The sequence below is a fragment of the Allobosea sp. 47.2.35 genome, from assembly GCF_024655635.1.
GTDB lineage: Bacteria > Pseudomonadota > Alphaproteobacteria > Rhizobiales > Beijerinckiaceae > Allobosea.
In genome coordinates this window covers 1-113,390 of sequence record NZ_JANLGI010000017.1, presented here as the reverse complement: position 1 = coordinate 113,390, position 113,390 = coordinate 1, and the positions used below count along the sequence as shown (strand labels likewise).

Here is a 113,390-nt window from a genome sequence, read left to right as displayed (position 1 = left end):
GGGAAGGACATGCACGATGCGGCGATGGCGGTCGCCTCGGCAGGCGGCAGGCACTAGAACGACGCTCGACAGGTGCGTGAGGGAGAATGAGCATGCTGCTGGGCGTGATCGCCGACGACATGACGGGGGCGACCGATGTCGCGCTGATGCTGAACCGGGCGGGCATGCGCACCGTTCAGGTCATCGGTGTACCGCTTGCCGGCTCCGCCCTGCCGGAGGCCGATGCGGTCGTCGTCGCGCTGAAGTCGCGCACCAATCCGGTCGCCGAGGCGGTAGCGGATTCGCTCGCAGCCTGCGAGGCTCTGCTCAAGGGCGGCGCCCGCCAAATCCTGTTCAAATACTGCTCGACCTTCGATTCGACGGCGGAGGGCAATATCGGGCCGGTGGCGAATGCGTTGGCCGAGCGTCTCGGCGCCAAGCTCGCCATCGTCTGCCCGGCTTTCCCGGCGAATGGCCGCTCGATCTATCAGGGCTATCTCTTCGTCGGCGCCGTGCCGCTGCACGAAAGCTCGATGAAGGACCACCCGCTGACGCCGATGCGGGATTCCAGCCTGATGCGGTTGATGTCGGCGCAGGCGAAGACCGATACCGGTCTCGTCGATTACATGACCGTGCTCGCCGGCCCCGCCGCCGTGAAGGCGCGTCTCGCGAAGTTGCAGGCCGACGGCATCCGCTATGCCGTCACCGACGCGCTGACCAACGAGGACCTGATGACGCTCGGCCATGCCGTGTCCGAGCATGTCCTGCTGACCGGCGGCTCGGGCATCGCGATGGGCCTGCCGCAGAATTTCCGCCGCGCTGGCCTCCTGCCGGAGCGTCCTGGCCCGCAGGATCTGAAAGCGCCGGCCGGTAGGGCCGGCATCATCTCCGGCAGCTGCTCGACCGCGACGCGCGGCCAGATCAGGGCGGCGCTGGAAGCGGGCTATCCAGCCCTCAAGGTCAACCCCTTCGCGCTGGCTGATGGCAGACAGGACGCCGCCGGGCTCGCAGCCTGGGCGCTGGCGCAGCCGGCCGACAAGCCGTTCCTTCTCTATTCCAGCGACGATCCGGCCGAGGTTGCGGCGGTGCAGGACAAGCTCGGCCGCGACAAGGCCGGCAGCATCGTCGAGCATGCTTTTGCCGAAGTTGCGCGCCGGCTTTCCGAGGGCGGCGTGACGCGGCTTCTCGTCGCGGGCGGCGAGACCTCGGGCGCGACCGTGCTGGGCCTGGGCATCCGCACGCTGGAAATCGGCCCCGAAATCGACCCCGGCGTGCCCTGGACTCGGGTCGTCGATGGGCCGGAGATGGTCGTCGCGCTAAAGTCCGGCAATTTCGGCGCGCCGGATTTCTTCCTGAAGGCTTGGAGCCTGCTGCGCTGATGCCCGATTTGCCTGCGCTGAATCTCGTATAGGATCAGCCTGCGAACTGGGAGCCGGCACGGACATGGCATTTCTCGGCGAACTTCTGACCAACGTGGCGGATCGTGGCCGCGCGCTGATCGGCTTCGAGCGCTTTCTCGGCAGCCGCTCGCGCCCGATCGACAAGCTCTGCGAGGACCTGCTCTCCGGCCGCGGCGAGGCCTCGGGCATGGCGCTGGCGCAGGCCGTCCTGGAAGCCTGGCAAGGCCTCGACAAGCCCGGCCGGCTCGCCTTCTTCAACATGCTGCGGGAGCGCTTTGGTCCCGACCACGACCAACTGGATGCAGCGATCGACGCCTATCGCGCCAAGCCGGATGCCGCGACCATCTCCGCGCTTCATCTCGCCGCCGAGCCGCGCCGGCAGGAATTGCTGCGTCGCCTCAACCTCGCGCCAGAGGGCACCCATGTTCTGGTGCGGATGCGCGAAGCGCTGTTCGAGGCGATGGCGGCGGAGCCCGAGCTGAAGGGCATCGACGACGACTTTCGCCATCTCTTCGGCTCCTGGTTCAATCGCGGCTTCCTCGTGCTGCGCCGGATCGACTGGCGCACGCCCGCGAACGTGCTGGAGAAGATCATCCGCTACGAGGCGGTACACGAGATCCAGGGCTGGGACGATCTCAGGCGCCGGCTTGAGCCGGCGGACCGGCGCTGCTTCGCCTTCTTCCATCCGCAGCTCGTCGACGACCCCCTGATCTTCGTCGAGGTCGCACTGACCGGCGACATCCCGCGCAGCATCGGCGAGGTGCTGGAGCCGGAGCGCACGATCCTGCCAGCTCAAGCCGCGACGACGGCGGTGTTCTACTCGATCTCGAACTGCCAGGAGGGCCTGCGCGGCATCTCCTTCGGCAATTTCCTGATCAAGCAGGTGGCCGAGGACCTGAAGCGCGAATTGCCGGGGCTCGATACCTTCGTCACGCTCTCGCCGGTGCCGGGCTTCGCCCGCTGGTTGGCCGGCATCGCCGACGAGCCCGGCGATCTCGTCCTGACCAACGAGGAGCGTTCCGAGCTTGCCCGCCCGGCCGGCGAGACGATCTCGCTCGACGACGCGACCAGGGCGCGCCGCGACAAGCTGCTCGGCCAGATGATGGCGCAATACATGCTGCGGGCACGCACGGCCTCAGGCCGCGTCATCGACCCGGTTGCGCGCTTCCATCTCGGCAACGGCGCCCGGCTGGAGCGGATCAATGTCGGCGGCAACCTCTCGGCGCGGGGCCTGCGCGAGTCGCATGGCGTGATGGTCAATTACCGCTACGATCTCGACGATATCGAGACCAACCATGAGGCCTTCGCCACCCGCAACACGGTGGTGGCCTCCTCCAGCGTGCGCAAGCTGCTGCGCGCTGCTACGAGCTGATACGGAAACGCCTGAAAGGACCCGAAATCATGGGCAATCATCTCTTCGACCTGATCCGCTCGCGCATGCCGGCGCCGGATGCGCCTTTCGCGCTGCTCGATGACGGCCGGCGTTTCTCCTATGGCGACATGGTCGCGGTTTCCGCGCGCTTTGCCGCCGCCCTCACCGGGCTTGGCGTGAAGCCGGGCGACCGCGTCGCCGTGCAGGTCGAGAAGAGCTTCGAGGCGCTGATGCTCTATCTGGGCACGGTGCGGGCCGGGGCGATCTTCCTGCCGCTCAACACCGCCTATACTCCGGCCGAGATCGAGTATTTCCTCGGCGATGCCGAGCCCGCGGTCTTCGTCTGCGATCCCGCCAAGGCCGAGGCCCTGCGTCCCTATGCCGAGAAGGCCGGCGCCAAGCTGGAAACCCTCGGCATCGGCAATGGCAGCCTGCTCGACAAGGCGAACGCCGCCTCGGGCGATTTCGCCGACGTCGCGCGCGGGCCGGACGATCTCGCCGCGATCCTCTACACCTCCGGCACGACCGGCCGTTCCAAGGGCGCGATGCTGAGCCACGACAACCTGTCGTCCAATGCGCTGGCGCTGGTCGACTACTGGCGCTTCGGCAAGGGCGACGTGCTGCTGCACGCTCTGCCGATCTTCCATACCCACGGCCTCTTCGTCGCGACCAACGTGATCCTGCTCTCCGGCGCCTCGATGATCCTGCTGCCCAAGTTCGATCCGGAGCAGGTCTTCAAGTACCTGCCCCAGGCCACGAGCATGATGGGCGTGCCGACCTTCTACGTCCGCTTGCTTCAGGATGCCCGCCTGACCAAGGAGGCGACGAAGCATATGCGCCTCTTCGTCTCGGGCTCGGCGCCGCTGCTGGCCGAGACGCATCGCGAATGGCGCGAGAAGACCGGCCACGCCATCCTCGAGCGCTACGGCATGACCGAGACCAACATGAATACCTCGAACCCCTATGAGGGCGATCGGGTCGCCGGCACGGTCGGCTTCCCGCTGCCGGGGGTCTCGGCCCGCGTCACCGACCCCGAGACCGGCCAGGAGATCGCCCGCGACGAGATCGGTATGATCGAGGTCAAGGGCCCCAACGTCTTCAAGGGCTACTGGCGCAATCCCGAGAAGACCAAGGCCGAGTTCCGTGCCGACGGCTTCTTCATCACCGGCGATCTCGGCAAGATCGATCTCGCCGGCTACGTCCATATCGTCGGGCGCGGCAAGGACCTGATCATCACGGGCGGCTACAACGTCTATCCGAAGGAGGTCGAGACCGAGATCGACGAGATGCCGGGCGTGATCGAGAGCGCCGTCATCGGCTGCCCGCATCCGGATTTCGGCGAGGGTGTCACCGCAGTCGTGGTCTGCAAGCCGGGCTCCGATATCACGGCGAAGGGCATCGCCGCGGCGCTGGAGCAGCGTCTCGCCAAATTCAAGCAGCCCAAGCAGGTCTTCGTCGTGGCGGAGTTGCCGCGCAACACCATGGGCAAGGTCCAGAAGAACCTGCTGCGCGAGCAGTACAAGGACATCTACGCCAAGCAGTTGAAGGCGGGGGAGTAAGCCCCTCCACATTCATCGCGTGTCATCCCGGCCGGAGCGAAGCGAAGAGCCGGAATCCATGCCTGAACCGTTCCGGAATGGATCCCGGGTCTCCCTGCGGTCGCCCGGGATCACGGCGCATGTGGGCTTGCTCACACCAGCGCCGGCACGCCGAGCTCGATCGTCTCGCCATCGGCGGGGATGCGCAAGCGCCGCATGTCGACGCCGCGCTCCTTTGCCGCCTTGCGCAGCGCCGAACGGCTGACCGTGGCGTGATCCAGCGCTTCCATATGCGTCGCGATCACCGTCGCCAGAGGAAAAGCCTCGGCGAGATCGAGAGTCTGTTCGTCATCCATCACGATCAGCGTGTTGTCCCACATCGCGCCGCAGGAATGCGTGACGATGACATCCGGCCCCGTCGCCGTCGCGGCGTCGCGCAATGGCGGATAGAGCACGCTGTCGCCGCACCAGTAGAGCGTCGGTTCGCCCGGCGCCTCGAAGCTCAGGCCCATCACCCGCCCCATCGTCTCGACGACCGCGCCGGTGCCGTGTTGGGCCGGGTGCCGCTTCAGGATGATCTGGCCGAGCCGGATGAAGCAGTCGATCGCCGTGATCGAGGAGAAGCCGGCCTGCGCGATCGCCGCCTCGTCGCCGGGCTGGCAGATGATCGGCAAATCCTTCGGCAGGCGCTCCTTGGCGACCTCGTCGAAATGATCGGCATGGAGATGCGAGACGATCACGGTGTCGACGCCCGCGACGATATCCTCGATCGGCTCAGGCAAATCGATCATCGGATTCTCCGAGCGCCCGGTGAAGGAGCGACGGCTATGGCGCGGGCCGAAATCCGGGTCGATCAGGAAGGTCCTGCCGCCATAGGTGAGCTTCAGCGTCGCGTTGCGGAGAAGTTTGAGCTTCATATCCGTCGGCTCCTCGTCAGGGAGGAACATTGTTCCGCATCCCGCCACGAGGAGACCAGTTCGGATTTGTGAAGCTCTTTCCACGTTCGCGTGACGTATCAGGCGGCGGCGAACTGGCCGTAAGGCACGGTTTCGCGCGCCTTGCGCAGCGCGCTCGCCCACCAGTGGAGCTGAGCCAGCATCGTCGCCATCGCCTGCTCGGCGCGGTCGGCGTCGAGCAGGGCGCCTTCCGCGTCGAAGCGGCTCCAGACATCGGCGAAGGCGACGCCGTCGCGGATCGGTGCGGCATGCAGTTCTCCGAAAACGAGGCGCAATTGCTCGACGGCACGAAGGCCCCCCGAGATGCCGCCATAGGAGACGAAACCGACCGGCTTGCCGCGCCATTCCAGCCCCACCGCATCGATCAGGAATTTCAGGATCGCCGGGTAGCCGCGGTTGTATTCCGGCGTCACCACGACGAAGCCGTCGGCCCAGCCGATGATCTGCCGGAGTTCTTCGAGGGCAGGGTGCTTGCCGCTGACATGGCGCGGCGGCAGGTCGATCTCGCCGGGATCGACGACCGCGAGATCGAAGGGGCCGTCGCCGGCGATCTGCGAGATCGCCCAGCCGGCGACCTTGTCGCAGAAGCGGCCCTCGCGGCTGCTGCCATAAATCAGGGCGAGCCTGATCCGCGTATCGACCTTCTGGTGCATGGAAACGCTCCGGTTTGCTTCACGGGAGCGCGGCTTATAGAACCTCAAGTAAGGTTAAGGTCAAGAGGCGTATTCCGATGTCACAGCAGGCGCGTTTGCCGGGCGAGCTCAGCGTCGGCGATGTCGCCCGCCGCAGCGGGCTTGCCGTCTCGGCATTGCATTTCTACGAAGCGGAAGGGCTGATCCGCAGCCATCGCACGCAAGGCAACCAGCGCCGCTATGCCCGCGAGGTTTTACGCCGGGTTGCGATCATCAAGGTGGCGCAGCGCGCCGGCATTCCGCTGAAGACCATCCGCGAGGCCTTCAAGGCCCTGCCGCAGGAGCGCACGCCGACCGTCGCCGACTGGGCGCGGCTGTCCTCCGCCTGGAAGCAGGAGCTGGAACGCCGCATCGACCGGCTGACGCGGCTACGTGATCATCTGAACGGCTGCATCGGCTGCGGCTGCCTCTCGGTGCGGGATTGCCCGCTGCACAATCCGCTCGACCGGCTGGCCGAGGAGGGGCCGGGGCCGCGCCTCCTCGATCCCGAGTGAGGCTCAACCCGCCTTGTAGAGCGTATCGAGCGGCATCCGTGCGACATCGGCCATCAATTGGACGAAGCCCTGCGCCTGAAGCGCAGCCGTCGTCTTGCCCTTCGCCGCCGTCGCAAGGCTGGCATCGCCAGCGGCACCAGCGCGGTTCACGTCCTGCGCCATCCAGGCGAAGGCATGCGGGCCGGTCGGGCGCAGATGGGTGTAGCCTTCCTCGGCCATGGTCACGGTGTGCGGCTTGAACAGCGCCGCCTTGCTCATGTCGACGAGGTCCGGCCGGAAATGCAGCATCAGCGAGGTCTCGACATCGCCGCCATGGATGCCATGGCGGATATCGAGCTCGCCATAGAGCCCCTCCGGCAGCCCGAAGGACATCCACGCCGTGCAGACGGCGAGCATGCCGTGATCGACGCGCAGCTCCCGCGCGACGATCTTCATCGGGTCGACATTGCCGCCATGGGAGGTGATCAGCACGAGCTTGCGCAGGCCCGCCCGCTTCACGCTCTCGCCGATCTCTATCCAGGAGCGGATCGCGCTCTCCCAGCCGATCGTGACCGTGCCCGGCGAATGCAGATGCTCGTTCGACTTGCAGACGGCCTGCGTCGGCAGCACCAGCACGTCGAGATCATCAGGCACCAGCGGCATTGCCTCGGCCAGCATTCCGTTCATCACGGTGGTATCGACCGAAACAGGCAGATGCGGGCCGTGCTGCTCTATCGCGGCCAGCGGCAGCACCGCGACGGTGCGGTCTGGCGAAAGCGTGGCGAAGTCGGAGCTCTTCAGGTCGCCCCAGAAACGTGCGGTCATGATCAGGCCTGTCAGGAGCCGGTGCGATCGCCTTGTTTCTGTGCAGAAACCCGGCGGCACGGCGTTGCATTGTCCCGTCGTCCTATCGCATGGGATAAGGAGACGGGCCAGTGGCCGGGTCGGCCGAGGCGTGAGGGGAGATAGCGAGATGACGACGATGAAATATCGCGTGAACCGGCGCGCTGCGCTGGGGCTGATCGGCGGCTCCACCGCCTCCCTGCTGATCCCGATGCCGGGCGCACGCGTCAACGCGCAGACGCTCGACAAGGTCAGCTACCAGACCAACTGGCGCGCCCAGACCGAGCATGGCGGCTTCTATCTCGCCGCGGCCAACGGCATCTACAAGAAATACGGCCTCGACGTGGAGATCCGCCCTGGCGGCCCGCAGCAGAACCCGACCCAGCTCCTGCTCGGCGGCCGCGTCGACATGATCATGGGCAACTCGCTGGAGGCGCTCAGCTTCGCGCATGAGAACCTGCCCTTCCTCTGCATCGCCTCGATCTTCCAGAAGGACCCGCAGGTCCTGATTTCGCATCCCGGCCAGGGCAACGACACGCTCGCCGATCTCAAGGGCAAGCCGATCCTGATCGCGGCGCAGGCCCGCGTCGGCTTCTGGCCCTTCCTGAAGCTCAAGTTCGGCTTCCAGGACGAGCAGATCCGTCCCTACACCTTCAACATGGCGCCGTTCCTGGCCGACAAGAAGCTGACGCAACAGGGCTTCCTGTCCTCCGAGCCCTTCGTCATCCGCAAGGCGGGCGTCGATCCGGTCGTGCATCTCCTCGCCGATGCCGGCTTCGAGAACTACAACACCACGATCACGATCTCCCGGAAGATGGTCCAGGAGAAGAAGGAGCTGGTGCAGCGCTTCACCGACGCGACGCTGGAAGGCTGGGCCGAATACATGAAGGGCGGCGCCGGCAACGAGGCCGCCAATGCCCGGATCCTGAAGGACAATCCCGACATGGATCAGGAGAAGATCGACTACGCCCTCAAGGTGATGAACGATCGCGGCATCGTCGTCTCCGGCGACGCCAAGACGCTCGGCATCGGCGCGATGACCGATGCGCGCTGGGCGAGCTTCTACAAGACGATGAGCGAGGCCGGCGTGGTTCCGGCCGGCGTCGACGTGAAGAAGGCCTACAGCCTCGACTTCGTCAACAAGGGCATCGGCAAGGGCTGAGCCGGACGAGCATTGCTGAAAAGATGACTGTGACGATGGACGAGACGAAGCCGCAATCCGCCGCGAGCACGCCGCTGGTGGCAGTCCGGCACGTCTCGAAACGCTTCGCCAACGGCACGCTCGCCGTGCGCGATGTCGATCTGGAGCTGGGGGCAGGGCAGTTCATCAGCCTGCTTGGTCCCTCCGGCTGCGGGAAGTCGACGCTGTTGCGGATGATCGCTGGGCTCGGCGCGCCGAGTTCCGGCACGATCACCTGGCCGGGCGAGACCGGCGAGGCGCAGGGCAGCGCCGGCCACGGCGCCCGCGATCTCGGCTTCGTCTTCCAGGACCCGACGCTGATGCCTTGGGCCAATGCGCTGGCCAATGTCATGCTGCCGCTCAAGCTCAAGGGCGTGGCCCGGGCCGAGGCCGAGGCGCGCGCCGCCGAGATGCTGGCGCTGGTCGGGCTCAAGGGCTTCGAGAAATCCTATCCGCGCGAGCTTTCGGGCGGCATGAAGATGCGCGTCTCGATTGCGCGTGCGCTGGTGATGCGGCCGAAAATCCTGCTGATGGACGAGCCCTTCGCGGCGCTCGATGAGATCACCCGCCATCGCCTCAACGACGACCTGCTGTCCCTCTGGGGGCGCGAGCGCTTCACCGCCGTCTTCGTCACCCACTCGGTCTTCGAGTCGGTCTATCTCTCGCAGCGCATCGTGGTGATGGCGGCGCGCCCCGGCCGGGTCATGGCCGATCTCTCGGTCGATGCCGCCTATCCGCGCGACGACCTGTTCCGGACCTCCGGCGAATACGCCCATCTCTGCCGCGTCGCCTCCACCAAGCTCAAGGAGGCGATCGGCCAATGAGCGCGCCCGTCGAAACACTGAGCCCGGACGGCACCGACGCGCAGGCGATGCCCGTCGCGATGGCCGAGGCGCGTATTCTCGGCCTGCCCGCCAGCACCTGGCCGCGCATCCTCGCGCCGCTGGTCATTGGCGTCGCCGTGCTGGCGCTCTGGGAATTCGCCATCCGCTGGAATGAGATTCCGCATTATGTCCTGCCCGGGCCCATCCTGGTCGGCCAGACGCTGGTCGCGGATTGGGGCACGCTCTCCGGGTCGCTCTGGGTGACGCTGAAAATCACCTTCATGGCGCTGGCCGCCGCAGTCGTCGTCGGCGTGACGCTCGCCGTGCTGTTCAGCCAGTCGAAATGGCTGGAGATGGCGCTCCTGCCCTATGCCGTCATCCTGCAGGTCACGCCGATCGTCGCCATCGCGCCGCTGATCATCATCTGGGCCAACGATATCGACCTGTCGCTGCTGATCTGCGCCTGGATCGTCGCCTTCTTCCCGATCCTGTCGAACACGATCCTCGGGCTGAACTCGGCCGACCATAACCTCGTCAACCTGTTCGAGCTTTACGGCGCCTCGCGCTGGCAGACGATGCGCTATCTCAAGCTGCCGACGGCGCTGCCTTATTTCCTGGCCGGGCTGAAGATTTCGGGCGGCCTCGCGCTGATCGGCGCGGTCGTGGCGGAGTTCGTCGCCGGCACCGGCGGCAGCGCCTCGGGCCTCGCCTATCGCATCCTGGAAGCGGGCTATCAGCTCAAGATCCCGCGCGTCTTCGCGGCGTTGGTGATGATCTCGCTGTCAGGCATCGCGATCTTCCTGGCGACGAGCCTGATCTCGTACCTCTTGCTGCATCGCTGGCACGAGAGCGCGATCCGCCGCGAGAACTGAGCGGTTGGCGTAGCGAGCTAGACGAAATAGGCGAGCTTGCGTTCGGCCGGCAGAGCGTCGATCTCACGCATCGCGGTCTCCGACGGGCTCGCCGCCAGGCGCAACGCCTCCGGCATCGCGTCGTCGGAATCGCTGAAGATGATGTCGTCGTCGAGCAACGGGGCGGTGACGAGGCGCGCTTCATCCGCCGGCCGGTCGACACGCTCCATCGGGACGGGCTGATGACCCTCCGTCGCGATCTCGAGATCGTCGTATTGGCGCGGCATGGCGGAGGGCGGTGGCACGGTCATCGCTGCCGCGGTCGCCGTCATCGACTCGAAGCTCACGCTCGAATCGCGCGAAACCTCGCCGAAGGCGCGCAGGCTCGAATCCAGCATCGCGATGGTGTCTGCGATCTTGTCGATCCGCTGCACCACGCTGTCGACGACGCCGATCGCCGTCGAGATTTCGGCGGCATGGCGGTCGAGTGAGTCGCAAGCCTCCTGATCCGCGCCGGTCTCGCGCAGGCCCCAGGCAGCTTCCTGGATGCTTTCGGTCGCGGCGAGCACGGAGCCGGCCGCCTTCTCGATCTGGGCGGCGAGCCCCGATGAACGCGCCTCGGCCTTGCCGCTGATGCGTTCGAGATCGGTGCGCAGGTCGCTGATCAGCGCAGCCGCCTCGATCAGGTTGGTTTCCCGGCTGGTCTCCTGCACGCCAAGCCCGACGACCCGCTCGATCCGCTGGATGGCGCCGAGCAGTTGCAGCGTATCCGCCTGCCGGTTGCGCTTGGCATATTCGACCATGAACCAGCGGCCACGCGCAGTCTCCATGACCGCGGCTTCGATCGCCTCGTAATCGGCCTGGCTCAGCGGTGTCAGCGAGCGCGCGTCGCCCATGACGAATCTGCCTTCGAAGGACCGGCCGAATCAGCAGGGCGGTCGTGACGTTACAATTCGAGCCTGCCTTGCGATTTCTTAAGGAATTGCTGCTTTCGCCCCGAATTGGAACAGAACGCCGGAGAGAGCGTGGTTGCCGGGCCTTTCGCGGCATTGGCGGCGCAGCGGAAAGCGATGGATTGCCCGAAGCTTGCCAAGCACGCGCGGCACGGCAATACAGGGCAGGGGGTGGACGCTGAAGCGACCGGCACTGTGCGGGCGCGCAAGGCTGCTGGGCCGGTTCGGCCAGGGGAACAGGGACCTCACGGCGACATGGCGAGCCTCGATACCGCCGAACCGCAGGCGACCATCCGCGAGGACGCGGGCGCGCTCGCGGTGGCGCTGGCGGGCTCGTGGAGCGCCGACCGCGCCCCGCGCATCGAGCAACTGATCGGCGAGATCGCCGAAAGCCTGACGACGGCCGGCGCCCGGATCGATCTCTCCAACGTGACGCGGCTCGACACGCTCGGCGCCTATGTACTCAACCGCCTGAAGGCCCGGCAGGAGCGGGATGGCGTCGCAATCGAGCTCGTCAGCAGCAGGCCCGAGCACGGTATCCTTCTGGCCGAGGTCCAGGTCCATGACGATCCGCCGAAGCCGCACCGGCATGTCGGCATCGTCGACATTCTCGTCGATATCGGCGAGGGCGTCGTGCGCTTCGGCCGCGACATGGTCGGTGGCGCCATGTTCCTCGGCGAGGTCGTGGTCGGCTCGGTCAGCGTCGTGCTCGGCCCGCGCAAGTTCCGGGGGCCGTCGCTGGTCAACCAGATCGAGCTGATCGCCTTCAACGGCGCGCCGATCATCATGCTGATCTCGTTCCTCGTCGGCTGCATCGTCGCGCAGCAGGGCATCTTCCAGCTGCAGCAGTTCGGCGCCTCCGCCTTCGTCGTGAACCTGACCGGCATCCTGATCCTGCGCGAGCTCGCGGTGCTCCTGACTTCGATCATGATTGCCGGCCGCTCGGGCTCGGCCTTCACCGCCGAGATCGGCTCGATGAAGATGCGCGAGGAGATCGATGCGTTGCGCGTGATGGGCCTCGACCCGATCGAAGTTCTGGTCGTGCCGCGTATCCTCGCGCTGATCATCTCGCTGCCGATCCTCACCTTCATCTCGGCGATGGCCGGGCTGGTCGGGGCCGGGCTCGTCTCCTGGCTCTACGGGGGTATCGGCGTCGATACCTTCCTCGCCCGGCTGCAATCGGTCATCACCTGGAAGCATTTCGCCGTCGGCCTGATCAAGGCGCCCTTCATGGCCTTTGTCATCGGGCTGATCGCCTCGATCGAGGGGCTCGCGGTCAAGGGCTCGGCGGAATCGCTCGGCCGGCAGGTCACGGCCTCGGTGGTGAAGGCGATCTTCATGGTGATCGTCGTCGATGGGCTTTTCGCCATGTTCTTCGCTTCGATCGCGTTCTGACGATGACGCTCCAGAACCTCTCCCACCCCGCTCAGACGCAAGACCCCGGAGAGTCCGAGGCCGTCATCCGCGTGCGTGACCTCAAGGTCGCCTTCGGTGAAAAGGTGATCATGGACGGGCTCGATCTCGATGTGTTGCGCGGCGAGATTCTCGGCTTCGTCGGCGGCTCGGGCCAGGGCAAGTCCGTGCTGACCCGCACGATCCTCGGCCTCGTCCGCAAGCGGCGCGGCACGATCGAGGTCTTCGGCGAGGATGTCGACGAACTCAGCCAGCAGCAGCGCCGCGTGCTCGAACGGCGCTTCGGCGTGATGTTCCAGCAGGGTGCGCTGTTCTCGGCCCTGACGGTGAAGCAGAACATCCAGGTGCCGATGCGCGAGTATCTCGAACTCTCGCCCGACCTCCTTGACGAATTGGCGATGGTGAAGCTCGATCTCGTCGGCCTGCCGCGCGACGCCGCCGACAAGGCGCCTTCCGAATTGTCCGGCGGCATGATCAAGCGCGCGGCGCTGGCCCGCGCGCTCGCGCTCGATCCTGAGATCGTCTTCCTGGACGAGCCGACATCGGGGCTGGACCCGATCGGCGCCGCCGAATTCGACGATCTGATCATCACCCTGAAGCAGACTCTCGGTCTGACCGTCTTCATGGTAACCCACGATCTCGACAGCCTGTATCATGCCTGCGACCGAATCGCCGCTCTGGCGGACAAGAAGGTGATCGCGGTCGGCCCGTTGGCGACGATGCTGGCGTCCGACCATCCATGGTTGAAGGCCTATTTCGGCGGGGAGCGCGCCATGGCCAGGCTGCCGGCAGGAGAGCAGGGACAAAGCAGCTAGACGATGGAATCGCGCGCCAACTACGCACTCGTCGGTCTGTTCACGCTCGCGGTCCTCGCGGCGGCTTTCGGCTTTGTCTACTGGTTCAACAGCGGTGGGGCGGGGAGCAAGGAAAGCATCCGCGTCATCTTCACCGGCACCGTGACCGGGCTGGGCCGCGGATCGAGCGTCCTGTTCAACGGCCTGCGCGTCGGGGAGGTCACCAGCATCGAACTCCAGCCGGACGATCCGCGTCGCATCTATGCCGAGATCCAGGTCGCCAACACCACGCCGGTGCGTGACGACACGCGGGCGCGCATCGAGGCGCAGGGTTTGGCCGGCGTGGTCGCGCTGCAGCTCATCGGCGGCGATCCCGCCGCGCCGATGCTGAAGGCCAAGCCTGGCGAGCCGATGCCGACGATCATCGCCGAGCGCTCCGAGCTGCAGGACATCATCGAGACCGTGCGCAACGTCGCGCAGAAGGCCGATGGCATGCTCACCTCGCTCGATGGACTGATCAAGCAGAACACCACGCCGATCAACAACACCGTCCGCAATGTCGAGAAATTCTCGCAGGCGCTCGGCAACAATGCCGATGGCGTCGACAAGCTGATGGCGAGCTTCGGCAGCATCGCCGAGACGGTCCAGCCACTCTCGCAGAAGCTGCAGGCGCTCAGCGAGGAGCTCACGGCCGTGGTCCGCTCGGTCGATCGCAACCGCATCGCTAGCATCGTCGACAATGTCGACAAGTTCACCGGGGCGCTTGGCGGCTCCAGCGCCGAAGTCGCCAAGGTGGTGAAGGACGCGGCCTCGATCTCGGCCAAGCTAGACAAGGCCGCGGACCAGATCGAGGGCGTGCTCAAGGCCGCGAAGGGTTTCCTCGAATCCGGCTCGGGCCCTGATGGCCGCAGCGCGTTCCAGGAGGTCGCCGACGCCGCCAAGTCGATCCGGACGCTGGCCGACAATCTCGACAAGCGCACCGCCGAGATCACCGCCGGCATCAACCGTTTCACCGGGCCCGGCCTGCGCGACGTCGAGTCGCTGGCGGCCGACGGCAAGCGCACGCTCACGGAACTCAACCGGACCTTGCGGAATTTCGAACGCAACCCGCAGCAGTTCATTTTCGGCGGCAAGCCGCCGCTGCCCCAGTACAACGGATCGCGCTAGCCCCATGACGACCGAGGTTCAGCTTCCTTCGGCCCGCCGGGCTCGCCGCTTCCTCCCCGTCCTGGCCGTGGCTGTAACCGCGCTGCTCGCCGGCTGCGGCGGTGGGGCGACGCCGACCACGTTCGATCTGTCGGCGCCCGGCGGGTTCGGCAAGGTCGGTGGTTCGCGTGCGATCATGGTCGTGGCCGAGCCGACGGCGGTGCAGGCGCTCGATTCCGATCGCGTGATCGTCCGGGATTCGAGCGGCGCGCTTTCCTTCGTCGGCGGGGCGCAATGGGCGGACCGGGTGCCGGCCTTGGTGCAGGCCCGCCTGATCCAGACCTTCGAGAATGCCGGCCGGGTCGGCTCGGTCTCGGGGCCGGGCCAGCGCATATCCCCCGACGTTCAGCTCAACACCAATATCCGCAGCTTCAACATCGACGCCGCGACGGGCTTGGCGGTGGTCGAGATCACCGCGCGGATCGTCGGCGACCGGACCGGGCAGATCCAGCGGGCGCGGCTCTTTGCGGCGCGGGTGCCGGCCGGCGCTGTCGACGGGGCGGGTGCGACCCAGGCGCTCGACCGGGCGCTGTCCCAAGTGCTGGTCGAGATCGTGCGCTGGGCACGCTGAGCGCGTTCCCCGGGTGATTTCCTTCCGCCCGCGGCTGCGTTAGATTCTGATTCCGGCTCGGCCCGAGCCTCCCCCCTCCAGCCGGGGAAGCATCATCATGCAGGGCATTCCGACGACCTGACCGACTGTCCGGGCATCACGTATGAGGAGGGATTGCGCCAGCTGCTCGCGATAGGAGGTTCAAGTCATGAATTTGTCGGCCCCGATCCATCAGTTGAAGCGCAAGGCCAGGCTCATGAGCCGGGCGGAACGCATCCCGCTCCACGCCGCGCTCGATCGCATCGCGATCGAGGAGGGGTATCGCAGCTGGAGCCTGCTCTCGGCGAAGCAGCCGGGAATGACGTCTATTCGCGCGTTGTGGCCCCTGCTGGTGCCGGGCGATCTCGTCCTGATCGCCGGGCGGCCGGGGCAGGGCAAGACGCTTGCAGGCCTCGCCCTTCTGGCCGAGGCCATGCGGGTCGGGCATCGAGGTGTGTTCCTGACGCTCGAATACGCGCTGGCCGACGTGTTCTCCAGGCTGCAGGCGATCAACATCGAGCCGGGTGAATTCGCCGGCCTGTTCGACTGCGACTGCTCCGATGCGATCAGTGCGGACTATATCGTCGCGAGACTGGCGGAGGCGCCGCGGGGCACGGTGGCGGTGATCGACTACCTGCAACTGCTCGATCAGCGCCGCGACACGCCGGAGCTGGCTCTGCAGGTGAGAGCGTTGAAAGCTTTCGCGCGGGAGAGGGGGCTGATCCTCGTCTTCCTCTCGCAGGTCGACCGTTCCTATGAAGGGGCGGGCAAGCCGTTCCCCGAGATCGCGGATGTGCGCCTGCCCAATCCGCTTGACCTCTCCCTGTTCGACAAGACCTGCTTCGTGAACCGGGGCGAGACGCGCTTCCGGGCGGCGGCTTAGGAGAGCTTCCGGCTTTCCGCAGAGCTCCAAAAAGGAAAGGCCGCCCGAGGGCGGCCTTTCTCGTTTTGGGAATTATAGCGTCGCTTACTCGAAGCGCCCGCTGGCATGGGCCAGCATCGTGTAGACCTTGCCGGTCTCCGAGGTCAGGTAGGTCTTGGCCACCATCGAGTCGCGGTCGTCCTTGGCGGCTTCGCCGAGCAGGCGCTCGAACTCCTCGATATAGCGGTCCACCGTATCCTTGAACTCGGCGTCGCGACGGTATTTGCGGCGCATCTCGTCGAAGGTCTGCTGGCCCTGCAGCGTGTAGAGCCGGCGGGTGAAGACATTGCGCTCGCCACGCTTGTAGCGGTCCCACAGCTCGACGGCCGCGTCATGGTCGATCATCCGCGCGATATCGACGGAGAGCGAGTCGAGCTTCTCGATCGAATGGGACGTCGGCTTGCTCGGCTCGGGCTGCTTGTCCTCGCGCGAGGCGCGGGTCAGCAGGTCCGAGAGCCAGCCGGCCTTGGCCGGCTGCTGCTGGGCCGGCTCCGGCTGGCGGCGCGACGCTTCCTGCACCGTGGCCGGACGGCTCGGCGTGGTCGCGGTCTCGATGCGGGCGTTCGCGCGCGGCGCGGCAGGCTGCGCAGGCTCGCTCACCGCGTCGATGGACGGCCGCAGCAGCGGCTCCTCTGCGACAGGGGTGGGCTGCGGCGCCGGCGTGAACGCCTGAGCAGGCCGGGTCGGAGCCACCGGAGCAGGGACAGCCGCAGCAGCGACCGGGCGGCGGCTGGCGGCATGGTCGATCGGCAGCGAGACGTCGCCACGACGGCCGGATCGCGTCACGATCTCGGTGAGATCGTTCAGCGCCTTGATCTGCTCGGCCACGACCCGGCGCATGGCCGAGGTCGATTCCTGGGCCTCCGCCGGCAGTTCGAGCACGCCGCGCTTCAGCTCGGCGCGGGTCGCCTCCAGCTCACGCTGGATGTCGCCGGTGATGCCGCGCATGTCCTGCGCCGCCTTCTGGAAGCGCTCGGTCACCTTGGTGATCTCGCCGCCGATCTCGGTCGAGACCTGGGCATAGGCCAGGCGCAGGGCCTCCGCCGTGCGCTCGCGCTCCTGGCCAGTGGCCGAGCGGATCGTCTCGAACTGCTGGGCGATCGCGTTCGTCGTCGCTTCCGCCGAGTCGGACAGGACGGCGCCGATCTGGCGCGCGCGCGCCTCGGCGGTGCTGAGCGAGTCGTCGATCAGCGAGGCGAAGGAGCGGGTGATCGACTCGACATCGTCGGTGCGGTTGGCGATCAGCCCGTGCAGCTGCTCCAGCGCATCGCGGCGCTCGGCCAGCGCCTTGCCGACGCGGCTCTCGATCTGCTCCAGCCGGCCGGCGACGGCGTTGAGCGCCGCGCTGCTGGCCTGCGTGACCTCGTTGAGCGAGGTGCCGCGATCATCGAGCTGGCCGATCAGCGCGGTGGTTTCGCGCAGCGTGCCTTCCGAGAAGCTCTTCAGCTCGGCGATCTGCGCCGTAACCTGCTGCGAGGCCGAGCCGGCCTCCGCCATCACGGTGCCAATCACATTCTGCAATTCGCCGACGCGGGTCGACAGGCTGTTCTCGACGGCGGCGAGGTTCTTGTTCGCGCCGTTGACGATCTGCTGCATCAGCTTGTTGGCTTCGCCGAGGCGTCCCAGCATGCCGCCGAGCTCCTCACGCAGCTGCTCGTTGGTGCCGACCAGCGCCTCGATCGACTGGCGCGAACCGGCTTCGAGCGTCTCGCGGAGCGCATTGGACGAAGCCTCGACCGCATTGGCGATGACCGCGCCGCGATCGCGCAGGCCGGCGACGATGGCGTTGCCGCGGCTTTCGAGCGCGCGCACCACCGTCTCGCCGACCGTGGCGAACTCGGCGGCCAGCGCCTCGCCGCGCTCGTTCAGCGCCTCGACGGCACCATTGCCCTTGGCGTCGAACACGGCGCGCAGGGTCTCCACCCGCTCGTCGAGCGACTGGGTCAGGGTTTCGCCCTGGCGGCCGATGAGTTCGACGAGGCCGTGGCCCTTGGCGTCGAAGGCGGCGCGCATGGCGTCGGTCCGCTCGTCCAGCGAGTTGGTGATCGCCACGCCCTGACGCTCCAGCGCCGTGACGATGCCGGCGCCCTGGCCCTCGAAGATCGCGCGCAGCTGCTCGGCGCGCTGGTCGAGCGCCCCCGAGATCGCGTCGCCGCGACGGCCGAGCGCGGCGACGATGCCGAGCCCGCGATCGTCGAACAGGGTCCGCAACTGCTCGGCGCGTTCGGTGAGCGCGGCGGCGATCGCCTCGCTCTGCCCGGCGAGCGCCGAGACCATGCCGCCGCCCTGATCGTCGAACAGGGCGCGCAGTTCCTGCGCGCGCTCGGCGAGCACCGCGGCGATGGCCTCCGAACGGCCCTGCAGCGTGGCGGCGATCTCGTCGCCACGCGTGTCGAGCGTGTTCGAGACGGTGTCGAGCCGCCCGACGACGCGCTCCTCGAAGCGCGCGACGCTCTGGTCGAGCGTATCGGCGATCTGCAGGGCGCGACCGCCCAGCGTCGCGTTGATCGTATCGGCCTTGTCGCTGAGCGTGCGGGTGAGCGACTCGCTCTTGGAGGTGACGACCTCGCCGATCTCGTCGGCCTTGGCCGCAAGCGCGCGGGTGACCTCGCGTCCGCCTTCGGCCAGGACGCGGGCGATATCGACCGTGCGCTCGACCAGCGCCTCGTTGAGGGCGGTGGCGCGCGAGCCGAGGCTGCCGTCGATGCGCGCGATCAGGCTGTCGAGCGTGCCGGCGATCTCGGCGCTCTTGGTGCCCGAGCGGTCCTCGAACAGCTTGATCTGGCTTTCCATCGCCTCCGCGGCCTCGCGGGTGCGGCTGGCGAGGAGCTCGGCTGCTTCCAGCGCGCGGGTGCCGGCCTTGTCAGCCAGCATGACGCTGTCCTCGGAGATCAGCTTCTCGACCTGCGCGATGCCGGAATGGAGCGCGGCGGTGAGCTGCTGTGCGTCGCCCGCGATCTTGGCGGTCAGCAGGCCGCCCTGGTTGACGATGAGGTCCTCGAAGGCGCCGAGGCGCGCGGCAAGCGCGGTCTCGACGTCGCGGCCCTGCGTATCGAACAGAGTCGAGAATGCGGCCAGACGCCCGCCGAGCGCGGCCTCGATCTCATGCCCGCGCTCGTCGAAGAGCTTGGTCAGCGCGTCATGGCGCAGCGCCAGCGCCTCGTTCAGCGCCTGCGCACGGCCCTCGACCGAACGCAGCATGGACTCGGCATTGGCCGAGAGCGCCTCGTTGACGCGCCCGCCCTGCTGGGTCAGCGCCAGCACGATCTCGCGGCCGGTGCCAGCGAGCAGGGTGCGTGCCTCCTCGGCATGGACGGTGAAGGTGTCACGCAAGCCTTGCGTCGCCTCGGAGACGCGGTCGGCGACATGACGGCCGTCGACATTGATGGTCTCGGTGAGGGTGCGGGTTGCCTCGGTCATGCGGCGCGCCAGGTCCTCGCTCTGCTCGCCGAGCAGGGTGTGGACCTCGCGGCCAGTGCTGACGAGGTCGCGCACCATGGTCTCGCGCTGCCCGTCGAGCAGGGTGCTGACCTTTTCAGCCGTGTCGCTGACGCTGGCGAGGAAGCCGGTCTGCTGCTGCTCAAGGGCGTTCTGCGCCGCCTCGATGCTGCCGGTGATGCGGGAGGCGAGCGTCGCGCCGCGCTCGTCGATGCTGGCGCCGGTCTCGGCGAGGCGGGAGATCAGCGCGTTCGAGCGTTCAGCCAGGATGCCGTGCACCGAGCGGCCGACATCGGCGACGCGGCTGGCCAGCGCCTGGCTCTCGCTGCCGAGCAGGTCCTTGATCTCGAGCCCGGCCTGCGAAACCTTGACGGTCATCGCGCCAGCCTGCTCGTCGAGCAGGGCGCTGACGCGCATGCCGGTCTCCGAGAGGCCGGAGAGCAGGCGTTCGCTCTCGCTGCCGACGACGGCGCTGACATCCTGCCCGGCCTGGGTCAGGCGGCTGACGAGCAGTTCGCTCTCGTCGCGCAGGCGGGTCTCGACCGTGTTGACGGCGCCAGAGACGCTGGAGACCAGCGCCTCGCTGCGCTCCGACAGGAGCTTGGCGACATCGGCGCCGGCATTGGAGACGCGCGCGACGGTGGCGTCGCTGTGTTCGCCCATCAGGCTGGCGAGGCCGCGGCCGGCTTCGGCGACGCGTTCGACGACGCTGTCGCTCTGCTGGCCGACCAGATCGGCGAGCTCGCTGCCGGCGCTGGAGACGCGGCCGACGAGCTTCTCGGCCTGCTGGTCGAGCAGAGTGTGGACGGTCTGGCCGGTTTCGTTCAGGCGGTCGACGAGCTTGCTGCCCTGCTCGGTAAAGAGCCCGTTCACCTGGCCTGCGACATCGGTGATGCGGCTGGTGAGAGTGTCGCCATGCTGCGCGACGGATTCGCTGAGCGACTGGCTGGCATCGTTGACGCGCAGGATGATCGCCTCGCTGCGCTCGCGCAACACGTCGTCGACGGTGCGGGCGGTCTCGTTGAGGCGGCTGACCAGCGTCTCGCCATGCGTGCCGATCAGACCATGGACGCTCTCGCCGACCTCGGTGAGACGGTTGGCGATGGCTTCGTTCTGACGGTTGAGCAGGCTGTTGACGCCGCGCCCGACCTCGGCGAGGCGGGTGGTGACGCTTTCGCCCTCATCGGAGAGGGCGCTGCGCAGCGCTTCGCCCGATTCCGCCAGACGCGCCTGCAGGGCCTCGCTCTGGCTCTCGATCAGCGCGACCATGTTGCGGCTGCTGACCTCGAAGCGCTCGGCGGCTTCCGTGCCGCGCGCCGAGATGTCGCGGGCAAGCGTCTCGCCGGTGTTCTTGAGCAGTTCGTTGACCGTCTCGACGCGGCCGGTCAGCGTCTCGGCGACCTGGTTGCCGGTCTCGCTGATCGCGCGGGTGACGTCCTGGGCGCCGGTGGTCAGGCCCTCGGTGAGGACCGCGCCGGTGCGCTCCAGCGAGCTTGCGATCTCCTTGGCGCGGCCGTCGAGCATATCCGACAGGTTGCCGCTGGCGCCGGCCAGGCGCTCGGAGACTTCACCGGAGGTGATCTGGAGACGCTCGACGAGGTCGTGGCTGCGGCCGCTGATCTCTTCGATCATCTTCTCGCCGGCGCGGCCGAGCGCCAGCGTGATCTGGTCGCCCTTGGCGCCGAGCGAGCCGGTGACGCGGTCGCCGGCCTGCGAGACGGCCTCCGCGATGGCGCGGCTGGCGCTGTCGAGGTCCTTGGCGAGCCCGTCATGGGCTCCGCTGATGGCGAGTTTGACGCGCTCGGCATTGCCGACCACGGCCTCGCGCTGGGTGACGAGCTCGTCGATCAGCGAGCGCAGGCGGATTTCGTTGTCGGCATAGGCGCGCTCGAGCGTCGAGATCTCGCCGCGGACGATGGTTTCGAGTTCGCCAGCGCGCGCCACGGCGCGCTCGATGCCGTCGCCCATGGCGGCGACCTCGCGACGGATCGTCTGGCTGAGCGACAGCACGGAATCGGCGCCGGCAACCTCCGGCTCGGCGAGGCGCAGCGCGACCTCGGTCATGGCGCGCGAGATCAGGCGCATTTCCTGGGTGCGGCGATAGAGTGCCGCCAGGACGAAGAAGAACACGACCGGCGCACCGATCGAGAGTGCGAGCAGGGTCCACTCGCCGATGCCGAAGCTGGCGACGGGCTCGGGCAGGCCGTTGCTGAACGAGCCGTAGCGGCCGAGCAGGACGAAGGCGGCGCCGCCGAGCCAGGCGAGCGAGGCGAGCGCGGCGAACCAGTAGGGCCTGCTTGAGGGGCGCACGGCGAAGGCCTGGACGAGCGAACTCGAATCCCGGCGGTCGTCATTGGCGACGCGGCTGGTATCGGGCGCGATCGCGGCGCGCGGCGGCACTGGCTGCTGCTGCTGGGCGGGGGCGGCAGGCATGGGCGGCAGCGCGACAGGAGCCGGCTCGACGCGCGGCATTTCGAGCTTCAGGTCGTTCTCGCTGGTCGTCGGCAGCCGGGGCTCGGTCTCGACCGGCGTGTCAGTGCCGTCCTTGGGCTGGTCGAGCCGAAGCGCCTCTTCGATCGCCGACATCGCAGCTTCAGTGGGGTCCTGGAGCTTCTTGGGTCGATTCATCGTTGCCGCCTCGCCACGCTACTGAACATGGGCGCGTACGGTGATCTCCGCCGCCCCATGCCGCCTCTGGCCGGGTGAACGGAGACACTGCGCCCATCATTTACCAATTGGAAGGGTAGTGGACCCCTGGAGCCTTGGAAACCCATTTGACCGCGCGATTCACAAACGTCGTTAACGCCTCGTTTACCATCGCGGCGCTTCCTGAAGGGCATGAGACCGGCCGATGCGGCCATTTGATGACCAGTTTTCAAGAGTTCCCGACATGACCGAGAAGGCCATCGATTTCGCCTATCTCTCCAGCCAGACAGCCGGTGATCATGAGCTGGAGCGCGAGTTGCTCACGCTCTTTGCCCAGCAATGCGTCGTCCATCTGCGCGCGATCCATGGCAGCGCCGACCGGCAGCAGCGGATGGATGCGGCCCACACCCTGAAGGGGGCCGCCCGCGCCGTCGGCGCCTGGCAGGTCGCCGAGGCGGCCGACCGCATCGAGGAGAGCCTGGCCGGGCCGCAGCAGCAGGTGAGCGAGAGTGCACTCGACGCGCTCGCCTTGGCCGCTGCTGAGGCGAGGGCGGTCATCGCGCGCTTCGACTGCGCCGCCTGAGCGGGTGGCTGCGGCGCGAAACCCCGTTCCGTGCCGCTTTGAAATGCTCTAAGCGGAGGCCGTCATCGCGCCGCCGGAGTCCTTCATGCCCAACATCACCTTCATCGACGCTCAGGGCGAGAGCCGCACCGTCGAGGCCGAAACCGGCTCGACCGTGATGGAGACGGCGATCCGCAACGCGATCCCCGGCATCGAGGCGGAATGCGGTGGCGCCTGCGCCTGCGCCACCTGCCATGTCTATGTCGACGACGCCTGGACCGCTGCCGTTGGCCCTGCCGAGCATATGGAAGAGGACATGCTGGACTTCGCCTTCGACGTCCGCCCGAATTCGCGCCTCTCCTGCCAGATCCGCATCCGCGACGAGCTCGACGGGCTCGTCGTCCGCACGCCCGAGCGTCAGGGCTGAAGGCATACTGGCTTCCCTCGGAACCGCTTCGGCATCCCGGGCTTGCCCCGGGATACATCGGAGGGCTCCGGAACTCGACGATGGATCCCGGATCGGCGCTGCTGCGCAGCTTGTCCGGGGTGACGCCCTCTCGATGTCGGTAATCAGCCGATACTGATCAGGCGCGCGGCGCTGCGCCGCATCCCGCATTTGCGCTGGATCATGGCGCACGTGCTGGCAAACTCCATGATGGGTTCACAGCCGGCCTGGATCGCCGTCTACGCTGCCGGGTGTGGCGAGAGCGATCTAAGCATTTGTGATATCATCGGATGCTTCCGAAAAGTGGTGCCCACTTTTCAGTCCGATGCCTTGGAGGATGCGATGTACAGATCGATCATGGTCCCCGTTGATCTCGCCGAAGCCGATCTCGCCCTGCCGGCGATCGCGGCAGCCGTATCCTTCGCCAAGATTTCCGGGGGAAAGGTGCGGCTGGTCTATGTCCGCTCGCTGATCCCGGTCACCTACATGGAATTCGTGCCAGCCGATTTCGATTCCGAACAGCAGGAAGACGCCGAGGCGAAGCTCGCCGAGATCGCGGCGAAGGTCGATCTTCCGGCCGAGCAGGTCTCGGCCAAGGTGCTGATCGGCTCCGTCCACGGCGAGGTGCTGGCCGAGGCCGACGCGGGCGGTATCGACCTCATCGTCATCGGCTCGCATGAGCCCGGCATGCTCGCCTATGTCATCGGCTCGAACGCTTCGGCTATCGTGCGCCGGGCGAAATGCTCGGTGCTGGTCGTCCGTTGATGCTCAGCCCGTCCCGCCCGGGACGAGGCTTTCAGGCACTTCGCCGGTCGCGAGTTCGCGCGGCCGGTTGAGGCTGACCAGCGGCCAGACCTGCCAGAACGAGGCGGCGATCAGCAGAACGCCAAGCAGGCCGGCATTGGTCGCGCCCTGCTGGAAGGCGCGCAGCGTGAACGCCGTCAGCATCAGCAGCGAGAGCGCGCCGACGGCGGCCACGCCGAGCCAGATCGGCTTCGGCCGCCCGGCGACGAAGCGGGCTTTGGGATTGGCTCGTGCGATCGCGGCCGACAGCGCCGTGACGAAGCGGTGATAGCGCGGATCGTCGCGGTCGAGATCGGTGAGCGAGCGCCAGGACAGGTTGCCGAAGGTCACGGTGCGGCCATCGCTGAGCCTGAGCTGCGTCTTGTAGCCCTTCGACGAGATGTTTCCGGGCGCATAGACGAAGCGCACCTGCTCGACCGCGCTGAGGCGGATGTTGTCGACCCGGCGAGTCCGGTCGACCTCGAGTGTCTCGCCCTCGAGCTTGTAGCCGATCTCGAAGCCCATGGGCTTGGGCCGCTGGCGCCAGCTCGGCGCGGGGCCGTCGTCGTCTTCGTTCATGACCGTATTCGTCACCGCGCCAGAACCTTCATCGCGCCATCGAGCCCGTCGAGCGTCAGCGGGAACATGCGCCCGCCCATCAATCCGCCGATCTGGCGGATCGACTGGGTGTAGTTCCAGAGATTCTGCTGCACCGGGTTGAGCCAGACCGATTTCGGGAACTTGGTCGCCAGTCGCTCCATCCAGACCTCGCCGGCCTCATCGTTCCAGTGCTCGACCGAACCGCCGGGCATCGCGATCTCGTAAGGGCTCATCGAGGCGTCGCCGACGAAGACGAGGCGGTAATCGGAAGGGTAGGTCCTGAGCACGTCCCAGGTCGCGATCTGCTGGTCGTGGCGTCGCCGGTTCTCCTTCCAGACCCGCTCGTAAGGGCAGTTATGGAAGTAGAAATGCTCGAAATGCTTGAACTCGGCCCGTGCGGCCGAGAACAGCTCCTCGGCCAGCTCGATATGCCAGTCCATCGAGCCGCCGACATCGAGGAAGAGCAGCACCTTGATGGCGTTGCGGCGCTCGGGCCGGAGCTGGACGTCGAGATAGCCGTGCTTGGCCGTCTCTGAAATCGTGGTGTCCAGATCGAGTTCCTCGGCCGCGCCGGTGCGGGCGAAGCGGCGCAGGCGCCGGAGCGCGATCCGCATGTTGCGCACGCCGAGCTCGCGCGTGTCGTCGAAATCCTTGAACTCGCGCTTGTCCCAGACCTTCACCGCCCGGAAATTGCGGTTCTTGTCCTGGCCGATCCGGATGCCTTCGGGATTGTAGCCATAGGCGCCATAGGGCGAAGTGCCGGCCGTGCCGATCCACTTGCTGCCGCCCTGGTGGCGGCCCTTCTGCTCGTCGAGCCGTGCTTTAAGCGTCTCCCAGAGCTTCTCCCAGCCCATCGCATCGATCTGGGCCTTTTCTTCGTCGGTCAGGAATTTCTCGGCGAGCTTGCGCAGCCATTCCTCGGGAATGCCGGCTTCCTCGATCGCCTGCTGCAGCGTCTCCATGCCCTTGAAGACCTGGGCGAAGACGCGGTCGAACTTGTCGAGATGGCGCTCGTCCTTCACCAGCGTGGCGCGGGCGAGGTAGTAGAACTCGTCGACCCGGTGTTCGGCGAGGTCGGCCTCCACACCTTCGAGCAGCGTCAGATATTCGCGCAGGGTCACGGGGACCTTGGCGGCGCGCAGATCGGTGAAGAGGCGAAGGAACATGCCGCTAATGTGTGGGCATGGGGCGCCGGGTCAAGCAGCGTCCGCGTTTCATGCGCGAACGCCGCTCGATCCCGATGATGGCCTTACGCCACCGCGTCGGCGAGGTCCTTGGTGACCTTGAACTTAACGACGGTCTTGGCGGGAACCTTGATGGTCGCGCCGGTCGAGGGGTTGCGGGCCTCGCGGGCTTCGCGCTTGGCGGCGGAGAGCTTGCCGATGCCGCCGAGGGTGACGTCGTCGCCCTTCTTGAGGGTCTTGGCGACGGTCGCGCCGAGCGAGGCCAGGATGGCCGAGACGTCGGCCTTGGTCTTGCCGGTCTCTTCGGCGATGGTGGCAATCAGTTCGTTCTTGGTCATGAAATCCTCCTTGAGAAGGTTGTTCAGGCGTCGCGTTCTTGATGACGGCCGTTCATGCTCGTTTCCGGCATGAGCGGCCGCGGCACATGGGTGCCATTCGCGGCGCGCAACTCACGCAGTTGCCACGGTTATCGCGGAAAGACGATGCCTGCGGCGGTAGATACGCACAGGAAACGGCTTCGTTCCATCGGTTTCAGGCGGGAACGAGCCCATTTTAGAGCCATGACAGGGTTTTGCGGTCGAATTGACCAATCGTCAGGTGCCGGAGCCGGCGAATCGCTGCGGCGGCGGGTCGGACAGCCGCCGCAGCGATGCTTCCTGGGTCAGGCCTGGATGCCGTCCACGTACCAGTCCATCTTCGAGAGCATTTCGTCGCTCGCCTTCTCGCCGGCCTTCAGGCGCACCACGCCCTTCTGGTCCTTGAGCTCGCCCGTGAAAGGATGGAGCGTGCCGGCGACGATGCCCTTGGTGACTTCGTCCGCGGCAGCGCGCGCTGCCGGCGTGACGGCATCATTGAAGGGCGCGAGCTTGACGAAGCCGTCCTTGATGCCGCCCCAGACGTCGCCCGATTTCCAGCTGCCGTCCATGACCTCCTTGACGCGCTTGATGTAGTAGCCGGACCAGTCGTCGACGATCGCCGAGAGATGGGCCTTGGGCGCGAAGGCCCTCATGTCCGAGGCCTGGCCGAAGGCGAAGATGCCGCGCTGCTCTGCCGCCTGGAGCGGGGCGGCGGAGTCGGTGTGCTGCGTGATGACGTCGGCGCCCTGGTCGATCAGCGCCTTGGCGGCGTCGGCTTCCTTGGCCGGGTCGTACCAGGTCGAAGCCCAGACGACGCGGGTCTTGAAATTCGGGTTCACCTTCCGCGCGGCGATGTGGAAGGCGTTGATGCCCATCACCACTTCCGGGATCGGGAAGGAGGCGACATAGCCGGCCTGACCCGACTTGGACATGTGCCCGGCGATGGTGCCGATCACGGCGCGCCCCTCATAGAAGCGCGCGTTGTAGGTCGCGACGTTTTCGGCGCGCTGATAGCCGGTCGCATGCTCGAACTTGATCTTCGGGAACTGCTTGGCGACCTGAATCGTCGGGTTCATGAAGCCGAAGGAGGTGGTGAAGATCAGCTGATTGCCGGCCTGGGCGAGCTGGCGGATGGCACGCTGCGCATCGGGCCCCTCGGCGACGTTCTCGATGAAGCTCGTCTTGATCTTGGCGCCGTATTCCTTCTCCAGCGCAAGGCGGCCCTGGTCATGGGTCCAGGTCCAGCCATGGTCGCCGATCGGGCCGACATAGACGAAGCCGATGCCGAGCGGAGCCTGCGCCGAGGCGCCCCGGCCGAGGATCGGCAGGGTGGAGGCGGCGGCCGCGCCGAAGGTCAGCCTGCGGCGGGTGATGATGCTGGTCATGTGCTGAGAACTCCCCGTTGTGAGTTGCGGCGTCAGGACGCCGAGAAGGGTTTGCCGAGGCAGGCGGGCGCGTCGAGCCGGCCGGTCTTCCGTCCTAGCGACATCATGGTCAGAACTGCAATCGTCGCAAGGTAGGGGGCCATCGCCAGGACCTCCGGCGCGAGCCAGGTGACGCCGGCCGCCTTGAGCTGCAATTCGAGCGTCATCACGGCGCCGAAGAGATAAGCCCCGAGCAGCAGCCGCCCCGGCTTCCAGGCCGAGAAGACGACGAGGGCGAGCGCGATCCAGCCACGGCCGGCGGTCAGGCGGTCCGCCCACATCGGGGTCAGCGCCAGCGAGAAATAGGCGCCGCCGAGCCCCGCCAGCGCACCGCCGAAGGCAACCGCGGCGTAGCGGATGGCGACGACGGGATAGCCGATCGCGTGGGCCGAGGCATCGTTCTCACCGACCGCGCGCAGGATAAGCCCCGGCCGCGTCCGGCGCAGGAACCAGCTGACGCCCGCGACAAGTGCGAGCGAGAGATAGACGAGGATGTCGTGGCCGAAGACCACGCGCAGGATCGGATGCTCCGACAGCGCTGCCGGAAACACCGGCTGGAGCCGCGTGATTGTGCGCCCGACGAAACCCGCACCGATCAGCGACGAGGCGCCGATGCCGAAGATCGTCAGCGCGAGCCCGGTCGCGACCTGATTGGCGGTGAGCGAGAGCGCGAGCGCGGCGAAGACCATCGAAGCTGCGATGCCGGCGGCCATCGCCGCGACGAGGCCGATCCCGGTGCTGCCGGTCGAGAAGGCGACGGCGAAGCCCGCGACCGCGCCGCACAGCATCATGCCCTCGACGCCGAGATTGAGCACGCCGGCCTTCTCGGCGACGAGTTCTCCCAGAGCGGCCAGCAGCAGCGGCGTCGAAGCCGCGATCAGCGTCATCAGGATGGACGCGAGCATGGTGGAGGTCATGCCGGCCTCCGCTTGAAGGCGATCCGCCAGCGCACCAGCACGTCGGTGGCGAGCAGCATGAACAGCAGCGTCGCCTGGAACAGGCCGGTCGCGGCCTGCGGCAGCCTGACGGTCGATTGCGCGATCTCGCCGCCGACATAGGTTCCCGCCAGCACGATGCCGCCGAAGACGATGCCGAGCGGTTTCAGCCGGCCGAGGAAGGCGACGATGATCGCGGTGAAGCCGTAGCCGACGGGGAATTGCGGCGTGAGCTGCCCGAACGGGCCGGCCGCCTCGAACAGCCCGGCGAGCCCGGCGAGCGCGCCGCTGATCAGCATGGTCGCCCAGGTCGTGCGCGCGGCGCTGAAGCCGCCATGGCGGGCAGCCGCCGGCGCGAGGCCGACGACCTTGATCGCATAGCCCGCGGTGGTCTTTTCCATCAGCAGCCAGGCGATGACGGCAAGCACCAGCGCGGCGGGGATGCCGAGATGGACGAGCGTCCCTTCCAGCACCGTCGGGAGGGTCTGGTCGGCGGTGAACATCCGCGTCTGCGGGAAATTGAAGCCGCCCGGGTCCTTCCAGGGGCCGCGCACGAGGAAATACAGGAACTGCACCGCGACATAGGTGAGCATCAGGCTGGTCAGGATTTCGCTGACCTGCAATTTGACGCGCAGGAAGGCGGGGATCGCGGCCCAGGCCATGCCGCCGAGGATGCCGGCCAGCACCATGGCGGGCAGGATCCACCATCCCGTCATGTCATAGGTCAGGAGGGCGACGCCGGTGCCGGCGATCGCGCCCATGACATACTGCCCCTCGGCGCCGATGTTCCAGACATTGGCGCGAAAGCCGATGGCCAGACCCAGCGCGATCATGATCAGCGGCGCGCCCTTGACGCCGATATCGCCCCAGCGCTGCGGCTCCAGGAACGGCGTCAGGAAGATGCTCTCGACCGCGTGGAAGCCGTCATAGCCCATGGCGGTGAAGACGATCATGCCGATCAGCATGGTCAGCCCGATCGCGATCAGCGGGCTCGATAGCAGCATGAGCGTGCTCGGCTCGCGGCGGCGGCGCCATTCAAGCATGGGCTGCCTCCGCGCCATGGACGCCGCCCATCATCAGGCCGATCTCGTCGATGCCGAGGCTCGCGACCGGACGCGGCGCCGAGAGCCGGCCCTCGTTGATGACGCAGAGTCGATCGGCCAACTCCAGCAATTCGTCGAGGTCCTGCGAAATCACCACCACGGCCGAGCCCTTGGCGGCGAGGTCGACGAGCTCCTGCCGGATCGCGGCGGCCGCACCGGCATCGACGCCCCAGGTCGGTTGCGAGACCACGAGCACGGCCGGCTGCTGGCCGATCTCGCGGCCCATGATGAACTTCTGCAGATTGCCGCCCGAGAGCGAGCGGGCCAGTGCCGCGTTGCCGGTGGTGCGGACGTCGAAGAGCTTGATCACGCTATCGGCGAAGCGCTTCACGCTGCCGCGGCTGATGAAGCCATGCGGCGCCAGCGGCAGGCGATGGCGCGCCGTCAGGACGCCATTGTCGGCCAGCGAGAAATCCGGCACGGCGGCATGGCCGTTGCGCTCCTCCGGGACGCAGGCGAGGCCAAGCACCCGGCGCGCGCCCGCGCCTTCCAGGCCGACCGCCTTGCCGTCGAGCCGGATCGCTTCCGCGCCGGCTGCGAGCTGTTCGCCCGAGAGCGCGGTCAGGAGTTCCGCTTGGCCGTTGCCGGCGACACCGGCGATGCCGAGGATCTCGCCGGCCCGCGCCTCGAAGGAAACGCTCTCCAGATCGGTGCCGAAAGGCGGCTCGCCTGGCAGCGACAGGCCCTTGACCTCCAGCCGCACCGCGCCGGCTCCCGCCGTCTTGCCATGCTCGATCTTGCGCAGTTCGGCTCCGATCATCAGCTCGGCCATGCGCTTGGTGGTCTCGACCTTGGGGTCGCAGGTCGCGACGACGCGCCCGCTGCGCAGGATCGTGGCGCTGTCGCAGAGCGCTTTGATCTCGTGCAGCTTGTGCGAGATGTAGAGGATCGAGCAGCCTTCCGCAGCGATCTGGCGCAGCGTCGCGAACAGGCGCTCGACCTCCTGCGGCGTCAGCACCGAGGTCGGCTCGTCCATGATCAGCAGCTTCGGCTTCTGCAGCAGGCAGCGCACGATCTCGATGCGCTGGCGCTCGCCGACCGAGAGCGTATGCACCTCGCGCTCCGGGTCGAGCGGCAGCGAATAGGATTGCAGGATCGCGGCGACCTGGCTCTTGAGCTCCTCGCGGTCGACCGCCTCGTCGAGCCCGAGCGCGATGTTCTCGATCACCGTCATCGCGTCGAACAGCGAGAAATGCTGGAAGACCATGCCGATGCCGAGCTTGCGCGCTGCCTTGGGCGAGGGGATCGCAACGGGCGAGCCATTCCAGGAGATGGTGCCTTCGTCGGCCTGCTGGACGCCGTAGATGATCTTGACCAGCGTCGACTTGCCGGCGCCGTTCTCGCCGAGCAGGGCGTGGATTTCGCCGGGCTGGACGCTCAGGCTGATGTCTTCATTGGCTTTGACACCGGGAAAGTTCTTCGAGACATGGGCGAGCGCCAGCCGCGGCGGCACCTTCTGCTCACGCGGCTGATTCATGTCGCGAATGTCTCCCTTTCGCCGGCTCCGAGCGGCCAAGCAAGCAACGCACCAGCTCGGCTGCCGTCAAGGCCGCGATTACCTCAGGGCGCTTGTCGTCCACATCCGAACCGCCGATCGGACAGGTCAGGCGCGCCAGCGTCTCGCGCCGCCCGCCGCTGCGCAGGAAGCCGGATTCGAAGCGGGCGCGCTTCGTGGCCGAGCCGATCATGCCGACATAAGCCGCATCGCCGCGGGCCAGCGCCGCCTCGGCCAATCGGTAGTCGAGCGCATGGCTGTGGGAGAGCACGACGAAGGTGGCTTTCGCCGGCGCGCTCGCGATCGCATCGACGGGATCGGCCATGCGGATGCAGGTGACCGCCGCCGGCAGCCCATTCATGACGTCGTCGCGGTCGTCGATCAGCGAAACCGAGAAGGGCAGGGGCGCCAGAGCCTGCGCCAGCGCCCGGCCGGTATGGCCAGCCCCGAAGATCAGAACCGGCGGCCGCGCCGCGGCTTCAGCCTTCTCGCGCGCCGCCATCAATGCTGCTTCTGAGACAGAACAGCGCTTGAGCAAGACGCGCACCCGCCCGCCGCAACATTGGCCCATCTGGGGCCCGAGCGGTATATCGAGCAACTGGTCCCCGGCTCCTTCGCTGAGCATGTGCCGGGCGAGGTCGATGCAGTGGAATTCGAGCTGCCCGCCGCCGATGGTTCCCGCGATGGCGTTCGGGCTGACAGCCATGCAGGCCCCGGCCTCGCGCGGCGTCGAGCCTTCCGCTGTGTCAATCTGGACGAGAACGATGCCGTCGCGCTGATGGGCTAGCAGGAAGGCGGCGAGGGTCATGATGCCGCCTCCGCCCTGACCCGCTCGACCGCATCCAGCACGCGCTCCGGCGTCGCGGGCGCATCGAGGCGTGGGCAGATGCCGTGATCGCCGACGCTCGCCACCGCATCCGACAGCGCATGCAGCACCGAGATCGCCAGCATCAAGGGCGGCTCGCCGACGGCCTTGGAGCGGTGGATCGTCGGCTCGCGGTTGGGCGCATTCTCCAGCAGATGCACATTGAAGATGCGGGGCCGGTCGGAGGCGACGGGAATCTTGTAAGTGGACGGCGCATGGGTCCAGAGCCGGCCCTTCCTGTCCCAGACCAATTCCTCCGTCGTCAGCCATCCCATGCCTTGCACGAAGCCGCCCTCGATCTGGCCCTTGTCGATCGCCGGGTTCAGCGACTGCCCGCAATCATGCAGGATATCGACACGCTCGACCTTGTATTCGCCGGTCAACGTATCGATCGCAACCTCGGCCGCCGCCGCGCCATAGGCGAAATAATAGAACGGATGGCCGCGCCCGGCCTTGCGATCCCAATGGATTTTCGGCGTGGCATAGAAGCCTGTCGCCGAAAGCTGGACGCGCGCCATATAGGCCGCTGCGATCAACTCCTTGAAGCCGATCTCGCGGGTGCCGATTTTCACGCGGCCCGGCAGGAAGGCGATCTCGTCCGCTTCGACCTGCCAGTGCTTCGCCGCGAACTCCGACAATCGCTTCTTGATGGTATCGCAGGCATCGAGAGCCGCCATGCCGTTGAGATCGGAGCCGGAGGAGGCGGCGGTGGCCGAGGTGTTCGGCACCTTGCCGGTGGTCGTCGCGGTGATCTTCACCTGATCGAGCCCGATACCGAAGGCATGCGCCACCACTTGCGCGACCTTGATGTAGAGTCCTTGTCCCATCTCGGTGCCGCCATGGTTCAATGCGACCGTGCCGTCGGTATAGACATGCACCAGCGCGCCCGCCTGGTTGAACCAGGTCGCGGTGAAGGAGATGCCGAACTTCACCGGTGTCAGCGCGATACCGCGCTTGACGATGGGGCTGGTCTTGTTGGTCTCGCGGATCGCGGCCTTGCGGGCCTGGTAGTCGCAGCGCCGTTCCAGTTCGGCGATCACTTCGCCCGCGATATTGTCCTCGACCGTCTGGTGATAGGGAGTCACGTCCCGGCCTGTGCCGCCATAGAGATTGCGCCGGCGCACCTCCAGCGGATCGAGCCCGGTCGCATAGGCGACCTCCTCGATGAAGCGCTCGGCCCCGACCATGCCTTGTGGCCCGCCGAAGCCACGGAAGGCGGTGTTCGAGCAGGTGTTGGTGAAGAGCGGCTCCGAGCGGGCGCGCACCGCCGGGTAGAAATAGCAATTGTCCATGTGAAACAGGGCGCGGTCGGTCACCGGTCCCGACAGGTCGGCGTTCCAGCCGCAGCGCGCCGCATAAACGGCATCGAGCGCATGGATGCGGCCCTCATCGTCGAAGCCGATCTCGTAATCGCAGACGAAATCGTGGCGTTTTCCCGTGATCGCCATGTCGTCGTCGCGGTCGGGCCGCAGCTTGACCGGCCGCTTCAGTTTCCGGGCCGCGATGGCCGCGACGCAGGCGAAGAGATTGGCCTGGGTCTCCTTGCCGCCGAAGCCGCCACCCATGCGCCGGACCTCGACGGTGACCGCATGCGAACCGATGCCGAGCACGGCCGCGACCATATGCTGAACCTCGCTCGGATGCTGGGTCGAGACCAGCACGGCCATGTCATCGTCCTCGCCGGGGATGGCGAGCGCGATCTGGCTTTCCAGGTAGAAATGCTCCTGGCCCCCGATCGCCATCACACCCTTCAGCCGGCGCGGACTCGCGGTCATGGTGGCCGTAATGTCACCGCGCTCCAGCTTGAGCGGCGCGGTGACGAGCCTGCCGCCGGCCTCGCGGGCGGCAGCGATATCGATCAGCGGCGCATCCTCGGCATAGTCCGCCTTCGCCAGCGCCGCGGCATGGCGCGCCTGCTCGCGCGTTTCGGCGACCACCGCAAAGAGCGGCTGGCCGTGGAACAGGACGGCATCGGTCGCAAAGACCGGCTCGTCATGCAGATGCGTCGAGGAGATGTCGTTCGCGCCGGGGACATCCGCCGCCGTCAGCACGGCGACGACGCCCGGCGCGGCGCGCACGGCATCGAGATCGAGCGAGAGCAGCCGGCCATGAGCGATCGTGCTCGTGCCGAGATAAGCGTGCAGCAGCCCCTCGGGCGCGGCGATGTCGTCGATATAGAGAGCTTCGCCCGCGACATGCTTGGGCGCGGAATCGTGGATGCGGGAGCTGCCGACCGGGCCGCTCTCCAGTCTGATGTCGAGCTTGCGACGTGCGTCAGCCATGGACGGCCTCCGCCAGCAGGCCGGCGACCCGCGTCTGCGTCTGAGCTTGCGTCGTCTCGATCAGGAAGCGGCGCAGCAGGTTGCCGGCGATCTTGAGCCGATAATGCGCCGAGGCGCGCATATCGTCGAGCGGGGTGAAATCCTGTGAGAGGGCAGCGACGGCGGCAGCGACGGCCGTTTCGTTCCAGCGTTGACCGACGAGCGCAGCTTCGGCTGCCGCCGCTCGTTTCGGGATGCCGGCCATGCCGCCATAGGCGAGGCGAGCCTCGCTGATGCGCCCGTCGCTGCCGAGCGTCAGCCGGAAGGCGCCGCAGACGGCGGAGATATCCTCGTCGAAGCGCTTCGAGACCTTGGAGGCGTGGAACAGCATGCCCTGCGCCAGCTTCGGCACCAGCACGGCCTCGGCGAATTCGCCTGGGCGCCGGTCCTGCTTGCGGTACTCGATGAAGAAGCTTTCAAGCGGGATGCTCCTGCGCGCGATCCCCGTCTCGGCGCGTCTTGCCAGCACGAGTGTTGCATCGAGCGCGATCAGAGCGGGCGGCAGGTCGCCGATCGGCGAGCCGTTGGCGATGTTGCCGCCGATCGTGCCGGCATTGCGCACCTGCTCGCCGCCGAAGCGGCGCATTAGCTCGTCGAGCTGCGGGGATAGTTCGGCCAGCGCCGTGCGGACGTCGATATGACCAGCCATCGCACCGAAGCGCAGATGATTGCCTTCGTCGGTGATCGCGCGCAGGGCCTCGACCCGCCCGAGATAGATCACGGGATCGAGGTGTCTCATCGCCTTGGTGACCCAGAGCCCGACATCGGTCGCGCCTGCGACCAGCGTCGCCTGAGGATGCACGGCGACGAGTGCGGCCAGCGCTTCGACGGTCGCGGGAGCGCAGAAGCGCCCGCCATCGCCCTGCAGAACCAGTGTCTCGTGATCGTTCAACGCTGCAAGCCTCGTTGTGACAGCCTCCCGCTCCAGCAGGAACCGATCGGCCTCGCGCGGCGCGATCTCGTCCATGCGGCGGCCGGCGGCGATGATCGGCTCGTATCCGGTGCAGCGGCAGAGATTGCCGGCAAGCGCATCCTCGATGCGGCCGATGCCCGGCTCGGCTTCGTTCAGCCGCAGCGCCAGCAGCGACATCACGAATCCCGGCGTGCAGAAGCCGCATTGCGAGCCATGACACTCGACCATCGCCTGCTGGACCGGGTGCAGGGCGCCATCCGCGCCCTTCAGATGCTCGACAGTGAGGAGCTGGCAGCCGTCCAGCGTCGGCAGGAAGCGGATGCAGGCATTGATCGCCTCGTAGCGCATCCGGCCTCGATCGAGCCGGCCGACGACGACGGTGCAGGCGCCGCAATCGCCCTCGGCGCAGCCTTCCTTGGTGCCGGTCATGCGCTGGTCGAGGCGCAGCCAGTCGAGCACCGTCAAAGTCGGGTCGCAGCGGTCGATCTCGACCAGCTTGTCGCCGAGCAGGAAGCGCAAGCTCTCACGCATCCTGCCCGCCCCATTCGCAAAGCCAATTCATGCCTCCAGATTAGGCATGATCTGCGCTTGGCCGGAAGCTTCGATTTGGTGCAGATGTGATGTGGAATTGTGCCGGAGCTGCCCGACGTGACTGCACCAACCGTCTTGCGCGCGCTACGCGGCCGCCTGCTCTGGTTCGTCGATGACCCGGAGACGGCAGGCGAGGCCGCGCATCGCTTCATCGATGACGGGCTGCTCGTCATCGAGAACGGGCTGGTCAAGGCGGCGGGTGAGGCGCGGGACTTGCTGCGGACGCTGCCGGCGGATGCCGAAATCGTCGACCACCGCCCGCATCTGATCATGCCGGGCTTCATCGACGCCCATATCCACATGCCGCAGACGCAGGTCGTCGCCTCCTACGGCGCTCAGCTCATGGAGTGGCTGAACAAATACACCTTCGTCGAGGAGCAGAAGCTGGCGCAGCAGGGCCATGCCGAGAAGCTCTCGCGCTTCTTCCTTGATGAATTGCTGGCCAATGGCACGACCACGGCGGCGGTCTACTGCTCGGTCCATCCACAGTCGGCCGAAGCGTTCTTCACTGAGTCGGAGCGCCGCAACACGCGCATGATCGCCGGCAAGGTGATGATGGACCGCAACGCGCCGGAGGCGCTGACCGACACGGCCGAGAGCAGCTATCGCGATTCGAAGGCGCTGATCGCCCGTTGGCACGGCAAGGGCCGGCAGCTCTACGCGATCACGCCGCGCTTCGCGATCACCTCGACGCCGGAGCAGATGGCGGCGGCGGGAAGGCTGGCGGCCGAGCACCCGGATTGCCATGTCCAGACCCATATCGACGAGAACCGGGCCGAGATAGCCTTCGCTCGCGAGCTTTACCCGCAGGCGACTGACTATGCCGACATCTATCGGGGTTATGGCCTGCTCGGGCCGAAGAGCTTGATGGGCCATTGCATCCACATGACCCATAACGAATGGCAGGCATTTGCCGAGATCGGCGCGGTCGCCGTGTTCTGCCCGACCTCGAACCTGTTCCTCGGCTCAGGGCTGTTCGACTGGGCCCATGCTCAGCAGCGCGGGGTGAAGGTCGCGGTCGCCACCGATATCGGCGGCGGCACCTCCTATTCGATGCTCCGGACTATGGCCGAGGCCTATAAGGTGCTGCAGCTTCAAGGGCAAAGCCTGTCGGCTTTGGGCGCCCTGCATGCGATCACGCGCGGCAATGCCGTGGCGCTCGGCCTCGATCACCTGATCGGCAGCTTCGAGCCCGGCCGCGAGGCGGATGTCGTCGTGCTCGATACGGCCGCGACGCGGGCGATGGCGCATCGCATGGAGACGGTGCGCGATCTGGTGGAAGAGCTCTTCGTGCTCGTCACGTTGGGCGACGAGCGCAATGTCGCCGCGACCTATGTGATGGGGGAATTAGCCGCCGGGGCGGCGTTCTCGGGTGGCGCTTAGCGCCATCCGTCACGGTCGGGCTTGTCCCGACCATCCGCGTCTTCGTTTTTGCAACGCGGTGTTCAAGACGTGGATGCTCGCCACAAGGGCGAGCATGACGCCGTTGAACGAGCCGAATGCTCAGCCCAGCACGCCGCCCTTGCGAGCGTAGTCGATATAGATTTCGCGCAGGCGCAGCGCGGTCGGGCCGGGCGCGCCGTTATGGATCGTGTGGCCGTCGATCGTGGTCACCGGCATGACGAGGCTGGTGGCGGAGGTGATGAAGGCCTCCTCGGCATCGAGGGCCTCTTCCAGCGTGAACTCGCGCTCCTCGAAGCTGAAGCCTGATTCCGCGAGATAGGCGAGCACGGCCTTGCGGGTGATGCCCGGCAGCACCTTGTTGGAGAGCGGGCGCGAGATCAGCGTCTTGCCCTTGACGATCCAGGCGGTGGAGGAGGCGCCCTCGGTCACTACGCCATCCTCGATGAGCCAGGCTTCCTGGGCGCCGCTTTCCAGCGCGAACTGCTTTGCGAGCACCGGGGCGAGCAGGTTGACGCTCTTGATGTCGCGGCGGGCCCAGCGCAGGTCGGGCGTCGAGACCACCTTGATGCCGGTCTTCGCGCTCGGCGCGTTCACGAAATTGCGGGCTTGGGTGAACATCACCAGCGTGGGCGCGACATCCTTCGGGAAGGGGAAGTCGCGATCGGCCGCGCCGCGCGAGACCTGCAGGTAGATGCCGCCTTCGTCGAGAGCGTTGCGCTTGATCAGCTCTTCATGGATCGCGACGAGCTCGGCCTTCGACCAGGGCAGGGCGAGCCGGATTTCGCCGCAGGAGCGCTCGAGCCGGGTGAGATGCGCCTCGCAATCGACCAGCTTGCCGCCGATCACGGCCGAAACCTCGTAGATGCCGTCGCCGAAAATGAAGCCGCGGTCGAAAACGGAGATCTTGGCCTCTTCCTCGGGAAGATAGGCGCCATTGACGTAGACGATGCGGCTCATCGATGCGGACTCGCTGATTGGAAGGGAACGCCGGACCTTCCTAGCGAAGCTTGGCTCCGCTTGCGAGCCTCAAGGCGTGGAAACGGCCCGGCGTCTGATGCAGGGCCGGCGCTCAGGCCTTCAGGCTCAGGAACCGCGTCGGGATCGCGCCGCGCAGGTTCTGCTCGAAACCGACGAGCTTCGGCGAGACCAGGTTCTTGGTCGAGTAGTGCAGCACCGGAATCCAGGGCTCCTCGCGGATGACGATGCTGTCGGCTTCCCGCAGGATCGCGGCGCGCCGGGCGATGTCGAGCTCCTCGGCCGCGAGCTTCATCAGCGCGTCGAATTGCGGGTTCCGGTACTTGCCGATGTTGAAGCCGGCATTGTCGCTCTCGAACAGGAACAGGAAGTTCTGCGGGTCGGAATAGTCGCCGATCCAGCCGTAGCGGGCGACGTCGAAATCGCCGCCATCGCGCAGATAGGCGAAATGTGTGCGGAAATCGGTCTCGACGAAGCGGGTCTCGACACCGATGGCGCGCCACTGCTCCGCTATCGCCTCAGCGGTGCGGCGGTTGTTGTCGGTGGTGTTGAAGCGGAACTCGACCTGAAGCGGCACGCTGCCGAAGCCGGCCGAGGCGAGCAGGCGCCTGGCCTCGTCCTCGCGCTCGAGCACCGAGGCATGACGGAAATCGAGCTCGGCGCGCTCGCCATAATTGCCGATATGCGGGGGGATCACGCCGTAGGCCGGCAGCATCGTGCCGCCCCAGATCCGATCGGCGATGAATTCGCGATCGATCTGGAGAGAGAGCGCTCGCCTGACGCGCTCGTCGTCGAAGGGCGGCTTGGCGCTGTTGATGATCAGGAAATAGGTCGCGAGATAGGGGCCGATCCGGACCTGATCGCCAAGCTTCTCCTTCAGGCTCTTGAACTGGTCGGCAGGAATATCCGTCGTCAGGTGCAGCTCGCCGGTCTGGAAGCGCCGCGCCGCCGCGGCGAGATCGGAGGCCGGATAGAAGATCACGGTATCGATCTTCACATCGGCGGCTGCATGGAAATGCGGGTTGCGGTCCAGCCGGATATGCGAATTCGGCGCGAACTCCCGGAGCATATAGGGGCCGTTTGTGATCCAGTTCTCCGGCCGCCCAGGCTCCTGCGCCGCCTTGGCTGCGCTGGCCGCGTGGACGGGTAGGGCGCTCTGATGGGTCAGCAGTTCGAGGAGATAAGGCGTTGGCCGCTCCAGCACGATCTCCAGCGTGCCTTCGTCCGGCGCGCTGACGCCGAGCGTTTCGAGCGAGGAGCCGGCGGCCGCCTTGTGGATCGCCTCGGCATTGCGGATCGGGAAGAGCAGGTTGGCGTATTTCGCGCCGGTCTCGGGATTGACGATGCGCCGGAAGGAATAGACGAAATCCGACGCCCTGACCGGGTCGCCATTCGACCATTTCGCATTGCCGCGCAGCTTGAAACGCCAGCTCCTGCCGTCCGGGCTCATCGTCCAGCTCTCGGCGACGCCGGGTGCGACCTCGCCCTTCATATCGTGGATGACGAGGCCCTCGCGCAGGTCGCGCAGCAGATGGGCTTCCGCGACGGTCGAGGTCTTGTGCGGATCGAGCGTCTCGGGGTCGCCGTCATTGCCGCGATGGAAGACGATGCGGCCCTGGGCAGCAGCAGCGCGTGTCGCGGCCAGGATGGCGGCGAAGGCCAAGGGGGCGTGGCGGCGCGTGACGTCGAGCATGGCAACCTCCCTCAGCCGGGCGTCGTTGCGAGCGATGCCCGACTTGAAGGGAAGTAGACCCTGTCGCGTTGAGTCTGCCAAGCGCGAAAACGACGGCAGGGCCGTGGTTTTCGCGCCTCGATTGTCAGGAGCTGGCTACAGGCTCACTTGCTGGCGGCCGCGGCCGCGCTTTCCTGCGCCTCGACCACCGCGACGGCGGTCATGTTGACCACGCCGCGCGCCGTCACCGAGCCGGTGAGGATATGCGCGGGCTTCGCCGTGCCGATCAGGATCGGGCCGACGGGGAGCGCGTCGGCCATCACCTTGGCGAACTGGTAGGAGATATTGGCGGCGTCGAGATTGGGGAAGATCAGGATGTTCGCTACGTCCTTCAGCGTCGAGGAGGGCAGGACGCGCTCGCGGATCAGCGGGACGAGAGCGGTATCGGCCTCCATCTCGCCGTCGCATTCGAGGTGCGGTGCCCGCTCGCGGATCAGCTTCAGCGCCTTGCGCATCTTGAGCGAGGAGGGCGTGTCGGCCGCGCCGAAATCCGAGTGCGAGAGCAGGGCGATCTTCGGGTCGATGCCGAAGCGCTGGACATGATCAGCCGCGAGCACGGTCATGTCGGCGATCTCTTCCGCCGTCGGATCGTGCTTCACATGGGTGTCCGACAGGAAGAAGGCGCCCTTGTTGGTGATGATCAGCGTCATCGCCGCGATGTCGCACACGCCCGGCGCCATGCCGATGATGTCCTTGATATGCCGCAGCCGCGACATGAACCGGCCTTCGAGGCCGGAGATCATCGCATCCGCCTCGCCGCGGGCGACGGCGAGCGCTGCGATCACGGTGTTGTTGGTGCGCACCAGCGCGCGGGCGGCTTCCGGCGTGATGCCGCGCCGGCCGGCGATGTCGAGATAGCTCTGGACGTAGTCGCGGTAGCGCGGGTCATCCTCGGGGTTGACCACCTCGAAATCGACGCCGGGCTTGAGCGTCAGGCCGAAGCGCTGGATGCGCGTCTCGATCACGCTCGGACGGCCGATCAGGATCGGGATCGCAAGCCCTTCCTCCAGCGCGACCTGGGCGGCGCGCAGCACGCGCTCGTCCTCGCCCTCGGCGTAGATGACGCGCTTCGGGTCGGCCTTGGCCTTCTGGAACAGCGGCTTCATCAGGAAGCCGGAGCGGAAGACGAAGCGCGAGAGCTGCTCGCGATAGGCCTCGATGTCGACCAGCGGCTTGCGGGCGACGCCTGTCACCATCGCGGCCTCGGCGACGGCTGGGGCGATGCGCATGATCAGGCGCGGATCGAACGGGTTCGGGATCAGCGAGTTCGCGCCGAAGGTCGAGGCCTCGCCGCCATAGGCGCGGGCCGCAATGTCGGAGGTCGCCTCGCGGGCGAGCGAGGCGATGGCGCGCACGGCGGCGAGCTTCATGGCCTCGTTGATCGTCGTCGCCTGCACGTCGAGCGCGCCGCGGAAGATATAGGGGAAGCAGAGGACGTTGTTGACCTGGTTCGGATAGTCCGAGCGACCGGTGCAGATCATCGCGTCGGGGCGCACGGCGAGCGCGTCCTCCGGCGTGATCTCGGGGTTGGGATTGGCAAGCGCCAGGATCAGCGGCCTCTGTGCCATCTGCTTGGCCATCTCGGGCTTGAGCACGCCCGCTGCGGAGAGGCCGAGGAAGATGTCGGCGCCGCCGATGACATCGCTGAGCGTCCGCGCATCGGTCTCCTGCGCATAGACCTCCTTCCAGCGGTCCATCAGCGTGTTGCGGCCCTTGTAGACCACGCCGTCGATATCGGTGACCCAGATGTTCTGGCGACTGGCGCCGAGTTCGACCAGCAGATTGGTGCAGGCGAGTGCAGCTGCGCCCGCACCGGAGACGACGATCTTGACGTCGGCGATCTTCTTGCCCGCGAGGTCGAGCCCGTTCAGGACGGCGGCGCCGACGATGATCGCCGTGCCGTGCTGGTCGTCATGGAAGACCGGGATCTTCATCCGGGCCTTGAGCTGCTCCTCGATCTCGAAGCACTCCGGACCCTTGATGTCCTCGAGGTTGATGCCGCCGAAAGTCGGCTCCAGCGCGGCGACGACCTCGACGAATTTCTCGATGTTCTTCTGCTCGACCTCGATGTCGAAGCAGTCGATCCCGGCGAATTTCTTGAAGAGGACCGCCTTGCCCTCCATCACCGGTTTCGACGCCAGCGGGCCGATATCGCCGAGGCCGAGCACGGCCGTGCCATTGGTGATGACGGCGACGAGGTTCTGGCGCGAGGTCAGCTCGGCCGCCTCGGAGGGATCGTCGACGATCGCCTCGCAGGCGGCCGCGACGCCGGGGGAATAGGCGAGCGCGAGGTCGCGCTGGTTGCCGAGCGGCTTGGTCGCCTGGATCTCGAGCTTACCGGGCCGGGGCTGGCGGTGATAGACGAGCGCGCCCGAGCGCAGATCGGTGGAGAGCGTGCTTTTCATCGGTGGCGACCCCAGCATCCGGAGCAAGGGAGGTCGCGCGGAAACGCGGCGGCGTCAAGCCTTGGAATGCCCCTAATCCGCAAAGCACCTGGTGCGATGGGAGTCGTATTCTCGCTCAACCGATTGAAATTGAATCAGTCTGTGAAGAGCCTGAAGCGCCGTCGCAGCCGGCGCTTCCAAGCGATTCATCCGATTCGGAAATTCGCCCTGAAGAGCGGGCCTTGTCGGGTCAGAACGCCTTGAAGGTGATGATCGTATGGGTGTCGGCGATCTCGGGGATCGACTGCACCTTCTGCGCGACGAAATGACCGATATCGACATCGGCCGCGACGTGGAACTTGGCCAGGATGTCGTAGTTGCCGGCGGTCGAGTAGATCTCGGAGGCTATCTCGCGATCGGCCAGTTCGCTGGCGACCTCGTAGGTCTTGCCGAGCTTGCATTTGATCTCGACGAAGAAGGTCTGCATCGCGCGCTCCGAAACTCTGATGCGGTCTGGATAGAATCCCTGGCGTGGAAAGATCAAGCGCCGGCGAGCGCGGCGATCCGTCGTGTCATCGCGTTCTCCGGGTCTGTCAGCCCGGCGATCACGGTGAAATGGTTGGCGCCGGGGACCTCCTCGTAGCGCGTCGTCACGCCTTCCAGCCCCCAGACGTCGACGAGCCGGCGGCTCTGCCTGTGATACTCGTCGCTCTCGGCGCCGCCGACCACGGCATCCATCGTCAATCGTGAGGGGGCTGGCCAGAACAGTGGGCTTTCCAGCTCCGCCGCCGCCATATCGAGATTCAGCGCCTTGTTGATGCTGGTCTCGGTCAGGGGCTTCAGATTGTAGAGTCCGGAGATGCCGTAAGCGGCCGGCACGAGCTGGTCCGGCAGGTCGGGATCGACATTCTTCCAGTCGGTCGCGAGCGTGCAGGCGCTGAGATGGCCGCCGGCGGAATGGCCGGACGCGACGACCGGCAGGCCGAAGCGACGCCACAGTGCCGCTGCCGCCTGCTGCAACTCCCAGACGATATGGCCGAGATGGACCTGCGGGCAGAGATCGTAGCCGACGACCGCGACCGGCAGGCCGAGCCGGTTCAGCCCGCGCGCCATATGGGAGAAATAGCTGCGGTCGAGCGCCTGCCAGTAGCCGCCATGGATGAACATCACCAGCGCGTTGCCGCGGATCGTCTCGGGCTTGAACAGGTCATAGGCTTGCCGCTCGCCCTCGCCATAGGAGACATCGAGCTCGCATAGCGCCTCGCTGCGATAGGCGGCGGCATCGGCCTGCCAGCCGGCGATGATTCCCGGATGTTCCGGCACGCGGGCGCGGTTGTTGTATTCACTCTCGTAGTCCGGCGACATCGGTCTTCCATCGCTGAAGGGCTGGGTCTTGGGCCGCACCGTGGCAGCCCGGCGCGCTTCGCGCCAGCGCTTTTGACAGGACCCTGCTCCGGCGCCAAAAGGCGGCAAGCCCATCGCAATGGGCAATGGAGGTCGCCATGGAAAACCCTGTTCTCGCCGAGGTCACGCGCGGCAATGTCGTCGAATCGCGCCATCGCGGCGCGGCGATCGTCGTCGATGCCGATGGCGGCGTGGTGTTCTCCGTCGGCGATGTCGAGCGCCCGGTCTTCCCGCGCTCGGCCGTCAAGGCGATCCAGGGCCTGCCGCTGATCGAGAGCGGCGCCGCCGACCGCTACGGGCTGACCGCGGCCGAGATCGCGCTCGCCGTTTCCTCGCATTCCGGCGAGCCGCTCCATGCCGAGACCTCGCTCGGGATGCTGCGCAAGGCCGGCCGCGATGCCGGCTGCCTCGAATGCGGCGCGCATTGGCCGTCGAACGAGCTGGTTTCCCGCGCCCTGGCGAAATCGGGCGCCGAGCCCAGCGCCCTCAACAACAACTGCTCCGGCAAGCATGCCGGCTTCGTCTGCCTGTCCTGCAACATGGACGAAGATCCGAAGGGCTATGTGACGGCGGGCCACCCGGTACAGCAGGCCGTGCGCGGCGCGCTGGAGGCGGTGACCGGCGCCGCGCACAGTGTCGACCGCATGGGCATCGATGGCTGCTCGATCCCGTCCTATGCCGTACCGCTTTCGGCGCTGGCGCTGGGCTTCGCCCGCTTCGGCACCGGCCGCGGCTTCGGGCCGGAGCGGGCGAAGGCGGCGGCGCGTATTCGCGCGGCGGCGGCGGCCCATCCCTTCATGGTCGCCGGCACGGGCCGTTACGACACCCGCCTGATGGATCTGCTGGGTGAGCGCGCCTTCACCAAGACCGGGGCCGAAGGCGTCTATTGCGCCGCGCTGCCGGAGCTTGGCTACGGCATCGCCCTGAAATGCGATGACGGCGCCGGCCGCGCCGCCGAGATCGCTCTCGGTGCCCTGATTGCGCGCTTCCTGCCGATGGACGACGCCACGCAGGCGGCCTTCGCGCCGCTGCGCGAAACCGTGCTGAAGAACTGGAATGGCATCGAGGTCGGGCGCATCCGCGCGCCGGCCTGATCCGGGTTCAACGCACCGCGTTGTTCGCGACCACGATCCCGGAGGCCCTGCTGTCGGGGGCCTTCGTCAGGTCGCCGGTGACGGGTTTCCCGTATTCGGTGCCGATCACGGCGCCGTCGCGGGCCTCGGCGATGACGTTGTTGGCGATCAGCGCGTTACGCTCCTTCGGCACCAGCGAGACTGAGACGCCGATCCCGGTCTTGCGGATGACATTGCCGGTAGCGGCAAGATTGCGCATGCCCCAGGACCATCCGAGCGCGATGCCGATATCGCTGGCATCCTCGATGACATTGCCGGTCACCGCCGCTTCCGCCTCGACATGGATGCCATAGCCGCCGACCGGGTCCTTGCCGTAGGGCACGGCCTTGCGTGTCGCCCGGCGGATGATGTTGTTGGCGCAGACCGCCATGCGCCCGCCCTGGTCGAGATTGGTCATGGAGGCGCCCGACGCGCAGTCCTCGACATGGTTGTTGGCGATGATGGCGCCTTCGAAGGCGAATTCGCTGTAGAGAGCGACCTCGCCGCAGCGCCGCCCCTGATTGCCGAGGATCTGAACGCCCGAGCCGGAATTGTTGCGGATGAAGCTCAGCGCGCAGTCGCGCAACTGGTTGCCCTCGATGATGACGCCGCCGGCACGGAAGACGCTGATGCCGTTGCCGTTCTGCCCGCTGCCGCCGCCATCGGTGCGGATGCGCATGACATGGTTGCCGCGCACGATCGATCCGTCGTCGCCCACCTGACTGCGCCAGACCTGGATGCCGTTATTGCCGCAATCCTCGACCCGGTTCTGCTCGACGGTGAGGCCCTTCGAATCGATGGCGAACAGGGCGGCATCCCGCATGTCGCCGAAGCGGTTCGCCGTGACGCGCCCGCCGCAGCGGTCGAGCGTCAATCCAACCGAGCCGGCCTTGACGAAGGCACAGCCGGAAATCGTGAGTTCGCCGACATTCTCCGCCGTCAGCAACCCGCTGCGCTGGGCCGAGGGAATGTCGAGCCCGTCGAAGCCCAGGCCGGTGAGTTCGGCCCGGCCGAGATTGCGGGCGATCAGCAGGGGCTGGCCATTGGCTGTGACGAGATGCGTTTCGCCGGGTACGCCGATGATCCGTGCATTCTCGGGGAGGGCCACACCACCGACCCGGTAGCGGCCGGGCGGCAGCAGGAGTGGCGCTCCACGCGCCGTGGCCTGCTTCAGGACGGCCTGAAGTTGCCGCGACTGATCCTCGGTTACGCCGGGCCGCAGCCCCAACTGGCCGGCATCCAGCCCGAGATGGCCGAGTGGACCCGCAGCCGTGCCGCGCGACTGTGCAGAGGCGGGCAGAACGGCAGAGGCCGTGCCGAAAAGGCCCATCGCCAGCACGCTGCGTCGGGAAAGCACCATGGAAGCTCCTGTTCGGCTGGCGCGGATCAAGCGCTGTGCCAGCTTCGGCTGTGCCGATCTGAGACCATGGCGCGCGGCGCGATCGCTACAACCCCAGCGCCCGCGCGATCTCGTCCGCCGCGGATGTCGGGGGCAGGCGGCCTGCTGCGACGGCGGCTTCAAGCTCCGGTGTCCGGGCCTTCAGGGCGGGGTCATGCCGGAGCCTGGCCTGCAGCCGATCCTGCACCATCGCCCACATCCATTTCACGTCCTGCTTGCGGCGCTTCTCGGCGATCAGGCCCTTGGCTTCGAAGCGAGCGCGATGCGCCTCGATCTTCGACCACAGCCCATCGAGCCCGAGTCCGGTCAATCCCGAGATCGTCACGACCGGTGTGCTCCACAGCGGCGAGGCCGGCGCCAGGATATGCAGGGCAGCCTTGTACTGGGCCGCCGCCGCGCGGGCAGGCGTCGCGCCGTCACCGTCGGCCTTGTTGACCGCGATCATGTCGGCGAGCTCGATGATGCCCTTCTTGATACCCTGCAATTCGTCGCCGGCATTGGGCAGCATCAGCACGAGGAAGAAATCGGTGAGATCGGCGACGGCGGTCTCGGATTGGCCGACGCCGACCGTCTCGACCAGGATCACGTCAAAGCCGGCGGCCTCGCAGAGCAGCATCGTCTCGCGCGTTTTGGCGGCAACGCCGCCGAGTGTGCCCGAGGACGGCGAGGGGCGGATATAGGCGTTCGGATCGATCGCGAGCCGGGCCATCCGCGTCTTGTCGCCGAGGATCGAGCCGCCGGTGCGGGTCGAGGACGGGTCGACGGCGAGCACCGCGACCTTGTGGCCTTTTTCCGTCAGATAGGTGCCCAGAGCGTCGATGGTGGTCGATTTGCCGACGCCGGGCACGCCGGTGATCCCGACCCGGATGGCGCGGCCGGTATGCGGGAGCAGCCGCTGGATCAGGGTCTGCGCCCGCTCGCGATGGTCGGCGCGGCGCGATTCAGCCAAGGTGATCGCACGCGCCAAAGCCGCGCGCTCGCCGGCGAGGATCGCGTCGCCGAGCGGATCGGCTGGAGAGCTGCTGTCGACCATGCCCCCAGTTAGCAAGTCGCGGGAGCGGGCGACAAGGCGTCCGCGCGCTTCACTTGCTTCATCACTGTGTCATGCGCGCATCTTGTGAATTCGCCGTTGCAATGAGACGACTTGGCGATGATGTGCGTGGCGATGCGGCTTCGTGTTTTCCTGTTGGCCCTGTTCCTCCCGCTGGCGCTCGCGGCCTGCGGCACGCCGCGCGTGCTGGAACTGAGCCAGACCCCCAAGGCGGACGTCGCGGGGACCGTTCAGATTTATGTCGCGACGACGCGCGAGGCCTCGGAGCAGCCGGTCTATTTCAGCGGCGAGCGCGGGCCCAAGCTCTCCTTCGCCCGCCTCGACATCACCGTGCCGCTCGTCCACAAGTCCGGCAACCTGGAGCTGCCCGACTCAGGCCCGGGCGATCCCGCGAAGCACTTCACCGCGACCAATCTCCAGAAGCTCGACCTCGCTCCTGTCGTTTCCGACGTGCGCAAGGAATTGGCGCGGCGGCCGGCTTCCCAGCGCGACGTGCTGGTCTTCGTCCACGGCTACAACACCAATTTCGCCGATTCAGTCTATCGTTTCGCCCAGATCGTCTATGATTCCGGCTTCAAGGGCGTGCCGGTGCTGTTCACCTGGCCCTCGCGCGGCCAATTGCTGGCCTATCCCTATGATCGCGAAAGCGCCTTCTACTCCCGCGATTTCCTCGAAGCGAACCTGCGCGCCATCGCCCGCGATCTCGGTCCGTCACGGATGGACATTCTCGCCCATTCCATGGGCACGCTGCTGACGCTGGAGACGCTTCGGCAGGCCGCGATCCGTGGCGACGGCGCCTTCGGCGGCAAGCTGCGCGACGTCATGCTCGCGGCGCCCGACGTCGATCTCGACGTATTCAAGACGCAGATGCGCGAAATCCGGCGGCCGATAACGGTTTTCGTCTCGGCCGACGACCGGGCGCTCGATTTCTCGCGGCGCTTCGCCGGCGACAAGAAGCGGTTGGGCGCGGTGTCGAGCAAGGACACCGAAACGATCGCGGAGCTGGAGAAGCTCGGCGTGAAGCTGATCGACCTGTCCGAGGTCTCCTCGGGCGACAGCCTCAACCACGCGAAATTCGCGTCCTCGCCGAAGGTCGTGCAGCTCATCGGCCAAAGGCTGCAGCAGGACAAGGGCATCGGCTTCGCCGGGCCGCAATTCGGCGACAGGGTCGGCGATATCGCTGGCGGCGTCATGGGCACGGTCGGCTCGACCGTCGGGCTTGTTGTTACCGCGCCGATCACGATCATCTCCGGCGCGGCGCAGTGATGTCGCTTCCATGCAACGCCTGCGCAACTGCGTGCAGGCCGCGGCAGCCCTGCCCCATTCTGGCCGCCTTGCCCTGCCTTTAGAGGTGCGGCTGCCAGTTCGGCCCCTCACATTCTGACCGGATGCCTGTCTCAATGCCCGTTACAAGGCGCGCCTTTTCATGCCGTTCGCTGGCCCTCGCCGCGTTCTTGCCGCTCGGCCTCGCGGCTTGCGCGCAGAGTGAGGCGAGCGTGTCGCCCTTTTCCGAGCCCGAGCGCGCCGACACCTCGGCGCTCGGCAAGGACCCGCGGCTGCTCGTCATGACGACGCGCCGGTCGACCGGCAATGCCACACCCTATTTCAACACGGATCGCGGCCCGCTGACCTTTGCCGAGGTCAGATTGTCGCCGCCCGGACGCGGCATTTCGGGCCGGGTCTCCTCCGCTGTGAGCGGCGATTGGGCGGTGCTCGGTGTTTCGCGCGAGACATCGGGGGATGCGGCGCGCGCCTTCTCGGACGCTGTGAACGGGCGCGATGTCCTGCTCTACATCCACGGCTTCAACGAGACCTTCGAGACGGCCGCCCGCAGCGCTGGCCAGCTCTCGCATTCGCTGGAGTTCCAGGGCCGCACGGCGCTGTTCACCTGGCCCTCCGGCGGCAAGCTGTTCGACTACGCCTACGACCGGGAAAGCGCGCTCTGGTCGCGCGACGGTTTCGTCCAGTCGCTGCAGGCGCTTGTCGCCAACCCGACGGTCGGCCGCATCCATATCGTCGCCCATTCGATGGGAACCTTCCTGACGCTGGAAGGCCTGCGCGAGCTGCGCGATTCCCAGGAGATCTACGCCCGGATCGGTTCGGTCGTGCTGGCCTCGCCCGATGTCGATATCGACGCCTTCGAGCAGACGGTGAAGAAGCTCGGGCCGCTCGCCCAGCGCATGACCGTGATCATCGATCCCGGCGACCGGGCGTTGGCCGTCTCCGCCCGCATCGCCGGCGGCGTCGCGCGCGCTGGTGCTGCGGATCGCTCACGGCTGGAAGCGCTGGGTGTGCGCGTCGCCGACACTTCCGGCCGGGGCTGGAGCATGCTGCGCCACGATCTCTTCCTGTCCAACAGCGAGGTCACGCAGGTCGTGCGCCGCGCCATGGATCGCGGCGGCTAGAGGAGTGGCGGAATGAAGTGGCATGGCAAGGGAGCGGTGGTCGTCGCGCTGGCGCTGGGCCTCGGCTCTTCCGCCGCTTCTGCCGAAACGTCGGCGCTTTTCGTCGGGACTGGACCAGCCGAAGGTAGCTACACTGATCTGCAGCCGGCGACGGTCGCAGTTTCAACCTATGCGCCGCCGGCTTGTGCCGCCAAGCCTTGCCCGCTGCTGATCGCGGTCCACGGCATGGGCCGCAATGCGAAGGGCGCCCGCGATGCCTGGAAGTCTGCAGCCGACCGGGCCGGCTTCCTCGTTCTGGCCCCGCGCTTCGACAAGGATCAGTTTCCGAGCCGCCGCTTCCAGCAGGGCGGGGTGCGCGGCGCGGCCGACAAGGCGAAATGGACCTTCAGCCTGATCGAGAGGTTGTTCGACGCTGCCCGCGCCAGCGGTCGCGTCGCGGGGGACAGCTACACGATTTTCGGGCACTCGGCCGGCGCGCAGTTCGTGCATCGCATGGTCATGCTGATGCCGGAGGCTCGCATCGCGACAGCGGCGGTCGCGAACGCCGGCTACTACACGCTGCCGGTTCTGTCCGGTGAGCGCGCCTATCCCTATTCGCTGAGGGGCACGCCTGCCACTGATGCCACGCTGGCCCGCGCCCTCGCCAAGCCGATGCTGGTCATGCTCGGTGATCAGGACATTGATCCTAATCACCACCAGCTCAACAAATCCCGTGGCGCCGAGGAGCAGGGCGCGACCCGCTTCGCACGCGGCGAGCATTTCATGGCCGCGGCTCGCGATGAGGCGCACCGTCTCGGCGTGACGCTCCGCTGGCGCGAGGTCGTGGTGCCCGGCGTGGGGCATCAGCAGGGCGGCATGGCCAAGGCTGCGGAGGCCGAGCTGTTCGGCGCCCGCTGAAGCCTTCTAGATCGGCGGCAGGCCGGAGCGCTTCTTGATCGTTGCCAGGGCGAAATTGGATTCGACCGACTGGATGCATTTCAGCCGCGTCGCCTTCTGCTTCAGGAAGCGCTCATAGCCCTCGATGCCGTCGGTGACGACGCGCAGCAGGTAATCCTGCGAGCCGGTCATGAGGTAGCATTCGGCGACCTCGCTCCAGCTTTCTACGGCTTTCTCGAATTCGGCGATCTGCTCCTGGTTCTGCTGGGTCAGTCGCACCGAGACGAAGACGCTGAAGGGCAGCCCATAGGCCTTGGGGTCGACGACGGCCGTATAGCCCTGGATGACGCCGGTTTCTTCCAACCGCTTCAGGCGCCGGAGGCACGGCGTCGGCGACAGCCCGACTCGCTGCGACAGGTCCTGGTTGGTGATGCGTCCGTCCTCGCGCAGCACGGCGAGAATCCGGCGGTCGATGCTGTCGAGCACGATATGCTCCATCCCTGTCAAAATTGAGCAGAAAGCTGCTCAGCGTACATTAGGATGATGCTGATCGGCCAAGCAATGGCGCGATGATGGGAATAATCTGGTGCCAGAAACCGGCCTGCGCTGCAGGATCGCAAGGGAGACGGCCATGAGCGAAGACAACTACCACAAGGACCGGATCGCCAACCGCAAGCTCCATCCCGAGACGCTGATGATGGGCTTCGGCTATTCGCCGGCCATGTCGGAAGGCTCGCTTAAGCCGCCGGTCTTCCTGACCTCGACCTTCGTTTTCGAGAATGCCCAGCAGGGCAAGGACTTCTTCGATTTCACCTCCGGCCGGCGCCAGCCCAAGCCCGGCGAGAAGCCCGGCCTCGTCTATTCGCGCTTCAACCACCCCAACATGGAGATCCTCGAGGATCGCCTGGCGATCTGGGACGAAGCCGAGAAATGCGCCGTCTTCGCCTCCGGCATGGCGGCGATCGCGACGACCTGCTTCGCCTTCCTGCGCCCCGGCGACACGATCCTGCACTCGCGCCCGCTCTATGGCGGTACCGAGACGCTGCTGAAGAACCAGATGGGCGCCTTCGGCGTCACGCCCTTCGGCTTCACCGACGGGCTCGATATCGAGCAGATGCGTGACGTCGCGCGGGCCGCCGCCGCCAAGGGCCGCGTCGCGATGATCCTGGTGGAGACGCCGGCCAACCCGACCAACGGCCTCGTCGACCTCGCCGCCTGCAAGATGATCGCCGACGAGCTGGAGAAGTCGCAGGGTCACCGCCCGCCGGTCGTGGTCGATAACACCATGCTCGGCCCGAAATACCAGAAGCCGCTGAAGCAGGGCGCCGATCTCTCGCTGCTCTCGCTGACCAAATATGTCGGTGGCCATTCCGACCTCGTCGGCGGCTCGATCAGCGGTTCCGAGGCCCTCGTGCGGCAGGTGAAGGCCTGGCGCGGTTCGCTGGGCACGCAAGCCGACCCGAATTCCTGCTGGATGCTGATGCGCTCGCTGGAGACGCTTGACATCCGCATGAGCCGCGCCAACGAGAACGCCAAGCTGGTGGCGGAATATCTGGAAAGCCACCCGAAGGTCGCCCGGGTCCACTATCTCGGCAACCTCAAAGAGGGCGATCCGCGCAAGGCCGTGTTCGACCGCCAGTGCACGGCGGCGGGCTCGACCTTCGCCTTCGACGTCAAGGGTGGCGAGAAGGAAGCCTTCGCCGTGCTCGACAACCTCCAGATCATGAAGCTCGCGGTCAGCCTCGGCGGCACCGAAACCCTGGTTTCGCACCCGGCCGCGATGACCCATTCCGGCGTCGCCCGCGAATTGCGCGAGGAAATCGGCCTGACCGACGCCCTCATCCGCATCTCGGTTGGCATCGAGAATATCGAGGACCTGATCTCGGATCTGGCGCAGGCCTTCGAAGCGGTCTGACCGCTTCGAAACGCTAGACCCCGACCCGTCCCCAGCCCGGCAGCTTCAGCGCCGGGCTGCGCAGGTCGAGCCCGGCGACAAGGCCGAGCAGGTTGATCTCGATGCCCTCGACCCAGCCGACCGTCACGCCGGCAAGGCCATAAAGCGAAGCCTGGATGCCGGTCCGGCTGGCTGTCAGCCCGGCGAAAAGGCCGTCGGCGCGCCAGTCCTTGCCAAGCGCGGTCGGCGGCAGTGCCTGATGCAACTCCGGCACCTCGGCCAGCACATGCTGGACGAAGCTGTTCGAATTCGGCCCCGGCCAGGCGAGATAGCTGCCGGGGCTGGAATAGGCGTAAGCAGCGACCGCCGCGCGTATGCGCGGGATCAGACGCTCGGCTGCCTCGCCGCGAATCTCGGCGACAGGTTCCGGCATGTTGCCGAACCAGCGGCCATCGGCATCGCGATGGTTGACCCGGACCGGCGCGCCCCAGCCGACGACATCGAAGCGGGTATAGGCGGAAGCGCCACGCTCCTTCACCACGACCCAGGAGTGATGCGCGAAGATGCCGCGCCAGCGCCCGACCCGCGCGGCGAAGACATGCACGGTCGCTTCGGGCTCGACGGAAGCCGCCGGCAGGAGCTTGGCGCTGGTCCAGTCGGCACGCTGCCAGTTCGGCGCATGCGTCTGCCAGTACCACCAGCCCGCATGGCTCGCGAGCGGCAGCAGGAAGGCGATCGCGAAGAACAAAAGGAAGCGGCGGAACAGGCGCATGCGGTACGGTATGTGCATGAGGACGGGGGCCGGCAAGGCTGCCGCCGTTCACGCTTGCGTCAGGCGCAGCCTGCCTGTGCGCGGGCGTTCGGTCGCGCCCGATCGCGGTTGATGCCGGGGGGAAAGCTGGTAGCGTGCGCGCGCCAACACGATGGAGGGGCGGATTGGGTAGGGCGACGAAGCGACTGACCGAGGCGATTGCCGCTTGCGCGATCGGATTGGGACTTCTGGCCACGCCGGTGGCCGCGCAGGACAAGCAGCTGCGCATCTTCAACTGGTCCGATTATGTCGATCCGGAGGTGCTTGACGCCTTCAAGAAGGAAACCGGCATCACCGTTGTCTACGACACCTTCGACCAGATGGAGACGGTCGAGACCAAGCTTCTCGCCGGCAAGACCGGCTACGACCTGATCGTCGTCACCGCCTCCTTCCTGCCGCGCCATATCCCGCTCGGCCTCTATCAGCCGGTCGACAAGGACAAGGCGCCGAACCTCAGGAATCTCTGGCCGGAGATCCAGACGCGGCTGTCGAAATACGATCCCGGCAACAAATACGCCGTGAACTACATGTGGGGCACCACAGGGATCGGGTACAACACCGGCAAGATCAAGGAACGCCTCGGCCCCGATGTGGTGATAGACAGCTGGAAGATCGTCTTCGAGCCTGACACGCTGAAGAAGCTCTCCAACTGCGGCGTCCATGTGCTCGACGCGGTCGAGGAGATGTTCCCGGCGGCTTTGCGCTATCTCGGGCTCGACCCCGACTCGAAGAACGAGGCTGATCTTAACAAGGCCGGCGAGCTCCTGCGCAAGATCCGCCCGCATATCCAGAAATTCCATTCCTCGGAATACATTAACGCGCTGGCGAACGGCGATATCTGCCTCGCCGTCGGCTATTCCGGCGACATCCTCCAGGCCAAGAAGCGCGCCGAGGAAGCCAAGAACGGCGTCCAGGTTGCTTATTCGATTCCGAAGGAAGGCGCGCTGATGTGGTTCGACTCGCTGGTGATCCCGAAGGATGCCGGCAATGTCGAAGCGGCCCTGAAGTTCATCGACTTCGTCAACAAGCCGGAGATGGCAGCGAAGAATTCGGACTTCATCCAGTATGCCAACGGCAACCTGGCCTCGAAGCCGTTCCTCTCGGCGGCGGTGCGCGACAATCCCGGCATCTATCCCTCGGACGCGGTGATGGCGCGGCTCTATACGATCACGCCCTATGACCAGAAGTCCCAGCGGCTGGTGAACCGGCTCTGGACCCGCGTCAAGACCGGCAAGTGACCGGCGCCGGACAGGTCACGACGCCTATGAAAAAGAGCTCGCCCGGCAGCGTGCGCCGGGCTTTCCAGCCCTGGAACGACCCGGCGGCGAAGCCGCTGGTCGAGTTCCGCGGCGTGACCAAGCGCTTCGGCGATGTCACGGCGGTTGGCGATCTGTCGCTCTCGCTCTATCCGCGCGAATTCTTCGCGCTGCTTGGGCCCTCAGGCTGCGGCAAGACCACGTTGATGCGCATGCTGGCCGGCTTCGAGACGCCGGATGCCGGCACCATCCTGCTCGATGGGCAGGACATCACCGGCATCCCGCCGCATCTGCGGCCGATCAACATGATGTTCCAGTCCTATGCGCTGTTCCCGCATCTCAGTGTGGCCGGCAATATCGCCTATGGGCTGAAGCGCGAGGGGCTGCCGCGCGCCGAGATCGACCGGCGCGTCGAGGAGATGCTGGCACTGGTCAAGCTCTCCGGCCTTGGCGGCCGAAAGCCGCACCAGCTCTCCGGTGGCCAGCGCCAGCGCGTCGCGCTCGCCCGTTCGCTGGCCAAGCGGCCGAAGCTCCTCCTGCTCGACGAGCCGATGGCGGCGCTCGACAAGAAGCTGCGCGAGCAGACCCAGTTCGAATTGATGGACCTGCAGAGCGAGCTCGGCCTCACCTTCATGGTTGTCACCCACGACCAGGACGAGGCGATGACCATGGCCGACCGCATGGCGGTGATGGATCACGGCAAGCTCGTCCAGATCGGCCCGCCCGACGTGATCTACGAGGCGCCAGCCAATCGCCACGTCGCGGAATTCGTCGGCGACATCAACATCTTCGAAGGCCGGATCGCGGCCGTCGAGGGCGAGCTGGTCCGGGCCGAGATGCCGCATGTCGGCACCGTCGAACTCGACGAGGATGCGCCGGCCCTGAAGGCGGGCGAGCCGCTCGTCGTCGGCATCCGGCCGGAGAAGATCGAGATCGCTCATGACGAGCCCGCGCAGGGCGTCAACAAGGTCGCGGGCGAGATCTGGGATATCGGATATCTCGGCGACTTCACCATGATCCAGGTGATGCTTGGCGGTGAGGGCGGTCAGTTGGTCAAGGTCGCGCTCGCCAACCGCACGCGCCGAATGGCCCGGCCTTTCGCCTGGGACGACAAGGTCTGGCTCTCCTGGGATGTCGAGGCGGGCGTGGTGCTGCCGCCATGAGCGCGGTCGCTTCGCTGCAGCGGCTGCGCCGGCTGGTCGTGGCCGTGCCCTATCTCTGGCTAGCGCTGTTCTTCCTCGCACCCTTCGTCATCGTGCTGCGCATGGCCTTCTCCCAGGCCGCGACGGCCCTGCCGCCCTATGCGCCGCACTGGGAGGGGCTTGCCCAGCTCGGCGAATTCCTCTCGCAGCTCGACCTCGCGAATTTCAGCCTGCTCGGCGACGACGCGCTCTACTGGCAGAGCTACCTCTACTCGCTGCGCATCGCGGCGCTGACCACGATCTTCGCGCTGGCGATCGGCTATCCACTTGCCTATGCCATGGCCTCGGCCCCGGCGCGCTGGCGCGGAACCCTGCTCGTCTTCGTCATTCTGCCGTTCTGGACCTCCTTCCTGATCCGCGTCTACGCCTGGATCGGCATTCTCCGGCCGGATGGGCTGCTCGACGCGTCGCTCGCTTTCCTGGGCCTTGAGGGCGAGCCTCTGCGCCTGCTCAACACCGAGACGGCCGTGCTGCTCGGCATGGTCTATTCCTACCTGCCCTTCATGGTGCTGCCGCTCTTCGCGACACTTGAGAAGCTCGATCGCGGCTTGCTCGAAGCGGCTTCCGACCTCGGCGCAACCCCGGTCACGGCCTTCTTGACGGTGACGCTGCCGTTGTCGCTGCCGGGTATCCTCGCCGGCTCGGCGCTGGTCTTCATTCCGGCGGTCGGCGAATTCGTCATCCCCGATCTGCTCGGCGGCCCCGATACCGTCATGATCGGCAAAGTGCTGTGGAACGAGTTCTTCTCCAACCGCGACTGGCCTTTGGCTTCGGCGGTTGCGGTGGTCCTGCTCGTCGTGCTGGTGCTGCCGCTCGTCCTGCTTCAACGGGCTCGCCTCAGCCGGGAGATGGCGGCATGAGCCGGCTCGGTCCCGGATTGATCCTTGCTCTTATCGTCGGCTTTGCCTTCCTCTATCTGCCGATCCTGACGCTGATCGCCTATTCCTTCAACGCCTCGCGGCTGGTGACGGTCTGGGGCGGCTTCTCGACGCATTGGTACGGCGCGCTGATGCAGAACGGGCCGCTGCTCGATGCAGCCTGGCTCTCGATGCGCCTCGGCTTCGTCTCGGCGACGCTGGCGACGGTCCTCGGCACGCTGGCGGCGCTTGCTCTGGCGCGCCATGGCCGTTTCATGGGGCGCACCCTGTTCTCCGGCATGGTGCTGGCGCCGCTCGTCATGCCCGAGGTGGTGACCGGCCTGTCGCTGCTGCTGCTCTTCGTCGCCGCCGATGTCGAGCGCGGCTTCTGGACGGTCACGATCGCCCACGCGACCTTCAGCCTGGGCTTTGCCTGCATCGTCGTGCAGTCGCGGCTCGCCGGCTTCGATCGCTCGCTGGAGGAGGCGGCGCAAGACTTGGGCGCCACGCCCTTCGTCACCTTCTGGACCGTGACCCTGCCGCTGATCTGGCCGGCGGTGGCGGCGGGCTGGATGCTCGCCTTCACGCTGTCACTCGATGACCTTGTCATCGCGAGCTTCACGACCGGCCCCGGCGCGACGACGCTGCCGATGCGGCTTTATTCGGCGGTCAAGCTCGGGGTCTCGCCAGAGATCAACGCCGCCTGCACGATCATGATCGGCGCCGTCGCCGTCGTCGTGATCGCGGCCTCGCTGCTTTTGAAGCGCGAGCAATTGTCCGGCAGCTAAACGGCGGCTGAACGGCATCCTCAAAGCCCGTTCAGCCAGGACCTGCGAATGTCCGATCCGTGGCAGGGCGATCCCTGCCGGAACAGGACATGAGACCATGTTTGGCAATCGCGCCCGGATCGGTTTGACAGCGCTCGCGCTCAGCGGCGCCGTGCTCGCAGCCTCGGCATTCGCCGGCGCAGGCGAGGCCCAGGCCTTCGGCCGTGGCTATGAGCGCTCCTATGATCGCCCGGCCTACGGCTATGGCTGGCGCCCGGCGCCACCCGCCGTCCACGGCTTCTGGGGCCAGCGCCGCTGGCATCGCTACTCCGACGGTTATGGCATGCGGCCGCCTCCGCCGCGCTACGGCTATGGTTACGGCTGGCGGTAAGTGTCGCCACGTCGGTCGTGATCATGGGGCGGGCGCTGCCGGCTGGCAGCGCCCGCCTTCTTTTATTCCGCTGCCGTCCGCTGGGCGTAGCCGAGGCGCTCGTTCAGTTCCTGCAGCAGCTTCTCGGCAGCATCGGCGATGACCGTGCCGGGCGGGAAGATCGCCGAGGCGCCGGCTTCTATCAGCGCGTCGAAATCCTGCGGCGGGATCACCCCGCCGACCACGATCATGATGTCGGGGCGTCCGGCCTTGGCGAGCGCCGCCTTGAGTTCCGGCACCAGCGTGAGGTGACCAGCCGCGAGCGAGGAGACGCCGACGATGTGGACGTCGTTCTCGACGCCCTGCCGCGCCGCCTCGTCCGGGGTCGCGAAGAGCGGGCCGATATCGACGTCGAAGCCGAGATCGGCGAAGGCCGAGGCGATCACCTTCTGGCCGCGATCGTGCCCGTCCTGGCCCATCTTGGCGACGAGGATGCGCGGACGTCGCCCATCGGCTTCCTCGAAGGCTTCGCACATCAACTGGACGCGCGTCACGGCTGGGTTCATCTCGCCGACCTCCCGCTTGTAGACGCCCGAGATCGCCTTGATCTCCGCCCGGTGGCGCCCGAAGACCTGCTCCATCGCCATCGAAATCTCGCCGACGGTGGCCTTGGCGCGTGCGGCCTTCACCGCGAGGTCGAGCAGATTGCCGTTGCCGGCCGCTCCGTTGGTCAGAGCTGTCAGCGCGGCCTGCACCTCGGTTTCGCTGCGTTCGGCCTTGAGGCGCCTGAGCTTGTCGAGCTGCTGGGCGCGTACGGCGGCATTGTCGACCTTGAGGACATCGATCGTCGCCTCGTTGTCGGGCTTGTAGCAGTTGACGCCGATGATCGCCTGCTGGCCGCCATCGATGCGCGCCTGCGTCTTGGCGGCCGCCTCCTCGATGCGCAGCTTCGGGATGCCGGCCTCGATCGCCTTGGCCATGCCCCCCAGCTTCTCGACCTCCTGGATATGGCCCCAGGCCTTCTCGGCCAGTTCCGCGGTGAGCCGCTCGACATAATAGGAGCCGCCCCAGGGATCGATGATCCGGGTCGTGCCGCTTTCCTGCTGCAGCAGGATCTGGGTGTTGCGGGCGATGCGGGCCGAGAAGTCAGTCGGCAGCGCCAGCGCCTCGTCGAGCGCGTTGGTGTGCAGCGACTGGGTGTGCCCCTGAGTCGCCGCCATCGCCTCGATCATCGTGCGCGGCACGTTGTTGAACACGTCCTGCGCCGTCAGCGACCAGCCCGAAGTTTGGCAATGGGTCCGCAAGGGCAGGGATTTCTCGTTCTGCGCGCCGAAATCCTTGACGAGCTTCGCCCAGATCAGCCGGGCGGCGCGCATCTTGGCGACTTCCATGAAGAAGTTCATGCCGATCGCCCAGAAGAAGGACAGGCGCGGCGCGAAGACGTCGACAGAAAGGCCCGCCCGCTGGCCAGCGCGGATGTATTCGACGCCGTCGGCGAGCGTGTAGCCGAGCTCGAGGTCCTGCGTCGCCCCGGCCTCCTGCATGTGGTAGCCGGAGATCGAGATCGAGTTGAATTTCGGCATGTTCGCCGAGGTGAAGGCGAAGATGTCGCCGATGATCCGCATCGAAGGCGAGGGCGGGTAGATATAGGTGTTGCGGACCATGAACTCCTTGAGGATGTCGTTCTGGATGGTCCCCGAAAGCTTGGCCTGCGGCACGGCCTGTTCTTCCGCCGCGACGATGTAGAGCGCCAGCACCGGCAGCACGGCGCCGTTCATCGTCATCGACACGCTCATCTGGTCGAGCGGGATGCCCGAGAACAGCGTGCGCATGTCGTAGATCGAATCGATCGCGACACCGGCCATGCCGACATCGCCGCCAACGCGCGGATGATCGGAATCATAGCCGCGATGGGTGGCGAGGTCGAAGGCGACCGAGAGGCCCTTCTGCCCGGCGGCGAGGTTGCGCCGGTAGAAGGCGTTCGAATCCTCGGCCGTGGAGAAGCCGGCATATTGCCGGATCGTCCAGGGCTGGTTGACATACATGGTCGGGTAGGGGCCGCGCAGATAGGGCGCGATGCCCGGCAGCGTCCCGACGAAAGGCAGGCCATCGCGGTCGGCCGCGGTGTAGACCGGCTTGACCGGGATATCCTCAGGCGTCTGCCACGCTTCGCCCGTGGGCAAGGCGCCGGCTGCGGAGCGAGCGCCAGCAGCAAAGGCGAGCTTCGTGAAATCCGGGATCGCGGTCATGACTGGCTCCCGTCGGTCCTGTTCCACCAATGATGGAAATGATGCACCGGTCCGTGGCCGTGGCCAACCGCAACCTGATCGGCGGCGGCAATGGCGGCGGAGATATAGCTCTTGGCGTGGCCGACCGCCTCCGGCAGCGCCAGCCCCTTGGCGAGATTGGCGGCGATGGCGGAGGAGAGCGTGCAGCCGGTGCCATGGGTGTTGCGCGTCGCGAGGCGTGGCGCGTTGAAGCGCTGGCGTGCACCGCCGGCAAGCAAGAGGAGGTCGCTGCTGATCTCACCGGTGCCGTGGCCACCCTTGATCAGGACATTGGCCGCGCCCAGCGACGCGAGCTTATCGGCCTGCTCGTCCATCGCCTGATCGGTCTCGGCCATGCTCGTGCCGAGCAGGGCGGCGGCTTCCGGCAGGTTCGGCGTGATCAGCGTCGCGAGCGGGAAAAGATGGGTACGGATCGCCTCGACCGCCGAGCTTTCCAGCAGCCGCGCACCGGAGGCTGCGATCATGACGGGATCGAGCACGACATTCTTCGCGCCATGGCGCTTCAGCCCGGCCGCGACGGTCGCGATCAGCTCGGCCGTCGCTAGCATGCCGATCTTGACGGCAGCGACGTCGAGGTCCTCGAAGACCGCATCCATCTGCTGGGCGACGAAGTCGCGCGGCACGGCATGGATGGCGCTGACGCCTTTGGTGTTCTGCGCGGTCAGCGCCACGATCACGCTGGCGCCATAGACCTGATGAGCCGCGAAGGTCTTGAGATCGGCCTGGATGCCGGCGCCGCCGCTCGAATCCGAACCGGCGATGGTGAGGGCGATGGCAGTCAAACTCTTGTCTCCGGTCAGGCGCTTGCGATGGCTTGTGCTCGCGTGAGCGTCTCGACCACGTCGCAGCCCATGTAGATGAACGAGGTCACGCCGGCCTTGTTCAAGGCTTCGGTCTCGGCCGGGCGGCCGGCGAGCCAGACCGTCGCGCCAGCCTTGGCTAGCGCCTCGGCTGTGGCAGCGCCTTCGGCGGCATAGGCCGCGTCAGAGCCGCACAGGCAGGCGAGCTTAGCGCCGGACGCGCGGAACGCGCCGACGAGGGCGTCGAGATCCGTCGCACCGTCCTTGGCGAAACCGTCTCCGCTGGGGGCTGCGAGGCCGCCTGCCTCGAACAGGTTGCGGGCAAAGCCGGCGCGGGCCGTGAAATCGGCGATCGGGCCGAGCGTCGCCAGGAAGACGACCGGACGCTGCGGCTGGGCATCGGCCTTGTCGCGCAAGGCCTCGAACGGCTCCGCCAGCCGCAACGAGGGCAGGGGCTCGGCGCGCAAGCCGGCGGCGGGTGCGGCCAGCGCATCGGCCCGGCCGGCGCCGTCGACGAAGGAGCGGATGATCTCGCCCTGGTTTCGTTCCGCGAGGCTGCCTTGCACGCGCTTGCCGTCGAGCTTGATCGGCGCGATGGCGAGGACTTTCGCCGCTTCCTCGCGGATATTCGGGAATTCGCTGGTTCCGGTGATCGGCTCGCGCCGCGTCGCTACGGCCTTCGCGCGGGCGGCGCGCTGTTCGGCGAGCGTCTTCTGGATATGACCATCGACCAAGGCCGCGACGATGCCGCCGAGATCGCCGCTGCGCTGCCGCTCGATCTCCTGGAAGGCCTGCCAGCCCTGCTCGCACAATGCCTGCGTCAGCGTCTCGAACCCGCCGGCACCGGCCGCGGGATCGGCGACGCGCCAGAGGTTGCTCTCTTCGAGCAGGATGAGCTGCGTGTTGCGGGCGACACGGCGCGCGAAGGCATCGGGCAGGCCGAGTGCGGCGGTGAAGGGCTGGGCGGCGATCGAATCGGCGCCGCCGACACCGGCCGCGAAGGCCGCGACGGTGCCGCGCAGCAGATTGACGTTCGGATCACGCTTCGTCAGTGAGCGCCACGCCGTCTCGGCATGGATGCGAGCCGGCTTCGGCGTCAGGCCGCAGGCCTGCTGGATGCGGTCCCAGAGCAGGCGCGCGGCGCGGAATTTGGCCACCGTCAGGAACTCGTCGGTATCTGCGACCAGCGTGAAGGCCAGTGCATCGCGCGCCTCCGACAGCGATAGGCCCTGTGCTTCGAGCGCGCGCAGATAGGCAACCGACGTAGCAAGCATCGCGCCGAACTCCTGCGCCTCGCTGGCGCCGGCCTCGTGATAGGGGCGGCTGTCGATCTCGATGAACGGGCCGGCAAAGCCGCGCTCCTTCAGCGTGCGGATCGTCGCCGCAAGCCGGCGGCCGAGTTCGGGCCAGGGGGCGGCGAGCGAGCCGCGGCTGGCGAAGACACCGATCGGGTCGAGGCCGAAGGAGACCGAAATCTCGCTCGCCGCATGGCCACGCTTCTCGATCAGGGCAGCCAGCAAAAGGGCATTGATGCGGCCCTGCGGGGCGGGGTCGAGGCGCAGATGGATCAGGTCCAGCATCACGCCCTGGAGTGCAGCATCGAGCGTCGCGACATCGTCGGCGACAAGGCCGTAGCCGCGCGCCGCCAGCGCTCCGGCGAAGCTGATGGTAAGAGTATCGGCGCCGCCTTCGAGATCGGCGAGGGTGAGCGCTCGCGCTTCGCCGGGCTGCGGATGGTCGAGCCGGCCGGCGACATGCCAGCGCCCGGTCTCGGCACGCAGAGCGCGTTGGGGCGCTGCGGCGGCCGGGTAGAGCGGCTCGATGCGGATGCCGTCGGCGGTGCGGCCGACGAGCTTCCTCTCGAAATCGGCGCCCTTCAGGACCTTGTCGACAGCCGCGCGCCACGCGTCATGCGACGGCGCCGCGAAAGCGTCGAGATAGGGAAGGTCGGATGGGGCAGCCGAGTTCATGCGCGCCGATACTCCTCTTCCGCATAGTGTGCAGCCGTGGAGTGCTGATTGCCATGGGTGCGCGCGCACCGCCATCCCTACTTCGTCGCAAGGCAGGTGCGAGAATGCAAAAACGCCGCGGCGCTATCCTGAGACGGCACCGCGGCGTTCGAGTGTTTCGGCTGAGATCAGACGAACTGGCCGAGGCCCGGGATCGCGCCGACGATGGCGCCCATCGCGTCCTCGCCGGCCTTCTCGCGGCCGACGGCGAACATTTCCTTCGAGACGCTCTGGATCTGGCCCATGGAAAGGCCCGCACCCATGAGCTGGCCGCCGAGCGCCATCACGCCGCCGCCACCGCCCATCAGGCCGCCGATCGCGCCGAGCATGCCACCCTTGGCGCCGCCTTCGGCATCGGCAAGCTCCTGCGCGCCCGGCAGGGCCGCCATCAGCTGGCCGATCTCGGCCGCCGGGCCTTCCTTCTGCAGGAAGGCGAGGATGATGCCGACGCCCTTGCGGGCGAGCTCTTCGTTGATGCCGGCGGCCGCAGCCACGCGCGTGAGCAGTTCTTCCATGGACCTAAAACCCCTCGCCAAACGGCTTCGTCACGAAGCCTTCGAAAAATAGTTTACATATTTACGATCTCATTTCCAACGGTCATTGGGCTTCCGCCTTCTGCGTCGTTTGGTTACACCCTTGCCGTACCGGCACCAAACCTCATGGGCGAATTTCAATGGCGAATGACGGCGCGATTCTGATCGGCAAGAGCGGCAAGCCTGAAAACCTCTTGCTGAAACTCGCCAATCGCCATGGGCTAGTCACCGGCGCGACGGGTACCGGCAAGACCGTGACGCTGCAGGTCATGGCCGAGGGCTTCGCGCGCAACGGCGTCCCGGTCTTCGCGGCCGATATCAAGGGCGATCTCTCCGGCATCGTCGCACCCGGCGATTCCAAGCCGCCCTTCGTCAACCGGGCCAAGGAACTCGGCCTGAAATACGAGCCGGACCAGTTCACCACCGTCTTCTGGGACGTGTTCGGCGAGCAGGGCCACCCGGTCCGTGCCACCATTTCCGAGATGGGTCCGCTGCTGCTGGCGCGCTTGCTCGATCTCAATGATACGCAGGAGGGCGTGCTCAACATCGCCTTCCGCATCGCCGACGAGCAGAAGCTCCTGCTGCTCGATCTCAAGGACCTGCGCGCGATCCTGACCTTCATCGCGGACAATGCGAAGGATCTGACGACGAAATACGGCAACGTCAGTGCGACAACGGTCGGCACGATCCAGCGCGCGCTGCTGGTGCTGGAAAACCAGAAGGGCGATCTCTTCTTCGGCGAGCCGGCGCTCGACATCAACGACCTGATGAAGACGGATCGCGACGGCCGCGGCATCGTCAACATCCTCGCCGCCGACAAGCTGATGAACAATCCGCGGCTTTACGCGACCTTCCTGCTCTGGCTGCTCTCGGAGCTGTTCGAGCAGTTGCCCGAGGTCGGCGATCTCGACAAGCCGAAGCTCGTCTTCTTCTTCGACGAGGCGCATCTGCTCTTCAACGGCGCGCCGAAGGCTCTGCTGACGGCAGTCGAGCAGGTCGTGCGCCTGATCCGCTCGAAGGGTGTCGGCGTCTATTTCGTCACGCAGAACCCGCTCGATATCCCCGATACGGTGCTGGCCCAGCTCGGCAACCGCGTCCAGCACGCGCTGCGCGCCTTCACCCCGCGCGACCAGAAGGCGGTGCGCGCCGCCGCCGAGACCTTCCGCCAGAACCCGAAGATCAAGACCGAGGAGGCGATCAGCCAGCTCGCGGTCGGCGAGGCGCTGGTCTCGATGCTGGAAGGCAAGGGCTCGCCCGAGATGGTCGAGCGCGCCCTGATCGCGCCGCCGATGGCGCAGGTCGGCCCCTGCTCGCCGCAGCAGCGCCAGCAGGCGATCAACGCGTCCCCGGGGAAGGGCAAATACGAGACCATGCTCGACCGCGAGTCGGCCTATGAGATCTTGCTGGCGCGCAAGAACCTCAATCCGGACGGTTCGCCGGTCGAGGCCTCGGCGGATGGTGGGGGCGGCGGCATCCTCGATACGATCGGCGGCTGGCTCGGCGGCGGCGCCCCCCAGCAGCGCCCGAAGACCGGGCCAGGCTCGCGCGGCGGCCCGCTGCCGCAGAGCATGGCCGAGAAGATCATCACCTCGGCCGCCCGCTCGGCCGCGACCTCGATCGGCCGGCAGGTCGGCACGGCGATCCTGCGGGGGATTCTCGGGTCGATGTCGGGCGGAAAACGCTGAAGGCTGCTCACGGCATCATTCTCGGGCGGAGCGAAGCGAAGACCGAAGAATCTCGTGACGAGAAGGCACTGGTTTGCGAGCTGCTCAGGTCAAGCCCGAGCGTGACGGCGGGTGGTCATGCACCCGTCGCGAAGTCGTAGAGCAGCTTGAGGTTCAGCGCGATGATGATCGCGGCGATGATGGCCGCGGTCAGGCTGAGCCAGCGCGGAGCGACGAGCGCGCCCATCTTGGTCTTCGACGCGGTGAACATAACCAGCGGCACCACCGCAAAGGGCAATTGCAGGCTGAGGATGACCTGGCTCAGGATCAGGAGCTTGGCCGTCTGCCCCTCGCCATAGATCATCGTCACCGCAATCGCCGGTACGATGGCGACGAGGCGTGTCACCAGCCGCCGCATCCAGGCGGCCAGGCGGATGCGCAGGAAGCCTTCCATCACGATCTGGCCGGCCATCGTCGCGGTCACCGTCGAGTTCAGGCCGCAGCAGAGCAACGCGATGGCGAAGAGCGTCGGTGCAATCGAGGCGCCGAGCAGAGGCTGCAGCAGTTCCTGCGCCCGGCCGAGTTCGGCGACGTTGGTGTGGCCGGTCTTGTGGAAGGTCGCGGCGGCCAGGATCAGGATCGAGGCGTTGATGAAGAGTGCGAAGCATAGCGCGACGGTGGAATCGATCGTCGCGAATTTCAGCGCCTCGCGCTTCTCCTGCACAGTCTCGCCATAGGCGCGGGTCTGCACGATGCCGGAATGCAGGTAGAGGTTATGCGGCATAACTGTCGCGCCGATGATGCCGAGCGCGATGTAGAGCATGTTCGGGTTGGTCACGATCTCGGTCGTCGGCGCGAAGCCGCGGATGACTTCGCCCCAGTTCGGATCGGCCAACGCGATCTGGAAGCCGAAGCACACCGCGATGACAACGAGCAGCGTGATGATGAAGGCTTCGATCCAGCGGAAGCCGCGCGTCTGGAGCCACAGGATAACGAAGACGTCGAAGGCGGTGATCAGGACGCCGATTTCCAGCGGGATGCCGAAGAGCAGGTTGAGGCCGATTGCGGTGCCGATCACCTCGGCCAGATCGGTCGCGCAGATCGCAAGCTCGGCGAGCAGCCAGAGCGGCCAGGCCATATAGGGCGGATAGGCGTCGCGGCAGGCCTGGGCGAGGTCGCGGCCGGAGGCGATGGCGAGCCGCGCGCAGAGCGATTGCAGGGTGATCGCCATCAGGTTGGAGATCAGCGCGACGACGAGAAGCGTGTAGCCGTACTGGGCACCGCCTGCGAGCGAGGTCGCCCAGTTGCCCGGGTCCATGTAGCCGACGGCGACGAGATAGCCCGGCCCGAAGAAGGCAAGGAACTTGCGCCAGTTCGACGAAGTCGGAGCCACCTTGATGGTGCGGAAGACATCCGTCAGCGAAGGTTCGCCACGCGATCGAAGCCAGATGGAGGCGGATTCCGTGGAACTCTCCGACATGGCAAGGCCTTGGCGACTTGATTGCAATAAGCGGTATAGGCTCCGGGTGCGCATGTCAATGCAGTTGCGAATGGTTAGCAACTAGCGCTTGGTCGGGCAGGCGAGGCTTGTCCGGCATGCGTGAACATGGGCTGACGCCTGCACCTAGCCTTGCCATGATGCCGTCATCTGAATCGCATCCGATGGCTGCCATGACCAAGCTTCCCGCCATTCTCGCCCGTCTCGACGACGGGCTCGACGCCTCGCTCGACCGTCTCTCCACCTGGCTCGAAATCCCCTCGATCGGCACCGATCCGGCCTTCAATGCGCAGACCCGCGCCGCCGCCGAATGGCTGCGGGCCGATCTGGAAGAGCTCGGCTTCAAGGCCGAACTGCGCGAGACCGGCGGGCATCCTGTCGTCCTCGCCCATCGCCCCAAGCCGGGTGCGCCGCACGCGTTGTTCTACGGCCACTACGACGTCCAGCCGGTCGACCCCGTCAGCCTCTGGGACACCGATCCGTTCAAGCCGATGGTCCGCGAGCTGGAGCCCGGCCGCAAGATCATCTCGGCGCGGGGCGCCTGCGACGACAAGGGCCAGGTGATGACCTTCATCGAGGCGGTTCGTGCGACGCTGGCCGAGACTGGCGACTTGCCGATCGGCTTGACCATCCTCGTCGAGGGCGAGGAGGAGTCGGGCTCGGTCAATCTTCCCGGCTACATCAAGGCCAATGCCGCCGAGCTGAAGGCGGACTACGCGCTCGTCTGCGACACCGGCATGTGGGACCGCGAGACCCCGCTGATCACCTCGACGCTGCGCGGCATGGTCTATCAGGAGGTCACGCTGACGGCAGCCGATCGCGACCTGCATTCCGGCCTGTTCGGCGGCGCGGCCGCCAACCCGATCCATCTCCTCGCGCGTATTCTCGGCGAGATCCATGACGAGACCGGCCGCATCACCATTCCCGGCTTCTACGAGGGCGTGCACGAGCCGACCAATGCCCAGAAGGCCGAGTGGGCCGATCTCAACCTGACCGAGAAGGAATTCCTCGGCCAGGTGGGCTTGAAGCACTCGATCGGCGAGAAGGGCCGGATGCTGATCGAGCAGATCCAGTCGCGCCCGACCTGCGACGTCAACGGCATCTGGGGCGGCTATACTGGGGAGGGCAGCAAGACGGTCATTCCGGGCCAGGCCTCGGCCAAGGTCTCGTTCCGCCTCGTCGGCGATCAGGACCCGGCCAAGATCGCCGCCGCCTTCCACCAGTTCATCCGCGAGCGCCTGCCCGAGGACATGACGGCCGAGTTCATCAGCCATTCCGGCTCGCCGGCACTCGCCGTGCCGGTCGATTCGCCGGTGCTCCAGAAGGCACGCGTCGCGCTTGCTGAGGAATGGGGCGGGCGTGTCGTCTCGATCGGCAGCGGCGGCTCGATCCCGGTCGGCGGCGATTTCAAGCGCACGCTCGGCATCGACACGCTCTTCGTCGGTTTCGGCCTCGACGATGACCGCGTTCATTCGCCCAACGAGAAATACGACCTGTCTTCCTTCCACAAGGGCCAGCGCTCCTGGGCCCGCATCTTGCAAGCTCTCGGTTCATGAAATCTGTCTGTGTTTTCTGCGGTTCCAATCCCGGCAATGACCCCGTCTATGCGGCGGGTGCCCGCGCCATGGGCGCGGAGATCGTCCGGCGCGGCCTGACGCTGGTTTATGGCGGCGGCGCGGTCGGCCTGATGGGCATCGTCGCCAATGCGGCGATGGAGGCCGGCGGCGAGGTCCACGGTGTCATCCCCAAGGCGCTGAGGGACAAGGAGGTCGGCCATGTCGGGCTGACCCGGCTCGAGGTCGTCGACACCATGCACACCCGCAAGGCGCGCATGGCCGAACTCTCGGACGGCTTCATCGCCATGCCCGGCGGCATCGGCACCTTCGAGGAACTGTTCGAGATCTGGACCTGGGGCCAGCTCGGCATTCACGCCAAGCCGCTCGGCCTGCTCAATGTCGCCGGCTTCTACGATCCGCTGGCGACCTTCCTCGACCGCACCGTCGAGGCCGGTTTCCTCAAGCAGAACCACCGGGCGATGGCGATGACCGACACCGAGCCGGCGACGCTGCTCGACCGGATGCAGAACTACGTCCCGGCTGCGACCTATAAGTGGATCGAGAAGGAGCAGGCCTGATACCGGTCACGCGATACATCTCAGGATTGTAGGAATTTTGTCCTTGACATCGTCGCGCTGATCCGGTAGAGATCAGGAACGCTCACGAAATCTGCCCGAACGAAGCCGCCGCGCTCCCCAGCCGGCGGCTTTTTCGTGCCTTCATCGGGAAGGATGCGATGGCCGAAGAGGACGAGACAACGCCGCAGCTGGCTGCAGGGCTGAAATCCAAACGGAAAGCGATCTCGCGCAAGGCGGTGGTGGGCCAGCTCTGGCGCGCCGCCAAGCGCCAGATCGACACGCATGAGGAGCATCTCGCCGACCTGCCGAAGGGCACGACCGCGAGCGAGGCCGACGCCAAGGCGCTCGCCGTGCTCGCCCGCACCGTGCGCGAGCTGGTCGCGATCGAGGAGCCCCCTGCCACGAGGAAGGACAAGCGCTCGGATGACCCTTCCGCTGCCGACGATCTGCGACATGTCGCACAGCTCCGTCAGGATCTTGCTCGACGTCTTGAAGCGCTGGCCGCTCAGGACGCGCGTGAGAATCCTCAAGAAGCTGATGCCGACGGCGACGGCGGATGACGTCGAGCTCATTCGCAGCACCTGGGAGATCTGGGCGCGCCCCGATCAATTGCCGCCCGAACCGCTGAAGCCGATCTGGCTGGTGCTGGGCGGGCGCGGCGCCGGCAAGACCCGCACTGGCGCCGAATGGGTCAGGGGCATGGCGCTGGGCCACCCGCCCTTCGCGGATATGCCGACAGAGCGGATCGCCCTCGTTGGCGAGACGCAAGGACAGGTCCGCGACGTGATGATCGAGGGCGTCTCCGGGTTGCTATCGATTCACAACCGCTGGGAGCGCCCGGTCTGGCAGCCCTCGCTGCGCCGTCTGCAGTGGACGAACGGCGCGATCGCGCAGGTCTTCACCGCTGAAGACCCGGAGGGCCTGCGCGGCCCGCAATTCGGCGCCGCCTGGTCCGATGAGCTGGCGAAATGGCCGAACCTCGGGGAGTGCTGGGATATGCTGCAATTCGGTCTGCGCCTTGGCGACCATCCCCGCCAGGTCGTGACGACGACGCCTCGTCCGCTGCCATTGGTGAAGCGCCTGCTGGTCGAACCTCATGTCGCGGTAAGCCGGGCGCGGACGCAGGACAACCGCTACAACCTCGCCGCCGAGTTCGTCCGCACGGTCACGCAGACCTACGGCGGCACGCGGCTCGGCCGACAGGAGCTCGACGGCGAGATCGTCGAGGAAAGCCCGGACGCGCTCTGGACGCGGGCCATGATCGAGGCGGCACGCGAGCCCAAGACGCCCGCGCTCGCCCGCATCGCGGTTGCCGTCGATCCTCCCGCGACCTCTTCGCAGCGGGCGGATCGGTGCGGGCTCGTCGTCGCCGGCCTCGATCATGACGGTGTCGGCCATGTGCTGGAGGACGCGACCTTGGCCGGCGCGCGACCGCAGGAATGGGCGGAGAGGGCGGTCACGCTCTATCGTCGCCACGAGGCGGATGCGCTCGTCGTCGAGGTCAACCAGGGCGGCGAGATGGTCGAGAGCATCATCCGCGAGGTCGATGCCGGCGTGCCCGTGGTCTCCGTGCGGGCGACGCGCGGCAAGTATCTGCGCGCCGAGCCGGTCGCCGCGCTCTATGCACAGGGACGCGTGCGCCATGCCGGGGCCTTTCCCGCGCTCGAGGACGAGATGTGTGCCTTCGGGCCGCGCGGCCTCGAAACCGGCCGCTCGCCGGACCGGCTCGACGCACTCGTCTGGGCGCTGACCCATCTGATGCTGGCGCCGAAGGCCCGGCCGCGGGTGCGGGGCATCTAGCCCTTCGCTTCCTCCACGCTCAAACAGCGAGACATCCATGTTCGATTTTCTTCGCAGCCTGCGCGGCCGAGCCGCGCCGGGCCAGAAGCGCTCGCGCGTCGGGCCGCTGATCGCGCTGCACGAAGCCGGGCGCGCCGTCTGGACGCCCCGCGACTATGTCGCGCTCTCGCGGGAGGGCTATGAGCGCAATCCGGTCGTGCATCGCTGCATCCGCCTGATCGCGGAAGCGGCCGCGCAGACCCCGCTCGTGGCCAAGCTCGGCACGCGCGAGGTACCGGAGCATCCGGCGCTTGCCCTGATCGAGCGGCCCAATCCGCGGCAGGGCGGCATCGCCTTCCGCGAGATGCTGGTCGGCCACCTGCTCGTTGCCGGCAACGCCTATGTCGAGGCGGTCAGCGCTGGCCGCGAGCCGCGCGAACTCTATGCGCTCCGGCCCGACCGGATGCGCGTCGTGCCCGGCCGCGACGGCTGGCCGGAAGCCTATGATTATGCGGTCGGCGGCGACACGGTGCGCTTCCGGCAGGACGAGGGCGGCCTGCCGCCGATCCTGCACCTGACGCTGTTCCACCCCGTCGACGACCATTACGGCCTGTCGCCGATCGAAGCTGCCGCGGTGTCGCTCGACATCCACAATGCCGCCGGAAGCTGGCACAAGGCCCTGCTCGACAATGCCGCGCGGCCTTCCGGCGCGCTGGTCTATGACGGGCCGGAAGGCGCGACGCTGACCGAGGCGCAGTTCGAGCGCCTCAAGCAGGAGCTGGAAGACTCTTTCCAAGGCGCCCGCAATGCCGGCCGGCCGCTGCTGCTCGAAGGCGGGCTCGATTGGAAGCCGCTCTCGCTGACGCCGGCGGAGCTGGATTTCGTCGCCGCCAAGGGCGTCGCGGCCCGTGAGATCGCGCTCGCCTTCGGCGTGCCTCCGCTGCTGCTCGGCCTGCCCGGCGACAACACCCACGCCAATTTCGCCGAGGCCAACCGGGCGCTCTGGCGCCAGACCGTCATTCCGCTGGTGCGCCGGACGGCGCAGTCGCTGGCGCAATGGCTTGGGCCCGCCTTCGGCGACGAACTCACGCTAGAGCCCGATCTCGATGCGATCGAGGCGCTGGCCGAGGAGCGGGAATCGCTCTGGCGGCGGCTCGGCGCTGCCGCCTTCCTCGACGAGGACGAGAAGCGCGAGGCCGTCGGCTACGGCCGGCGCGCCTCCGGGAAGGAGACCTCATGAACATGCTCGAACAGGTCGTCGCGGCCTTCGTCGGCCGTGCCGATGTTGGCCATCTCGGCCTGCTGCTCTGGGCGGCGAGCGCTTCGGGATTGGCCTGGCTCGTCCTGCGCGAGTTGACCGCCGCCAATCGCCGCTTCGACGATTTCGTCCGCGAACTCAACCGCTTCAACGCACGCCACGAGGGGGACCCGTCATGAAAGGCAGAAACGGCGCAACCAAGCCGCCGCCCAAGGCTCCCGCACAGCCAGCCCGCGTGGGAAGGGCGTCGCGCAGTGGCGCGCCTGTCGAGACCTTCAGCCGCTTCGTCAGCCAGCTCGCGAAGCTTGAGACCGGGCGAACGAAGGGCGGCCGGGACGGCGCGGAGAGCGATCGATGATGCCGCGCAGCTCGGCCCGCGCCTCGTTCGAATCCAAGCTGCTGCCGCTCCAGCCGGCCCGGATCGGGCTGGACGGCGTCTTCGAAGGTTATGCCAGCCTCTTCCGCATCCCCGATCTCGGCAAGGACATCGTCGAGCCCGGCGCCTTCCGCGAGAGCCTGCAAAGGCGTGGGCCGGCCGGTGTGAAGATGCTCTGGCAGCACGACCCGGCCGAGCCGATCGGCCGCTGGTCGAGCCTGGTCGAGGATAGCCGCGGACTGTTCGTGCGCGGCCGGTTGTCGCTCGCCGTCGCCCGGGCCCGCGAGCTCCACGCGCTGATGCGGGATGGCGCGATCGACGGGCTCTCGATCGGCTTTCGCCACGAGAAGGCCCGTACCGAACCGCGAACCGGCCTGCGCCGGCTCGAACGCATTGATCTATGGGAGGTGTCGATCGTGACATTCCCGATGCTGCCGCAGGCCCGGATCGCCGCCGTCAAGGCGACCAGGCCCTCCGCGTTCATCTGACCCATCACCCCCGAGGAGAGACCATGAGCCATCTCAACACCGCGCCCGAGACCAAGGCCGCCGGCGGCGATCTCGCGCTGGCTTTCGAGGACCTGCGCTACACGCTGGAGAACTACCGCGCCACCAACGAGGAGCGCCTCGCCGGCCTGGAGGCGCGCCAGAGTGTCGATCCGCTGACCGAGGAGAAGCTCGTCCGCATGGATGCGGCGCTCGACGACACCATGCGCCGCATCGACCGGCTGACGCTGGAGCGCGCCCGCCCGGCGCTCGGTCATGACGGCCCGCGTGATCCGCTGACGGCGGAGCACAAGGCGGCTTTCGCTTCTTACGTCCGCACCGGCGAGGCCGGCGGCCTGAAGCGGCTGGAATCCAAGGCGCTCTCGGCCGGCTCCGGCCCGGATGGCGGCTATCTCGCCCCGGCGACCGTCGAGGGCGAGATCCTGCGTCGCCTCGCCAATGTCTCGCCGATCCGCTCACTCGCCACGGTTCGCACGATCTCGTCCGGCACCTACAAGAAGGCTTTTTCGACGACCGGCCCGGCTTCCGGCTGGGTGGCCGAGACGGCGGCGCGGCCGCAAGGCGCTTCGCCGACCCTGGCCGAGCTCTCCTTCCCGGCCATGGAACTCTACGCCATGCCGGCCGCGACCCAGACGCTGCTCGACGATGCAATCGTGGATATCGACCAGTGGATCGCCGAGGAGGTCGAGAGCGCTTTCGCCGAGCAGGAGGGTGCGGCCTTCGTCACCGGCGACGGCGTCGACAAGCCGAAGGGTTTCCTGGCCTATCCGACCGTCGCCGATGCCAGCTGGAGCTGGGGCAATATCGGCGTGCTCAATACGGGCGTCGCCGGTGCGTTCCCGGCTTCGAACCCCTCCGACGTGCTGGTCGATCTCGTCTATGCGCTGAAGGCGGGCTTCCGCCAGAACGCCTCCTTCGTGATGAATCGCAAGACGCAGGCGGCCGTCCGCAAGTTCAAGGACGCCAACGGCCATTATCTCTGGCAGCCCCCGGCCTCGGCCGGCGCGCCGGCGACGCTGCTCGGCTTCCCGCTTGCCGAAGCGGAGGACATGCCGAACATCGCCAATAACGCGGTCTCGATCGCCTTCGGCGATTTCCGGCGTGGCTATCTCGTCGTCGACCGGGCCGGCGTGCGCATCCTGCGCGATCCCTATTCCGCCAAGCCCTATGTGTTGTTCTACACGACCAAGCGCGTCGGCGGCGGCGTGCAGGACTTCGCCGCGATCAAGGGGTTGAAATTCGCCGTCTAGGGCTGATCAGCGCGAGAACCACCAGCTGAAGGCGGCGCGCGGCTCGGCGGCCTGCTCCGGGGGCGCTTCGCTGCCGAGCGAGCGTAGCCGCGCGGTGCCTTCGGCGATCCAGCTGCGATAATCGCTGACCGGCGTAATCGCGGTGAAGCCGCCGCAGATGCGGCGCGCTTGCGTCTTCAGCGGGCCGCTGGACCAGCTGACGATGCCGACGAGATCACGCGAGCGGGCCCCGCTGCCGCGCAGCACCGGCCCGCCGGAATCGCCACGGCAGGCGCCGGCTCCCGGCGTCTCGCCGCGGTTCTCGGCATCGACTGCGACCTTGACGGTATTCTGGGTGGTGTAGTTGCCGGCATTGACGAGCTGCGTCTCACGCAGTCGCCGTGCCGTGCGCTTGTTGTTCTCCGCCGAGAGCCCGTAGCCGGCCATGGTGACGGTTTCGCCCTGCCAGAGACCGCTGCCGAGCGTCAAAGGCTGTATATCGCCAGGCAGGGGTTGCGCCAGACGCAGCAGGGCAAGGTCGGTGCCGGGCTGGGTGCGCGGCGTCGTTCCCGGCACGAAGCTCGGGTGCGGCAGCACCGCGACCACCATCTGGCGGCGCGCCCGGAAACGGGTGTCGAGGCTGACGACGCTGATCGAGCCGCCGCCCATCAGGCAATGCGCCGCCGTGAGAATGATTTCAGGGGCGATCACCGCTCCCGAGCAGAGCTCGCCGCGGCTCGTCTCGACCCGGACGGTCGAGGCGCGGGCGCCGAGCGCATCGCGCGAATCGACGCCGCCGACCACGGCAAGTGCCGGTTGAACGGCACTGGCGGCAAGGAAGCAGGCAAGAGCAAGTGACGAGCGCGAGATCATGAAACGAACCAATGGACCGGCCCATCAATCTAGGCTGTGGCGCGGTACAGTCCAGCCCTTCCGTCAGCTGCCGCGCGTCCAGCGGGCGCTTTCGCCCCATTTCGACAGGGTGGAATCGATCCAGCCTCGCTGCGGCGCCACCAGCACGCCCTGGCTGAGCAGCCCGCATTGGCGCCCGGAGGGCCCGGTCGACCAGCTCGTGACGGCGACGACGCCGTCATCGCCGAAGATCGGCCCGCCGGAATCGCCCTGGCAGGCGCCGGCGCCGGGTCGCTTGCCGCCGCCAGCCCCGTCGGCCGCCCAGAGCAGGATGCGGCCGGGGCCGTAGGGCTCGACCGTCGTCAGCGCTGCTGAACGATAGGTGCCCGTGCTGCGGGCCTCACCCTCACGGGAGACGCCGTAGCCGGCGAGCGTGACGCTGCTGCCGGCTCGCGGCAGCGAACCGTCGACGAGCGTGGCCACGCTGAACTGGCCGGGCAGGGGCTCGGCCAGCCGGACCAGCGCGAGGTCGATTGTGCGGCGGCGGCTGCGGATCGCGCCGGCGTCGAACTCGGGATGCATCGCGACCGATGACGGCACGACGAGGACGGGCTCGCCACCCTGGCGCCAGTGAACCCGCAATTCCGCGCCGCCGGCCGCGCAATGCGCTGCGGTCAGGATGGCGCGCGCCGACAGGACGATGCCGGTGCAGACCCCGCCGCGGGCGTTGAGAACCATCAAGGTCGAGCCGGCTTCCGGCCCGCCCTCCTGCCCAGCGACGACGGCTTGTGCCGGCAGGCTCCCGAAACCTGCGGCGGCGCAGGCGATGCCGATGGCGACGATCCGGTTGGCGATGTGCATCGGGTGCTCCTCTCCGAGAGGGCGCTGAATAGCGCGCCCGGCGCCGCAGATGAACCCTCTCGGCCGCAGCTTCGCAGTCGAATCCATGAAATCGAACGAATGAAGGGAGCGCCCATGACGCCGCTTGCCCTGGGCCCACCGGTGATGGAGCCGGTGACGCTCACTGAAGCCCGCCAGTTTCTGCGCCTCGATCAAACCGATGAGGACGCCTTGCTTGCTACGCTCATTACCGCGGCCCGGCTGATGATCGAGGCAGCGTCCGGCCGCTGCCTGATCGAGCAGCCTTGGCGCATCGTGCTGGATCGTTGGCCTGCGGGTGGCGTGATCCGCCTGCCGCTCTCACCGCTGCTACGGATCGAGGCCGCGCGTGTCTACGACGTATTGGGTGCGGCGCAGGCCGTCGCAACCGCTTCTCTGACCCCGGACAAGGCTGCCGATCCGCCGGTCATCCGCCTGACGGGCGAGGTACCCGAGATCGGTCGGGCCCATGGCGCGATCGAGATCGATATCGTCGTCGGCTTCGGGGCAACGGCTGCGGCCGTGCCGGCGCCGCTGCGGCAGGCGGTGCTGCGCCTTGCCGCCCGCTGGTTCGAGCAGCGCGGCGACGTCGCCGGGCGCGATGCACAAGCCTTGCCGGCCGCGATCGCCGCACTGGTCGCGCCGTTTCGCCGCGGGAGGCTCTGAAGATGGCGCAGGAACCCGCGGTCATCGGCCGGATGCGGCGCCGGCTCGTGCTGGAGGCGCCGGTCGCATCGCCGGACGGGCTCGGCGGAGCCACGCAGGTCTTCGAGGCCGTCGCTGCGCTCTGGGCTCAGGTCGAGTGGACTTCCGGCACCGAGGCCTGGCGGCAGGGCCGGCCTGAGCAGTCACGCAACTATCGTATCACGATGCGCTGGCGCGATGACGTCGATGCCGGCCGCCGCCTGCGCGATGGCGATCGCCTGTTCGACATTCGCTCCGCGGCCGACCCCGATGGTGCGCGCCGGCGTCTGATCTGCCTCGCCGAGGAGGTGACGCCATGAGCGGCGCCATCCTCGCCCTGCGCGCGGCCGTCCAGGCGCGCCTGGTGGCGAACGCCAGTCTGGCCACGCTGATCGGATCCGACCGCATCTTCGACGAGGCTCCGCGCGCGGCGCGCGGGCTCTATGTCGTCCATGGCGACGTCGAGGCACGCGACTGGTCGACCGGCAGCGACGGGGGCTGCGAGCAGGAATTCGCGCTCGTCGTCTGGGCCGCACAGAGCGGCTCGTCACGGCAGGCGCTGGAAGCCGCAGGCCTGATCGTCGCTGCGCTCGATCAGGTCGACCTCACCCTGGACGGGCATGCGCTGGTCAATCTGCGCTGGCTGTCGAGCCGACTCGCTCGCGAGGCCCGCAATGGATTGGCTCAGGTGACGATCCGCTTCCGCGCCGCCACCGAAACGCTCTAGGCCATTGTTTTATCGCATTTTCTTCACGCGAACCGGCCTCCACTTCGCTCGAAAATGCTTCAGCTCACAAAGGAGAAGCCGCATGGCGGCACAGAAGGGCAAGGACCTGCTGCTCAAGGCGGGAGATGGCGCTGGCGGCTTCGTCACGGTTGCCGGCCTGAGGGCGCGACAGATCGCCTTCAATGCCGAGACCGTTGACGTGACGCACTCGGAATCGGTAGGGCGCTGGCGCGAATTGCTGGCGGGGGCCGGCGTGCGCCGCGCCAGCATCAGCGGCGCTGGCATTTTCAAGGACGAGGCCTCCGACGCGCTCGTTCGTCAGAGCTTCTTCGACGGGGTGATCCGCGACTGGCAGATCGTCGTGCCCGATTTCGGCACGGTTTCCGGGCCGTTCCAGCTCACGGGCCTGGAGTACCGCGGCGACCATGCCGGCGAGGTCACCTTCGACCTGTCGCTGGAATCCGCCGGTCTTCTGGCCTTTGCGGCGCTCTGAGGAGGCGGTCATGGTCAATCGTCTTCGCGGCGAGACCGCGCTCCTGGTCTCCGGCGAAACCCTGCCGATGCGCCTGACGCTCGGTGCGCTTGCCGAGCTCGAGCATGCCTTCTCCGTCGACAGCCTCCCCGCGTTGGGCGAGCGCTTCGTCGAGGGCAGGCTCTCCGCCCGCGACATCATCCGCATCATCGCAGCCGGCTTGCGCGGAGCGGGCCGAGCGATCCGCGACGAGGATGTCGCGGAACTCTCCTTCGATGGCGGCCTGAACGGCGCGATCAAGGCGGCGATCGCGCTGCTTGAGGCAACTTTCGGCGAGGGTGGGGACGCAGCCCGCCCTCCGCAGCCGCCGGCGTGAGCGCGCCGGCGGGTTTCCCCTGGGATGAGGTGATGGCCTTCGGCCTCGGCCGCTTGGCCTGGCCGCCCGATCGTTTCTGGGCCGCGACGCCGCGCGAGATCGCGGCTGCTCTACGCGCTCATCAGGATCAGTCCCGCGGCTCTGCCCCGGAGCGTCCGGCGCTCGCGGCGCTGATGAGCGCCTTTCCCGACGCCTGAGCCGGCAACTCAAACCACCATAGCGAGAGAACGGTCATGACGGATGACGATGGTATCGAATCGGGAGGGCGCCTCTCGGATCTGAGAGCGATGGACCGGTTGACCCAATCGCTGAGCCGCTCCTCCGAGAGCTTCGGCAAGTCGATCGTCAGCGCCTTCTCGCGCGGCGTCGTCGAGGGCAAGCGCTTCGAGGATGTGCTGCGCAGCGTCGGCCGCTCGATGACCGACAGCCTGCTCAAGACCGCGCTGAAACCGCTTCAGACCGGTCTGTCGAGTTTGTTGAGCACGGGCGTCAAGGGCCTCACGGGCCTTTTCGGAGGTATAGGCTTCGGCGGCTCCGGCGGAACTGTGCCGATCGCTCCCTTCGCCGAGGGTGGGATCGTTTCCTCGCCCTCCTATTTTCCGACCGGGCGCGGGCTCGGCCTGATGGGCGAGCGCGGCGCCGAGGCGATCATGCCGCTCGCCCGAGGGCCGGACGGGCGCCTTGGCGTGCGTGCCGGTGGCGGTCAGGGCCGGCCTCTCAATGTCGTCGTGCAGGTCTCGACCCCCGATGCCGATAGCTTCCGCCGCTCGGAGGCGCAGGTCTCGGCCGCCATTGCCCGCGCCGTCGCGCGTGGCCGACGGGCGCTGTGAGGGAGCGGAAACATGCCGGATTTCCACGAGGTTCGTTTCCCGCTCGATGTCGCGCGCGGGGCGCGCGGCGGACCCGAGCGCCAGACCCAGATCGTGACGCTCGCTTCCGGCCGGGAGGTGCGCAACAGCCGCTGGGCTCACTCGCGCCGCCGCTACGATGCCGGGCTCGGCATTCGCAATCTCGACGCTTTGGCGGCCGTGGTGAGCTTCTTCGAGGAGCGGCGCGGCAGGCTCCACGGTTTCCGCTGGCGCGATCAGCTCGACTGGAAGAGCTGCCAACCCTCGCAGCAGCCGGCCGCGACCGACCAGGTCATCGGGGTCGGTGACGGCATTGCCATCACCTTCCAGCTCTGCAAGGCCTACGGAACCGGCGCGTCCGCCTATAGCCGGGAGATCACCAAGCCCTGCGCCGGCACGGTTCGGGTCGCGATGGATGGTGTCGAGCTCGCGGGCAGTGGCTTCTCCTGCAACCTGTCGACCGGGCAGGTCACCTTCGCCGTCGGGTCGATCCCGCCGCCGGCTGCCGTCCTGACCGCCGGCTTCGCCTTCGACGTGCCCGTCCGCTTCGACACAGACGCGATCGAGGTCGATCTCTCCGCCTTTGCGGCCGGTGAGATCCCGCGCGTCCCCGTCGTCGAGATTATCCCGTGAGGCCCGCTCATGCGTGACATTCCCTTAGGTCTCGCCGCCCATATCGAGACGGCCGCGACCACGCTTTGCCATTGCTGGAGCCTGACCCGCCGCGACGGGCTCGTGCTCGGCTTCACCGATCACGACCGCAAGCTGTCCTTCGATGGGATCGATTTCGCCGCGACGACCGGTCTCGAAGCGGCTGAAAGCGCGGCGGAACTGGGCTTCGCCATCGGCGGCGGCGAGGTCGCGGGCGCCTTCGCTGCCTTTGGGCTGAACGAGGCCGATCTGGCGCGCGGGCTCTACGATGATGCGCGCGTTCGCGTCTGGCTGGTCAACTGGGCCGATCCCGGTCAGCGCGCGCTCCTGGAGGAAGGCTTCGTCGGCGAGATCAAACGCGGCGAAGCGAGTTTCGTCGCCGAAATCCGCAGCTTCGCCAGGGCTTTCGACGAGGAGCGTGGCCGGCTCTACATGCGCTCCTGTTCGGCCGACCTCGGCGATGCGCGCTGTGGCCTCGCTCTCGTCGCGGCGGAAGCGGAAATCGTCGAGAGCGACGGCCGCCTCTCGCTCTCAGCCGAAGGCATGGAAGCCTATGTCGATGGCCATTTCACCGGCGGTCGCCTGATCTTCACCAGTGGTGCGAATGTCGGATTCGCCACCGAGGTGAAGCGGCACGGCCGCGAGGGCACGCAGGCACTGTTCCAGCTCTGGCAGGCGCCGGCTGCGTCGATCGTGGCAGGCGACGGATTCAGGGTCACGCCCGGCTGCGACAAGAGCTTCGCGACCTGCCGCGCCAAATTCGGCAACGGCGTCAACTTCCGCGGTTTCCCGCACATGCCGACAACCGACTTCATCATCGGTGGCGTCCGGCCCGGCGACGGGGCGCTCGATGGCGGGAGCCTGTTCCGATGAGGCGCGGCGAGATCGTCGATGCGGCGCGGCTTTGGCTGGGCACGCCTTATCACCATCAGGCCTCGCTGCGCGGTGTCGGCTGCGATTGCCTCGGGCTGGTACGCGGGGTCTGGCGCGACCTCTGTGGTGACGAGCCGGAAACGCCGCCGCCCTATTCGCCGAGTTGGGCCGAGAGTTTGCTGCAGGAGACGCTGGCACTGGCGGCGACGCGGCACCTGCTGCCGATCCGGGCAGCCGGAATGCAGCCCGGCGACGTGCTGCTCTTCCGCTGGCGCGAACACCTGCCGGCCAAGCATTGCGCGATTCTCGCAGGCCCGGATCGCATCATCCACGCGCATGACGGTGCGGCCGTCGCCGAGGTCGCGTTCACGCCCTGGTGGCGACGCCATCTCAGCCACGCCTTTTCCTTTCCGGGAGTGACCGACTGATGGCGACGCTTCTTCTCCAGGTTGCTGGCGCAGCTCTCGGCACGGCCCTGGGTGGGCCGGTCGGCGGCGCGATCGGCCAGGCGCTTGGCGGCCTCGCCGGCGCCAGCATCGACCAGGCCTGGCTCGGCAGTTCGGGCGGGAACAAGATCGTCGATGGCCCGCGCCTCAAGGAGGTGAATGGCCTCGCCGCGACGGAGGGCGCCGCGATCCCGCGTCTCTACGGCCGCGCGCGGCTCGGCGGCCAGTTGATCTGGGCGACGCGCTTCGAGGAAGAGGTCACGGTCTCGATCACGCGCACCAAGAGCGGCGGCAAGGGCGGCAGCCGTGCGAAGAAGACCTACGAGACGACCTATAGCTACCACGCGAATCTCGCGATCGGGCTTTGCGAGGGGCCGATCGCCTTCATCCGGCGTATCTGGGTCGATGGGCGCGAGCTCGATGTCCAGACCGTGCGGATGCGCGTTCATCACGGTTATGAGACGCAGGAGCCCGATCCGCTGATCGCGGCGAAGGAGGCGGACGAGGCGCCGGCCTATCGCGGGCTCGCCTATGTCGTGTTCGAGCGCTTTCCGCTCGCCGATTACGGCAACCGCGTGCCGCAGTTCGATTTCGAGGTCGTGCGCGCCGTCGACGGGCTGGGAGGCATGATCCGGGCGGTGGCGCTGACGCCCGGCGCCGGTGAGTTCGTCTTTGACATCCGCCCGGTCAGTCATGAGTCCGCCCCTGGCGTTACCGAAAGCTTGACGCGCCACCAGCTCTATGGCGGCAGCGACGCTGACACCGCGCTTGGTCATCTCATGGCGCTCTGCCCCAACCTGCGCCGCGTCTCGTTGGTCGTGTCCTGGTTCGGCGACGATCTGCGTGTGGGGGCTTGCAGTGTCGCTCCCCGTGTCGAGATTCCGCACAAGCCGACGGTTGGGGCGCAATGGTCGGTCGCCGGGCTGTCGCGGTCCTCCGCCCGTATCGTCAGCCAGGTCGGCGGCAGGCCAGCGTTCGGCGGCACGCCCTCGGACGAGAGTGTCGTCGCGCTGATCCGGCGCTTACGCTTCGACTACGGGCTGGAGGTCGTCCTCTACCCCTTCCTGATGATGGATATCCCGGCCGGAAACACGTTGCCTGACCCCTATTCGGATGCCGCGAGCCAGCCGCGCTATCCCTGGCGGGGCCGCATCACCTGCGATCCGGCGCCGGGCGAGCCGGGTAGTCCGGAGGGCAGCGCCGCTGTTGCGGCGCAGATCGCGTCCTTCGTCGGCACGGTTGTTCCCGCCGACATGATCTTTGTGGGCGCGAGCGTGACCTGTGCCAAGCCGGACGAATGGTCCTATCGCCGGCTTGTGATGCATTGCGCTGCACTGGCTCAGGCAGCTGGCGGCGTCGAGGGCTTCGTTATCGGCTCGGAGATGGTGGGCCTCACGCATCTGCGCGGCACGACCGGCTATCCGATGGTCGATGCGCTCGCGGCTATCGCGCAGGACGTCAAGACGGCGCTGCCGGGTTCGGTGCTGACCTACGCCGCTGATTGGACCGAATACGGTGCGGATGTTCGCGACGATGGGGACAGAATCGATTTCCCGCTCGATCCGCTCTGGGCTTCTCCTGCCATCAGCGCCATCGGCATCGATTTCTATCCGCCGCTTTCGGATTGGCGCGATTCCGGCAGCCACGCGGACGCCACAACCGCGCAGGGCCCAGCCGATCTCGCCCATCTGCGCCAGCGCCTTACCGCCGGCGAAGCCTATGATTGGTACTACGCCGACGAGGACGGCCGCGCGGCGCAGACTCGCCTGCCGATCACCGACGGCGCCTACGGCAAGCCCTGGACCTTCCGGCCGAAGGATCTCTGGGGCTGGTGGAGCCAGGCCCATATCCGTCGTGCCGGCGGCATCGAGACGACCGCGACTGCGTTCGTGCCGGGTGCAAAGCCGATATGGCTGACCGAGATCGGCATTCCCGCCGTCGACAAGGGCGCCAATGCGCCCAACATGTTCCCCGATCCGAAATCGGACGAGGGCGGTTATCCGCCGTTTTCCAGTGGCGCGCGCGACGACCTTGTTCAGGTGCGGGGGCTGGAGGCCATCATATCCGGCTTCGATCCCGCTCGGGTCGGCTTCGACGCCGCGCGCAATCCGGTCCATCCGGTCAGCGGCATCCGCATGGTCGATCCCAACAGAATCTTCGTCTGGAACTGGGACACGCGGCCTTTCCCGGCCTTTCCGGATCTTTCCGGCATCTGGGCCGATGGGGCGAATTTCGAGACCGGCCATTGGCTGAACGGGCGCCTGGAAGGCACGCCGGTCGACAGGCTCGTCGCGAAGCTGCTCGCCGATTTCGGATTGCCCCCGGCTGACCGGATCGCAGTCGACGGCTTTGTCGATGGCTATGTGCTGGATCGCCCGCTATCGGCGCGGCAGGCGCTGGAACCGCTGGCCCAGAGCTTCGGCTTCGATGCGGTCATGAGTGCTGGGGCCCTGCGTTTCGAGGGCAGGGGTGGCAAGGTCTCGCGCCTGCTGCGCACGGATGATCTCGTTCCCGACCGCGATGGCGAGCCCTTCACGCTCAGGCGCAACCAGGAGACCGAGCTGCCGCTCGAACTGCGCCTTGGCTTCAGCGACAGCGAAGCCGACTACCGCAACGCCGCCGCGCGTTCGCGCCGCCTGGCGGGAGCGGCCCGGCGCGAAGTCTCCGTCGAAACCGCGATCGTGACCCGTTCCGCCGAAGGCCGGCGCCTTGCGGACCAGCGCCTGCAGGAAGTCTGGGCCGGGCGTGAGAGCCTCGAATGCGAGCTGTCTCCACGCTGCATCGCGATCGAGCCCGGCGATGTCCTGTCTGTCCCGGTCGAGCCGGGCAACCGCCTGTTTCGGGTGACCCGCATCGCCGACGGCCCGACGCGGCGGGTGAGCGCTCGCGCCGTCGAACCGGCGATCTATGTTTCGACGGGAACGAGCGGCGGCACGCGCCCGCCGCGAACGCCTCCAGCTTTGCCTGGGCGCCCTTTGGCCGTGCCGCTGGCCCTGCCGATCGTGACGGTGCAGCCGCCGCCCTTGCTGTCGCTGGCGGCTTTCGCCGCCCCCTGGCCCGGCGCCTTGGCGATCTGGCGGGCTAATGACGCCGGCCTGTTCGATCTCGACGGCTTCGTCGAAGCTCCCTCGATCGTTGGCGAGACCTTGACGGTGCTGCCGGCGGGGGCGCTCTGGCGCACGGACCGTCGTGCCGTGCTGGAGGTCAGGTTGCGCGGTGGCGTGCTCTCCTCCGTCTCGCCGGAGGCCGCGTTGGCCGGCGCCAATGCGCTGGCTCTGGTGGGAGCGGACGGTACGGTCGAAATCATCACGGCTGCGCAGGTCGAGTTGATCGGACCACAGCAGTTCCGCCTGACGGGATTGATTCGTGGAATCGGCGGCAGCGAGGCTGCAGCGGCGCGCACTCTTCCGATCGGCGCTCGCGTCGTCGTGCTCGATGGCGCGGCCGTCTCGCTGACGGCGGAGCTGGCCGATCTCGGGCGGACGCGGCGTTATCGCGTCGGCCCGGTCCGTGACGATGTCGGCGATGCCACGATGGTGGAGTTCTCGGTCCCGATCGCCGGGGAGGCGCTCGTGCCGCTCTCGCCCGTCCGGCCGAAGGCGGCAAGGGCGGGCGCGGGCATCATCATCCACTGGTTGAGGCGGACGCGAATCGATGGCGATTCATGGGAACTGGCGGAGGTGCCTCTCGGAGAAGAGGGAGAGCGCTATGAACTGGGCGTCCTCGACGGCGAGACGCTGCTTCGTACCGAAATCGTGAACGCGCCGGAATGGACCTATCCAGCGGCGCAGGAACTCGCCGATTTCGGCTCTGTTCAGCAGGAGATCGCACTCTCGCTGCGCCAGCTCAGCGCGACGGTCGGCCGCGGTCGCGAATGGCGTGGACGGATTCCGGTGCGTTGATCTACTGTTGGTTGTGAGCGGGGCTATGCATTCATGGTGCATTCACGCGGATGGGACTAGCCCATGTCGATGATGCCGGTCGAACCGATCCTTGCCTTTGCGCTCATCGCCTCCTCGCCGATGCCGGTGATCCGCGTCGACGATGCTGCACCGATCTCCTGCCTGTCCTCCGAAGAGACGCGCGATGCCGTCGCCGAAGGGCGTGTCATGCAGCCGGCGGAAGCCTCTCGCCACGCCCGTCACGCGGCGCCGGGCGAGGTCGTCCGCATCAGGCTCTGTCGACAGGGCGAGGATTTCGTCTATGTCGTGACGACGCTGAAGCGCGACGGCCGCGTCGCGCGGGTGACGCTGGAAGGACAATCCGGCAAGATCGCCACCATCCGCTGACAGCCGTTGCGGCTTCCCCAACTGGAGCGACCCCACCGTGAGATTGCTCGTCGTCGAGGACGACAAGGACCTCAACCGCCAGATCGTGACCGCGCTTGAGAATGCCGGCTATGCCGTCGACAAGGCTTTCGACGGTGAGGAAGGCCTCTATCTCGGCGAGGCCGAGCCCTATGATGCGGTAATTCTCGATCTCGGCCTGCCGAAGGTCGATGGCGTAGCCGTGCTGCAGGGCTGGCGCCGGGCCGGCAAGACCATGCCGGTGCTGATTCTGACAGCGCGCGACCGCTGGAGCGACAAGGTCTCGGGCTTCGACGCCGGTGCTGACGACTATGTCGTGAAACCCTTCCATATCGAGGAATTGCTGGCGCGCGTCCGCGCCCTGCTGCGCCGCGCGGCCGGTCATGCCACCTCGGAGTTGGTCTGCGGCCCTGTCCGGCTGGATACCCGCGCGAGCCGCGTCGTCGTCGACGGCAATCCGGTGAAGCTGACCTCGCACGAGTATCGGCTGCTCTCCTATCTGATGCATCATCAGGGGCGGGTCGTGTCGCGGACGGAGCTGGTCGAGCATCTCTACGACCAGGATTTCGATCGCGATTCCAACACGATCGAGGTCTTCGTCGGGCGCCTGCGCAAGAAGCTCGGCGTCGACATCATCGAGACCGTCCGGGGCCTCGGCTATATCGCCGCCGCCCCGGAAAAGGTCTGATCGCGGGCGATGCCGCTCAAATCCCATCGCTATTCGCTGGGAACGCGGCTGTTTTTCTCCGCGGCCGTCTGCTGCGTGCTGATCCTCGTGCTGGCCGGCATCGGCCTCACCACCTTCTATCGCCGCTCCGCCGAGCGCGGCTTCGATGAGCGCCTGTCGGTCTATATCAAGCAGCTGGTCGCCGATCTCGCCGCGCCACCCGAGACCGAACGCCAGACGATCGGCGACCTCGGCGAGCCGCGCTTCGACCTGCCGCTGACCGGCTGGTACTGGCAGATCACTCGCCTCGATGGCGAGCGGCCGAATGTGCGCGCCTCCCGCTCGCTGGTCGGCGGGCAACTCCCCAAGCTGCTCGACCAATCCATCGCCCCGAACAGCCGGGGCCTGCGCGAAAGCTATGTCTCTGGGCCGGACGACCGGCTCCTGCGCATTCTGGAACGCGAGATCGATGTCGGCGAGGACGGGCGCTTCACCGTTGCCGTCGCGGCTCCGGCCGACGAGATCGAGGGGGACATACGGGATTTCCGCTTCGCGCTGGCGATGACCTTCCTGCTGCTCGGCATCGCCCTGGTCGCGTCCACGCTCGTGCAGGTCCGCTTCGGCCTGCGTCCGCTGGTGCGCCTGCGCTCTGCCGTTGGTGCGGTGCGGACGGGTGAAAATCCCCGGATCGTCGGGCAATATCCCCCCGATCTCGCGCCGCTCGCCAGCGAGCTCAACCAGCTCATCGACGCCAATCACGAAATCCTCGATCGCGCCCGCACGCAGGTCGGCAATCTCGCGCATGCGCTGAAGACGCCACTCAGCGTAATGATGAACGAGGCCGACACGAGCGCAGACGGTCAATTGCCCCAGACCGTCCGTGCGCAGGCCGCGATCATGCGCGATCAGGTCCAGTACTATCTCGACCGGGCGCGGGCCGCGGCGCTTTCGGGCGCGCTCGGCGGCGTGACCGAAATCACCCCCTCGCTCGATGCGCTCCTGCGTACCTTCACCAAGATCTCGCAAGGCAAGGGTATCTCCGGTTCGCACACGATCGCATCCGGCCTGCGCTTCCGTGGCGAGAAGCAGGATCTGGAGGAGATGCTCGGTAATCTCCTCGACAACGCTTTCAAATGGGCCTCTTCCACCGTCGAGGTCTCGCTTGCGGACGAGAAGGCACCGGATACCGAGCGGATCGCGCTGCTGATCGACGATGATGGCCCCGGCCTGCCGGAGGAGGCCATGGCCGAAGTCCTGAAACGCGGCCGCCGACTTGATGAGACCACACCGGGATCGGGGCTGGGCCTTTCGATCGTCGTCGACATCGCCAAGCTTTATGGCGGCGGCCTGACCCTGCATCGCTCGCCGCTGGGCGGATTGAGGGCGCGGCTTGAGCTGCCTTCGGTTTAGAAGAATTCTTTGCCGCGTGACCCTTTGTCACCATGAACCCGGGCGGACGATTGGCTAAGAACGCCGCATGATGATCTGGGCCATCTTTGCAGCCATGACGGGAGCAGCGATCTTCGCCTTGCTCCGGCCGCTTAGTCATGGCCGGGCGGAAGGATTCGGCGATACCGCCGATGCACGCAGCCTCTACCGTTCCCAGCTCAAGGAAATCGACCGCGATCTCGGGCGCAAGCTGATCGGCGAGGACGACGCGCAGGCGGCGCGCACCGAAGCAGCCCGCCGCCTTCTGCGCGCCGCCGGTGATGAAGCTGGAGCTGCGGGCGAAACCGAGCCGTCCCTGCGCCGCCGCCGCGCGAGTTCGGCCTTGATGCTCTCGGTCGTACCGTTGCTCGCCCTCCTGATCTACGGGCTCTACGGCTCGCCGAACCTGCCTGACCAGCCGCTGGCGGCGCGGCTGGAAAAGGCCGGCCCGCAGCAGGATTTCGCGATCATCCTCGCGCGCATGGAAGCCCATCTCGCCGCCAATCCGGGCGATGCGAAGGGCTGGTCGCTGCTCGCGCCGATCTATCTCCGCCAGGGCCGCTACGACGAGGCCGCGAAAGCCTTCGCTGCGGCCGTCCGCTTTGGGAAGCCCGATGCCGACCTGCTGGCTGGGCTAGGCGAGGCCCGCATCATGGAAGCCGGCGGCGTCGTCACTGCTGCTGCGCGTGAAGCCTTCGCCGAGGCCGTCAAGCTCGACCCGAAAAGCCCACGCGCCCGCTACTACCTCGCCCTCGCCAAGGAGCAGGACGGCGACGGCGAAGGCGCGCAGGCCGCGCTTGCGCAGCTCCTCTCCGAAGCCCCTGCCGATGCCGACTGGGCCGGCGCTGTGCGTGCCCGTTTGGAACGTATGCAGGCCGATGCCGGCCGCAAGGCGGTCGCAGCCCTTCCCGAGGCCGCACGCCAGCAGGCCATCAAGACGATGGTCGACGGGCTGGCCGAGCGCCTGAGCGCTGGTGGTGGCAACCTGCCCGAATGGAGCCGCCTGATCCGCGCCCGCACCGTCCTTGGCGACAAGCCCGCGGCGCTTCAAGCCCTGAAGACCGCGCGCGAGCGGCTGGCCGACGACAAGGACGCGCTTGCGGCCATCGACGCTCTCGCCGATGAATTGGCCTTGAAGGAGGCCGCGCCATGACGATTGCCCAGCCGACGCGGCCGCTCCCGGCGAAGCGCCGCTTCACCCGCAAGCAGCGCAGGCTGACGCTGATCGCGATGGCCGGTGCGGTGCTGTCTCTGGCCGCCGGCCTCGTTCTCTTCGCGATGCGCGATACCATCGTCTTCTTCTACGGCCCGACCGAGATCACCGAGAAGGGCGTGCTGCCAGGCACCCGCATGCGCCTGGGCGGGCTGGTCGAGGCCGGTTCGGTCCAGCGCAGCGACGGCAAGCGCGTGACCTTCGCGGTGACCGACGGCAAGACCTCGATCAAGGTGGGCTATGACGGGCTGCTGCCCGATCTCTTCCGGGAAGGGCAGGGCGTCGTCACCGAGGGCGTCTTCGAAGGCGCCGGACGCTTCAAGGCGGATTCGGTGCTGGCCAAGCATGACGAGACCTATATGCCGCGCGAAGTCGCCGACACGCTGAAGAAGCAGGGGCATTGGCAGCCGGGCGCTGCCGGCGCTCCTGCCGCTCCGCCGGCAAAGCCGTGAGCCTGATATGATCGTCGAGATCGGCCATTACGCGCTGGCGCTCGCGCTCGGCGTTTCCGTGATCCAGGCGGTGGTGCCGTTCTGGGGCGTGTTCCGGCAGGACCGGACGCTGGCTTCGGTCGGCAGCAGCGCGGCGCTCGTTTCCTTCGCGCTGGTCGCCCTGTCCTTCGCCGCTCTTGTGACGTCCTATGTCCGCTCCGATTTCTCGGTCGGCAATGTCGTCGCCAATTCCCATTCGGCGCAGCCGCTGATCTACAAACTGACCTCCGTCTGGGGCAACCACGAGGGCTCGATGCTGCTCTGGGTGCTGATCCTGACGCTGTTCGGGGCGCTCGTCGCATTGTCGCGCCGCTCGCTGCCGCCGCGCCTGCGGGCCGGCGCGCTCGCTGCGCAAGGGCTCGTGGCCGTCGCCTTCCTCGCCTTCACCCTACTGACCTCGAACCCGTTCCAGCGATTGTCGCCGGTGCCGGCCGAAGGGCAGGACCTTAACCCGATCCTGCAGGACCTCGGCCTCGCAATCCATCCGCCGCTGCTTTATGTCGGCTATGTCGGCTTCTCTATCACCTATGCCTTCGCGGTCGCCGCCCTGATCGACGGGCGCATCGACGCGATGTGGGCGCGCGCCGTCCGGCCCTGGACGCTCTTGGCCTGGACCTTCCTGACGCTCGGCATCGCGATGGGCTCCTACTGGGCCTATTACGAGCTCGGCTGGGGCGGCTGGTGGTTCTGGGACCCGGTCGAGAACGCCTCGTTCATGCCCTGGCTCGCCGGCACGGCCCTGATCCACTCGACCGTGGTGATGGAGAAGCGTGACGCGCTGAAGGTCTGGACGATCCTGCTCGCGATCCTGACCTTCTCGCTCTCGTTGCTCGGCACTTTCATCGTCCGCTCCGGCGTGCTGACCTCGGTCCATTCCTTCGCCACCGATCCGGCGCGAGGCCTCTTCATCCTCCTGATCCTGATCTTCTTCGTCGGCGGCTCGCTCGCGCTCTTCGCCTGGCGCGCGCCCTTGCTGCGGCAGGGCGGCTTGTTCGCGCCCGTCTCCCGCGAGAGCGCGCTCGTCGTCAACAACGTCTTCCTGGCGACGGCCTGCGCCACCGTCTTCGTGGGCACGCTCTATCCGCTGCTGCTGGAGATGGTGACCGGCGACAAGATCTCGGTCGGCCCACCCTTCTATAACGCGACCTTCGTGCCGGTGATGGTGCCGCTGCTGCTGATCCTGCCGCTCGGCCAGTCGTTGGCCTGGAAGCGCGGCGACCTGCTCGGCGCGGCGCAGCGCAACGCCATGGCCTTCGGGATCGCCGTCTTGGCCGCTCTCGCGCTGCTCTTCTTCACGCGCGGCGGGCCGGTTCTGGCGCCGCTTGGAGTCGGCCTTGGTATCTTCCTCGTCCTCGCCGCCGGTTTCGACCTCGGCGAGCGCATCATGATGCGTGCCAGCGGCTGGCGCGCGATGCTGTCGCGGGCGCGCGGCCTGCCGCGCTCCGCCTGGGGCACGGCTTTCGCCCATGCCGGCATCGGCCTGAGTATCATCGGCATCGCCGCCCAGGCCTGGAGCACCGAGGCGATCACCGTCCTGAAGCCCGGCGAGCGTCTGACCAGCGGCCGCTACACCATCGTGCTGGAAGGCATGTCGCCGCGCAGCGGACCGAATTTCCGGGCCGAGGTCGCCCGTTTCCGGGTCTTCTCCGGTGATCGCGAGCTTGCGCCGGTCGAGGCCTCCAAGCGCGTCTATACGGCACGCTCCATGCCGACGACCGAGGCCGGCATCCGCACGGACGGCCTGAGCCAGGCCTATGTCAGCCTCGGCGAGGCGCAGGATGGCGGCGTCGCAGTGCGTCTCTACGACAAGCCGCTGATCCTGCTGATCTGGATCGGCTCGCTCGTCATGGCGCTTGGTGGTGGGCTTTCGCTGACCGATCGGCGCTTCCGGCTGGCGGCGCCGAAGCGTGCCGCGCCGACCGCCGCCGCTCCGCAGCCGGCGGAGTAGGCCGATGCGGCGGATTGCCTTCATCCTCGGTCTGATGCTGCTGGCGGCCCCTGCAGTGCAAGCTGTTCAGCCCGACGAGATATTGCCCAACGCGGCGCTGGAGCAGCGCGCGCGCAATATCTCTGGCGGCCTGCGCTGCCTCGTCTGCCAGAATCAGTCGATCGATGATTCCGACGCGCCGCTCGCCCGTGACCTGCGCATCCTCGTCCGGGAGCGCATCGTCGCCGGCGATGACGACAAGGCCGTGGTCGATTTCGTCGTTGCCCGTTACGGCGATTTCGTCCTGCTGCGCCCGCCACTCAACGCGCAGACGCTGCTGCTCTGGGGCGCGCCGTTCCTCATCTTGCTCGCCGGCATGGCCTTCGTCTGGCGTCGCGGCCGGCAACGGATCGGCGAGGAGGTCGTCGCATCCGTGCCGCTGACCGATGAGGAACGCAGCCGCGTCGACAGGCTGATGCGGGACGAGCGGGGCTGAACCCCGCAACCTTACGAAAGCGTCATCTTCAGGCCAAAGCCGCGTAAGGCGGTGGCCGTCATGGTTCTCGTCACGAGCAGGGGAAAGCGCCCTGTCGCTCCACGAGGTTCATACCATGACGACACAGAACGACACCCGTAAGTCCATCCTGAAGCGCGGCGCGCTCCTGGCCGGCACCGCCATCCTCGGCATCGGTCTTGCCGCCGGCATTGCCGACAGCGCCCTGATGCAGAACCACAATGCCGTCGCCCAGCCGATCCAGCTCTCGGGCGCGCAGACGGCGCTGCCCTCCTTCGCCGACCTGGTCGAGAAGGTGAAGCCGGCCGTAGTCTCGGTCCGCGTCAAGACGCAGGCCGCCGCTGCCGGCGACGAGCAGAATCTCGATGACCTGCCGCCGCAGCTGCGCCGCTTCTTCCGCGAGCGCGGCGAGGGCGCTGCCCCGAGCAAGCCGCAGCCGCGCCAGGGCATGGCCCAGGGCTCGGGCTTCTTCGTCAGCCAGGACGGCTATGTCGTGACCAACAACCACGTCGTCGAGAACGCCGTCGAAGTTCAGCTCGTCACCGACTCCGGCAAGACGCTGGATGCCAAGGTGGTCGGTACCGATCCCCGCACCGATCTGGCTTTGCTGAAGGTCAAGGATGCCGGCGACTACGCCTTCGTGCAGCTGGCCGACGGCAAGGCGCGCATCGGTGACTGGGTGCTGGCGATCGGCAACCCGTTCGGTCTCGGCGGCACGGTCACGGCCGGCATCGTCTCGGCCCAGGGTCGCGATATCGGCTCGGGCCCCTATGACGACTTCATCCAGATCGACGCGCCGATCAATCGCGGCAACTCGGGTGGCCCGACCTTCAACCAGAAGGGTGAGGTCGTCGGCGTCAACACCGCGATCTTCTCGCCCTCCGGCGGCAATGTCGGCATCGCCTTCGCGATCCCGGCTTCCACCGTCAAGCAGGTCGTCGAATCGCTGAAGAAGGACGGCACGGTGGCGCGCGGCTTCATCGGCGTGCAGATCCAGCCGGTCACGACCGAGATGGCCGACGCCATCGGCCTGAAGGACGCCAAGGGCGCGCTCGTCGCCGAGGCGCAGGGCAACGGCCCCGCCGCCAAGGCCGGTATCCGTCGCGGCGACACCATCACCGCTGTGAACGGCGAGGCGATCAAGGACGCCCGCGAGCTGTCGCGCAAGATCGCGACCTTCGCGCCGGGCACCAAGGCCACGATCACGCTCTTCCGCGAAGGCAAGTCGCGGGACGTGACCTTCGAGGTCGGCCGCCAGCCGGCGGCCTGAACCGGAAGTGCATCGGGCTTCCCCGGAAAGCTGCCCTGCTTTCCGGTCCGATGCTGAGCAGGGTCCCTTCGGTTTCCTGTCGCCCCAGCCGAGGGACCTTGCCGTCGCGGCGGCAGGCCGGATGCGTATCATCCGGCCTGCCGTTCTCGCATTTGATAGGCTAGGGTTGGTTCATGCGACTCCTGATCGTCGAAGATGATGCCGAGGCTGCGGCCTATCTGACCAAGGCGTTCCGCGAGGTCGGCCATGTCGCCGACCATGCCGCGGATGGCTTGGAAGGCTATGCCATGGCCGAAGGCGGCGGCTACGACGTGCTGGTCATCGACCGCATGTTGCCGCGCCTCGACGGGCTTTCCCTGATCCGCTCGCTGCGTGAGCAGAAGGACGACACCCCCGCGCTGATCCTCTCCGCGCTCGCTCAGGTCGACGACCGCGTGAAGGGCCTGCGTGCCGGCGGCGACGACTATCTCCCCAAGCCCTATGCATTCTCGGAGCTCCTGGCCCGTGTCGAAGTGCTGGCCCGCCGGCGCAGTGCGCCCGCTTCGGAGCCGACGACCTATCGCGTCGGCGAACTGGTGCTCGACCGGCTCGCCCATCGCGTCACTCGCGAGAGCCAGGAAATCGTGCTGCAGCCGCGCGAGTTCCGACTGCTCGAATACCTGATGAAGCATGCCGGCCAGGTCGTGACCCGCACTATGCTGCTGGAGAACGTCTGGGACTATCATTTCGATCCCCAGACCAATGTCATCGACGTGCATGTCAGCCGCCTGCGCGCCAAGGTCGACAAGGGCTTCGAGCAGCCGATGATCCACACCATCCGCGGCGCGGGATACATGGTCCGTGACAGCCGCTGACGCTCTTCCGCGCAAGCGCCAGAAGTTCCTGCCGACGCTGTTCCGCACGACCGCCTTCAAGCTGACGGCGGCCTATCTCGTCATCTTCGCGCTCTTTGCGGCGTTCGCGCTCGGCTATGTCGCCTGGAACGCGCAGCGCCTGCTGACCGACCAGATCCGCTCGACCATCGATGCCGAGATCCAGGGACTGGCCGAGCAGCAGCGCCAGGGCGGCATCCGCCGGCTCGTCAACATCATCGAGCGCCGCTCGCGGGCGCCGGGCGCCTCGCTCTATCTCGTCACCACACCGGTCGGCGAGCGCATCGCCGGCAATGTCGAGGCGATCCCGCCGGGCACGCTCGACCGCACCGGCGAGAGCGAGATCGAGTACGCCCGCTCCAGCGAGGCCGTCGATACGCCGAGCCGCGCGCTCGTGCGGGTCTACATGCTGCCGGCCGGTTTCCGCCTTCTCGTCGGCCGCGACCTCGAGGAGCGCGACCGGCTCGGCATCGTCATCCGCCGTGCCGCCGGCTGGTCGTTGGCGCTGGTCTTCGTCCTCGGCTGCTTCGCCAGCTGGTTCGTGGCGCGGCGTGTGCTGAAGCGCATCGACGGCATGACCGAGACAGCACATGGCATCATGGCGGGCGACCTGAAAGGCCGGCTCGCGATCACCGGCACCGGCGACGAGCTCGACCGGCTGGCGCTCAACCTCAATGCGATGCTCGACCGCATCGGCGAGTTGATGGCCGGCATGCAGCAGGTCACCGACAACATCGCCCATGACCTGAAGACGCCGCTGACCCGCCTGCGCAACCGCGCCGAGGAGGCGCTGCGCACGGCGCAGTCACCGGATGAATTGCGGGCCGCGCTCGATGGCGCGATCGAGGAGGCGGACAACCTCATCCGCGTCTTCAACGCGCTGCTGATGATCGCGCGGCTGGAGGCCGGCCGCATCAGCGAGAACATGAGCGAGCTCGACCTGTCCGAGGTCGTCTCGGGCCTCGCCGAGCTCTACGAGCCCCTCGCCGAGGAAGCCGGCCTCTCGCTCGCCAGCGCGGTCGAGCCCGGCCTGAAGGTGCATGGCAATCGCGAGCTGATCGGGCAGGCCCTGAACAACCTGATCGACAACGCCCTGAAATACGGCGCACCGGAGCAGGGCGGCGATGGCACAGTCGCAGTTTCAGCCCGGCAGGTCGGCGATCAGGTCGAGCTCTCCGTCGCCGATCGCGGCCCCGGCATTCCCGAGGCCGATCGCGGCCGCGTGCTCGACCGTTTCGTGCGGCTCGATGCCAGCCGCAGCAAGCCGGGCTTCGGCCTCGGCCTCTCGCTGGCAGCCGGCGTGGTACGCTTGCATGGCGGGCAGCTCAGGTTGGAGGACAATGCGCCGGGCCTGCGCGTGGTCATCTTCCTGCCGGCTGGCAGCCCGAAGCCTGTGGACACGCCGGCCCTGACGGAGCCAGCCGCCTCGACAGCGGCGCCAAACCCTGCTGGCCTGCCCAGCCACTGAGGCAGGACGATGAACGATGGCGGAACGGCTCTGTGACAGGCTCGAGGTTGCGCCGGTCCTGCCGGCGAAGGCCAAGGCCGAGGCGCTGCTGAAGCGCGAGCTGATCGAGCGGTTGCATGACGAGGAAGCGGCCGGGGCGCTGAGCGCGCATCTGGCCGAGCATCCGCGCAGCGCGGCGCTCGTCGCCGGCATCGTCGCGCATTCGCCCTTCCTGACGCAGATCATGCGCTTCGATCCGGCCGGTTTGCTCGCTGCTCTGACGGAAGCGCCGGAGGCACGTCGCGACGCCTTGCTCGGCGGTATCGCGGCCTTTGCTGCTGCGGGATGCGAAACCGCCGACCTGATGCGCGAACTGCGGCGCTTCCGTCGCTCCATGGCGCTCCTGATCGCGTTGGCCGATATCGGCGGCGCCTGGGACGTCGAGACCGTGACGGCCGCTCTCACCGCGACCGCCGATGCGGCGACACGCCTCGCGACCAACCATGTGCTGCGCCAGGCCGCTGATCTCGGCCGGATCAATCTCGCGGATCCCGCCAATCCGGGTCTCGGCTCCGGCCTCGTCGTGTTGGCACTCGGCAAGCACGGAGCCGGCGAGCTGAACTATTCCTCGGACATCGACATCGTCGTGTTCTTCGACCCTGAGGCCGCGGAAGCGGCCGGCGTCGGAGAGCCCACGAGCTTCTTCGTCAAGCTAACCCAGCAGATCGCGCGCATCATCCAGGAGCGCACGCCGGACGGCTATGTCTTCCGCGTCGACCTCCGCTTGCGGCCGGACCCGGCCTCGACCCATGTCGCGGTTTCCTTGCCCTCAGCCTATTCCTATTACGAGACGGTCGGCCAGAACTGGGAGCGCGCCGCCATGATCAAGGCGCGGCCGATCGCGGGCGATATCGAGCTTGGCCGGCGCTTCCTGAAGGACTTGGCGCCCTTCATCTGGCGCAAGTATTTCGATTTCGCGACCATCGCCGACATCCACGCGATGAAGCGCCAGATCCAGACCGTGAAGGGCCACGAGACCATCGCGGTCGCCGGCCACAACGTGAAGCTCGGGCGCGGCGGCATCCGCGAGATCGAGTTCTTCGTCCAGACCCAGCAGCTCGTCTTCGGCGGACGCCGCCCGGCTTTGCGCGGCCCGCGCACGCTGGAGATGCTCGGCGAACTGACGACCGAGGGCTGGATCACCTCACAGGCTCGCGACGAGCTGTCGGAGTCTTATCGCTGGCTGCGCACCATCGAGCACCGCCTGCAGATGCAGGCTGACGAGCAGACGCAGACCCTGCCCAAGGCGGCAGGCGAGCTCGAAGCCTTCTCCCGCTTTTGCGGCTATCCCTCGACGGCCGCTTTCGGCAAGGCGCTGACGGCCCATGCCAGGCGCGTCGAGGGCCATTACGCTCTGCTCTTCGAAGAGGGGCCGAGCCTCGCCTCTGAAGCCGGTACGCTGAGCTTCACGGGTTCCGAGACCGACCCCGAGACGATCGAGACGCTGGGCAAGCTCGGCTTCCGCGATGGCGCGACTGCGGCTGAGACGGTGCGCGGCTGGCATTTCGGCCGCCGCGCTGCCGTGACCAGCGCGCGCGCGCGCGAGGTGCTCACGGAATTGACCCCGGCCTTGCTCGTCGCGCTCGGCCGCACCGCCGATCCCGATGGCGCGCTCGCCCATCTCGACAACGCCTTCGTCCGCATGCCGGCCGCGGTCGAACTGCTGACGCTGCTGCGTTCTCACGATTCCCTGCTGACGCTCTTCGCCGAAATCCTCGGCAGCGCGCCGCGCCTCGCCAAGGTCGCGGCGCTGCACCCGCATGTGCTCGACGGCGTCATCGATCCCGCCTTCGGGCAGGCGGTGCTCGATGTCGAGGCGCTGGAACGCCGCATCCGCAACTATGTCGGCTCCCCGCCGCCCAGCGTCGAGGATGGGCTCGACCGCCTGCGCGACGCGGCCCGGCAGGAGAATTTCCTGGTCGGCGCCCGCCTGCTCTCCGGCGTCTATCCGGCGCAAGGGGCGGGGCAGGCCTATTGCGCCGTGGCAGAGGCCTGCCTGCGGGTCGCCTTCGCCGATACGCGTCGGTCCTTCGTCGAGGATCACGGCCTCATCGAAGGGGCCGAGACCGTGGTGCTCGGCCTCGGTCGGCTCGGCGCGGGCGAGCTCACGCCCTCATCCGATCTCGACCTGATCCTGCTCTATGACCGGCCAGAGGAGGCTGGCCCGAGCGACGGCACCAAGAGCCTCGATCCCGTCACCTGGCATGTCCGCTTCACCCAGCGCCTCGTCGCGGCGCTGACGGTGCCGACGCGGCGCGGCACGCTCTATCAGGTCGACATGCGCCTGCGCCCGACCGGCAACAAGAGCCCCGCCGCGACCCAGTTCGCCGGCTTCGAGGCCTATCACCAGGGCGAGGCCGAGATCTGGGAGGAGATGGCGCTGACCCGCGCCCGCGTCGTCGCCGGCGATGCCGGTCTGGCCCAGCGGGCGGAAGCCTCGATTCGCGCGATCCTCTCGCGCAAGCGCGAGCCCGCCAAGGTCGCGGCTGCAGTCGCCGAGATGCGCGCGCTGATCGCCAAGGAAAAGGGCGAGAAGGACCCCTGGGACCTCAAGCTCGCGGCTGGCGGCATCACCGATCTCGACTTCCTCGCCCAGTTCCTTGTGCTCGCCTATGCCAGCGCGCATCCCGGCCTGATCGTCAACGACACGGCCTCGGTCTTCGTTGCAGCCAAGGCGGTCGGCCTGCTCTCGGATGGCGATGCCTCGGTCCTGCTGGAGGCGCATCGCCTGATCGGCGACGTCCAGCTGTGGCAGCGCTTCACGGTGGAGGAAGCCTTCGATCCCAAGGCCGTGCCGCCTCGGGTGCTGCGTCGGATCGCGACCGCGGTCGGTCGTCCTGATGCGAAGGTTCTGAAGGCGGAGCTGGATGAGGTTCGTGGCGCTGTGCGGGCGATCTTCACGCGCGTGCTGTCGAAGGCGAAGGCTGGCTAGAAGCGGGCTGAGACGCCTGCCTTTGCTGGGGACCGCCACAACGATTTCAGGACTGTTCGGTCTGGTCCTCGTCGCGAGAGGCGGTTACCCGGATTTGAGTGGCGCCCGCATCTGCAAGCAACTGTAGCATGTCCCAGAAAGCGTCTGGCTCTGCCGTGCCAAGGTCAGCGCTGATAGACTTGGTGCTTATGGTCAGGGAGTGAACGATTTTACTGAACTCGGCCGGCTCGTCGTAGCGCTCCTCGGCAGGGTCAAACCAACGCCGGAACCAGCCAGACAGCCCTTCCGCCGGAAGCTGTTCAGCGTCGTGATGAAGGAGCACATCGTCCCAACGCAGATGATCAATTGTTAGTGCAGTTTGTCCGAAACTGCCCCGGATGCGCGTGAACGACAGGACTTGTTCCGGTATGAATTCGATCACCTGCGCTTGACCTTCGTTTCGGACGAAGTCCGCGCAGTACATCTTTTCGAACAGACTGCTTCCGTCTGCGAGTTGGAATTTCACCTCGGCCGCGCCTCGCGCGCCATCCTCGCGCTGCTGAGCTATAAAAGCCTGGAACTGCTCGACATAGTGATCGCGAACACGAGATATCAGATTGGCAACGTCCACGGTGTCGGGACCCTCGTACGAGCTGGGCTGAGAACGCTGAGTCTCACGCCGCCTGCGCGGTGACGCGGTTGGCGCCGCCGTCGAGCGGCAGGTGGACCATGACGATGGTGCCGGCGCCCATCGCCGAGCGCAGGCGGAGCGAGCCGCCATGCATCTCGGTGAGCGAGCGGGCGATGGCGAGGCCGAGCCCTGAGCCCTTGTAGCTGCGCACCAGATCGCCCTCGACCTGCTCGAACGGCCGGCCGACACGGTCGATCTTCTCCTTGGGGATGCCGATGCCGGTATCCTCGATGAAGATGTTGAGCGCGCCGGGGACATGGCGGGTGCGGACCGCGATCCGCCCGCCTTCCGGCGTGAACTTGGCGGCGTTGTCGAGGAGGTTGCCGAGGATCTGGTAGAGTGCGTGCGGGTCGGCTTCGAGATGGGTATCGAGCGGGCCTTCGATGGCGAGCACGAGCTGCTTGCGCTCCACCTCCGGCTGGACCTTCTGCAGCGCCTGGTCGAGCACCGGGCCGAGCGCGATCTCGGTCTTCTCCAGCCGCATCCGGCCGGATTCGATACGCGACATGTCGAGGATGTCGTCGATGATGCTCAGGAGGTAGCCGCCGCTGGAGCGGATATCGCGGACATAGTCGGTGTATTTCTCGCCGAGCGGGCCGAACATGCCGTTCTCCATGATCTCGGAGAAGCCGATGATGGCGTTGAGCGGCGTGCGCAGCTCATGGCTCATATTGGCGAGGAATTCGGACTTGGCGCGGTTGGCGCTCTCGGCGGAGGCCTTCTGCTCGAGATAGCGCTCGGCGAGATCGGCGAGCTGCTGGGCCTGGGCTTCGAGCTTCTGGCGCGAGGCCTTGAGATCGGTGACATGCATCAGGAGCTGGTGCTCGGACTGGGTCAGCCGCTCTTCCTGCTGCTTGAGCTTGGTGATGTCGGTGCCGACGGAGACCGAGCCGCCATCCTTGGTGCGGCGGCCGTTGATCTGGAGCCAGCGGCCGTCCGAGAGACGGGCCTCGTATGAGGCGCCGGCGGCGCCGCGCTGCACGCGCATCGGCTCGCGGTCGATCTGCGGCTGGGCAGAGCGCTCCATGATCTCGTCATAGGAGGCACCGGATTGCAGGGCCTCGGGCGGGAGTTGGTGGAGCTGCTGGTACTTGGCATTGCAGAGCACGAGGCGGTTATCGGCATCCCAGAGCACGAAGGCTTCCGAGATCGCCTCGACGGCGTCGCGCAGGCGGGCATCGGCGGTGGCGGTGCGCTCGGCCATGCGGCGCTGCTCGGAGATGTCGACGACGATGCCGACGAGGTGGCGCGAGCGGGTGCGGCGGTCGATCACCAGCTCGGCGCGGGCCTTGAGCCAGATCCATTCGCCGGAAGCGGAGCGGACGCGGAACTCGCGGTCGAGATGGTCGGCCTCGCCACGGCTGATCGCGTCGGCCAGCGCATAGAGGTCGACATCCTCCTGGTTGATGAAGCTCGAGACCTCGCCGAAGGACATGTACTCGCCGGTGCGGTCATAGCCGAGCAGGGCGTACATGGAATCCGACCAGTAGATCCGGCCGCGCGCGAGGTCCCAGTCCCAGAGCCCGCAATGGCCGCGATTGAGGGCGGTGTCGATGCGCTCGCGGACGCAATCGCAATCCTGATCGGCGGCGTTCGCTCGCTTCGACTGGAGCATGAAGGCGAGCGTGGTGACGCCGAGCACGAGGCCGGCGGCGCCGAACAGCAGGATCAGGCCGGAGCGGCGCAGTTGCCAGGTCGAAAGCGCGTGGGAGACCGGCTGGAGCACGGCGACCTGCCCGAGCGGGGCGGAGAGGTTGCGCACGCTGGCGAGGACGTCGGCCCCGTTCGGCAGGGTAATGCGCATCACACCGGCGCGGTCGCCGAAGATGGTCAGCGGCTGGGTCGGGCCGAGGAAGTCGACGAGCGCGCGCTGCGTCTGGCCGATCGCCGGCTCGCTGGCGATGACGCGGCCATCGGCGCCGCTGACATGGACGATGCGGCCATGGGCAGCGAGGTGGCGGGCGGTGAGGGCGGCCAGCACGGCGGTCGGCTCCCTGCCGGCCAGCGTCGCGGCATCGAGCTCGCGGGCGACCAGCGCCGAGACCAGGTCCATATCACCGGTCGCATCGGCGAGCGCGTCGTCACGCATGGCGGCGGTCTGGATCAGCGCGCCGGCGCCGAGAATGATGAGGAAAAGCCCGACAAGCGCCGGGATGGCGGTGCGGAAGGTGGGTTCGAAGCTTTCGAAGCGATGATACAACGGGTGCGTCAGCGAGCGCGCTACACCCAGAATCGTATCGGCGCGCACAGGTGCGCAGCCCGCGTTGGCACGCGACATGCCCGGTCCCCCTTCGGAACTTTACCGTCAGTAAGATCGGGAGACGTGCCGCATCCCCGCGAATCACTGTCAGTTGAATCCGGGCGCCTTGGTTTGTCTAGCCCTGAGTTGAGTCAGCAGCGTCGAATTCTCCTTTAGGTTGTAGTGCTTATGGCGATGAATCCTGCGCGGGTAATGAAACGTTAATGTTTTGGACAGGTCGCCATTAACCATCCCGGAGAGCGTTCAGGCGAGCGCTCTTTCGGCGATGTCGGCGACGTCCCGCGACAGGTTCGGCAGGCGCGCGACGGTGCTCAGAGCCTCTTGCGCGAGGCGCTTGCGGCCGGGCTCCAGCATGCGCCAGCTCTTGAACGAGCCGAGCAGGCGCGAGGCGACCTGAGGGTTGGTCTTGTCAAGCGCGACCACGATATCGGCGACGAACTCGTAGCCCGCGCCGTCCGCCCGGTTGAACTGGGTCAGGTTCGCCGCGAAGCCGCCGATCAGCGCCCGCACGCGGTTCGGATTGCCGAGCGAGAAAGCCGGGTGCTGCATCAGCGTCTTGACGCGCTGCAGCGTGCCGGGTTCGGCGATCAGCGCCTGCGCCATCAGCCATTTGTCGAGCACGAGCGGCTCGCTGGCATAGGTCTCGGCGAAGCGGGTGATCAGGATCTCGCGGCGCTCGCCGGGGATCAGCGTCATCGCCGCGAGCGCGGCGAGGCGATCGGTCAGGTTGTCGCCCGACGCGAACTGCTCCTCGCAGAGGTCGGCGGCGTCATGCGGAGCGGCAAGCGCCGCGAGCCCGAGCAGTTCGTTGCGCAGCGCCCGCCGACCGGCGGAGGAAGCGTCAGGGCGATAGGCGCCGCTCGCAGCAAGTGCCCCGCGCAGGCCCGGCAATTCACCGAGCAGGGCCTTGCCGATGCCGCCCGACAGTTTGCGGTGGGCGACGAAGATCGCATCGGGATCGACATCCCGGCCGATCTCGCGGGCGATGTCAGCCGGCGCCGGAAGGCGCAGCACCTGCGCCGCAAAGGCGGGATCAGCCAGCGCATCGGCCTTGAGGAAGCCTTGCAGCGCCTCGCCGAGCTTGCCGGCGGTCGCGGCCAGCACTCCGGCATCAGCGCCGGGCTTGCCGGCGGCCAAGAGCACGCGGGTGGCGACGCTCTGGAGCGACTGCCAGCGATTGAAGGAATCGCTGTCCGCCGAGAACAGGCGCAGCAGGTCGGCATCGGACAAATCGAGATCGAGCCGCGCCGGGGCCGAGAAGCCGCGCATCAGCGACGGGATCGGCGCTTCCGCGATATCCTCGAAGGTGACCGACAGCGAGGGCTGGTCAAGCACGACGAGCCCGTCGCCGGCATAGGCGTTCGAGGCCGTCTTCAGCGGCAGGTCGCCCTTGGCGCCGACGAGGCCGAGCTTGATCGGCAGGACAACGGGCTGCTTTTCGGGCTGGCCCGGTGTCGCTGGCGTGCTCTGCGCCAGATCGAGCGTGTAGCGCTTCGCGGCGGCATCGTAGCGGCCTGAGGCGACGATGGTCGGCGTGCCCGCCTGCTCGTACCACCTTGCGAAATGGTCGAGGTTCTGGCCGGAGGTCTCGGCGAAGCAGGCGAGGAATTCCTCGATCGTCGCGGCCGTGCCGTCGCAGCGCTCGAAATAGAGGTCCATGCCGCGGTTGAAGGCGTCGTCGCCGATCAGCACCTTGAGCATGCGGATGACCTCCGCGCCCTTCTCGTAGACCGTCGGCGTGTAGAAGTTGTTGATTTCCTTGTAGGCGCGCGGCCGCACCGGATGGGCGAGGGGGCCGGCATCCTCCGAGAACTGGGTCGAGCGCAAGGTGCGGACATCGGCGATGCGCTTCACCGGGCGCGAGCGCTCGTCGGAGGAGAATTCCTGGTCGCGGAAGACGGTGAGGCCCTCTTTCAAGCAGAGCTGGAACCAGTCGCGGCAGGTGATGCGGTTGCCGGTCCAGTTGTGGAAATACTCATGCGCGATGATCGCTTCGATCGAGGCGTAGTCGCCATCGGTCGCGGTCTGCGGATCGGCCAGGACGTATTTGTCGTTGAAGATGTTGAGGCCCTTGTTTTCCATCGCCCCCATGTTGAAGTCGGACACGGCGACGACGTTGAACACGTCGAGATCATAGTTGCGACCGAAGACCTGCTCGTCCCAGCGCATGCAGCGCACCAGCGAATCCAGCGCCCAGCCAGCGCGTTCGGCCTTGCCGGGCTCGACATAGACGGCGAGCTCGACCTTGTGGCCATCGGCCGTGACGTAATCCTGCCGGACATGGTCGAGCGCCCCGCCGACCAGCGCGAAGAGATAGGCCGGCTTGGGGTGCGGATCGTGCCAGACGGCGAAATGCCGGTCGCCGCCGGGGAGTTCGGCCGCCGCGACGAGATTGCCGTTGGAGAGCAGCACCGGCGCCTCGGCCTTCGCCGCCTCTAACCTGACGGTGTAGACGCTCATCACGTCAGGCCGGTCGAGGAAATAGGTGATGCGGCGGAAGCCGTCCGCCTCGCACTGCGTGCAATAGACCTTCGACGAACGATAGAACCCCATCAGCTTGGTATTGGCGGAGGGGTTGAGCTCGGTCTCGATCGTCAGCGTGAAGTCATGCGGCGGCGGGTTCGGGATCGTCAGTGCCTGCGGCGTCACCGTATAGGCGGACGCGTCGAGCGGCTTGCCGTCGATGGCCAGCGCCTTCAGCACGAGTTCGTCGCCGTCGAGCTTCAGCGGCGCGCCGGATTGTCCTTCCGGATTGGGCCGGAGCGCCAGCAGGGCCCGCACTCGCGTCTTCTGCGGATGCAGGGCGACGTCGAGATCGACCGTGTCGATCAGCCAGTCGCTGGGGCGGTAATCCTCGAGGCGGATCAGCGGGGCGTCGTCGGTACGCATGGAATCCCTGGTGGCGAAGGTCAGGGTGCGGTTCTAGAGCATGCCGGCTCGGGAGGGAAACAACACAGCATTCCGGGATGGGGCGCTGCTCCAGCAAGCGCGGGGAACCCTCTCCCGTAGGGAGAGGGTAGGGTGAGGGGTAGGCCGTTGGACGTTTTGGCCGTGACCTGATTGCTGCTGCGGGGTGAGGGCGCCCGAAACTGGTCCAGGGGTCTACACCTCACCCCTACCCCTCTCCTTACAGGAGAGGGGTTCCCGCGCTGTCCGAGCTTTCTTGAAGAGTATGTCGCGCTGCCGTCGACCTGTGCCTGTGGGCAGAGATTGGGAAATCTCAGCCCACAGGAACCGCCGGCTCCGCATGGCTCACCAGCCGGCAGACCTGCGGTCGGGCGAGGCGTACCGCGCGCTCGATCGCATCGACGGCATGATGCACGGCGGCGACGTCCAGCGTCGGATCGACGCGGCAATGGTAGTTGACGACCAGCCCCTTGGCGGTCTGGCGCACGCGCACGCTGTGGATGTCGTGGATCGGCCCGGCGACCTTCGCGGCCTCGCCAGCCAGCGCCTTGCCGATATCCTCGACCGTTTCCCAGGCGGCGTTATGGCCGGAGGGCTGGCCGGTCTCCATTGGCTCGATATGGGTTTCGACCTCGGTCTCGCCGCCGAATTCGGCGCGGATCGCGCTTTCCAGCCGGGTCGCGATCTCATGCGCCTCGCCGAGCGGCAGGCTCTGGTCGACCTCCATGTCCAGGCTGACCGAGAGCTTCTCGCCGATCGAGTGGACGGTGACGTGGTGCACCGGGATCTTGAGCTTGAGCGCGATCAGCAGCACGCGCTCCAGCGCCGTCTCGTCATCGACCTGCACGGGGTCGGCGGTGATCGTGATCTCGGCGCCGGGCTCAGCCTTGAGCAGGGCCTCGCCGAGCTGGGCTTTGATCGCGACGACACGGTCGAGCGGCAGGGTGCGCGAGACGCTGATGCCGATTTCGCCATGGACCCGCCCGCCGGCAGGCCGCACGCGCAGCCAGTTGACCCCGACCACGCCGGGCACGCCGCGCGCGACCTCGCGCAGCTTGTCGCTGACGCCCTCGGGCGCCGTATCCATCAGCGTATCGAGCACGCGCCGGGCGAGGCGATAGGCCGAGAAGGCGGTATAGGCGGCGATGGCGAAGGCGGCGGCGGTGTCGGCCCGCTCGAAGCCGTACCAGATGCCGACAAGGCCGAGCAGAACCAGCCCCGAACCGACGAAATCCGCCGAGAAATGCGTGGCTTCGCCGGCCAGCGCCTCGCTGCCGGTTTCCCTGGCGACCTTGGTCAGCGAACGCCAGCGGATCGCGTCGACGATCATCGAGAGCACGAGCACGCCGATGACGAGCGGCGTCACCTGGACATGCTCGATGACATTGGTCCAGAGCCGGTTGCCGGCCTCCCAGAGGATCGCACCGGCGAGCGTGAACAGGATCGCGGTCTCGACCAGAGCGGCCAGTGCCTCGACCTTGCCATGGCCGTAATGGTGCTCGTCATCCGCCGGCTTGTCGGAGGCGCGGACCGCATACCATGTGAACAGCGTCGAGCCGACATCGACCAGCCCTTGTAGGGCATCGGTGAGCAGGGCGAGCGAGCCGGAGATGATGGCGCCGACGATCTTCGCCGCGGTGAGCAGGATCGTCGCCATCACCGAGATGATCGCGGCGCGCTGCTTGATCTGCGCGATCTGGGCGGGCGTGGCGCGCACGGCCGGTGCCGTCGCCGGCCCGTCTTGCGTTGTCGTCATGGCGCGTCCTGTTCAGATGGCTTGGAACGGCGATGCTCTTGCCTGATTTAGGAAACGGATCAACCCTGCCGCCCCTCAACGAGGAAACATGATGCGTTATCTCCACACCATGGTGCGCGTGACCGACCTGGATCAGGCGCTCGATTTCTACGTCAACAAGTTCGGGCTGGTCGAAACCCGCCGCATCGAGAACGAGAAGGGCCGCTTCACGCTGGTCTTCCTCGCGGCCTCCGACGATCTGGCGGAGGCCAAGGCCGGCGCCTCGCGCGGCCGCCCGACGCTGGAGCTGACCTATAACTGGGACCCGGAGACCTATACCGGCGGGCGCAACTTCGGCCATCTCGCCTACGAGGTCGATGACATCTACGCGACCTGCGACAAGCTGATGAAGGCCGGCGTGACCATCAACCGCCCGCCGCGGGACGGCAACATGGCCTTCATCCGCTCGCCCGACAACATCTCGATCGAACTGCTCCAGAAGGGCGAGCCGAAGGCCCCGGCCGAGCCGTGGGCGAGCATGCAGAACACCGGGAGCTGGTGAAGGCCTTGGCCGGCGTCTTCTGCCTGGGCATCGCGACGCTGGACTATGTCTACAGCGTCGAGACCATGCCGACCCGCGGCGAGAAGTACCGCTCGCGCGGGCTCGCCGTCGTCGGTGGCGGCTGTGCCGGCAATGCCTCGGTCGCGATCGCCCGCCTCGGTGGAGCCTGCTGGCTGGCGACGCGCCTCGCCGATGACCTGACCGGCGACCAGATCGTTGCCGATCTCGAATCGGAAGGCGTCGATGCCGGCTTCGCCCGCCGCGTCGCCGGCCTGCGTTCGCCCGTCTCGGCGATTCTCGTCGATGCCGAAGGCGAGCGCATGGTGATCTCCTATTCCGACCCGGCCATGCCGGAGGATGTCGCCTGGCTGCCGGCCGCGCTTCCAACGGGTGCTGGCGCCGTGCTTGCCGATACGCGCTGGGGGGAGGGGGCGCTTGCCGCCCTGAAGCTCGCCCGCGCTGCCGGCGTGCCCGGCGTGCTCGACGGCGACCGTAGGCCGCCGCATCCCGATCTCGTCGGCACGGCGAGCCATGTCGCCTTCAGCCAGCAGGCCTTGCGCGAGATTTCCGGCGAGGAGGACCCGCGCGCTGGCCTTGCCAAGGTTGCGGCCGGCGTCCCGACCTGGCTTGCGGTCACGCTCGGCAAGGAGGGCGTGCTCTTCGTCGATGACGGGCAGGTCCGGCATAGTCCGGCTTTCATCGTCGAGACGGTCGATACGCTGGGCGCCGGCGATGTCTGGCATGGCGCCTTCGCGCTCGCCTTGGCCGAAGGGCAGGCCGAGCCGGCGGCGATCCGCTTCGCCTCGGCGGCGGCCGCGATCAAATGCACTCGCTTCGGTGGCCGCAGCGGCGCGCCGAAGCGCGACGAGGTCGAGCGCTTCCTCGTGCAGGCCGGCGCCTAGCCCGGCCGATCGCTGTCTAACCTCTGTCTTTCCAGCGTCGTGCAGTCGTCACGCGCGTCGGGCATCTGACCCGGCGCGCGCTGCCGCGCTCAGGAGAGAGCATCATGCTGGCGATCCAGGGTCTGAAATGCATCTATGACACTACGGGCAAGGGGTGGTCGATCGAGCTCGTCCTGCGGGCCGACGGCGAAGAGGCCGTGCGCCGCTTCGATGTCGAGGGGGCCGAGGATGCCGAACTCCTGATCGAGGCCTTCGAGGATGCTTCGGCCAGCGCTTTCGATCCGGAGACCGGCGAGATCGTCTTCGGCTACGAATATCTCGACCTCGACGAAGAGGACGAGGAAGACGACGAGGACGAAGATGAGGGCGGCGAGGCCGACGAATCCGAAGAGGATGACGAGGATTCGGACGAAGCCGACAAGGACGAGAAGCCGAAAGGCTGAGGCCTAGCCCGAACGGGCCGCGTGCGGCCCCGTGACGACCATGAGCCCGGAGAGGCAGCCGCCTCGCCGGGCGATCTCGTTTCGGAAGGCTGCCATCGGCCGGGCTTTTTAGGGTGCTGGTATCGACGGGGAGATCAGGTGCAATCTACGGAAGGCACGCTACGTGAATGACGGGCAGGGAATGACACAGGAACGGGATGATGGTGAGGTCGCGGAGGCGCCGTCGGCCGCTCTCGCGACCCTGGCCGATCCGGCGAGCGTTGCCGGCGCGGCCAGCAAGAAGCGCGGAATCTGCGCCATCAGCGGGCAGGAGCTGGCGCGCAAGAACCTGATCGAGATCGGCACGCTGCGCCCCGCGCTCGCCGACCATATCCGCAACGACTTCCCTGACCTGCCCGATCACGCGCTGATCAGCCTGAAGGAGCTCGCGCGCTACCGCACCCGTTATGTTGAGGAAATCCTGCGCGAGGAACACGGCGAGTACTCGGACCTCGACCGCGAGGTCGCCGAAAGCATCGCCCGGCAGGAGACCATCGCCGAGAACACCGAAGATGATTTCGAGGAGCACCGCACGCTCGGAGAGCGCTTCTCGGACAATCTCGCAAGCTTTGGCGGCTCCTGGGCCTTCCTGATCAGCTTCGGCTTCGTGTTGGCGGTCTGGATGGGGATCAACGGCCTGATGGGCGAGGCCAAGGCCTTCGATCCCTATCCCTTCATCCTGCTGAACCTCGTCCTGTCCTGCATCGCGGCGGTGCAGGCGCCGATCATCATGATGAGCCAGAAGCGGCAGGAATCGAAGGATCGGCTGCGTTCGCTCAACGACTACCAGGTCAACCTGAAGGCCGAGCTCGAAATCCGGCATCTGCACGAGAAGATGGACCATCTCGTCACCCGGCAATGGCAGCGTCTCGCCGAGATCCAGCAGGTCCAGCTCGAGATGCTGCAGGAAGCGCAACTGCCGAAGGCGCGGGCGAAGCGCCGCAAGAAGCCCGTCGCCAAGAAGAAGCGCGCGAAGCCAGCCGAGGCGGCGGCAGTTCCCGCGCCCGGCAAGCCGGAGGGCGAGGCCTAGCCGCTCTTCGCTTGACTCCCCATCCTCCCATCGGTCTTTTCGTCGGCAAACGAATCCGATCGGGAGGATGATGATGGTTTCTTCGCGCTTTGCGCCGGTTGGCGCGCTCTTCGCCGGCCTGGCTTTCACAGCTCCGGCCTTCGCCCAGGGTCAGGTCACGGTCTATTGCTCGATCCTCGAGGAGCAGTGCCGCGAGGGCGCGGCGATGTTCGAGAAGGCGACCGGCATCAAGGTCGCGATGGTCCGCAAGAGCACCGGCGAGGTCTATGCGCAGGTCAAGGCCGAGGCGAGCAATCCGCGCGGCGACGTCTGGTGGGGCGGGCCGGGCGAGCCGCATCTCCAGGCGGCCGACGAAGGCCTGCTCGACGAGTACAAGTCGCCGAAGCTGCCGGAACTGCACGACTGGGCGCAGCGCCATGCCGAGCAGTCGAAATTCCGCACCAACGGCATCTATCTCGGCGCGCTCGGCGTCGGCTACAACACCGAAGTCCTGAAGAAGAAGGGCATCGCCGCGCCGAAATGCTGGGCCGACCTGCTCGATCCCAAGCTGCGCGATGAGGTCCAGATCGCCGATCCCAGTTCGTCGGGCACGGCCTATGTCTTCCTGGCGACGACGGTGCAGCGCCTCGGCGAGGAGAAGGGCTTCGAGTTCCTCAAGAGCCTGCACAAGAACATCAGCCAGTACACCAAGTCCGGCATCGCCCCGGTCAAGGCGGCAGCACTCGGCGAGACGGCTGTCGGCATCGCCTTCATCCACGACATGCTGACGCAGAAGCTGCAGGGCGCGCCGATCGAGACCTTCGCTCCCTGCGAGGGTACGGGCTACGAGACCGGCTCGGTCTCGATCATCAAGGGTGGCAAGAACCCGGAGGCCGCGCGCAAGTTCGTCGATTTCACGCTCTCGCCCGATGCCCAGAACATCAATGCGAAGCTGAAGATCAACTCGATCCCGTCGAACAAGAATTCGCTGCTTTCGCCGGACGCGCCGAAATTCGCCGAGATGAAGCTGATCGACTACGACACCCCGCGCTGGGGCTCGCCGGCCGAGCGCTCGCGCCTGCTCAAGAAGTTCGACACCGAGGTCAAGGCGCTGCCGCGCTGAGGCCCCTGTGACATCCAGGCTTGGTAGCACGGCCGCCGGTTTGTGCTACTAAGCTGCGATCCGGGCTCGGGCGCGTGGCGCCTGAGCCTCAAGCCATGGGATCGCACCGATGCTTCGCGCCACCTCCGTTCTCCGCAAGGCCGCCGTCAAGGCCGAGCGCGTCGTCGATACGCTGCCGCTGGGCCATCGCGACCGCGCGATCAACGGCGTGAGCGTTCGCGCCACGGGCGGGCTGGAGCTCGCGATCGCGCTCGACAAGGCGGCGGTGCTGAACGACGGCGATGCGCTGAAGCTGGAAGACGGCACGCTGGTCCAGATCAAGGCCGCGCCGGAAAGCCTGCTGGAAATCCGCGCCGAGAACCCGCTGCGGCTGGTGCGCCTCGCCTGGCATCTCGGCGGCCATCACGTCCCGGCCGAGATGACGGCTGAGGCTCTCTACATCCCGAACGACGCCGCGCTCGGCGAGTTGGTGCGCGGGCAGGGCTGTTCGATGACGGTGGTCGAGCGTCCTTTCCAGCCGGAGGCGGAAGTGCATCACCACGCCCATGGCGATGATTGCGGCTGCGGGCACGATCATCACGACCATGGTCATGACCATCACGATCACCATCATGGCCATGACCACAGCCACGGACACCATGGCCATGATCACGCGCATGGCCACAAGCACGACCATGATCACAAGCACCAGCACGCTCATGGCGAAGGTTGCGGTTGCGGCCATGATCACGACCATCACGGCCATGGCCATCACGATCATGGTCACGGCCATGGCGCCGCGCATGGCCACAAGGGCCATTCCCACGATCACTGAAGAGGCAGGCGCTTCGATAGTCCTATAAAAGGCGGGCTCAAGGCCCGCCTTTCGCGTTTCAGGCCGCGTAGCCTTTGACTTGCGCCAGCGTGGTCATCACGCCCCGCAACTCCGCGAGCCCCCGCAGGCGCCCGACCGCTGGGTAGCCCGGGAACGAGCCCTTGCCGACATCGTCGAGCAGTTCGTGGCCATGGTCGGGCCGCATCGGAATCTGCCAGTGCGGGTGACCGGCTGACTTGCGGCGCTGCTCCTCGGCCATCAGCGCATCGACCAGCGCGACCATGTCGGTATCGCCACCGAGATGCTCGGCCTCCATGAAGGAGCCGTCCGGGTCCTTGGCGACGTTGCGCAGATGCGCGAACCAGATCTTGTCGGCGAAGCGCCGGGCGATGCCGGGAACGTCGTTCTTCGGATTGGCGCCGAGCGAGCCCGAGCACAGCGTCAGGCCGTTCGCGGGGGATTCGACCGAGCCGAGGATGTAGGCGATGTCGTCCTCGGTCGAGCAGATCCGCGGCAGGCCGAAGAGCGAGCGCGGCGGGTCGTCCGGATGAATGCACATGCGGATGCCGACCTCTTCAGCGGTCGGGATGATCGCCTCCAGGAAGCGCTTCAGATTGGCGCGCAGCTTGTCATGGGTCATGCCGGCATAGCGATCGAGAATGCGGGCGAGGCCGGGCAGGTCGTAGCGGTCGAAGGCGCCGGGCAGGCCGGCCATGACGCTCGAGAGTAGCCGATCACGATCGGCCTGCGAGGACTTCTCGAACCACGCCCTGGCGTTGTCCATCACCTCGGTGGAATGGCCCTCGTCGGCGCCCTTGCGCTTCAGCATGAAATGGTCGAGCGCGACATATTCGTGCAAGTTGAAGCGAAGCGCCGTGCCGCCGCCCGGGAGCTTGTGGGCAAGCTCGGTGCGGGTCCAGTCCAGCACCGGCATGAAGTTGTAGCAGATCACCTCCAGGCCGCAGGCAGCGAGATTGCGCATCGACTGGCGGTAGTTCGCGAAGACGGTTTCGAGATCGCCTTCGCCGATCTTCACGCTCTCGTGGATCGGCAGGCTCTCGACGACCTTCCATTCGAGGCCGAGGCTCTTGTCGGAGCGGACGATGGCCTGGCGCTTCTCGATCTCCTCGGTGCTCCAGATCACGCCATATGGAATCTGGTGCAGCGAGTTGACGATGCCGGTCGCGCCCGCCTGCCGGGCCTGCGCCAGAGTCACGACATCGTCCGGCCCGAACCAGCGCCAGCATTGTTCCATGGTCTTGTTATCCTTGTGAGAAATGTCGCTGCGCGGGAAACGGCGTCAGGGGGCTTCGGGAGCGAGGCGGGAATCGTCGAAGGCGTCCGCATGGTCCTTTGCGATCGTGTCGATCGTCGCGAAGACGGTGCGCAGATGCGCGCGCATCGCGGCTTCCGCGCCTTTCGCGTCATGCTTCATGATGCAGGCAGCGATGATCCTGTGCTCGTTCAGGATCACCTCGGACCAGGACGGCGTCTCCAGCGAAAGGCAGCGCACCCGGTCCATCTGGGCCTTCACGCTCTCGATCATGCTCCAGACCGCACGGTGCCCGGCGATGCGCGAGATCTCGGCATGGAACACCTCGTCGAGGCGGAAGATCTCTGAGCGCTCTCCGCGCCGGACAGCCTCTGCCTGTTCCTCGATCTGGGCCGCGAGGCGGCGGCAATCGGCATCGCCGATGCGCTGGGCGGCCAGCACGACGGTGCGGCATTCCAGCGTCTCGCGCACGAACTGGCTGTCATGGACGGCGGCGAGGTCGATCGGTGCGACGAAGGTGCCGACCTGCGGCACGGCGACGAGGAAGCCCTCGTCGACCAGCCGCTTGAAGGCCTCGCGCACAGGTGTGCGGCTGACGCCGAAGCGCAAAGCCATCCGCGCCTCCGACATCGATTCGCGCGGTTTCAACGCGCCGCTGATCACATCGCCGCGCAGAACGCTGTAGATTTGGTCCGTGCTGTGACGGGTTGCTGGGTGGGCCATTGCCAAGCTCTCGACGACTAGTATACTAGGATACTGATCAACCGGGGGCTGCGTCAACTTGGCAGGTTCCCGGGGCGAGGGCAGGGGCCGGATCGGGGCGGTCAGGCTCGCACATCATAATAAAGCTCGTAAGCGGGCATCCACATCTGGAGGAGAAATCATGGCTCACGACAGCATCAATCGGCGTCATTTCATCGGTGGCGTTGCCGGTCTCGGCGTCGCTGCGCATGCGCCCGGCGTCTTTGCGCAGCAGCTCAAGCTGCCGGCCTCGCCGCTGACGATCAGCATCATCGACGTCGGCGGGGCGCTCGCGCTCGTCCAGACGCCGCTGGAGAATTATCCGAAGGCCAATCCCAAGGCCGTCTCGCGCATGGTCTTCACCAAGGCCCCGGCGCCCGAGCTCCCGGCGAAGATCAAGGCCCAGCAGAATGCCGGCCGCCTCGATATCGACATGGTCATCGGTGGCCTGGACGTGCTTTCGGCCGGCATCGACCAGAAGCTCTGGGTCGATCTGCTGCCGCGCCTGCAGGCCGAATTGCCGAAGCCGGAAGACATCTACCTCAAGCCGGCGCTCGCCATGCACAATCTCGGGCAGGGCCAGGCCATGGCGATGGTCTACTACCCCTCCGGCCCGCTGCTCGAATACATGCCGGACCGCGTCAAGCAGGTGCCGACCACGGCGGAAGAGCTGCTGGCCTGGACCAAGCAGAACAAGAACCGCTTCTTCTACGGCCGCCCGGCCAATTCCGGCCCCGGCCGCACCTGGATCATGGGCCTGCCCTATCTCCTCGGCGACAAGGACCCGAAGGATCCTGAGAAGGGCTGGGACAAGACCTGGGCCTATCTCAAGGAACTCGGCGAGAACATCGAGTACTATCCGGGCGGCACCGGCCAGACGATGAAGGAGCTCGGCGACGGCTCGCGCGACATCATCGTCTCGACCACCGGCTGGGACATCAACCCGCGCGTGCTCGGCATCGTGCCGAAGGAAGCCAAGATCCAGGCGCTCAAGGGTTTCCACTGGGTCACCGACGCCCAGTACATGATGATCCCGAAGGGTGTCTCGGACGAGAAGCTCAACGTGCTGCTCGACCTGATCCGCCACATGCTGACGCCCACGCAGCAGGCCTTCACCTATGACGAGGGCTATTTCTATCCGGGTCCGGCCGTGAAGGACGTGCCGCTCTCGATGGCCCCGGCCTCCAGCCAGAAGGCCATCGCCGAGTTCGGCCGGCCCGAATACGAGAAGCTCATCGCCGATAATCCGATGGAAACCCCGCTCAACCCCGACAAGATGGTGATCGCCTTCCGCATCTGGGACGAGCAGGTCGGCGGCGCCAAGAAGAAGTAAGTCCGATCGCAGCGGCGGGCCTCG

At 67.1% G+C, this 113,390-nt stretch carries 101 protein-coding genes; 64 read left to right on the top strand and 37 right to left on the bottom strand.

All coding sequences use genetic code 11. The features are described from left to right. Window positions 1-86 precede the first annotated feature (86 nt). The 3 genes from otnK (at window position 87) to NUV79_RS19605 (ending at window position 4,310) form a co-directional block, all read left to right on the top strand. Entirely contained in the window at window positions 87-1,358 is a 1,272-nt protein-coding gene (otnK, locus tag NUV79_RS19615; RefSeq protein WP_308218223.1) for a 3-oxo-tetronate kinase, read from the top strand. 64 nt (window positions 1,359-1,422) lie between these two features. Beyond that, window positions 1,423-2,751, top strand: coding sequence for a malonyl-CoA decarboxylase (locus tag NUV79_RS19610; RefSeq protein ID WP_257734746.1), 1,329 nt, complete (start codon window positions 1,423-1,425; stop codon window positions 2,749-2,751). Between the two features lie 29 nt (window positions 2,752-2,780). Beyond that, window positions 2,781-4,310 carry a malonate--CoA ligase gene (locus NUV79_RS19605; protein ID WP_257734745.1) on the top strand — a complete coding sequence of 510 codons (1,530 nt, stop codon included), beginning with the start codon at window positions 2,781-2,783 and terminating at the stop codon, window positions 4,308-4,310. A 131-nt stretch (window positions 4,311-4,441) separates the two neighbouring features. On the opposite strand, the gene NUV79_RS19600 is transcribed toward NUV79_RS19605, so the two are convergent. Next, entirely contained in the window at window positions 4,442-5,206 is a 765-nt protein-coding gene (locus tag NUV79_RS19600) for an MBL fold metallo-hydrolase (RefSeq protein ID WP_257734744.1), read from the bottom strand. Between the two features lie 98 nt (window positions 5,207-5,304). Next, the gene (locus tag NUV79_RS19595; RefSeq protein ID WP_257734743.1) at window positions 5,305-5,898 is read right to left on the bottom strand and encodes an NADPH-dependent FMN reductase; all 594 of its coding nucleotides are present in this window, start codon (window positions 5,896-5,898) and stop codon (window positions 5,305-5,307) included. 77 nt (window positions 5,899-5,975) lie between these two features. Between NUV79_RS19595 and soxR the strand changes: the two genes are divergently transcribed. Continuing rightward, window positions 5,976-6,431: a redox-sensitive transcriptional activator SoxR gene (gene soxR / locus NUV79_RS19590; protein ID WP_257734742.1), complete on the top strand. Its 456-nt coding sequence runs from the start codon at window positions 5,976-5,978 to the stop codon at window positions 6,429-6,431. Window positions 6,432-6,434: 3 nt separating this feature from the next. On the opposite strand, the gene NUV79_RS19585 is transcribed toward soxR, so the two are convergent. Beyond that, window positions 6,435-7,235: a creatininase family protein gene (locus NUV79_RS19585; RefSeq protein WP_257734741.1), complete on the bottom strand. Its 801-nt coding sequence runs from the start codon at window positions 7,233-7,235 to the stop codon at window positions 6,435-6,437. Window positions 7,236-7,383: 148 nt separating this feature from the next. Here NUV79_RS19585 and NUV79_RS19580 point away from each other — a divergent pair, with 148 nt between their 5' ends. The 3 genes from NUV79_RS19580 to NUV79_RS19570 are packed head-to-tail and all read left to right on the top strand — an operon-like array spanning window position 7,384 to window position 10,129. Continuing rightward, window positions 7,384-8,415, top strand: coding sequence for an ABC transporter substrate-binding protein (locus NUV79_RS19580; protein WP_257734740.1), 1,032 nt, complete (start codon window positions 7,384-7,386; stop codon window positions 8,413-8,415). A gap of 35 nt (window positions 8,416-8,450) precedes the next feature. Further along, complete coding sequence (locus tag NUV79_RS19575) at window positions 8,451-9,257, top strand: ABC transporter ATP-binding protein (protein ID WP_257734739.1); 807 nt, start codon at window positions 8,451-8,453, stop codon at window positions 9,255-9,257. A gap of 59 nt (window positions 9,258-9,316) precedes the next feature. Continuing rightward, a complete protein-coding gene (locus NUV79_RS19570) occupies window positions 9,317-10,129 on the top strand; it encodes an ABC transporter permease (protein ID WP_257734768.1) in 813 nt (270 codons plus the stop codon). 17 nt (window positions 10,130-10,146) lie between these two features. Here the strand turns inward: NUV79_RS19570 and NUV79_RS19565 are convergent, their stop codons facing one another. Further along, window positions 10,147-11,004, bottom strand: a complete 858-nt coding sequence (locus tag NUV79_RS19565) for a hypothetical protein (RefSeq protein WP_257734738.1) — start codon at window positions 11,002-11,004, stop codon at window positions 10,147-10,149. A 312-nt stretch (window positions 11,005-11,316) separates the two neighbouring features. Here NUV79_RS19565 and NUV79_RS19560 point away from each other — a divergent pair, with 312 nt between their 5' ends. From NUV79_RS19560 to NUV79_RS19540, 5 genes are all read left to right on the top strand, one after another. After that, the gene (locus tag NUV79_RS19560; RefSeq protein ID WP_257734737.1) at window positions 11,317-12,456 is read left to right on the top strand and encodes an ABC transporter permease; all 1,140 of its coding nucleotides are present in this window, start codon (window positions 11,317-11,319) and stop codon (window positions 12,454-12,456) included. Window positions 12,457-12,458: 2 nt separating this feature from the next. After that, window positions 12,459-13,289, top strand: a complete 831-nt coding sequence (locus NUV79_RS19555) for an ABC transporter ATP-binding protein (RefSeq protein ID WP_257734736.1) — start codon at window positions 12,459-12,461, stop codon at window positions 13,287-13,289. 3 nt (window positions 13,290-13,292) lie between these two features. Next, entirely contained in the window at window positions 13,293-14,435 is a 1,143-nt protein-coding gene (locus tag NUV79_RS19550; RefSeq protein ID WP_257734735.1) for an MlaD family protein, read from the top strand. Between the two features lie 4 nt (window positions 14,436-14,439). After that, complete coding sequence (locus NUV79_RS19545; RefSeq protein ID WP_257734734.1) at window positions 14,440-15,045, top strand: ABC-type transport auxiliary lipoprotein family protein; 606 nt, start codon at window positions 14,440-14,442, stop codon at window positions 15,043-15,045. 187 nt (window positions 15,046-15,232) lie between these two features. Next, window positions 15,233-15,946: a DNA helicase gene (locus NUV79_RS19540; RefSeq protein WP_257734733.1), complete on the top strand. Its 714-nt coding sequence runs from the start codon at window positions 15,233-15,235 to the stop codon at window positions 15,944-15,946. A gap of 84 nt (window positions 15,947-16,030) precedes the next feature. Here NUV79_RS19540 and NUV79_RS19535 read toward each other — a convergent pair whose 3' ends face one another. Continuing rightward, entirely contained in the window at window positions 16,031-22,051 is a 6,021-nt protein-coding gene (locus tag NUV79_RS19535) for an apolipoprotein A-IV repeat region-like domain-containing protein (RefSeq protein ID WP_257734732.1), read from the bottom strand. A 262-nt stretch (window positions 22,052-22,313) separates the two neighbouring features. Here NUV79_RS19535 and NUV79_RS19530 point away from each other — a divergent pair, with 262 nt between their 5' ends. From NUV79_RS19530 to NUV79_RS19520, 3 genes are all read left to right on the top strand, one after another. Further along, a complete protein-coding gene (locus tag NUV79_RS19530; protein WP_257734731.1) occupies window positions 22,314-22,652 on the top strand; it encodes an Hpt domain-containing protein in 339 nt (112 codons plus the stop codon). Between the two features lie 85 nt (window positions 22,653-22,737). Next, window positions 22,738-23,058 carry a 2Fe-2S iron-sulfur cluster-binding protein gene (locus tag NUV79_RS19525; RefSeq protein ID WP_257734730.1) on the top strand — a complete coding sequence of 107 codons (321 nt, stop codon included), beginning with the start codon at window positions 22,738-22,740 and terminating at the stop codon, window positions 23,056-23,058. Between the two features lie 360 nt (window positions 23,059-23,418). Next, window positions 23,419-23,841: a universal stress protein gene (locus NUV79_RS19520; protein WP_257734729.1), complete on the top strand. Its 423-nt coding sequence runs from the start codon at window positions 23,419-23,421 to the stop codon at window positions 23,839-23,841. 3 nt (window positions 23,842-23,844) lie between these two features. On the opposite strand, the gene NUV79_RS19515 is transcribed toward NUV79_RS19520, so the two are convergent. The 10 genes from NUV79_RS19515 to xdhA form a co-directional block, all read right to left on the bottom strand. After that, entirely contained in the window at window positions 23,845-24,438 is a 594-nt protein-coding gene (locus tag NUV79_RS19515) for a hypothetical protein (protein WP_257734728.1), read from the bottom strand. Window positions 24,439-24,449: 11 nt separating this feature from the next. After that, complete coding sequence (locus NUV79_RS19510; protein ID WP_257734727.1) at window positions 24,450-25,625, bottom strand: vWA domain-containing protein; 1,176 nt, start codon at window positions 25,623-25,625, stop codon at window positions 24,450-24,452. Between the two features lie 83 nt (window positions 25,626-25,708). Continuing rightward, a complete protein-coding gene (locus tag NUV79_RS19505; protein WP_257734767.1) occupies window positions 25,709-26,008 on the bottom strand; it encodes an HU family DNA-binding protein in 300 nt (99 codons plus the stop codon). Between the two features lie 296 nt (window positions 26,009-26,304). Further along, a complete protein-coding gene (locus tag NUV79_RS19500) occupies window positions 26,305-27,384 on the bottom strand; it encodes a BMP family ABC transporter substrate-binding protein (RefSeq protein ID WP_257734726.1) in 1,080 nt (359 codons plus the stop codon). Window positions 27,385-27,416: 32 nt separating this feature from the next. After that, on the bottom strand, window positions 27,417-28,328 hold the full coding sequence (locus NUV79_RS19495) for an ABC transporter permease (protein WP_374679301.1): 912 nt from the start codon (window positions 28,326-28,328) through the stop codon (window positions 27,417-27,419). Between the two features lie 8 nt (window positions 28,329-28,336). After that, window positions 28,337-29,401 (bottom strand): ABC transporter permease, encoded by a 1,065-nt coding sequence (locus NUV79_RS19490; protein WP_257734724.1) that lies wholly within the window; start codon window positions 29,399-29,401, stop codon window positions 28,337-28,339. After that, the gene (locus tag NUV79_RS19485) at window positions 29,394-30,938 is read right to left on the bottom strand and encodes an ABC transporter ATP-binding protein (protein WP_257734723.1); all 1,545 of its coding nucleotides are present in this window, start codon (window positions 30,936-30,938) and stop codon (window positions 29,394-29,396) included. The genes NUV79_RS19490 and NUV79_RS19485 overlap by 8 nt, the downstream gene beginning before the upstream one ends. After that, complete coding sequence (gene xdhC, locus NUV79_RS19480) at window positions 30,922-31,764, bottom strand: xanthine dehydrogenase accessory protein XdhC (protein WP_257734722.1); 843 nt, start codon at window positions 31,762-31,764, stop codon at window positions 30,922-30,924. The genes NUV79_RS19485 and xdhC overlap by 17 nt, the downstream gene beginning before the upstream one ends. Then, window positions 31,761-34,103 carry a xanthine dehydrogenase molybdopterin binding subunit gene (xdhB, locus tag NUV79_RS19475; protein WP_257734721.1) on the bottom strand — a complete coding sequence of 781 codons (2,343 nt, stop codon included), beginning with the start codon at window positions 34,101-34,103 and terminating at the stop codon, window positions 31,761-31,763. Before xdhB ends, xdhC begins: the two co-directional genes overlap by 4 nt. Beyond that, complete coding sequence (gene xdhA / locus NUV79_RS19470) at window positions 34,096-35,586, bottom strand: xanthine dehydrogenase small subunit (protein ID WP_257734720.1); 1,491 nt, start codon at window positions 35,584-35,586, stop codon at window positions 34,096-34,098. Before xdhA ends, xdhB begins: the two co-directional genes overlap by 8 nt. 117 nt (window positions 35,587-35,703) lie before the next feature. Between xdhA and guaD the strand changes: the two genes are divergently transcribed. Beyond that, window positions 35,704-37,029: a guanine deaminase gene (guaD, locus tag NUV79_RS19465; protein WP_257734719.1), complete on the top strand. Its 1,326-nt coding sequence runs from the start codon at window positions 35,704-35,706 to the stop codon at window positions 37,027-37,029. A gap of 120 nt (window positions 37,030-37,149) precedes the next feature. On the opposite strand, the gene NUV79_RS19460 is transcribed toward guaD, so the two are convergent. The 5 genes from NUV79_RS19460 to NUV79_RS19440 all read right to left on the bottom strand — a co-directional run bounded on the left by NUV79_RS19460 (window position 37,150) and on the right by NUV79_RS19440 (window position 43,506). After that, a complete protein-coding gene (locus NUV79_RS19460; protein WP_257734718.1) occupies window positions 37,150-38,007 on the bottom strand; it encodes a D-amino-acid transaminase in 858 nt (285 codons plus the stop codon). 112 nt (window positions 38,008-38,119) lie between these two features. Then, window positions 38,120-39,718 carry a peptide ABC transporter substrate-binding protein gene (locus tag NUV79_RS19455; RefSeq protein WP_257734717.1) on the bottom strand — a complete coding sequence of 533 codons (1,599 nt, stop codon included), beginning with the start codon at window positions 39,716-39,718 and terminating at the stop codon, window positions 38,120-38,122. A 143-nt stretch (window positions 39,719-39,861) separates the two neighbouring features. Next, window positions 39,862-42,162, bottom strand: coding sequence for an NADP-dependent malic enzyme (locus tag NUV79_RS19450; protein ID WP_257734716.1), 2,301 nt, complete (start codon window positions 42,160-42,162; stop codon window positions 39,862-39,864). A 229-nt stretch (window positions 42,163-42,391) separates the two neighbouring features. Beyond that, window positions 42,392-42,628, bottom strand: a complete 237-nt coding sequence (locus tag NUV79_RS19445; protein WP_038361355.1) for an Lrp/AsnC ligand binding domain-containing protein — start codon at window positions 42,626-42,628, stop codon at window positions 42,392-42,394. Window positions 42,629-42,681: 53 nt separating this feature from the next. Next, the gene (locus tag NUV79_RS19440) at window positions 42,682-43,506 is read right to left on the bottom strand and encodes an alpha/beta hydrolase (protein WP_257734715.1); all 825 of its coding nucleotides are present in this window, start codon (window positions 43,504-43,506) and stop codon (window positions 42,682-42,684) included. Between the two features lie 137 nt (window positions 43,507-43,643). Between NUV79_RS19440 and NUV79_RS19435 the strand changes: the two genes are divergently transcribed. After that, complete coding sequence (locus NUV79_RS19435; RefSeq protein ID WP_257734714.1) at window positions 43,644-44,639, top strand: asparaginase; 996 nt, start codon at window positions 43,644-43,646, stop codon at window positions 44,637-44,639. A 7-nt stretch (window positions 44,640-44,646) separates the two neighbouring features. Here the strand turns inward: NUV79_RS19435 and NUV79_RS19430 are convergent, their stop codons facing one another. Continuing rightward, window positions 44,647-46,017, bottom strand: a complete 1,371-nt coding sequence (locus tag NUV79_RS19430) for a TIGR03808 family TAT-translocated repetitive protein (protein WP_257734713.1) — start codon at window positions 46,015-46,017, stop codon at window positions 44,647-44,649. An 85-nt stretch (window positions 46,018-46,102) separates the two neighbouring features. Then, window positions 46,103-47,089, bottom strand: coding sequence for a methylmalonyl Co-A mutase-associated GTPase MeaB (meaB, locus tag NUV79_RS19425; protein ID WP_257734712.1), 987 nt, complete (start codon window positions 47,087-47,089; stop codon window positions 46,103-46,105). 132 nt (window positions 47,090-47,221) lie between these two features. On the opposite strand from meaB, the gene NUV79_RS19420 reads away from it, so the two are divergent. The 3 genes from NUV79_RS19420 (at window position 47,222) to NUV79_RS19410 (ending at window position 50,409) form a co-directional block, all read left to right on the top strand. After that, entirely contained in the window at window positions 47,222-48,373 is a 1,152-nt protein-coding gene (locus tag NUV79_RS19420; protein ID WP_257734711.1) for an alpha/beta hydrolase, read from the top strand. Between the two features lie 134 nt (window positions 48,374-48,507). Continuing rightward, a complete protein-coding gene (locus NUV79_RS19415; protein WP_374679300.1) occupies window positions 48,508-49,512 on the top strand; it encodes an alpha/beta hydrolase in 1,005 nt (334 codons plus the stop codon). A gap of 12 nt (window positions 49,513-49,524) precedes the next feature. Then, complete coding sequence (locus tag NUV79_RS19410; protein ID WP_257734709.1) at window positions 49,525-50,409, top strand: PHB depolymerase family esterase; 885 nt, start codon at window positions 49,525-49,527, stop codon at window positions 50,407-50,409. 6 nt (window positions 50,410-50,415) lie between these two features. On the opposite strand, the gene NUV79_RS19405 is transcribed toward NUV79_RS19410, so the two are convergent. Further along, window positions 50,416-50,886 (bottom strand): Lrp/AsnC family transcriptional regulator, encoded by a 471-nt coding sequence (locus NUV79_RS19405; protein ID WP_257734708.1) that lies wholly within the window; start codon window positions 50,884-50,886, stop codon window positions 50,416-50,418. Between the two features lie 133 nt (window positions 50,887-51,019). On the opposite strand from NUV79_RS19405, the gene NUV79_RS19400 reads away from it, so the two are divergent. Beyond that, window positions 51,020-52,303 (top strand): cystathionine gamma-synthase family protein, encoded by a 1,284-nt coding sequence (locus NUV79_RS19400; RefSeq protein ID WP_257734707.1) that lies wholly within the window; start codon window positions 51,020-51,022, stop codon window positions 52,301-52,303. A 13-nt stretch (window positions 52,304-52,316) separates the two neighbouring features. Here the strand turns inward: NUV79_RS19400 and NUV79_RS19395 are convergent, their stop codons facing one another. After that, entirely contained in the window at window positions 52,317-53,054 is a 738-nt protein-coding gene (locus NUV79_RS19395) for a DUF3750 domain-containing protein (protein WP_257734706.1), read from the bottom strand. Between the two features lie 164 nt (window positions 53,055-53,218). Between NUV79_RS19395 and NUV79_RS19390 the strand changes: the two genes are divergently transcribed. The 5 genes from NUV79_RS19390 (at window position 53,219) to NUV79_RS19370 (ending at window position 57,566) form a co-directional block, all read left to right on the top strand. Further along, window positions 53,219-54,331 carry a polyamine ABC transporter substrate-binding protein gene (locus tag NUV79_RS19390; protein ID WP_308218222.1) on the top strand — a complete coding sequence of 371 codons (1,113 nt, stop codon included), beginning with the start codon at window positions 53,219-53,221 and terminating at the stop codon, window positions 54,329-54,331. 26 nt (window positions 54,332-54,357) lie between these two features. Continuing rightward, window positions 54,358-55,512, top strand: coding sequence for an ABC transporter ATP-binding protein (locus NUV79_RS19385; protein ID WP_257734705.1), 1,155 nt, complete (start codon window positions 54,358-54,360; stop codon window positions 55,510-55,512). Then, a complete protein-coding gene (locus NUV79_RS19380) occupies window positions 55,509-56,411 on the top strand; it encodes an ABC transporter permease (protein WP_257734704.1) in 903 nt (300 codons plus the stop codon). The genes NUV79_RS19385 and NUV79_RS19380 overlap by 4 nt, the downstream gene beginning before the upstream one ends. Continuing rightward, window positions 56,408-57,196 carry an ABC transporter permease gene (locus NUV79_RS19375; protein WP_257734703.1) on the top strand — a complete coding sequence of 263 codons (789 nt, stop codon included), beginning with the start codon at window positions 56,408-56,410 and terminating at the stop codon, window positions 57,194-57,196. The genes NUV79_RS19380 and NUV79_RS19375 overlap by 4 nt, the downstream gene beginning before the upstream one ends. Window positions 57,197-57,293: 97 nt before the next feature. Beyond that, window positions 57,294-57,566: a hypothetical protein gene (locus tag NUV79_RS19370; RefSeq protein ID WP_257734702.1), complete on the top strand. Its 273-nt coding sequence runs from the start codon at window positions 57,294-57,296 to the stop codon at window positions 57,564-57,566. A 62-nt stretch (window positions 57,567-57,628) separates the two neighbouring features. Here the strand turns inward: NUV79_RS19370 and scpA are convergent, their stop codons facing one another. The 4 genes from scpA to NUV79_RS19350 all read right to left on the bottom strand — a co-directional run bounded on the left by scpA (window position 57,629) and on the right by NUV79_RS19350 (window position 63,157). Next, window positions 57,629-59,794, bottom strand: a complete 2,166-nt coding sequence (scpA, locus tag NUV79_RS19365; protein ID WP_257734701.1) for a methylmalonyl-CoA mutase — start codon at window positions 59,792-59,794, stop codon at window positions 57,629-57,631. After that, window positions 59,791-60,615: a bifunctional hydroxymethylpyrimidine kinase/phosphomethylpyrimidine kinase gene (thiD, locus tag NUV79_RS19360; RefSeq protein ID WP_257734700.1), complete on the bottom strand. Its 825-nt coding sequence runs from the start codon at window positions 60,613-60,615 to the stop codon at window positions 59,791-59,793. Before thiD ends, scpA begins: the two co-directional genes overlap by 4 nt. A gap of 14 nt (window positions 60,616-60,629) precedes the next feature. Next, window positions 60,630-62,603 carry a methylmalonyl-CoA mutase subunit beta gene (locus NUV79_RS19355; RefSeq protein ID WP_257734699.1) on the bottom strand — a complete coding sequence of 658 codons (1,974 nt, stop codon included), beginning with the start codon at window positions 62,601-62,603 and terminating at the stop codon, window positions 60,630-60,632. 167 nt (window positions 62,604-62,770) lie between these two features. Further along, window positions 62,771-63,157 (bottom strand): DUF2267 domain-containing protein, encoded by a 387-nt coding sequence (locus NUV79_RS19350; protein ID WP_257734698.1) that lies wholly within the window; start codon window positions 63,155-63,157, stop codon window positions 62,771-62,773. Window positions 63,158-63,315: 158 nt separating this feature from the next. On the opposite strand from NUV79_RS19350, the gene NUV79_RS19345 reads away from it, so the two are divergent. Next, window positions 63,316-64,860, top strand: coding sequence for a DUF853 domain-containing protein (locus tag NUV79_RS19345; RefSeq protein ID WP_257734697.1), 1,545 nt, complete (start codon window positions 63,316-63,318; stop codon window positions 64,858-64,860). Between the two features lie 115 nt (window positions 64,861-64,975). On the opposite strand, the gene NUV79_RS19340 is transcribed toward NUV79_RS19345, so the two are convergent. Continuing rightward, window positions 64,976-66,319, bottom strand: coding sequence for an Nramp family divalent metal transporter (locus NUV79_RS19340; RefSeq protein ID WP_257734696.1), 1,344 nt, complete (start codon window positions 66,317-66,319; stop codon window positions 64,976-64,978). A gap of 191 nt (window positions 66,320-66,510) precedes the next feature. On the opposite strand from NUV79_RS19340, the gene NUV79_RS19335 reads away from it, so the two are divergent. The 8 genes from NUV79_RS19335 to NUV79_RS19300 all read left to right on the top strand — a co-directional run bounded on the left by NUV79_RS19335 (window position 66,511) and on the right by NUV79_RS19300 (window position 73,640). Continuing rightward, window positions 66,511-67,893 carry a M20/M25/M40 family metallo-hydrolase gene (locus NUV79_RS19335; protein ID WP_257734695.1) on the top strand — a complete coding sequence of 461 codons (1,383 nt, stop codon included), beginning with the start codon at window positions 66,511-66,513 and terminating at the stop codon, window positions 67,891-67,893. Then, the gene (locus tag NUV79_RS19330; protein ID WP_257734694.1) at window positions 67,890-68,471 is read left to right on the top strand and encodes an LOG family protein; all 582 of its coding nucleotides are present in this window, start codon (window positions 67,890-67,892) and stop codon (window positions 68,469-68,471) included. The genes NUV79_RS19335 and NUV79_RS19330 overlap by 4 nt, the downstream gene beginning before the upstream one ends. A 158-nt stretch (window positions 68,472-68,629) precedes the next feature. Beyond that, window positions 68,630-69,031, top strand: coding sequence for a hypothetical protein (locus NUV79_RS19325; RefSeq protein ID WP_257734693.1), 402 nt, complete (start codon window positions 68,630-68,632; stop codon window positions 69,029-69,031). Continuing rightward, a complete protein-coding gene (locus tag NUV79_RS19320; protein WP_257734765.1) occupies window positions 69,009-70,271 on the top strand; it encodes a DNA-packaging protein in 1,263 nt (420 codons plus the stop codon). Before NUV79_RS19325 ends, NUV79_RS19320 begins: the two co-directional genes overlap by 23 nt. Window positions 70,272-70,308: 37 nt before the next feature. Beyond that, window positions 70,309-71,490, top strand: a complete 1,182-nt coding sequence (locus NUV79_RS19315; protein ID WP_257734692.1) for a phage portal protein — start codon at window positions 70,309-70,311, stop codon at window positions 71,488-71,490. Continuing rightward, window positions 71,487-71,687: a hypothetical protein gene (locus NUV79_RS19310; RefSeq protein WP_170843290.1), complete on the top strand. Its 201-nt coding sequence runs from the start codon at window positions 71,487-71,489 to the stop codon at window positions 71,685-71,687. The genes NUV79_RS19315 and NUV79_RS19310 overlap by 4 nt, the downstream gene beginning before the upstream one ends. Before the next feature lie 175 nt (window positions 71,688-71,862). Further along, window positions 71,863-72,372: an HK97 family phage prohead protease gene (locus tag NUV79_RS19305; protein ID WP_257734691.1), complete on the top strand. Its 510-nt coding sequence runs from the start codon at window positions 71,863-71,865 to the stop codon at window positions 72,370-72,372. 23 nt (window positions 72,373-72,395) lie between these two features. After that, window positions 72,396-73,640 carry a phage major capsid protein gene (locus NUV79_RS19300; RefSeq protein ID WP_257734690.1) on the top strand — a complete coding sequence of 415 codons (1,245 nt, stop codon included), beginning with the start codon at window positions 72,396-72,398 and terminating at the stop codon, window positions 73,638-73,640. Between the two features lie 6 nt (window positions 73,641-73,646). On the opposite strand, the gene NUV79_RS19295 is transcribed toward NUV79_RS19300, so the two are convergent. Continuing rightward, window positions 73,647-74,492 (bottom strand): S1 family peptidase, encoded by an 846-nt coding sequence (locus NUV79_RS19295; protein WP_257734689.1) that lies wholly within the window; start codon window positions 74,490-74,492, stop codon window positions 73,647-73,649. A 63-nt stretch (window positions 74,493-74,555) separates the two neighbouring features. Further along, window positions 74,556-75,332 (bottom strand): S1 family peptidase, encoded by a 777-nt coding sequence (locus tag NUV79_RS19290; RefSeq protein WP_257734688.1) that lies wholly within the window; start codon window positions 75,330-75,332, stop codon window positions 74,556-74,558. Window positions 75,333-75,446: 114 nt separating this feature from the next. On the opposite strand from NUV79_RS19290, the gene NUV79_RS19285 reads away from it, so the two are divergent. From NUV79_RS19285 to NUV79_RS19180, 22 genes are all read left to right on the top strand, one after another. After that, window positions 75,447-76,016: a head-tail connector protein gene (locus NUV79_RS19285; RefSeq protein WP_257734687.1), complete on the top strand. Its 570-nt coding sequence runs from the start codon at window positions 75,447-75,449 to the stop codon at window positions 76,014-76,016. Between the two features lie 2 nt (window positions 76,017-76,018). Next, the gene (locus tag NUV79_RS19280) at window positions 76,019-76,354 is read left to right on the top strand and encodes a phage head closure protein (RefSeq protein WP_257734686.1); all 336 of its coding nucleotides are present in this window, start codon (window positions 76,019-76,021) and stop codon (window positions 76,352-76,354) included. After that, window positions 76,351-76,761: a DUF3168 domain-containing protein gene (locus NUV79_RS19275; protein WP_257734685.1), complete on the top strand. Its 411-nt coding sequence runs from the start codon at window positions 76,351-76,353 to the stop codon at window positions 76,759-76,761. Before NUV79_RS19280 ends, NUV79_RS19275 begins: the two co-directional genes overlap by 4 nt. An 82-nt stretch (window positions 76,762-76,843) precedes the next feature. Continuing rightward, window positions 76,844-77,254, top strand: coding sequence for a phage major tail protein, TP901-1 family (locus NUV79_RS19270; protein WP_257734684.1), 411 nt, complete (start codon window positions 76,844-76,846; stop codon window positions 77,252-77,254). A gap of 10 nt (window positions 77,255-77,264) precedes the next feature. After that, window positions 77,265-77,609 (top strand): gene transfer agent family protein, encoded by a 345-nt coding sequence (locus tag NUV79_RS19265; RefSeq protein WP_257734683.1) that lies wholly within the window; start codon window positions 77,265-77,267, stop codon window positions 77,607-77,609. Further along, on the top strand, window positions 77,606-77,806 hold the full coding sequence (locus tag NUV79_RS19260; RefSeq protein WP_257734682.1) for a phage tail assembly chaperone: 201 nt from the start codon (window positions 77,606-77,608) through the stop codon (window positions 77,804-77,806). The genes NUV79_RS19265 and NUV79_RS19260 overlap by 4 nt, the downstream gene beginning before the upstream one ends. A gap of 90 nt (window positions 77,807-77,896) precedes the next feature. Beyond that, entirely contained in the window at window positions 77,897-78,439 is a 543-nt protein-coding gene (locus tag NUV79_RS19255) for a phage tail tape measure protein (RefSeq protein WP_257734681.1), read from the top strand. Between the two features lie 12 nt (window positions 78,440-78,451). Then, the gene (locus NUV79_RS19250; protein ID WP_257734680.1) at window positions 78,452-79,090 is read left to right on the top strand and encodes a DUF2460 domain-containing protein; all 639 of its coding nucleotides are present in this window, start codon (window positions 78,452-78,454) and stop codon (window positions 79,088-79,090) included. A gap of 9 nt (window positions 79,091-79,099) precedes the next feature. Further along, the gene (locus NUV79_RS19245; RefSeq protein ID WP_257734679.1) at window positions 79,100-79,981 is read left to right on the top strand and encodes a DUF2163 domain-containing protein; all 882 of its coding nucleotides are present in this window, start codon (window positions 79,100-79,102) and stop codon (window positions 79,979-79,981) included. Then, complete coding sequence (locus NUV79_RS19240; protein ID WP_257734678.1) at window positions 79,978-80,409, top strand: NlpC/P60 family protein; 432 nt, start codon at window positions 79,978-79,980, stop codon at window positions 80,407-80,409. The genes NUV79_RS19245 and NUV79_RS19240 overlap by 4 nt, the downstream gene beginning before the upstream one ends. Next, window positions 80,409-84,329: a baseplate multidomain protein megatron gene (locus NUV79_RS19235; RefSeq protein ID WP_257734677.1), complete on the top strand. Its 3,921-nt coding sequence runs from the start codon at window positions 80,409-80,411 to the stop codon at window positions 84,327-84,329. Before NUV79_RS19240 ends, NUV79_RS19235 begins: the two co-directional genes overlap by 1 nt. Before the next feature lie 63 nt (window positions 84,330-84,392). After that, the gene (locus tag NUV79_RS19230; RefSeq protein WP_257734676.1) at window positions 84,393-84,716 is read left to right on the top strand and encodes a PepSY domain-containing protein; all 324 of its coding nucleotides are present in this window, start codon (window positions 84,393-84,395) and stop codon (window positions 84,714-84,716) included. Between the two features lie 37 nt (window positions 84,717-84,753). Then, window positions 84,754-85,422 carry a response regulator transcription factor gene (locus NUV79_RS19225; protein ID WP_257734675.1) on the top strand — a complete coding sequence of 223 codons (669 nt, stop codon included), beginning with the start codon at window positions 84,754-84,756 and terminating at the stop codon, window positions 85,420-85,422. Between the two features lie 9 nt (window positions 85,423-85,431). Next, on the top strand, window positions 85,432-86,811 hold the full coding sequence (locus tag NUV79_RS19220; protein WP_257734674.1) for a sensor histidine kinase: 1,380 nt from the start codon (window positions 85,432-85,434) through the stop codon (window positions 86,809-86,811). Between the two features lie 67 nt (window positions 86,812-86,878). Further along, a complete protein-coding gene (ccmI, locus tag NUV79_RS19215; protein WP_257734673.1) occupies window positions 86,879-87,982 on the top strand; it encodes a c-type cytochrome biogenesis protein CcmI in 1,104 nt (367 codons plus the stop codon). Beyond that, window positions 87,979-88,494, top strand: coding sequence for a cytochrome c maturation protein CcmE (gene ccmE, locus NUV79_RS19210; RefSeq protein WP_257734672.1), 516 nt, complete (start codon window positions 87,979-87,981; stop codon window positions 88,492-88,494). The genes ccmI and ccmE overlap by 4 nt, the downstream gene beginning before the upstream one ends. A 7-nt stretch (window positions 88,495-88,501) precedes the next feature. Then, on the top strand, window positions 88,502-90,481 hold the full coding sequence (locus NUV79_RS19205) for a heme lyase CcmF/NrfE family subunit (protein WP_257734671.1): 1,980 nt from the start codon (window positions 88,502-88,504) through the stop codon (window positions 90,479-90,481). A gap of 4 nt (window positions 90,482-90,485) precedes the next feature. Then, window positions 90,486-90,956: a cytochrome c-type biogenesis protein gene (locus NUV79_RS19200; protein WP_257734670.1), complete on the top strand. Its 471-nt coding sequence runs from the start codon at window positions 90,486-90,488 to the stop codon at window positions 90,954-90,956. A 115-nt stretch (window positions 90,957-91,071) separates the two neighbouring features. Beyond that, window positions 91,072-92,244 carry a trypsin-like peptidase domain-containing protein gene (locus tag NUV79_RS19195; protein WP_374679299.1) on the top strand — a complete coding sequence of 391 codons (1,173 nt, stop codon included), beginning with the start codon at window positions 91,072-91,074 and terminating at the stop codon, window positions 92,242-92,244. 173 nt (window positions 92,245-92,417) lie between these two features. Then, the gene (locus tag NUV79_RS19190) at window positions 92,418-93,098 is read left to right on the top strand and encodes a response regulator transcription factor (protein ID WP_257734669.1); all 681 of its coding nucleotides are present in this window, start codon (window positions 92,418-92,420) and stop codon (window positions 93,096-93,098) included. Further along, window positions 93,085-94,584 (top strand): sensor histidine kinase, encoded by a 1,500-nt coding sequence (locus NUV79_RS19185; protein ID WP_257734668.1) that lies wholly within the window; start codon window positions 93,085-93,087, stop codon window positions 94,582-94,584. Before NUV79_RS19190 ends, NUV79_RS19185 begins: the two co-directional genes overlap by 14 nt. Before the next feature lie 16 nt (window positions 94,585-94,600). Further along, window positions 94,601-97,555: a bifunctional [glutamine synthetase] adenylyltransferase/[glutamine synthetase]-adenylyl-L-tyrosine phosphorylase gene (locus NUV79_RS19180; protein ID WP_257734667.1), complete on the top strand. Its 2,955-nt coding sequence runs from the start codon at window positions 94,601-94,603 to the stop codon at window positions 97,553-97,555. 46 nt (window positions 97,556-97,601) lie between these two features. On the opposite strand, the gene NUV79_RS19175 is transcribed toward NUV79_RS19180, so the two are convergent. The 4 genes from NUV79_RS19175 to NUV79_RS19160 form a co-directional block, all read right to left on the bottom strand. Then, window positions 97,602-98,165: a hypothetical protein gene (locus NUV79_RS19175; RefSeq protein ID WP_257734666.1), complete on the bottom strand. Its 564-nt coding sequence runs from the start codon at window positions 98,163-98,165 to the stop codon at window positions 97,602-97,604. Between the two features lie 43 nt (window positions 98,166-98,208). Then, window positions 98,209-100,503 (bottom strand): PAS domain-containing sensor histidine kinase, encoded by a 2,295-nt coding sequence (locus NUV79_RS19170; protein WP_257734665.1) that lies wholly within the window; start codon window positions 100,501-100,503, stop codon window positions 98,209-98,211. A gap of 225 nt (window positions 100,504-100,728) precedes the next feature. Next, window positions 100,729-103,374 (bottom strand): aminopeptidase N, encoded by a 2,646-nt coding sequence (gene pepN / locus NUV79_RS19165; RefSeq protein ID WP_257734664.1) that lies wholly within the window; start codon window positions 103,372-103,374, stop codon window positions 100,729-100,731. A 331-nt stretch (window positions 103,375-103,705) separates the two neighbouring features. Next, complete coding sequence (locus NUV79_RS19160; protein WP_257734663.1) at window positions 103,706-105,148, bottom strand: cation diffusion facilitator family transporter; 1,443 nt, start codon at window positions 105,146-105,148, stop codon at window positions 103,706-103,708. Window positions 105,149-105,239: 91 nt separating this feature from the next. On the opposite strand from NUV79_RS19160, the gene NUV79_RS19155 reads away from it, so the two are divergent. The 6 genes from NUV79_RS19155 (at window position 105,240) to NUV79_RS19130 (ending at window position 110,019) form a co-directional block, all read left to right on the top strand. Next, the gene (locus NUV79_RS19155) at window positions 105,240-105,689 is read left to right on the top strand and encodes a VOC family protein (RefSeq protein ID WP_257734764.1); all 450 of its coding nucleotides are present in this window, start codon (window positions 105,240-105,242) and stop codon (window positions 105,687-105,689) included. Further along, window positions 105,686-106,591: a PfkB family carbohydrate kinase gene (locus NUV79_RS19150; protein ID WP_257734662.1), complete on the top strand. Its 906-nt coding sequence runs from the start codon at window positions 105,686-105,688 to the stop codon at window positions 106,589-106,591. Before NUV79_RS19155 ends, NUV79_RS19150 begins: the two co-directional genes overlap by 4 nt. Before the next feature lie 104 nt (window positions 106,592-106,695). Continuing rightward, window positions 106,696-107,034: a hypothetical protein gene (locus tag NUV79_RS19145; RefSeq protein WP_257734661.1), complete on the top strand. Its 339-nt coding sequence runs from the start codon at window positions 106,696-106,698 to the stop codon at window positions 107,032-107,034. Window positions 107,035-107,215: 181 nt separating this feature from the next. Next, the gene (locus tag NUV79_RS19140) at window positions 107,216-108,103 is read left to right on the top strand and encodes a DUF1003 domain-containing protein (protein ID WP_257734660.1); all 888 of its coding nucleotides are present in this window, start codon (window positions 107,216-107,218) and stop codon (window positions 108,101-108,103) included. A 73-nt stretch (window positions 108,104-108,176) separates the two neighbouring features. Beyond that, the gene (locus NUV79_RS19135; RefSeq protein ID WP_310225244.1) at window positions 108,177-109,205 is read left to right on the top strand and encodes an ABC transporter substrate-binding protein; all 1,029 of its coding nucleotides are present in this window, start codon (window positions 108,177-108,179) and stop codon (window positions 109,203-109,205) included. A gap of 109 nt (window positions 109,206-109,314) precedes the next feature. After that, on the top strand, window positions 109,315-110,019 hold the full coding sequence (locus NUV79_RS19130) for an urease accessory protein UreE (RefSeq protein WP_257734658.1): 705 nt from the start codon (window positions 109,315-109,317) through the stop codon (window positions 110,017-110,019). 58 nt (window positions 110,020-110,077) lie between these two features. Here the strand turns inward: NUV79_RS19130 and uxuA are convergent, their stop codons facing one another. Continuing rightward, window positions 110,078-111,274, bottom strand: coding sequence for a mannonate dehydratase (gene uxuA, locus NUV79_RS19125; RefSeq protein WP_257734657.1), 1,197 nt, complete (start codon window positions 111,272-111,274; stop codon window positions 110,078-110,080). Between the two features lie 45 nt (window positions 111,275-111,319). Beyond that, a complete protein-coding gene (locus tag NUV79_RS19120) occupies window positions 111,320-112,015 on the bottom strand; it encodes a GntR family transcriptional regulator (RefSeq protein ID WP_257734656.1) in 696 nt (231 codons plus the stop codon). A gap of 160 nt (window positions 112,016-112,175) precedes the next feature. On the opposite strand from NUV79_RS19120, the gene NUV79_RS19115 reads away from it, so the two are divergent. Next, the gene (locus NUV79_RS19115) at window positions 112,176-113,366 is read left to right on the top strand and encodes an extracellular solute-binding protein (protein WP_257734655.1); all 1,191 of its coding nucleotides are present in this window, start codon (window positions 112,176-112,178) and stop codon (window positions 113,364-113,366) included. The last annotated feature ends 24 nt before the right edge of the window (window positions 113,367-113,390 follow it).

Excerpts from the sequence above, each read along its gene's own strand:
- NUV79_RS19460 (WP_257734718.1), bottom strand. The coding sequence starts at position 38,007 with ATGAGCCGCATCGTCTACGTCAATGGCGCCTATCTTCCCGAGGAAGAG.
- NUV79_RS19575 (WP_257734739.1), top strand. The coding sequence starts at position 8,451 with ATGGACGAGACGAAGCCGCAATCCGCCGCGAGCACGCCGCTGGTGGCA.
- NUV79_RS19190 (WP_257734669.1), top strand. The coding sequence starts at position 92,418 with ATGCGACTCCTGATCGTCGAAGATGATGCCGAGGCTGCGGCCTATCTG.
- meaB (WP_257734712.1), bottom strand. The coding sequence starts at position 47,089 with ATGGTCGACAGCAGCTCTCCAGCCGATCCGCTCGGCGACGCGATCCTC.
- soxR (WP_257734742.1), top strand. The coding sequence starts at position 5,976 with ATGTCACAGCAGGCGCGTTTGCCGGGCGAGCTCAGCGTCGGCGATGTC.
- NUV79_RS19555 (WP_257734736.1), top strand. The coding sequence starts at position 12,459 with ATGACGCTCCAGAACCTCTCCCACCCCGCTCAGACGCAAGACCCCGGA.
- NUV79_RS19290 (WP_257734688.1), bottom strand. The coding sequence starts at position 75,332 with ATGCACATCGCCAACCGGATCGTCGCCATCGGCATCGCCTGCGCCGCC.
- NUV79_RS19415 (WP_374679300.1), top strand. The coding sequence starts at position 48,508 with ATGCCCGTTACAAGGCGCGCCTTTTCATGCCGTTCGCTGGCCCTCGCC.
- NUV79_RS19275 (WP_257734685.1), top strand. The coding sequence starts at position 76,351 with ATGAGCGGCGCCATCCTCGCCCTGCGCGCGGCCGTCCAGGCGCGCCTG.
- NUV79_RS19400 (WP_257734707.1), top strand. The coding sequence starts at position 51,020 with ATGAGCGAAGACAACTACCACAAGGACCGGATCGCCAACCGCAAGCTC.
- NUV79_RS19340 (WP_257734696.1), bottom strand. The coding sequence starts at position 66,319 with ATGTCGGAGAGTTCCACGGAATCCGCCTCCATCTGGCTTCGATCGCGT.
- NUV79_RS19335 (WP_257734695.1), top strand. The coding sequence starts at position 66,511 with ATGACCAAGCTTCCCGCCATTCTCGCCCGTCTCGACGACGGGCTCGAC.
- NUV79_RS19375 (WP_257734703.1), top strand. The coding sequence starts at position 56,408 with ATGAGCCGGCTCGGTCCCGGATTGATCCTTGCTCTTATCGTCGGCTTT.
- uxuA (WP_257734657.1), bottom strand. The coding sequence starts at position 111,274 with ATGGAACAATGCTGGCGCTGGTTCGGGCCGGACGATGTCGTGACTCTG.
- NUV79_RS19535 (WP_257734732.1), bottom strand. The coding sequence starts at position 22,051 with ATGAATCGACCCAAGAAGCTCCAGGACCCCACTGAAGCTGCGATGTCG.
- NUV79_RS19370 (WP_257734702.1), top strand. The coding sequence starts at position 57,294 with ATGTTTGGCAATCGCGCCCGGATCGGTTTGACAGCGCTCGCGCTCAGC.
- NUV79_RS19430 (WP_257734713.1), bottom strand. The coding sequence starts at position 46,017 with ATGGTGCTTTCCCGACGCAGCGTGCTGGCGATGGGCCTTTTCGGCACG.
- NUV79_RS19515 (WP_257734728.1), bottom strand. The coding sequence starts at position 24,438 with ATGAACGAAGACGACGACGGCCCCGCGCCGAGCTGGCGCCAGCGGCCC.
- NUV79_RS19610 (WP_257734746.1), top strand. The coding sequence starts at position 1,423 with ATGGCATTTCTCGGCGAACTTCTGACCAACGTGGCGGATCGTGGCCGC.
- NUV79_RS19155 (WP_257734764.1), top strand. The coding sequence starts at position 105,240 with ATGCGTTATCTCCACACCATGGTGCGCGTGACCGACCTGGATCAGGCG.
- NUV79_RS19180 (WP_257734667.1), top strand. The coding sequence starts at position 94,601 with ATGGCGGAACGGCTCTGTGACAGGCTCGAGGTTGCGCCGGTCCTGCCG.
- NUV79_RS19545 (WP_257734734.1), top strand. The coding sequence starts at position 14,440 with ATGACGACCGAGGTTCAGCTTCCTTCGGCCCGCCGGGCTCGCCGCTTC.
- NUV79_RS19540 (WP_257734733.1), top strand. The coding sequence starts at position 15,233 with ATGAATTTGTCGGCCCCGATCCATCAGTTGAAGCGCAAGGCCAGGCTC.
- NUV79_RS19450 (WP_257734716.1), bottom strand. The coding sequence starts at position 42,162 with ATGAAAAGCACGCTCTCCACCGATCTGCGCTCGGGCGCGCTCGTCTAT.
- xdhC (WP_257734722.1), bottom strand. The coding sequence starts at position 31,764 with ATGACCCTCGCCGCCTTCCTGCTAGCCCATCAGCGCGACGGCATCGTT.
- ccmE (WP_257734672.1), top strand. The coding sequence starts at position 87,979 with ATGACGATTGCCCAGCCGACGCGGCCGCTCCCGGCGAAGCGCCGCTTC.
- NUV79_RS19570 (WP_257734768.1), top strand. The coding sequence starts at position 9,317 with ATGGCCGAGGCGCGTATTCTCGGCCTGCCCGCCAGCACCTGGCCGCGC.
- NUV79_RS19140 (WP_257734660.1), top strand. The coding sequence starts at position 107,216 with ATGACACAGGAACGGGATGATGGTGAGGTCGCGGAGGCGCCGTCGGCC.
- NUV79_RS19405 (WP_257734708.1), bottom strand. The coding sequence starts at position 50,886 with ATGGAGCATATCGTGCTCGACAGCATCGACCGCCGGATTCTCGCCGTG.
- NUV79_RS19245 (WP_257734679.1), top strand. The coding sequence starts at position 79,100 with ATGCGTGACATTCCCTTAGGTCTCGCCGCCCATATCGAGACGGCCGCG.
- NUV79_RS19525 (WP_257734730.1), top strand. The coding sequence starts at position 22,738 with ATGCCCAACATCACCTTCATCGACGCTCAGGGCGAGAGCCGCACCGTC.
- NUV79_RS19250 (WP_257734680.1), top strand. The coding sequence starts at position 78,452 with ATGCCGGATTTCCACGAGGTTCGTTTCCCGCTCGATGTCGCGCGCGGG.
- NUV79_RS19520 (WP_257734729.1), top strand. The coding sequence starts at position 23,419 with ATGTACAGATCGATCATGGTCCCCGTTGATCTCGCCGAAGCCGATCTC.
- NUV79_RS19200 (WP_257734670.1), top strand. The coding sequence starts at position 90,486 with ATGCGGCGGATTGCCTTCATCCTCGGTCTGATGCTGCTGGCGGCCCCT.
- NUV79_RS19240 (WP_257734678.1), top strand. The coding sequence starts at position 79,978 with ATGAGGCGCGGCGAGATCGTCGATGCGGCGCGGCTTTGGCTGGGCACG.
- NUV79_RS19385 (WP_257734705.1), top strand. The coding sequence starts at position 54,358 with ATGAAAAAGAGCTCGCCCGGCAGCGTGCGCCGGGCTTTCCAGCCCTGG.
- NUV79_RS19605 (WP_257734745.1), top strand. The coding sequence starts at position 2,781 with ATGGGCAATCATCTCTTCGACCTGATCCGCTCGCGCATGCCGGCGCCG.
- NUV79_RS19285 (WP_257734687.1), top strand. The coding sequence starts at position 75,447 with ATGACGCCGCTTGCCCTGGGCCCACCGGTGATGGAGCCGGTGACGCTC.
- NUV79_RS19440 (WP_257734715.1), bottom strand. The coding sequence starts at position 43,506 with ATGTCGCCGGACTACGAGAGTGAATACAACAACCGCGCCCGCGTGCCG.
- xdhA (WP_257734720.1), bottom strand. The coding sequence starts at position 35,586 with ATGCGTGAGAGCTTGCGCTTCCTGCTCGGCGACAAGCTGGTCGAGATC.
- scpA (WP_257734701.1), bottom strand. The coding sequence starts at position 59,794 with ATGACCGCGATCCCGGATTTCACGAAGCTCGCCTTTGCTGCTGGCGCT.
- NUV79_RS19490 (WP_257734724.1), bottom strand. The coding sequence starts at position 29,401 with ATGCTTGAATGGCGCCGCCGCCGCGAGCCGAGCACGCTCATGCTGCTA.
- NUV79_RS19295 (WP_257734689.1), bottom strand. The coding sequence starts at position 74,492 with ATGATCTCGCGCTCGTCACTTGCTCTTGCCTGCTTCCTTGCCGCCAGT.
- NUV79_RS19145 (WP_257734661.1), top strand. The coding sequence starts at position 106,696 with ATGCTGGCGATCCAGGGTCTGAAATGCATCTATGACACTACGGGCAAG.
- NUV79_RS19345 (WP_257734697.1), top strand. The coding sequence starts at position 63,316 with ATGGCGAATGACGGCGCGATTCTGATCGGCAAGAGCGGCAAGCCTGAA.
- NUV79_RS19230 (WP_257734676.1), top strand. The coding sequence starts at position 84,393 with ATGTCGATGATGCCGGTCGAACCGATCCTTGCCTTTGCGCTCATCGCC.
- NUV79_RS19485 (WP_257734723.1), bottom strand. The coding sequence starts at position 30,938 with ATGAATCAGCCGCGTGAGCAGAAGGTGCCGCCGCGGCTGGCGCTCGCC.
- NUV79_RS19320 (WP_257734765.1), top strand. The coding sequence starts at position 69,009 with ATGCCGACGGCGACGGCGGATGACGTCGAGCTCATTCGCAGCACCTGG.
- NUV79_RS19350 (WP_257734698.1), bottom strand. The coding sequence starts at position 63,157 with ATGGAAGAACTGCTCACGCGCGTGGCTGCGGCCGCCGGCATCAACGAA.
- NUV79_RS19550 (WP_257734735.1), top strand. The coding sequence starts at position 13,293 with ATGGAATCGCGCGCCAACTACGCACTCGTCGGTCTGTTCACGCTCGCG.
- NUV79_RS19510 (WP_257734727.1), bottom strand. The coding sequence starts at position 25,625 with ATGTTCCTTCGCCTCTTCACCGATCTGCGCGCCGCCAAGGTCCCCGTG.
- NUV79_RS19560 (WP_257734737.1), top strand. The coding sequence starts at position 11,317 with ATGGCGAGCCTCGATACCGCCGAACCGCAGGCGACCATCCGCGAGGAC.
- NUV79_RS19455 (WP_257734717.1), bottom strand. The coding sequence starts at position 39,718 with ATGCTCGACGTCACGCGCCGCCACGCCCCCTTGGCCTTCGCCGCCATC.
- NUV79_RS19130 (WP_257734658.1), top strand. The coding sequence starts at position 109,315 with ATGCTTCGCGCCACCTCCGTTCTCCGCAAGGCCGCCGTCAAGGCCGAG.
- NUV79_RS19310 (WP_170843290.1), top strand. The coding sequence starts at position 71,487 with ATGAACATGCTCGAACAGGTCGTCGCGGCCTTCGTCGGCCGTGCCGAT.
- NUV79_RS19115 (WP_257734655.1), top strand. The coding sequence starts at position 112,176 with ATGGCTCACGACAGCATCAATCGGCGTCATTTCATCGGTGGCGTTGCC.
- NUV79_RS19255 (WP_257734681.1), top strand. The coding sequence starts at position 77,897 with ATGGACCGGTTGACCCAATCGCTGAGCCGCTCCTCCGAGAGCTTCGGC.
- NUV79_RS19315 (WP_257734692.1), top strand. The coding sequence starts at position 70,309 with ATGTTCGATTTTCTTCGCAGCCTGCGCGGCCGAGCCGCGCCGGGCCAG.
- NUV79_RS19265 (WP_257734683.1), top strand. The coding sequence starts at position 77,265 with ATGGTCAATCGTCTTCGCGGCGAGACCGCGCTCCTGGTCTCCGGCGAA.
- NUV79_RS19410 (WP_257734709.1), top strand. The coding sequence starts at position 49,525 with ATGAAGTGGCATGGCAAGGGAGCGGTGGTCGTCGCGCTGGCGCTGGGC.
- NUV79_RS19195 (WP_374679299.1), top strand. The coding sequence starts at position 91,072 with ATGACGACACAGAACGACACCCGTAAGTCCATCCTGAAGCGCGGCGCG.
- NUV79_RS19600 (WP_257734744.1), bottom strand. The coding sequence starts at position 5,206 with ATGAAGCTCAAACTTCTCCGCAACGCGACGCTGAAGCTCACCTATGGC.
- NUV79_RS19355 (WP_257734699.1), bottom strand. The coding sequence starts at position 62,603 with ATGAACTCGGCTGCCCCATCCGACCTTCCCTATCTCGACGCTTTCGCG.
- NUV79_RS19495 (WP_374679301.1), bottom strand. The coding sequence starts at position 28,328 with ATGCTCGCGTCCATCCTGATGACGCTGATCGCGGCTTCGACGCCGCTG.
- NUV79_RS19330 (WP_257734694.1), top strand. The coding sequence starts at position 67,890 with ATGAAATCTGTCTGTGTTTTCTGCGGTTCCAATCCCGGCAATGACCCC.
- NUV79_RS19530 (WP_257734731.1), top strand. The coding sequence starts at position 22,314 with ATGACCGAGAAGGCCATCGATTTCGCCTATCTCTCCAGCCAGACAGCC.
- NUV79_RS19280 (WP_257734686.1), top strand. The coding sequence starts at position 76,019 with ATGGCGCAGGAACCCGCGGTCATCGGCCGGATGCGGCGCCGGCTCGTG.
- NUV79_RS19325 (WP_257734693.1), top strand. The coding sequence starts at position 68,630 with ATGGCCGAAGAGGACGAGACAACGCCGCAGCTGGCTGCAGGGCTGAAA.
- NUV79_RS19565 (WP_257734738.1), bottom strand. The coding sequence starts at position 11,004 with ATGGGCGACGCGCGCTCGCTGACACCGCTGAGCCAGGCCGATTACGAG.
- NUV79_RS19395 (WP_257734706.1), bottom strand. The coding sequence starts at position 53,054 with ATGCGCCTGTTCCGCCGCTTCCTTTTGTTCTTCGCGATCGCCTTCCTG.
- NUV79_RS19235 (WP_257734677.1), top strand. The coding sequence starts at position 80,409 with ATGGCGACGCTTCTTCTCCAGGTTGCTGGCGCAGCTCTCGGCACGGCC.
- NUV79_RS19500 (WP_257734726.1), bottom strand. The coding sequence starts at position 27,384 with ATGACCAGCATCATCACCCGCCGCAGGCTGACCTTCGGCGCGGCCGCC.
- NUV79_RS19160 (WP_257734663.1), bottom strand. The coding sequence starts at position 105,148 with ATGACGACAACGCAAGACGGGCCGGCGACGGCACCGGCCGTGCGCGCC.
- NUV79_RS19445 (WP_038361355.1), bottom strand. The coding sequence starts at position 42,628 with ATGCAGACCTTCTTCGTCGAGATCAAATGCAAGCTCGGCAAGACCTAC.
- NUV79_RS19435 (WP_257734714.1), top strand. The coding sequence starts at position 43,644 with ATGGAAAACCCTGTTCTCGCCGAGGTCACGCGCGGCAATGTCGTCGAA.
- NUV79_RS19420 (WP_257734711.1), top strand. The coding sequence starts at position 47,222 with ATGCGGCTTCGTGTTTTCCTGTTGGCCCTGTTCCTCCCGCTGGCGCTC.
- NUV79_RS19120 (WP_257734656.1), bottom strand. The coding sequence starts at position 112,015 with ATGGCCCACCCAGCAACCCGTCACAGCACGGACCAAATCTACAGCGTT.
- NUV79_RS19300 (WP_257734690.1), top strand. The coding sequence starts at position 72,396 with ATGAGCCATCTCAACACCGCGCCCGAGACCAAGGCCGCCGGCGGCGAT.
- NUV79_RS19220 (WP_257734674.1), top strand. The coding sequence starts at position 85,432 with ATGCCGCTCAAATCCCATCGCTATTCGCTGGGAACGCGGCTGTTTTTC.
- NUV79_RS19170 (WP_257734665.1), bottom strand. The coding sequence starts at position 100,503 with ATGTCGCGTGCCAACGCGGGCTGCGCACCTGTGCGCGCCGATACGATT.
- NUV79_RS19305 (WP_257734691.1), top strand. The coding sequence starts at position 71,863 with ATGATGCCGCGCAGCTCGGCCCGCGCCTCGTTCGAATCCAAGCTGCTG.
- NUV79_RS19595 (WP_257734743.1), bottom strand. The coding sequence starts at position 5,898 with ATGCACCAGAAGGTCGATACGCGGATCAGGCTCGCCCTGATTTATGGC.
- NUV79_RS19580 (WP_257734740.1), top strand. The coding sequence starts at position 7,384 with ATGACGACGATGAAATATCGCGTGAACCGGCGCGCTGCGCTGGGGCTG.
- xdhB (WP_257734721.1), bottom strand. The coding sequence starts at position 34,103 with ATGGCTGACGCACGTCGCAAGCTCGACATCAGACTGGAGAGCGGCCCG.
- pepN (WP_257734664.1), bottom strand. The coding sequence starts at position 103,374 with ATGCGTACCGACGACGCCCCGCTGATCCGCCTCGAGGATTACCGCCCC.
- ccmI (WP_257734673.1), top strand. The coding sequence starts at position 86,879 with ATGATGATCTGGGCCATCTTTGCAGCCATGACGGGAGCAGCGATCTTC.
- NUV79_RS19135 (WP_310225244.1), top strand. The coding sequence starts at position 108,177 with ATGGTTTCTTCGCGCTTTGCGCCGGTTGGCGCGCTCTTCGCCGGCCTG.
- NUV79_RS19585 (WP_257734741.1), bottom strand. The coding sequence starts at position 7,235 with ATGACCGCACGTTTCTGGGGCGACCTGAAGAGCTCCGACTTCGCCACG.
- NUV79_RS19205 (WP_257734671.1), top strand. The coding sequence starts at position 88,502 with ATGATCGTCGAGATCGGCCATTACGCGCTGGCGCTCGCGCTCGGCGTT.
- otnK (WP_308218223.1), top strand. The coding sequence starts at position 87 with ATGAGCATGCTGCTGGGCGTGATCGCCGACGACATGACGGGGGCGACC.
- NUV79_RS19270 (WP_257734684.1), top strand. The coding sequence starts at position 76,844 with ATGGCGGCACAGAAGGGCAAGGACCTGCTGCTCAAGGCGGGAGATGGC.
- NUV79_RS19380 (WP_257734704.1), top strand. The coding sequence starts at position 55,509 with ATGAGCGCGGTCGCTTCGCTGCAGCGGCTGCGCCGGCTGGTCGTGGCC.